Annotated in this window: 103 protein-coding genes and 1 pseudogene (1 of these 104 only partly in view); 60 read left to right on the top strand and 44 right to left on the bottom strand. The window is 73.5% G+C overall.

Features of this window, described 5'->3' with window-relative positions:
• The first annotated feature begins 273 nt into the window (after nt 1–273).
• Nucleotides 274–1,596 (top strand): NAD(P)/FAD-dependent oxidoreductase, encoded by a 1,323-nt coding sequence (locus ABD385_RS19510; protein WP_344577605.1) that lies wholly within the window; start codon nt 274–276, stop codon nt 1,594–1,596.
• A 51-nt stretch (nt 1,597–1,647) separates the two neighbouring features.
• Nucleotides 1,648–2,349 carry a DUF1365 domain-containing protein gene (locus tag ABD385_RS19515; protein ID WP_425585434.1) on the top strand — a complete coding sequence of 234 codons (702 nt, stop codon included), beginning with the start codon at nt 1,648–1,650 and terminating at the stop codon, nt 2,347–2,349.
• On the opposite strand, the gene ABD385_RS19520 is transcribed toward ABD385_RS19515, so the two are convergent.
• On the bottom strand, nt 2,252–3,334 hold the full coding sequence (locus ABD385_RS19520; protein WP_344577608.1) for a Gfo/Idh/MocA family protein: 1,083 nt from the start codon (nt 3,332–3,334) through the stop codon (nt 2,252–2,254). The genes ABD385_RS19515 and ABD385_RS19520 overlap by 98 nt on opposite strands.
• A gap of 139 nt (nt 3,335–3,473) precedes the next feature.
• On the opposite strand from ABD385_RS19520, the gene ABD385_RS19525 reads away from it, so the two are divergent.
• Both ABD385_RS19525 and ABD385_RS19530 read left to right on the top strand, forming a co-directional pair.
• The gene (locus ABD385_RS19525; protein ID WP_344577611.1) at nt 3,474–5,612 is read left to right on the top strand and encodes a DUF2264 domain-containing protein; all 2,139 of its coding nucleotides are present in this window, start codon (nt 3,474–3,476) and stop codon (nt 5,610–5,612) included.
• Nucleotides 5,613–5,810: 198 nt separating this feature from the next.
• Nucleotides 5,811–6,761: a hypothetical protein gene (locus ABD385_RS19530; RefSeq protein WP_344577614.1), complete on the top strand. Its 951-nt coding sequence runs from the start codon at nt 5,811–5,813 to the stop codon at nt 6,759–6,761.
• A gap of 103 nt (nt 6,762–6,864) precedes the next feature.
• On the opposite strand, the gene ABD385_RS19535 is transcribed toward ABD385_RS19530, so the two are convergent.
• Nucleotides 6,865–7,089 (bottom strand): hypothetical protein, encoded by a 225-nt coding sequence (locus ABD385_RS19535; protein WP_344577617.1) that lies wholly within the window; start codon nt 7,087–7,089, stop codon nt 6,865–6,867.
• A gap of 138 nt (nt 7,090–7,227) precedes the next feature.
• Nucleotides 7,228–8,325: a methyltransferase gene (locus tag ABD385_RS19540; RefSeq protein ID WP_425585435.1), complete on the bottom strand. Its 1,098-nt coding sequence runs from the start codon at nt 8,323–8,325 to the stop codon at nt 7,228–7,230.
• A 752-nt stretch (nt 8,326–9,077) separates the two neighbouring features.
• Between ABD385_RS19540 and ABD385_RS19545 the strand changes: the two genes are divergently transcribed.
• On the top strand, nt 9,078–9,854 hold the full coding sequence (locus ABD385_RS19545) for a hypothetical protein (protein ID WP_344577620.1): 777 nt from the start codon (nt 9,078–9,080) through the stop codon (nt 9,852–9,854).
• 172 nt (nt 9,855–10,026) lie between these two features.
• On the opposite strand, the gene ABD385_RS19550 is transcribed toward ABD385_RS19545, so the two are convergent.
• Together ABD385_RS19550 and ABD385_RS19555 are read right to left on the bottom strand one after the other, a co-directional pair.
• A complete protein-coding gene (locus tag ABD385_RS19550) occupies nt 10,027–10,365 on the bottom strand; it encodes a hypothetical protein (protein WP_344577622.1) in 339 nt (112 codons plus the stop codon).
• Between the two features lie 128 nt (nt 10,366–10,493).
• The gene (locus tag ABD385_RS19555; protein WP_016573557.1) at nt 10,494–10,703 is read right to left on the bottom strand and encodes a hypothetical protein; all 210 of its coding nucleotides are present in this window, start codon (nt 10,701–10,703) and stop codon (nt 10,494–10,496) included.
• Between the two features lie 1,068 nt (nt 10,704–11,771).
• Here ABD385_RS19555 and ABD385_RS19560 point away from each other — a divergent pair.
• Both ABD385_RS19560 and ABD385_RS19565 read left to right on the top strand, forming a co-directional pair.
• Nucleotides 11,772–12,914, top strand: coding sequence for an acyltransferase family protein (locus ABD385_RS19560; protein ID WP_344577628.1), 1,143 nt, complete (start codon nt 11,772–11,774; stop codon nt 12,912–12,914).
• 418 nt (nt 12,915–13,332) lie between these two features.
• Nucleotides 13,333–14,202, top strand: coding sequence for an oxidoreductase (locus ABD385_RS19565; protein WP_344577630.1), 870 nt, complete (start codon nt 13,333–13,335; stop codon nt 14,200–14,202).
• 71 nt (nt 14,203–14,273) lie between these two features.
• Here ABD385_RS19565 and ABD385_RS19570 read toward each other — a convergent pair whose 3' ends face one another.
• The gene (locus ABD385_RS19570) at nt 14,274–15,683 is read right to left on the bottom strand and encodes an MFS transporter (RefSeq protein ID WP_344578109.1); all 1,410 of its coding nucleotides are present in this window, start codon (nt 15,681–15,683) and stop codon (nt 14,274–14,276) included.
• A gap of 50 nt (nt 15,684–15,733) precedes the next feature.
• Nucleotides 15,734–16,393, bottom strand: coding sequence for a TetR/AcrR family transcriptional regulator (locus tag ABD385_RS19575; protein ID WP_344577636.1), 660 nt, complete (start codon nt 16,391–16,393; stop codon nt 15,734–15,736).
• A 90-nt stretch (nt 16,394–16,483) separates the two neighbouring features.
• Between ABD385_RS19575 and ABD385_RS19580 the strand changes: the two genes are divergently transcribed.
• Nucleotides 16,484–17,161, top strand: coding sequence for a ribonuclease H family protein (locus tag ABD385_RS19580; protein WP_344577639.1), 678 nt, complete (start codon nt 16,484–16,486; stop codon nt 17,159–17,161).
• Nucleotides 17,162–17,194: 33 nt separating this feature from the next.
• Here ABD385_RS19580 and ABD385_RS19585 read toward each other — a convergent pair whose 3' ends face one another.
• The 4 genes from ABD385_RS19585 to ABD385_RS19600 form a co-directional block, all read right to left on the bottom strand.
• Nucleotides 17,195–17,953: an SDR family NAD(P)-dependent oxidoreductase gene (locus tag ABD385_RS19585; RefSeq protein ID WP_344577642.1), complete on the bottom strand. Its 759-nt coding sequence runs from the start codon at nt 17,951–17,953 to the stop codon at nt 17,195–17,197.
• Nucleotides 17,950–18,639, bottom strand: a complete 690-nt coding sequence (locus tag ABD385_RS19590) for a VC0807 family protein (RefSeq protein ID WP_344577645.1) — start codon at nt 18,637–18,639, stop codon at nt 17,950–17,952. Before ABD385_RS19590 ends, ABD385_RS19585 begins: the two co-directional genes overlap by 4 nt.
• A gap of 48 nt (nt 18,640–18,687) precedes the next feature.
• Nucleotides 18,688–19,302, bottom strand: coding sequence for a TetR/AcrR family transcriptional regulator (locus ABD385_RS19595; protein ID WP_344577648.1), 615 nt, complete (start codon nt 19,300–19,302; stop codon nt 18,688–18,690).
• Between the two features lie 245 nt (nt 19,303–19,547).
• Nucleotides 19,548–20,333, bottom strand: coding sequence for a TetR/AcrR family transcriptional regulator (locus ABD385_RS19600; protein WP_344577651.1), 786 nt, complete (start codon nt 20,331–20,333; stop codon nt 19,548–19,550).
• 315 nt (nt 20,334–20,648) lie between these two features.
• Between ABD385_RS19600 and ABD385_RS19605 the strand changes: the two genes are divergently transcribed.
• The 3 genes from ABD385_RS19605 (at nt 20,649) to ABD385_RS19615 (ending at nt 24,977) form a co-directional block, all read left to right on the top strand.
• The gene (locus tag ABD385_RS19605) at nt 20,649–21,947 is read left to right on the top strand and encodes a UDP-glucose dehydrogenase family protein (protein WP_344577654.1); all 1,299 of its coding nucleotides are present in this window, start codon (nt 20,649–20,651) and stop codon (nt 21,945–21,947) included.
• Between the two features lie 114 nt (nt 21,948–22,061).
• Complete coding sequence (locus ABD385_RS19610) at nt 22,062–23,270, top strand: glycosyltransferase (RefSeq protein ID WP_344577656.1); 1,209 nt, start codon at nt 22,062–22,064, stop codon at nt 23,268–23,270.
• A gap of 90 nt (nt 23,271–23,360) precedes the next feature.
• The gene (locus tag ABD385_RS19615) at nt 23,361–24,977 is read left to right on the top strand and encodes an MDR family MFS transporter (RefSeq protein ID WP_344577663.1); all 1,617 of its coding nucleotides are present in this window, start codon (nt 23,361–23,363) and stop codon (nt 24,975–24,977) included.
• A 43-nt stretch (nt 24,978–25,020) separates the two neighbouring features.
• Here the strand turns inward: ABD385_RS19615 and ABD385_RS19620 are convergent, their stop codons facing one another.
• Complete coding sequence (locus ABD385_RS19620) at nt 25,021–25,785, bottom strand: SDR family NAD(P)-dependent oxidoreductase (RefSeq protein ID WP_344577665.1); 765 nt, start codon at nt 25,783–25,785, stop codon at nt 25,021–25,023.
• Between the two features lie 196 nt (nt 25,786–25,981).
• Here ABD385_RS19620 and ABD385_RS19625 point away from each other — a divergent pair, with 196 nt between their 5' ends.
• On the top strand, nt 25,982–26,617 hold the full coding sequence (locus tag ABD385_RS19625) for a LysE family translocator (RefSeq protein ID WP_425585437.1): 636 nt from the start codon (nt 25,982–25,984) through the stop codon (nt 26,615–26,617).
• 91 nt (nt 26,618–26,708) lie between these two features.
• Here ABD385_RS19625 and ABD385_RS19630 read toward each other — a convergent pair whose 3' ends face one another.
• From ABD385_RS19630 to ABD385_RS19640, 3 genes are all read right to left on the bottom strand, one after another.
• Nucleotides 26,709–27,851 (bottom strand): PP2C family protein-serine/threonine phosphatase, encoded by a 1,143-nt coding sequence (locus tag ABD385_RS19630; protein WP_344577671.1) that lies wholly within the window; start codon nt 27,849–27,851, stop codon nt 26,709–26,711.
• A 254-nt stretch (nt 27,852–28,105) separates the two neighbouring features.
• Nucleotides 28,106–28,975 carry an alpha/beta fold hydrolase gene (locus tag ABD385_RS19635; protein WP_344578113.1) on the bottom strand — a complete coding sequence of 290 codons (870 nt, stop codon included), beginning with the start codon at nt 28,973–28,975 and terminating at the stop codon, nt 28,106–28,108.
• Nucleotides 28,976–29,094: 119 nt separating this feature from the next.
• Nucleotides 29,095–29,505 carry a Fur family transcriptional regulator gene (locus ABD385_RS19640; protein ID WP_344578116.1) on the bottom strand — a complete coding sequence of 137 codons (411 nt, stop codon included), beginning with the start codon at nt 29,503–29,505 and terminating at the stop codon, nt 29,095–29,097.
• 335 nt (nt 29,506–29,840) lie between these two features.
• Between ABD385_RS19640 and ABD385_RS19645 the strand changes: the two genes are divergently transcribed.
• Both ABD385_RS19645 and katG read left to right on the top strand, forming a co-directional pair.
• On the top strand, nt 29,841–30,071 hold the full coding sequence (locus tag ABD385_RS19645; protein ID WP_344577674.1) for a hypothetical protein: 231 nt from the start codon (nt 29,841–29,843) through the stop codon (nt 30,069–30,071).
• A complete protein-coding gene (katG, locus tag ABD385_RS19650; RefSeq protein WP_344577682.1) occupies nt 30,064–32,268 on the top strand; it encodes a catalase/peroxidase HPI in 2,205 nt (734 codons plus the stop codon). Before ABD385_RS19645 ends, katG begins: the two co-directional genes overlap by 8 nt.
• A 313-nt stretch (nt 32,269–32,581) precedes the next feature.
• On the opposite strand, the gene ABD385_RS19655 is transcribed toward katG, so the two are convergent.
• Nucleotides 32,582–33,304 (bottom strand): class I SAM-dependent methyltransferase, encoded by a 723-nt coding sequence (locus ABD385_RS19655; protein WP_344577683.1) that lies wholly within the window; start codon nt 33,302–33,304, stop codon nt 32,582–32,584.
• 804 nt (nt 33,305–34,108) lie between these two features.
• Between ABD385_RS19655 and ABD385_RS19660 the strand changes: the two genes are divergently transcribed.
• The 12 genes from ABD385_RS19660 to ABD385_RS19715 all read left to right on the top strand — a co-directional run bounded on the left by ABD385_RS19660 (nt 34,109) and on the right by ABD385_RS19715 (nt 47,809).
• Entirely contained in the window at nt 34,109–35,425 is a 1,317-nt protein-coding gene (locus ABD385_RS19660; protein WP_344577686.1) for an MFS transporter, read from the top strand.
• Between the two features lie 73 nt (nt 35,426–35,498).
• On the top strand, nt 35,499–36,308 hold the full coding sequence (locus ABD385_RS19665) for an NAD(P)-dependent oxidoreductase (RefSeq protein WP_344577689.1): 810 nt from the start codon (nt 35,499–35,501) through the stop codon (nt 36,306–36,308).
• A 54-nt stretch (nt 36,309–36,362) separates the two neighbouring features.
• Nucleotides 36,363–37,274, top strand: a complete 912-nt coding sequence (locus ABD385_RS19670; RefSeq protein ID WP_344577692.1) for a hypothetical protein — start codon at nt 36,363–36,365, stop codon at nt 37,272–37,274.
• On the top strand, nt 37,271–38,377 hold the full coding sequence (locus tag ABD385_RS19675) for a GNAT family N-acetyltransferase (protein ID WP_344577700.1): 1,107 nt from the start codon (nt 37,271–37,273) through the stop codon (nt 38,375–38,377). The genes ABD385_RS19670 and ABD385_RS19675 overlap by 4 nt, the downstream gene beginning before the upstream one ends.
• On the top strand, nt 38,364–39,290 hold the full coding sequence (locus ABD385_RS19680; protein WP_344577704.1) for a DegT/DnrJ/EryC1/StrS family aminotransferase: 927 nt from the start codon (nt 38,364–38,366) through the stop codon (nt 39,288–39,290). The genes ABD385_RS19675 and ABD385_RS19680 overlap by 14 nt, the downstream gene beginning before the upstream one ends.
• A 6-nt stretch (nt 39,291–39,296) precedes the next feature.
• Nucleotides 39,297–40,457 (top strand): aminotransferase class I/II-fold pyridoxal phosphate-dependent enzyme, encoded by a 1,161-nt coding sequence (locus ABD385_RS19685; protein ID WP_344577711.1) that lies wholly within the window; start codon nt 39,297–39,299, stop codon nt 40,455–40,457.
• An 8-nt stretch (nt 40,458–40,465) separates the two neighbouring features.
• Nucleotides 40,466–41,632 carry a histidine phosphatase family protein gene (locus ABD385_RS19690; protein ID WP_344577714.1) on the top strand — a complete coding sequence of 389 codons (1,167 nt, stop codon included), beginning with the start codon at nt 40,466–40,468 and terminating at the stop codon, nt 41,630–41,632.
• Nucleotides 41,629–42,816, top strand: a complete 1,188-nt coding sequence (locus ABD385_RS19695) for a hypothetical protein (RefSeq protein ID WP_344577716.1) — start codon at nt 41,629–41,631, stop codon at nt 42,814–42,816. Before ABD385_RS19690 ends, ABD385_RS19695 begins: the two co-directional genes overlap by 4 nt.
• Nucleotides 42,813–43,553 (top strand): LOG family protein, encoded by a 741-nt coding sequence (locus ABD385_RS19700; protein WP_344577718.1) that lies wholly within the window; start codon nt 42,813–42,815, stop codon nt 43,551–43,553. The genes ABD385_RS19695 and ABD385_RS19700 overlap by 4 nt, the downstream gene beginning before the upstream one ends.
• Nucleotides 43,550–44,497 (top strand): glycosyltransferase family 2 protein, encoded by a 948-nt coding sequence (locus ABD385_RS19705; protein ID WP_344577719.1) that lies wholly within the window; start codon nt 43,550–43,552, stop codon nt 44,495–44,497. The genes ABD385_RS19700 and ABD385_RS19705 overlap by 4 nt, the downstream gene beginning before the upstream one ends.
• A gap of 127 nt (nt 44,498–44,624) precedes the next feature.
• Complete coding sequence (locus ABD385_RS19710; RefSeq protein WP_344577721.1) at nt 44,625–45,926, top strand: DUF6271 family protein; 1,302 nt, start codon at nt 44,625–44,627, stop codon at nt 45,924–45,926.
• Nucleotides 45,927–46,021: 95 nt separating this feature from the next.
• The gene (locus tag ABD385_RS19715) at nt 46,022–47,809 is read left to right on the top strand and encodes an asparagine synthetase B family protein (protein WP_344577723.1); all 1,788 of its coding nucleotides are present in this window, start codon (nt 46,022–46,024) and stop codon (nt 47,807–47,809) included.
• 47 nt (nt 47,810–47,856) lie between these two features.
• On the opposite strand, the gene ABD385_RS19720 is transcribed toward ABD385_RS19715, so the two are convergent.
• The 4 genes from ABD385_RS19720 to ABD385_RS19735 form a co-directional block, all read right to left on the bottom strand.
• Nucleotides 47,857–48,897 (bottom strand): NAD(P)-dependent alcohol dehydrogenase, encoded by a 1,041-nt coding sequence (locus ABD385_RS19720; RefSeq protein WP_344577724.1) that lies wholly within the window; start codon nt 48,895–48,897, stop codon nt 47,857–47,859.
• Between the two features lie 64 nt (nt 48,898–48,961).
• Nucleotides 48,962–49,147, bottom strand: a complete 186-nt coding sequence (locus tag ABD385_RS19725) for a hypothetical protein (RefSeq protein WP_344577725.1) — start codon at nt 49,145–49,147, stop codon at nt 48,962–48,964.
• A gap of 53 nt (nt 49,148–49,200) precedes the next feature.
• Nucleotides 49,201–50,412 (bottom strand): RNA polymerase sigma factor, encoded by a 1,212-nt coding sequence (locus ABD385_RS19730; RefSeq protein ID WP_344577727.1) that lies wholly within the window; start codon nt 50,410–50,412, stop codon nt 49,201–49,203.
• A complete protein-coding gene (locus ABD385_RS19735; RefSeq protein WP_344577729.1) occupies nt 50,409–50,780 on the bottom strand; it encodes a YciI family protein in 372 nt (123 codons plus the stop codon). Before ABD385_RS19735 ends, ABD385_RS19730 begins: the two co-directional genes overlap by 4 nt.
• Nucleotides 50,781–51,075: 295 nt before the next feature.
• Here ABD385_RS19735 and ABD385_RS19740 point away from each other — a divergent pair, with 295 nt between their 5' ends.
• Nucleotides 51,076–52,587 (top strand): MFS transporter, encoded by a 1,512-nt coding sequence (locus ABD385_RS19740; RefSeq protein WP_344577730.1) that lies wholly within the window; start codon nt 51,076–51,078, stop codon nt 52,585–52,587.
• A gap of 68 nt (nt 52,588–52,655) precedes the next feature.
• Here ABD385_RS19740 and ABD385_RS19745 read toward each other — a convergent pair whose 3' ends face one another.
• Complete coding sequence (locus tag ABD385_RS19745) at nt 52,656–53,579, bottom strand: phospholipase D-like domain-containing protein (RefSeq protein WP_344577732.1); 924 nt, start codon at nt 53,577–53,579, stop codon at nt 52,656–52,658.
• Nucleotides 53,580–53,978: 399 nt separating this feature from the next.
• Here ABD385_RS19745 and ABD385_RS19750 point away from each other — a divergent pair, with 399 nt between their 5' ends.
• The 24 genes from ABD385_RS19750 to ABD385_RS19865 all read left to right on the top strand — a co-directional run bounded on the left by ABD385_RS19750 (nt 53,979) and on the right by ABD385_RS19865 (nt 85,014).
• A complete protein-coding gene (locus tag ABD385_RS19750; protein WP_344578119.1) occupies nt 53,979–54,371 on the top strand; it encodes a GatB/YqeY domain-containing protein in 393 nt (130 codons plus the stop codon).
• A 155-nt stretch (nt 54,372–54,526) separates the two neighbouring features.
• Nucleotides 54,527–54,880, top strand: coding sequence for a hypothetical protein (locus ABD385_RS19755; protein ID WP_344577734.1), 354 nt, complete (start codon nt 54,527–54,529; stop codon nt 54,878–54,880).
• A gap of 604 nt (nt 54,881–55,484) precedes the next feature.
• A complete protein-coding gene (locus ABD385_RS19760) occupies nt 55,485–56,951 on the top strand; it encodes a 3-phosphoshikimate 1-carboxyvinyltransferase (protein ID WP_344577736.1) in 1,467 nt (488 codons plus the stop codon).
• Nucleotides 56,948–58,267, top strand: coding sequence for an aminotransferase class III-fold pyridoxal phosphate-dependent enzyme (locus ABD385_RS19765; RefSeq protein WP_344577738.1), 1,320 nt, complete (start codon nt 56,948–56,950; stop codon nt 58,265–58,267). Before ABD385_RS19760 ends, ABD385_RS19765 begins: the two co-directional genes overlap by 4 nt.
• Entirely contained in the window at nt 58,264–59,481 is a 1,218-nt protein-coding gene (locus ABD385_RS19770) for a Coenzyme F420 hydrogenase/dehydrogenase, beta subunit C-terminal domain (RefSeq protein WP_344577740.1), read from the top strand. The genes ABD385_RS19765 and ABD385_RS19770 overlap by 4 nt, the downstream gene beginning before the upstream one ends.
• Nucleotides 59,482–59,645: 164 nt before the next feature.
• A complete protein-coding gene (locus ABD385_RS19775) occupies nt 59,646–60,590 on the top strand; it encodes a 3-hydroxyacyl-CoA dehydrogenase NAD-binding domain-containing protein (RefSeq protein ID WP_344577742.1) in 945 nt (314 codons plus the stop codon).
• Complete coding sequence (locus tag ABD385_RS19780) at nt 60,587–62,563, top strand: non-ribosomal peptide synthetase (RefSeq protein ID WP_344577744.1); 1,977 nt, start codon at nt 60,587–60,589, stop codon at nt 62,561–62,563. The genes ABD385_RS19775 and ABD385_RS19780 overlap by 4 nt, the downstream gene beginning before the upstream one ends.
• Nucleotides 62,556–67,319, top strand: coding sequence for an SDR family oxidoreductase (locus tag ABD385_RS19785; protein WP_344577746.1), 4,764 nt, complete (start codon nt 62,556–62,558; stop codon nt 67,317–67,319). The genes ABD385_RS19780 and ABD385_RS19785 overlap by 8 nt, the downstream gene beginning before the upstream one ends.
• Nucleotides 67,320–67,321: 2 nt before the next feature.
• A complete protein-coding gene (locus ABD385_RS19790; protein ID WP_344577755.1) occupies nt 67,322–68,353 on the top strand; it encodes a MupA/Atu3671 family FMN-dependent luciferase-like monooxygenase in 1,032 nt (343 codons plus the stop codon).
• Nucleotides 68,350–69,714: a condensation domain-containing protein gene (locus ABD385_RS19795; protein WP_344577757.1), complete on the top strand. Its 1,365-nt coding sequence runs from the start codon at nt 68,350–68,352 to the stop codon at nt 69,712–69,714. Before ABD385_RS19790 ends, ABD385_RS19795 begins: the two co-directional genes overlap by 4 nt.
• A complete protein-coding gene (locus ABD385_RS19800) occupies nt 69,711–70,691 on the top strand; it encodes a beta-ketoacyl-[acyl-carrier-protein] synthase family protein (RefSeq protein ID WP_344577760.1) in 981 nt (326 codons plus the stop codon). Before ABD385_RS19795 ends, ABD385_RS19800 begins: the two co-directional genes overlap by 4 nt.
• Before the next feature lie 59 nt (nt 70,692–70,750).
• Nucleotides 70,751–71,623, top strand: a complete 873-nt coding sequence (locus ABD385_RS19805; RefSeq protein WP_344577764.1) for a beta-ketoacyl-[acyl-carrier-protein] synthase family protein — start codon at nt 70,751–70,753, stop codon at nt 71,621–71,623.
• A gap of 6 nt (nt 71,624–71,629) precedes the next feature.
• Entirely contained in the window at nt 71,630–71,884 is a 255-nt protein-coding gene (locus ABD385_RS19810; RefSeq protein ID WP_344577767.1) for a phosphopantetheine-binding protein, read from the top strand.
• Nucleotides 71,881–73,215, top strand: a complete 1,335-nt coding sequence (locus ABD385_RS19815; RefSeq protein WP_344577769.1) for an MFS transporter — start codon at nt 71,881–71,883, stop codon at nt 73,213–73,215. The genes ABD385_RS19810 and ABD385_RS19815 overlap by 4 nt, the downstream gene beginning before the upstream one ends.
• Complete coding sequence (locus ABD385_RS19820; protein WP_344577773.1) at nt 73,212–76,310, top strand: amino acid adenylation domain-containing protein; 3,099 nt, start codon at nt 73,212–73,214, stop codon at nt 76,308–76,310. Before ABD385_RS19815 ends, ABD385_RS19820 begins: the two co-directional genes overlap by 4 nt.
• Complete coding sequence (locus ABD385_RS19825; RefSeq protein ID WP_344577776.1) at nt 76,307–76,627, top strand: chorismate mutase family protein; 321 nt, start codon at nt 76,307–76,309, stop codon at nt 76,625–76,627. The genes ABD385_RS19820 and ABD385_RS19825 overlap by 4 nt, the downstream gene beginning before the upstream one ends.
• Before the next feature lie 20 nt (nt 76,628–76,647).
• Nucleotides 76,648–77,847 carry a lactate 2-monooxygenase gene (locus ABD385_RS19830; RefSeq protein ID WP_344577778.1) on the top strand — a complete coding sequence of 400 codons (1,200 nt, stop codon included), beginning with the start codon at nt 76,648–76,650 and terminating at the stop codon, nt 77,845–77,847.
• Entirely contained in the window at nt 77,844–79,814 is a 1,971-nt protein-coding gene (locus tag ABD385_RS19835) for a CocE/NonD family hydrolase (protein WP_344577788.1), read from the top strand. The genes ABD385_RS19830 and ABD385_RS19835 overlap by 4 nt, the downstream gene beginning before the upstream one ends.
• A gap of 65 nt (nt 79,815–79,879) precedes the next feature.
• Entirely contained in the window at nt 79,880–80,842 is a 963-nt protein-coding gene (locus ABD385_RS19840) for a GNAT family N-acetyltransferase (protein WP_344577792.1), read from the top strand.
• A gap of 221 nt (nt 80,843–81,063) precedes the next feature.
• On the top strand, nt 81,064–81,507 hold the full coding sequence (locus ABD385_RS19845) for a hypothetical protein (protein ID WP_344577793.1): 444 nt from the start codon (nt 81,064–81,066) through the stop codon (nt 81,505–81,507).
• A gap of 107 nt (nt 81,508–81,614) precedes the next feature.
• On the top strand, nt 81,615–81,968 hold the full coding sequence (locus ABD385_RS19850) for a hypothetical protein (RefSeq protein ID WP_344577796.1): 354 nt from the start codon (nt 81,615–81,617) through the stop codon (nt 81,966–81,968).
• A 285-nt stretch (nt 81,969–82,253) separates the two neighbouring features.
• The gene (locus ABD385_RS19855) at nt 82,254–84,110 is read left to right on the top strand and encodes a serine/threonine-protein kinase (RefSeq protein WP_344577799.1); all 1,857 of its coding nucleotides are present in this window, start codon (nt 82,254–82,256) and stop codon (nt 84,108–84,110) included.
• A gap of 245 nt (nt 84,111–84,355) precedes the next feature.
• Nucleotides 84,356–84,727 carry a VOC family protein gene (locus ABD385_RS19860; protein WP_344577801.1) on the top strand — a complete coding sequence of 124 codons (372 nt, stop codon included), beginning with the start codon at nt 84,356–84,358 and terminating at the stop codon, nt 84,725–84,727.
• Between the two features lie 197 nt (nt 84,728–84,924).
• Nucleotides 84,925–85,014 carry a K(+)-transporting ATPase subunit F gene (locus tag ABD385_RS19865; protein ID WP_344577803.1) on the top strand — a complete coding sequence of 30 codons (90 nt, stop codon included), beginning with the start codon at nt 84,925–84,927 and terminating at the stop codon, nt 85,012–85,014.
• Between the two features lie 9 nt (nt 85,015–85,023).
• Here ABD385_RS19865 and ABD385_RS19870 read toward each other — a convergent pair.
• From ABD385_RS19870 to ABD385_RS19895, 6 genes and pseudogenes are all read right to left on the bottom strand, one after another.
• Nucleotides 85,024–85,212, bottom strand: a pseudogene (locus ABD385_RS19870) (NF041680 family putative transposase); the annotation flags it as partial.
• A 131-nt stretch (nt 85,213–85,343) separates the two neighbouring features.
• Complete coding sequence (locus ABD385_RS19875) at nt 85,344–86,912, bottom strand: Na+/H+ antiporter (RefSeq protein ID WP_344577805.1); 1,569 nt, start codon at nt 86,910–86,912, stop codon at nt 85,344–85,346.
• A 171-nt stretch (nt 86,913–87,083) separates the two neighbouring features.
• Nucleotides 87,084–87,509, bottom strand: coding sequence for a DUF3592 domain-containing protein (locus tag ABD385_RS19880; RefSeq protein ID WP_344577807.1), 426 nt, complete (start codon nt 87,507–87,509; stop codon nt 87,084–87,086).
• 74 nt (nt 87,510–87,583) lie between these two features.
• Nucleotides 87,584–90,112: a sensor histidine kinase gene (locus ABD385_RS19885; RefSeq protein ID WP_344577809.1), complete on the bottom strand. Its 2,529-nt coding sequence runs from the start codon at nt 90,110–90,112 to the stop codon at nt 87,584–87,586.
• 215 nt (nt 90,113–90,327) lie between these two features.
• Entirely contained in the window at nt 90,328–90,558 is a 231-nt protein-coding gene (locus ABD385_RS19890) for a hypothetical protein (protein ID WP_344577810.1), read from the bottom strand.
• A complete protein-coding gene (locus ABD385_RS19895) occupies nt 90,555–91,352 on the bottom strand; it encodes a hypothetical protein (RefSeq protein ID WP_344577813.1) in 798 nt (265 codons plus the stop codon). The genes ABD385_RS19890 and ABD385_RS19895 overlap by 4 nt, the downstream gene beginning before the upstream one ends.
• Before the next feature lie 208 nt (nt 91,353–91,560).
• Here ABD385_RS19895 and ABD385_RS19900 point away from each other — a divergent pair, with 208 nt between their 5' ends.
• On the top strand, nt 91,561–92,307 hold the full coding sequence (locus ABD385_RS19900) for a DUF4118 domain-containing protein (protein WP_344577815.1): 747 nt from the start codon (nt 91,561–91,563) through the stop codon (nt 92,305–92,307).
• Here the strand turns inward: ABD385_RS19900 and kdpC are convergent.
• From kdpC to ABD385_RS19930, 6 genes are all read right to left on the bottom strand, one after another.
• Nucleotides 92,288–92,956 (bottom strand): K(+)-transporting ATPase subunit C, encoded by a 669-nt coding sequence (gene kdpC, locus ABD385_RS19905; protein ID WP_344578122.1) that lies wholly within the window; start codon nt 92,954–92,956, stop codon nt 92,288–92,290. The two genes, ABD385_RS19900 and kdpC, sit on opposite strands and share 20 nt — an antisense overlap.
• Before the next feature lie 32 nt (nt 92,957–92,988).
• Nucleotides 92,989–95,118, bottom strand: a complete 2,130-nt coding sequence (gene kdpB / locus ABD385_RS19910) for a potassium-transporting ATPase subunit KdpB (protein ID WP_344577817.1) — start codon at nt 95,116–95,118, stop codon at nt 92,989–92,991.
• Nucleotides 95,118–96,782 (bottom strand): potassium-transporting ATPase subunit KdpA, encoded by a 1,665-nt coding sequence (gene kdpA / locus ABD385_RS19915; protein ID WP_344577818.1) that lies wholly within the window; start codon nt 96,780–96,782, stop codon nt 95,118–95,120. Before kdpA ends, kdpB begins: the two co-directional genes overlap by 1 nt.
• 12 nt (nt 96,783–96,794) lie before the next feature.
• Nucleotides 96,795–96,884 (bottom strand): K(+)-transporting ATPase subunit F, encoded by a 90-nt coding sequence (gene kdpF / locus ABD385_RS19920; RefSeq protein ID WP_233655575.1) that lies wholly within the window; start codon nt 96,882–96,884, stop codon nt 96,795–96,797.
• Nucleotides 96,881–97,030, bottom strand: coding sequence for a hypothetical protein (locus ABD385_RS19925; protein WP_344577822.1), 150 nt, complete (start codon nt 97,028–97,030; stop codon nt 96,881–96,883). Before ABD385_RS19925 ends, kdpF begins: the two co-directional genes overlap by 4 nt.
• An 81-nt stretch (nt 97,031–97,111) precedes the next feature.
• On the bottom strand, nt 97,112–97,546 hold the full coding sequence (locus tag ABD385_RS19930) for a DUF2000 family protein (RefSeq protein ID WP_344577825.1): 435 nt from the start codon (nt 97,544–97,546) through the stop codon (nt 97,112–97,114).
• Between the two features lie 49 nt (nt 97,547–97,595).
• On the opposite strand from ABD385_RS19930, the gene ABD385_RS19935 reads away from it, so the two are divergent.
• Entirely contained in the window at nt 97,596–98,432 is an 837-nt protein-coding gene (locus ABD385_RS19935; protein WP_344577828.1) for a helix-turn-helix transcriptional regulator, read from the top strand.
• Between the two features lie 48 nt (nt 98,433–98,480).
• On the opposite strand, the gene ABD385_RS19940 is transcribed toward ABD385_RS19935, so the two are convergent.
• The 4 genes from ABD385_RS19940 to ABD385_RS19955 are packed head-to-tail and all read right to left on the bottom strand — an operon-like array spanning nt 98,481 to nt 102,511.
• Nucleotides 98,481–98,993: a phosphotransferase gene (locus ABD385_RS19940; RefSeq protein ID WP_344577831.1), complete on the bottom strand. Its 513-nt coding sequence runs from the start codon at nt 98,991–98,993 to the stop codon at nt 98,481–98,483.
• A 39-nt stretch (nt 98,994–99,032) separates the two neighbouring features.
• Nucleotides 99,033–99,263, bottom strand: a complete 231-nt coding sequence (locus ABD385_RS19945) for a hypothetical protein (RefSeq protein WP_344577833.1) — start codon at nt 99,261–99,263, stop codon at nt 99,033–99,035.
• 46 nt (nt 99,264–99,309) lie between these two features.
• Nucleotides 99,310–101,457, bottom strand: coding sequence for an HAD-IIB family hydrolase (locus ABD385_RS19950; RefSeq protein WP_344577836.1), 2,148 nt, complete (start codon nt 101,455–101,457; stop codon nt 99,310–99,312).
• 55 nt (nt 101,458–101,512) lie between these two features.
• Nucleotides 101,513–102,511: a carbohydrate kinase family protein gene (locus ABD385_RS19955; protein WP_344577838.1), complete on the bottom strand. Its 999-nt coding sequence runs from the start codon at nt 102,509–102,511 to the stop codon at nt 101,513–101,515.
• A 161-nt stretch (nt 102,512–102,672) separates the two neighbouring features.
• Here ABD385_RS19955 and ABD385_RS19960 point away from each other — a divergent pair, with 161 nt between their 5' ends.
• Complete coding sequence (locus ABD385_RS19960; protein WP_344577841.1) at nt 102,673–102,867, top strand: CsbD family protein; 195 nt, start codon at nt 102,673–102,675, stop codon at nt 102,865–102,867.
• Between the two features lie 226 nt (nt 102,868–103,093).
• Complete coding sequence (locus tag ABD385_RS19965; protein WP_344577844.1) at nt 103,094–103,591, top strand: hypothetical protein; 498 nt, start codon at nt 103,094–103,096, stop codon at nt 103,589–103,591.
• A gap of 58 nt (nt 103,592–103,649) precedes the next feature.
• On the opposite strand, the gene ABD385_RS19970 is transcribed toward ABD385_RS19965, so the two are convergent.
• The gene (locus ABD385_RS19970) at nt 103,650–104,597 is read right to left on the bottom strand and encodes an MBL fold metallo-hydrolase (RefSeq protein ID WP_344577847.1); all 948 of its coding nucleotides are present in this window, start codon (nt 104,595–104,597) and stop codon (nt 103,650–103,652) included.
• A gap of 202 nt (nt 104,598–104,799) precedes the next feature.
• On the opposite strand from ABD385_RS19970, the gene ABD385_RS19975 reads away from it, so the two are divergent.
• The 4 genes from ABD385_RS19975 to ABD385_RS19990 all read left to right on the top strand — a co-directional run bounded on the left by ABD385_RS19975 (nt 104,800) and on the right by ABD385_RS19990 (nt 108,405).
• The gene (locus ABD385_RS19975; RefSeq protein WP_344577849.1) at nt 104,800–105,015 is read left to right on the top strand and encodes a hypothetical protein; all 216 of its coding nucleotides are present in this window, start codon (nt 104,800–104,802) and stop codon (nt 105,013–105,015) included.
• Nucleotides 105,002–106,393, top strand: coding sequence for an amidase (locus ABD385_RS19980; RefSeq protein ID WP_344577853.1), 1,392 nt, complete (start codon nt 105,002–105,004; stop codon nt 106,391–106,393). The genes ABD385_RS19975 and ABD385_RS19980 overlap by 14 nt, the downstream gene beginning before the upstream one ends.
• A gap of 76 nt (nt 106,394–106,469) precedes the next feature.
• The gene (locus ABD385_RS19985; protein WP_425585439.1) at nt 106,470–107,045 is read left to right on the top strand and encodes a TetR/AcrR family transcriptional regulator; all 576 of its coding nucleotides are present in this window, start codon (nt 106,470–106,472) and stop codon (nt 107,043–107,045) included.
• A 328-nt stretch (nt 107,046–107,373) separates the two neighbouring features.
• The gene (locus ABD385_RS19990; RefSeq protein ID WP_344577857.1) at nt 107,374–108,405 is read left to right on the top strand and encodes a zinc-binding dehydrogenase; all 1,032 of its coding nucleotides are present in this window, start codon (nt 107,374–107,376) and stop codon (nt 108,403–108,405) included.
• Nucleotides 108,406–108,479: 74 nt separating this feature from the next.
• Here the strand turns inward: ABD385_RS19990 and ABD385_RS19995 are convergent, their stop codons facing one another.
• From ABD385_RS19995 to ABD385_RS20005, 3 genes are all read right to left on the bottom strand, one after another.
• Nucleotides 108,480–109,064, bottom strand: coding sequence for an isochorismatase family protein (locus ABD385_RS19995; protein ID WP_344577860.1), 585 nt, complete (start codon nt 109,062–109,064; stop codon nt 108,480–108,482).
• A gap of 126 nt (nt 109,065–109,190) precedes the next feature.
• Entirely contained in the window at nt 109,191–110,651 is a 1,461-nt protein-coding gene (locus tag ABD385_RS20000; protein WP_344577863.1) for an MFS transporter, read from the bottom strand.
• On the bottom strand, nt 110,648–111,100 hold the full coding sequence (locus ABD385_RS20005) for a MarR family winged helix-turn-helix transcriptional regulator (RefSeq protein ID WP_344577864.1): 453 nt from the start codon (nt 111,098–111,100) through the stop codon (nt 110,648–110,650). The genes ABD385_RS20000 and ABD385_RS20005 overlap by 4 nt, the downstream gene beginning before the upstream one ends.
• Before the next feature lie 209 nt (nt 111,101–111,309).
• On the opposite strand from ABD385_RS20005, the gene ABD385_RS20010 reads away from it, so the two are divergent.
• The gene (locus tag ABD385_RS20010; protein WP_344577867.1) at nt 111,310–112,524 is read left to right on the top strand and encodes an FAD-dependent oxidoreductase; all 1,215 of its coding nucleotides are present in this window, start codon (nt 111,310–111,312) and stop codon (nt 112,522–112,524) included.
• 71 nt (nt 112,525–112,595) lie between these two features.
• Here ABD385_RS20010 and ABD385_RS20015 read toward each other — a convergent pair whose 3' ends face one another.
• From ABD385_RS20015 to ABD385_RS20025, 3 genes are all read right to left on the bottom strand, one after another.
• Nucleotides 112,596–113,216, bottom strand: coding sequence for a TetR/AcrR family transcriptional regulator (locus ABD385_RS20015; RefSeq protein ID WP_344577868.1), 621 nt, complete (start codon nt 113,214–113,216; stop codon nt 112,596–112,598).
• Nucleotides 113,217–113,282: 66 nt separating this feature from the next.
• Entirely contained in the window at nt 113,283–113,771 is a 489-nt protein-coding gene (locus ABD385_RS20020; RefSeq protein WP_344577870.1) for an NUDIX domain-containing protein, read from the bottom strand.
• Between the two features lie 9 nt (nt 113,772–113,780).
• A protein-coding gene (locus tag ABD385_RS20025; protein WP_344577873.1) for a VOC family protein crosses the window boundary here: on the bottom strand, nt 113,781–113,856 show its final stretch. 317 nt of this gene lie beyond the right edge of the window; 76 of the gene's 393 nt are visible here — the last part of the coding sequence; its start codon lies off the right edge, out of view; it ends in the stop codon at nt 113,781–113,783.

Consider the following 113,856-nt stretch of genomic DNA (forward strand, 5'->3'; position numbering starts at 1 on the left):
ACTCGTCCAGACCGGCCGTGCCTCGGGTGCGCTGCTGCTGACCGGCGGCATGGGCGGCGCGGACGGCGTCGGGGTGACCACCGAACCGCAGGGCGGCTCCACCCGGCCGACGAGCGCCCCGCTGGGCGTGCTCGGCGTCTAGCCCGCCGGCCCGCCCGCGGGGGGGGGCCGCTCCACTGCGAGCGGCCCCGCCGCGCCGGCCCGCGGCCACCGCCCGGGCCGGTTTCCGAGTTCCTCCGTCCTCGCGCCAATCCGTAGATCCGACTGCTCCGAATGCCTGGTGAGGGCGGCTTCGCGTTCGCGACGGCCGACGAGGAAGGGGCACGGGTGAATCACCGGGAAATCGCTGTGGTGGGCAGTGGCGTGGCGGGGCTGACCGCCGCCCACGTGCTGCAACGGGGCGGCTGCGAGGTGACGCTGTACGAGGCGGACGACCGCCTCGGCGGGCACGCGCACACCCACGACGCGGCCGACGTCGACGGTCGGCCGGTCCGCGTCGACAGCGGCTTCATCGTGCACAACGCACGCACCTATCCGCTGCTACTGCGCCTGTTCGACGAACTGGGGGTGACCACCCAGGACGCGGAGATGAGCATGTCGGTACGGTGCGAGGGGTGCGGGCTGGAGTACGCCGGGGCGCGCGGCCCGGTCGGGCTGTTCGCCCGCCCGGCCAACGTCCTGCGCGGCCGCTACCTGCGGATGCTCACCGAGGTGCGGGCCTTCCACCGGGCGGCGCGCGCCACGTTGGCCGGCGACCGCGGTGACGATGTGCGGACCCTGGGCGCGTTCCTGGCCGAGGGCGGCTTCTCGCGGTACTTCGTCGCGCACTTCGCCATCCCGCTGGTCTCCGCCGTGTGGTCGTGCGCGCCCCAGACGGCCATGCAGTACCCGGCCGGCTATCTCTTCCGGTTCCTCGACCACCACGGGATGCTGTCGGTCGGTGGCTCGCCGCAGTGGAGGACGGTCAGCGGCGGCTCCGCGCAGTACGTCGACCGGATCGCCAAACAGCTCCACCGCGTGCACACCGGCACGCCGGTCCGGGCGGTGCACCGGTCCGGGCGGGGCGCGCGGGTGGTGGCGGTGGACGGCACCGAACGGGCCGTCGACGCGGTGGTGATCGCCGTCCATCCGGACCAGGCCCTGCGACTGCTGGCCGAGCCGACCGGGGACGAAAGCCGGGTGCTGGGGGCGTTCTCTTACGCGCGCAACGTCACCGTGCTGCACAGCGACCCCGGTGTGCTGCCCCGGGCCCGCGGGGCGCGCGCCTCGTGGAACTACCTGCTGCCGTCCTGCCGCGCCTCGGTGGACACCGTCCAGGTCAGCTACGACATGAACCGGCTGCAACGGCTCGCGGCGCACCGGGACTTCCTGGTCACCCTCAACGCCACCGACCGCGTCGACGCGGACCGCGTCCTGGCGCGCATGGTGTACGAACACCCCGTCTACACCCCGGAGTCGGTGGCCGCGCAGCAGGACCTGCCGCTGCTGAACACCGCCGTGACCGCCTACGCCGGCGCCTACCACGGCTGGGGGTTCCACGAGGACGGCTGCCGGTCCGGGGTGTTGGCCGCCGCCGCGCTGGGGGTGCGCTGGTGACCGCCGACGGCCACCGCCGCCGGCATCCGCACGCCGGCGCTGTACGCGTGCGTGGTCGGCCACACCCGCACCGCCCCCGTGCCGTACTCGCTGCGGCACCGCACCTACCTGTGGCTGATCGACATCGACCACCCGCCGCGGCTGCCGCGGCTGCTGCGCCCACTGGCCCGTTTCGAGGCTCGTGACCACTTCGCCGGCACCGCCGGGACCCTGCGCGCCGGACTGGAACGCCTGCTGGCCGCCCACGACGTCCACCTGGACGGCGGGCGGGTGGTGATGCTCGCCCACGCCCGCGTCCTGGGGCACGTCTTCAACCCGCTGACCCTGTACTGGTGCCACGACGCCGGCGGCGCACCGGTCTGCGTGGTGGCCGAGGTCCACAACACCTACGGCGAGCGCCACTGCTACGTCCTGCGCACCGACGAGGAGGGACGGGCGCTGACGCCCAAGGAGTTCTACGTCTCGCCGTTCTTCCCCGTCGACGGCTCCTACCGGATGCGGCTGCCCGAACCGGGCGCCCGCCTCGACGTGACCGTCCAACTGCGCCGCGGCGAGACCCGGCCGCTGACCGCGACGGTCCGCGGCGTCCGCCGCCCGGCCACTCCCGGCGCGCTGCTGCGGGCCGCCCTGCGGCACCCGTGGTCGACGGCCGCCGTCAGCGCGGGGATCCGACGCCACGGCATCGCCCTGTACCTGCGCGGCCTACCGGTCCACGCCCGCCCGCGCTACCGATCCCAGGAAGGCATGACATGAACACCCCTGCCACCGGCACCTGCCACCGGCACCTGCCACCGGCCCCTCGACCGCGTGCCAGCCCCCGGCGGCCCGTCCCCGGCCACCGGGGCGGATCCCGCGCAGTGGCCCGACGTCTTCCGCCCGCCCCGGGCGTCGGCGGCCCGCACCGCCGTGGCCGGTCTCGTCGTCCGACGCGCCCTCGCCGCGCTTCCGCTGCGGGTCCGGTGGGGGTGGGCGGCCAGTTGGCGTCCGGATCGAACCAGTCGGTCAGGGTCCGCGCGCCCTGCCCGCCCCGTGCGGTGACGTCGCCGTAGACGGTCAGCCCACCCATCGCCTGCGTGCGCACGGTGTAGCCGCCGGCCAGCCAGTGGATCACGTCGAGGTCGTGCGCGCCCTTCTGGAGCAGCAGGCCGGTGGTGCGGCGCCGGTCGGCGTGCCAGTCCTTGAAGTAGAAGTCGCCGCCGTGGCCCACGAAATGACGGCACCAGACCGCCTTGACCTCGCCGATGGCGCCCTCGACGACCAGTTCGCGCAGGGTCCGGACCACCGGCATGTGCCGCATGTTGTGTCCGACGTAGAGCCGGGTGCCGGTCCGTCGGGCCGTCTCCAGGACGCGGTCGCAGCCCGCCGTGGTGATGGCCAACGGCTTGTCGACGAACACCGCTACGCCGGCTTCCAGGAAGTCGACGGCCAACTGCTCGTGGGTGTCGTCCGGCGTCGTCAGGAGCACGCCGTCCAGCCCCTCGTCGAGCAGGGAGCGGTGATCGGCGTGGGGGGCGGCACCCGGGTACTGTTCCCGGCCGTGTGCCCGACGGGCCGCGACCGGATCGCACACCGCCACCACCCGCACCGGCAGGTGCTGTTCGGCGACGTGCCTGCCGAGCGTTCCCCGCATGCCGAGGCCCACGACCGCGAGCCGCAGCTCTCGTGGACCGGCGCTCGTCGGCCGTACCGCGGGCTCGTGCGGGGTGTCGGACTCTTCCCGGGTGTGGGACAACGTCATCAGCCTGCCTTCGGGGGCGATGCGTGGGCGTTTCGTTGCGAGGCGCAGGAGCACAGCACCACCAGAGCAGCACAGCACCACCAGAGCAGCACATCACCGCCCCGGCCCGCCACCGGGCCGCGACGTCCCGAGGAGGATCATGCAGCCGACGCGTCGGACCGTCCCGGCACTGCCGCCCGAGGACCGCACGCTCTCGCCCTTCACCGGATACGGTCGCGCTCACTGGCTGGCCCTCGCAGACCGGCTGTTGACGGACGTGCACCGCTTCGCCTCGCCGTCCGGAGCCCGCATCGCGCTGCCCGGACGCCCCTCCGTCTCGGGCCCCGACTCCGACCAACTCGAAGGATTCGCCCGGACGTTCCTGCTGTTGGCGTTCCGCACCGCGGGCTGTGGAGGTGCGGCGCCCGCCGGTCTGCTCCGGTCCTACGCCGCGGGCTTCGACGCCGGCACGGACCCCCGGCACCCCGAAGCCTGGCCGGCCCTCGCCCAGGAGTGCCGGCAGACGCTCGTCGAGGCGTGCTCCCTCGCGGTCGGCCTCCATCTCACCCGGCCGTGGCTGTGGGACCAGCTGCCCGACGCGGTCCGGGAGCGGATCGTCGCCTGGTTGCAGGGTGCCTGGGGCCTGGACATACCCGACAACAACTGGCACCTGTTCCGGGTGATCGTGGGCGAGTTCCTGGCCGGCGTCGGGGCTCCGCACGACCGGGCCGTCATGGCCGCCGACCTGGCGCGCATCGAGGAGTTCTACGTCGGCGACGGCTGGTACCGCGACGGCGGGAACGCCCGCACCGCGGACAACTTCGACCACTACAACAGCTGGGCGCTGCACACCTACCCCCTCCTGTGGGCCCTGATGGCGGGGGAGGGATCCGCGCAGCGGGGCGACCGGCTGCCGGTGTTCACCGCGCGGTTGCGACGGTTCCTCGCGGACTACGCGCTCTTCTTCGGCGCCGACGGAGCCCCCGTGCACCAAGGGCGGTCCCTGATCTACCGGTTCGCGGCGGCGACCGCTCCGTGGATGGGGGCGCTGGTCGGCGCCACTCCCCTCAGCCCGGGCCAGACCCGACGACTGGCCAGCGGTGCGCTACGGCACTTCGTCGACCGGGGCTTTCGCGACCGGAACGGGGTCGCCACCCTCGGCTGGTTCGGACCGTACCCGCCCCTGGTGCAGGACTACTCCGGTCCGGCGTCCCCGTACTGGCTCGGCAAGGCCTTCCTCGGGCTCCTCCTGCCGGCCGACCACCCCTGCTGGACCCGACCGGAAGAACCACTGCCGGTGGAGCGGGCCGACCGGATGCGGGCCCTGCCCGCCCCGGGGTTCGTGCTCTCGGCGACCCGCGCGGACGGCATCGTCCGACTCGTCAACCACGGCAGCGACAACTACGCGACGGCCGACCGCGCGAGCAGCCCTCCCGCACCGGGCGGGGCCGTGGGCGGCGGCTACGCTCTGACGCGCGCGGACGGCGATCCGCACTACGCACGGTTCGCCTACTCCACCGCGACCGGCCCGCACCACGCCCAGGACGCCAGGCACCGCCTCCAGTCCGACAACCACGTCGCCCTCGTCCACCCCCGACTCGGCCTGTCCCGCCGCACCCGCATCCACCGGCTGCACGTCCAGGACCGCTACGGCGCGTCCTGGCACCGACCACTCTGGCCGGGCCAGGCGGACACCGCGGCCCAGATCGAGACCGCGAGCGTGGTCTGGGGGGCGTACGAACTGCGCGCGCACCTGGTCGAGGCGCCCCGCCACCTGTCGCTGCACGCCAGCGGCTGGCAGGTGGCAGGGGAGCGGCCACCCCGGTGCCGGACCGTCGGCCACCGGGCGGAGGCCGTCACCGACGACGGCCTGACCAGTACGTTCGTCGCCCTGGCCGGTCATGCCGAGGTGGCCGTGGCGACCGCGCAGGGGACCAGCGCGTTCGGTCGCCACACGGCCGTCCCCTACGCCACCGACCGGCGCGCGGCGGACCGGACCGTGCACGTGGCCCTGATCGGCCTCACCGGCCGGGGCGGGGCGGCGCCACCACCGCGGGTTCGGTGCGCGGTCGAAGGAGCCACGGTCACCGCTGTCTTCCCCGACGGCACCCGGGTCCTAGTCGCCCTCGGCAGGCAGGTCCCGCAGTCACCGGTGGTGGACGGGGTGCGGTTGGCCGGACCGGTGCGCTACGCCCGGCTCTCCCCGGGGGAGGAGCCGGTGATCGTGCCTGGCCCGGGTCCGGAGCAGGGCCGTGCCGAGCCGAGCCGTCCACCAGGCACAGAATCGACCAATAAATGACAAGTATCTGACAAGCTGGTTGAAAACGGGGGCCGGGTGGGTGAAGGTTCGGAACGAGGATGTTCCGGGATCTGAAACGGATGGGCCTGAGTGTCGGGTGCGTCTCGGAGTGCGGGCGGCGGGTTGCGCAGCCGGCCGACGCCCGTACGATGCCGGGACTCCGTCCCGTCCCCACCTCATCCGGAAGGCCACCGCGGAATGCCCGTCTTCAGACGCCGCAAAGGCAGCCGTCCCCGTTTGCTCCCCGAACTCGACGATGCCGCCCTGGGCCGGGTCCGGCGGCGCGTCCTGACGTGTTGGGACCGCGGCTCGCTCGACACGCCCGTCATGGCCCTGATGGCGGAGGTGCTCGACGAGGCCGGGGAGGACTGGGACCGCAAGGCACACCGCCTGCGCGTGCTCGCCGCGGCCGCGGGACGGTCCCTGCCCGGAATCTGGCGGCAGCACAACCCGCACTACCAGGCCGCCCTGCTGCTGGAAGCCTGGTCCGACGTGCTGCAAGCCGGCCAGGCGGGCGCCAGCATCGACCTCGACGCCACCCGGGAGACCTGCCGGCGCGCGGCCGAACTCCTGCCCGCCGACCCCACGCCCTGGACCGTGCACCTGGCCACGCTGCGCCTGGAACGGAGTCCGTCCGCCGAACTGGCGGCGATCTGGCGCGAGATCAAGGCCCGCGACCCGTGGAACCGGGAGGCCCACCTCCAGGCACTGGGCTACCTCTCGCCGGACGAATGCGGTTCCAGCAGCCAGGTGTTGGACCTGCTCGACACCGTCCGCGCCGCGATGCCCCCGACCGCCCCCGCGGCCGGACTGGAACTCACCGCCCTCGTCCGCAACCACCAGCGGAGCATGGGCCCTGGAGGGGTGACCGCCCTCGGCGCGGGCGAGTTCTGGCGCCGCCACGACGCGGTGGCCGCCCTCGACCACGCCGCGCACCACTGGCCCGGCCCCGGTTACCTCGGCCACGCCCAGGCACTCGCCGACCTCAACCTGCTCGCCTACGCGCTGATCAAGGCCGCCCGGCCGAGCGAGGCCGCGCACACTCTGCGCGCCACCGGCGGCCTGGCCACCCCCTGGCCGTGGAACGCCGAGGGAGACCCGTTGGAACGGTTCTCCCACCACTACGCCCGCGCCCGCGAGAACGAGTGAACGGGCCGTAGGGCGACGTGGCGCCGGCGTGCACCGCCGCTGCCTGGGCGCCGCCGCGCTCCGCACCGCCGCCGGTTGAGGCGCACCTCGGGCAGGGTGCTGGTCAGGCTCCCGAGCCCCGGCCCGCCAGCAGCTCCGCGACGTGGGCGTCGACCTGCTGCCGGTCGTAGCCCCGGCGCGCCACGTCGAATGCGGGTGGGGGGACGGTCGCCCCTGCCTGGGACAGGCCCTCGACGTACGCATCGACCTGCGCACGGTCGTAGCCGCGCCGCACCAGATCGAACCCGAGCCCGCGCTCCGAACTCCCCGCCTTGCGCGAGAACAGCATGCGCCACCCCGTCCCTTCCCCGCTCGTCTCCCACCGAGCGGCAGGAGCAGGGGCAACCTACCGCCGTGCCCCGCCGCTTCGCCACGACCGCCAGTCAGCTGGCTGCACGTGGGACGACGGGCCCGCGCACGCTGCCGGTCAGGCAACCACCGCTTCCACCACGGAGAGCACCGTGGGCGTGGGCACGACGCGGGACAGGCGCAGGCCCGTCGCTTCGCAGAGCGCGGCGAAGTCCGCCTCGGTGCGTTCGCGGCCGACGAGCGAGGCCATCATCATCAGGTCCAGTGCCTTGGCCTGGTGGGGGGCGTTGCCCGGCGGCACCACCGCGTCGACGATCAGGATCCGGCCGCCCGGCCGCAGCGCCCGGCGGCAGTTGGCGAGGACGACGGCACTGCGCTCGTCGTCCCAGTCGTGCAGGATCCGCTTGATCAGGTAGACGTCACCGGGCGGCACGTCGGCGAAGAAGTCGCCGTCCGCCACCGCCCACCGCCCCGCCACCGCTTCCTCGGCGGCCAGCCGGTGCCCCGCCAGGACGTGTGACTGGTCGTAGAGGACGCCGTCCAGTCCCCGGTGCCGGCGCAGCACTTCCAGCAGCAGACCGCCGTGGCCGCCGCCCACGTCGACGACCGTGCCGGTGGCCGGGAAGTCGTAGGCGGCGGCGATGGGCGCGTTCTCCGCGTCGGACATCGCGGCCATGCCCACGTGGAAGACGGCGGCGGTCCGCTCGTCCTGGGCGAAGTGCTCGAAGAACGGCATGCCGAAGAGGGCGTCGAACGCGGAGGTGTCCTCGGTCAGGCAGCGGCTCATCTCGTTGCCGGGCAGCCACATGGTGCGGTCGGTCAGCATCAGGACGGCGGTGCGGGCGGAGTACGGGGCGTCGCTGCGGAGTGCCTGGCCGGCCTCGGTCAGCGCGAACCGGCCCTGTTCGTCCTCCGCCACCACGCCCCGGGTGGCCAGGAGCCGCAGGACCCGGTACAGGTTGGGGGCGTGGGTGCCGGTCGCGGCGGCGAGGTCGGCGGGGGAGCGGGGGCCGTCGACGAGGTGGTCGGCGACCTTCACGTCGGCTGCCGCGCGCAGGGCGGCGGGGTAGAGGAAGCCGAGGGCCTCGTCGATCAGGAAACTGGCGGAACGACGGGCACGGGCCTCGGCGTCGGGGGCCACGGGGCCCGTCCCGCCGTCGCTCCCGCTGCCCGCGCCGCCGTCCTGGCCGTGCTCGTTGCTCTCGTCCTGCCGCACGAAGTCCTCCTGCGTGAACTCGGTTCGGTCGCGTCGCTGTTGCCGGGCGGTCTCGGCTGAGCGTCCGCCCGACGGTGAGGATGCCCCTCGACGATCTCGCTGAAGCGCCGCGCCACCGCGACCTTCCGAACATGGCTGACGAGCGTCACCGCCCGCCGTGCGTCCCCGTCGGGCACTCCGTCCGCCGCCTTCATCGATCTTTCATCGGCATTTCAACGCCGTCCGGGACAGTGGTGCAGCGACCTGCGGGACACGCAGTCGCCCATCCGTCTCCCGGCTCCTGTCCGGAAGACGCGCGCGTAGTGAAGGAACGAACGGGGCTCCCATGGACGATCTGTTGCACAAGTTGGTTTCCGGTGCTCTCGCCGGTGGACTCATCGTCCTGGCCGGTGCCTTGGGCGCCGCCGCCCGCAGGCGCCGGGCGGCCCGAGAGGCAGCGGCCGCGTCGGCTCCTCGCGACGCGCGTCCGGACGCCGGCGGAGCGGACCCGACCGACCCTCGACAGCAGTGACGGACGGTTGACGACAGCGGCGCGGACGGCGGGAGTCCGCGCGCTGGTCGTTGCTGCCCGTAGCGGGATCGGCTGCGGGCGGACCGGGGGGGCGGGTGTGCGGGACCGGGCGGACCGTCCCGACAGCCGCCCCGCATCAGGCTGTTGAGTTCCTGTCGCGGCTTCGACGCCGCATCGACGGGGCGGGTTCCTCGTCGTCGTTGGGTCGGGCCCGTAGCGGGCCCCAAGGAAAGGTGTGTCCATGGCCAAGCTGATGGTTCTGCTCATCGGCATCGCCGTGCTCTTCTCGGTGATCGCCTTCAAGGGCGGAAACCCGTTGGTGGGCCTCCTGTTCGTCGTGGTGGCGGCGGCCCCGGTGCTCTACGTCGGGTACGCCGTGGCAACCAGGCGCAGGGCCGGCGGCCCGGGCGCGCGGGACGAGGGGGCGCAACGGCGCGGGCAGCGGACCCTGCTCCTGCGGGCGACCGCGCTGGTCACGGTGCTGGCCGTGGGCTACGGCGTCTACTGGGTGATGTTCGAACCGAAGGCCAACGACAAGGCGATCCATCGCGTCTCCGACCTGGAGATGGGCTGCGGCAGCGGCCTCGCCCGCAAGTACTTCCCCGAGACGGCCGAGCACACCGGTGCGGGCCCGCACCCCGTCGCGATGTTCACGGTCAGCGAGTCCGGCTCGCCCCAGCAGGTCTTCCCGACCTCCGGCACGGCGGACTACTGGAGCGGGAACGGCCTCGACCCGCACCGGGTGCAGCTCATCGCCTGCCTCGACTCTCCCGACGAGGGCGAGTTCCTGACCGACTGCAAGTTCACCTCGGACAGCATCAAGCTGTACCGCGGCGTGTACGACGTCACGGTGTACGAGGCCAGGACCGGCAAGAAGCTCGGCAGCGAACACCTGCTCGGCAGCCGGCAACCCAACTGCCCGGGACTGGTCTACCTCAAGCGCGGCACCGACCAGCTCCACACCCAGCCCGAATTCGCCGACTACCAGTCCGTGTTGCGGAAGTACGTCGACAACTGAGGTCCGGCGTCCCTTCCCGTTAGCCGGGCCGGACCGTTCGTGGCACGGCGGCCGTATCGCGCGTTCGGAGCCGCGGCTGGAAAACCCCCGCGGCCATGTCGACACCCGCCGATCAATTTCCCTTACTTCCTTATTCCCTCATTCCTTTCGACGGCTCATCGCGGCGACCCCCTTACATGACGTCCCGGTCCGGGAAGGCATTGATGGGGAAGTCGCGTCGTTGATGGGCTGGTTGGTATTGCGCCCACGTCGTCGGTTCGGCGTGGGTATTTGCGGTACGGCAATCGCGTTTGGATTCGTTGCCGGCAGGCTCGACGTCGAAATTCCTCAGCCCGGCCGAAATCCCGGAACTCTTCCGGCCCCGCTCGGCCGGAACCTTCTTCCGCGCGGTGTCCTCGATGAGTGACGGCTTGCGTCGATACCGGCACCGCACCTCGGAGTTCGCGGACCGGGCGTCGCGGTGGTGGCTTCGCGCGGACGCGGTGACGCATACGACGACGTCGGCCTTCAAGACCACATCGAGGTCTTGAAGGCCGACGCCGCATTGGGCCCCGAATCACCCCACGTCATCCGGGGGCGGTCTGCGGACCCTTCGGCTGAGCACCGGGTGAAAGCCGCGCCTCAGCCGCAGGTGGTGATTCAGCCGCCGATCGGGCCCAGCGGGATGTCCGAGACGGTGAGGCTGACCGACTTGATGGAGCCGCCGGTCAGGATCGGAATGCCGTTCGGGCCCGGGGCGAAGTTCGCGGTCAGGCCGTTCAGGGAGCCGCTGACGGAGAGACCACCCGCGACGTTGTCGAGGTCGTCGTCGGCTATTTCACGGGTCTCAATGCCGGAGGTGTTGCTCATGATGATGAGCGTCCTTCTTCCTTCGTGGTGGCGTGCAATGCGTGGTGCACTGCGGCGGAACCCTTGAGCGACTCCCGCCACGCACTAGATTGCACGCTCGCACGTGGTATCGAGAACCACATTCCAGAGCCTTCACGTACTGCACACGCCAGTTTTTTAAGCGGAAGGTCAAATTCAAGCAACGTCCGGAATTGATCAACGATCGCCACGAGAGCGGTCATTGCTCATATGGGGAGTTCACGCCACGACCGTGTCCTTTCGTAGAAATGCGGCGAGACGCGACCGGTCATGCACCGGCCGGAACCCCCACGCTGTGGTGCCGGTGCCGCCGCCTACGAAGGCCAGGGCGGGGCGTTCCGGGAACGGAGTGTCAGAAGCCGCCCGCGCGTCCCGCGACGTCGTCCGCGGTGCCGGCGCCGCTGTCCGGAAACCACCCGACCCGATCGCGCCGTGCGCCTGCGGGCGCCGCGCCGGTGCCGCACGCCGCGGCAGTGCGGACGACGGAGCGCCACGTCCCGGTTCCGGTGCCGTCGAACCGCCGTGGATCGTGCCGTTTGCGCTGGTCCAGCGGGGTTGTGACGTTCGCGGAAGCGCGTTCGCGGACGCGGCGGCCCGTTGGATCGTGTGGTCCAGCCCCAACTCAGCCCATTCCGCGGTAAATTCGGTGGCGATCACTTTCGGCCTGTGCGTTACTTCGCCGCATGACGATCTCGCTGCCCACCGGACGGGTTTCGGACGGTGCGAACGCGAGCGATTGCACGACGTGGGAGGTGGGGGTCGTCCCGGCCCGCGTCGTCAGCGAGTTCCCCCATCAGGCGTGGCGCACGCCGGTGCCGGTGCTCCCCTGGTTATCTCCTTCGCAGCCTCCCCCGTCCTCCCCGCGGGCGGTGCGCGGCCGGGAGTCCGGTGGGTGTCGGGTGACGGGGCGGTGGACGGCGCGACCGCCGCCGACGCGGAGCGATGTGCCGCCCGCTCGTTACTCCCCGTCCCCAACCTCTTCGAGAGGATCCGCACATGTTGGACGCAAGTCCTCCCCAACGCAGTAGAGCGCTCCCTTCCTTGACCGGTATGCGGTTCGTCGCAGCGCTGTTGGTCTTCATCGCCCATGTGTCAGCGGCCTGGATGTTCACCGACCAGAGCCTGAACAAGGGGCTGAGCACCTACCTCGGCATGTTCGGCAGCCTCGGGGTGTCCTTCTTCTTCCTCCTCAGCGGGTTCGTGCTCACCTGGTCCGCCCGGGACGGCGACCGCCCGGCCCGGTTCTGGCGCCGCCGGTTGACGAAGATCTACCCGATGCACTTCGTCACCTGGGTCGCCGCGCTGTTGCTGGGACTGGCCGCCGGACAGGTCCTGACGGCCGGTCAGTTCCTGCCCGGCCTGTTCCTCGTCCAGACCTGGGTGCCGGATCCCCTCGTCCTCAACGGCGTCAACAGCCCGGCCTGGTCGCTCTCCGTCGAGCTCGTCTTCTACCTCTGCTTCCCGGTGCTGATACGCCTGGTCAAGAAGATCCGCCCGGAGCGCCTGTGGGTGTGGGCCGGCGCCATGGTGCTCGGCGCGCTGCTGGTCGCCACGGCCGCCGAGACGCTGCTTCCCCATCTGGCCGTGCCGGGGCTGAAGTACGGCTGGCTCCAGTTCTGGATCGTCTACTTCGTCCCGGTCAGTCGCCTCTTCGAGTTCGGCTTGGGCATCCTGTTGGCGCGGATCGTCATGTCGGGCCGCTGGATTCCCGTGAACCGGTGGGTGGCCGCCCTCACCCTGATCCCCGGCTACCTGCTGTCCCTGTGGATCCCCACCACCCACGGCGTGGTGCTGCCGGTGCTCGTCCCGCTCGGCCTGACCGTCGCGAGCTGGGCGCACGCCGATGCGCAGGGCAGGACCAGTCCGCTGGCCGGCCGCACCATGGTGTGGCTGGGGGAGATCTCGTTCGCCTTCTACATGCTGCAACTCGTCGTCGGGCCCGTCGGACCGGCCAAGTACGGCAGCCGGCAGCAGTGGGACACCGGCGAGGCGTTGCTGCGCGCCACCGGTTGGTTGGCCCTCACCCTCGTCTTCGCCTGGATCCTGTACCGGACGGTGGAGCTGCCGATGGTGCGGCGGTGGTCCCGCCCGCGCCGCCGTCCACAGTCCCAGGCGGTGCCGCTCAGCTCCGCTCCCGCCCCCGTGAGCGAGCCGAGCGACCTGGCCGACCGGCCGCCCACGCCCACCGGTTGACGAGCGCCGAGCAGCTGCCCGCGCCCCTTGACCGGCACCTGAGGGCACCGGCCGGATGAGGCCAGGCATGCGAGCGACGACGTGATGGGGGGCGCGGTCAGCTGACCGCGCCCCCCATCCGTGCTGGTGGCGACTGCTTCCCGGACCACGACGTCGACGGTGCGCCGGCCAGCTCGCCCGTGGTCACCGTGGACGGCCGATCCGTGCCTGTGCCCGTGCGCCCGGCCGGCGGCGCCTCCGACCCTGTTGGGGGCCTTCGGGTGGGTGTGGCACGGCCACCCTCTTTGCGGCGCTCGCCCCTAGGTTGGTCGGCATGGACACGAAGGACCGGGCGCCTTCCCACGGGCCGGGCACGCACCGGTACGCGCCCGGCCCGCACCGTGCCCGACGCACTCCACGACGAAGGGCCCATCCCCGCATGACCTCCCCCGATTCTCCCGATTCCCCCGTGTGGTTCATCACCGGCTGCTCCTCCGGCCTGGGCCGGGCCCTGGCCCGCGCCGTGCTGGAGCGCGGGTGGCGTGCCGCGGTCACCGCCCGGGACCCCGACCAGCTCGCCGACGTGGTGCGCGGGCACGGGGAACGAGCCGTCGCCCTGGCGCTGGACGTCACCGACGACGAGCAGATCGCGAAGGCCGTCGCCCAGGCACAGGCCGCCTTCGGGCAGATCGACGTCCTGGTCAACAACGCCGGTTACGGCTACCTCGCCGCCATCGAGGAGGGCGCGGACGACGAGGTGCGCGCCCTGTTCGACACCAACGTCTTCGGCCTGGTCAACACCACCAAGGCGGTCCTGCCGCTGATGCGCGACCGCCGCGCCGGCCACATCGTCAACGTCTCCTCACTCGGCGGCCTGGTCGGCTTCGGTGCCACCGGCTACTACCACGCCACCAAGTTCGCCGTGGAGGGCCTGTCCGAGTCCCTCGCCGCCGAGGTCGCCCCGTTGGGCATCAACGTGACGATCGTGGAGCCGGCCGCGTTCCGCACCAACTGGTCCGGTCCCTCGATGCGCCAGTCCGCCACGACCCTCGACGACTACGCCGCCACCGCGGGCGTCCGGCGCGCCGGCACCTTGGCCACCTACGGCCGCCAGCCCGGGGACCCGGCACGAGCCGCCCGGGCCGTCATCGACGCCGTCACGGGCGAACGACCCCCGTTGCGCCTGCTGTTGGGCAAGGCCGCGTACGACCTCGCCACCGCCAAGCTCGATTCCCTCCGCGCCGACTTCGACGCCTGGCAGGGGGTGACGTTGAGCGCCGACTTCCCCACGACGCAGCCGGCGAGCTGACGCCGTGCACCACCGGGCCGCGGGGCGGGCCCGCCCCGCCGTCCGTCCTACGTCGCGTCCGCCCCCATCGCTCAACTGGAGGCAGCCGTCGCCTCTTTGACGGGCGGCGCGGCCTCTTCCGCAACACTGCCTGGGGCGGGTTCCTCGGGGCTCGCTCGACCGCCGGGCCGCCGGGGCAGCAGCGCAGCCGGGAGGAGGCCGAGGGCCACGCAGCCGGCCAGGAGCAGCAGGGCGGTACCCATCGCTCCGGCGAACGCGGCGGCGGTGCCGGCCGAACCGTGGGCGGGGGTTGCGGTCGCACTGGCGGCGACGGCGATGCCGAGGGTCGGACCGATGTTCATGGCGGTCTGCTTGAGTCCGCCGACGACCCCCGCGCAGCCGGGTGGTGCGTCACCGACTACGGTGCCCGTGGCGGTGACCATCACGGTGGCGAACCCCGCGCCCATCGCGGCGAAGGCCGCGCCCATGGCCCACCAGGTGCCGGTCGGGTCGAGTCGGGACAGTCCCGCGATGCCGAGGGCGAGCAGGGCCGTTCCGGTCAGCGCGCTGCGACGCGGGCCGTGGCGACGCAGCGCCGCCGCGGCGAGGGGCGCCCCGAGGACCATCAGGGCGGTCAGCGGAAGGACCCGCAGGCCGCTGCCGAGCGGGTCGAGGCGCAACACGTCCTGGAGGTAGAACGTGGCCGTGAACAGCGCGCCGAACAGGCCGGCGGAGGCGGCGAGCAGGAGCGCCATCGACGCCGTCACCGGTACGGACCGCGCCACGGCACGCGGCACGACCGGGTCCGCGCTGCGGCGTTCGTACCCGACGAGCACGACGGCGAGGACCACGACGGCCGCCAGTCCCGAGAGCGTGGGTGCGGCGGTCCAACCGTGCTCCGGTACGCCGACCAGGGCGCGGACCAGGAGGACGAGCACGGTCGCGAGGAGCGCGGCGCCGGTGAGGTCGAGCCGCGGCGTGCTTGCCGGACGGGCTGCCGGCGGGCGGACGGTCAGCGCGAGTGCGGCGATCAGCGCCGCGACGGGCACGTTGACCCAGAACACGGCCCGCCAGCCCAGGTGCACGACGAGGAGGCCGCCGAGGACCGGGCCGGCTCCGGCGGCCACGGCGATCGCGCTGGTGCGGAGCGCGACCGGCGTCCCGAGCCGGTCCGGCGGGTAGGTCAGCCGCAACAACGCCAGGGTCGCCGGTTGCAGCAGCGCGCCGCACACGCCCTGGGCGGCGCGCAGACCGATCACCCAGCCGATCGACGGTGCGAGCGCGATGCCGGCCGAGGCGGCCCCGAAGCCGAGCACCCCGGTGAAGAGGACCCGCTGGTGCCCGTACCGGTCCCCGAGGCGTCCGGCGATGACGAGGAGCGAGGCCACCGCGAGCAGATAGCCGGTGCTCGTCCACTGGACCTGTGCCACGCCTGCGCCGAGATCGTGTTGCAGGCGGGGTTGCGCCACCAGCAGTACCGTCCCGTCCAGGGCGACGAGCATCGCACCGGCCACGCTGACCAGCAGTGCGGCGTGCCACCGCGGGGGAGCGGTCACGGGCCCACCGGACCCAGGTGCGCGTCGAGCACCCGCGCGACGAGTCGGTCGAGCGGGTCGAGCCGGGCGGGCCGTTCCGGTCCGGCGTCGTGCTGCGCGGCGCCGGGTGGTTCGGCTTCGAGCACGAGTTGCAGGCTGCCCCACGTCCACAGCTGTGCGACGCCGTGCAGGTTGGACCACAGGGCGGCGGCCGTGACGGTGGGCGGTTCTTCCGCTCCCCGGTCCCGTTCCGCTCGGCAGGCGGTGACGAGGGCGACGAGGCGCGCGAAGAGCGGCAGGGTCGACTCCCGCAGCCGTGCCGGGTCGGACGCGTGCCGGGAGCTGTCGAGCAGGTCGTGGCGGAACATCAACTCGAACATGCCGCGCCGCTCCAGCGCGTACCCGACGTAGGCCCGGGCCACGGCCTGCACCTGGGCGCGCGGCGTGGTCGCACCGTCGATCGCGACGGTGAACTCGGCGCCGAGGTCCGCGAAGCCGCGGTGGGCGATCGCGGAGAGCAGGGCGTGGTGCGTGGGGAAGTGGCGACGGGGTGCCCCGTGCGACACGCCTGCCCGGCGGGCGATCTCACGCAGTCCGAGCGACGCGGAACCCTCCGTCAGGACGAGCTCCACTCCGACGTCGACGAGGCGCTCCCGAAGGGAATTCTCACTCTGCATAGACGCTGTCTACCAGCGTCGAGTAGACAGTGTCTACTCGCTGTGGGTGCGACGTGGCTCGGCCGCCGTCGGACGTGGCATGATCAGGGGATGTCCGAACGCATCATCGCTGCCTGTGACGGGGCCAGCAAAGGCAATCCGGGGCGTGCCGCCTGGGCCTGGGTCACCGCCGACGCCGGGGGGAACCCCACGCGCTGGGAGGCCGGCCCCTTGGGTACCGCGACCAACAACGTCGCCGAACTGACCGCCCTGGCCGAGCTGTTGGAAGCCACCGACCCCGCTCTGCCGCTGGAGGTCCGCATGGACTCCCAGTACGCGATGAACGCGGTGACCAAATGGATCGCCGGCTGGAAGCGCAACGGCTGGCTGACGGCGTCCAAGAAGCCGGTCGCCAACCGTGAGCTCGTGGTGCGCATCGACGCGCTGCTGGACGGCCGCGCCGTGGAGTTCCGCTACGTGCCGGCGCACCAGGTCGACGGCGACCCGTTGAACGCCATCGCCGACCAGGCGGCCAGCACCGCCGCCGTGACCCAGCAGGCCGCCGGCACCTCCCGGGGGGACCTGACGGTTCCGGAGCCCCGGGCCGAAGCGCTGCAACGGCCCGGCGGCGGAGCGGGCGCACCGGCCAAGCCGGCCCGGCGCACCGGGAAGGGCGCCACCATCAAGGCCAAGTTCCCCGGCCACTGCGGCACGTGCCGCGGGGCCTACGAGGCCGGCACGAAGGTGGCCAAGGGTCCGCACGGTTGGGGCCACCCGGACTGCCTCTGACGGACGAGGGGGCGGGCGGCGGCGGGAACCGGGTCAGGGTCGTCGCTCCTCCCGGGTCGCGAGCGGCACCGTCGGCTCGTCGACCGGCGCGGCGGGGCGGCCGGCCTGGACGGTCCAGACCCGACCGGTGCGGTCGTCGTCGAGGACCGTCCCGATGGCGGCGGCCACCTCGTCCGGGTCGGCGAGGAGCAGTCCGCGGGCGCGCAGGGCGGGGCGTACCGGCGCGAGGGCGGGCGTGTCCACCAGCCCGGGGCAGACGGTGTTGAGGCGGATGCCGTCTGCTTCCAGGCGCGGCGCGGCCGAACGGACCAGCCCGACGAGGGCGTGCTTGGCCATGGCGTAGAACACGTCGGGCGAGCCGGTGAGCCCCGCGATGCTGCCGGTGACGACGAGGCTCCCGCCACCGCCCCGACGCAGCCAGGGGAGGGCGGCGTGCAGGCCGTAGACGACGCCGTCCAGATCGGTGCCCATCGTGTCCCGGTAGCGCTGCGGGGTGAAGTCGTCCAGTCCGCAACGGCCGGCGACCGCCGCATTGAGCACCGCCGCGTCCAGTCGGCCGAACTCCGCCACCGTGCGCGCCATGGCGCGTTGGTTGTCGTCGGGCGAGGCGACGTCGGCGACGACGGCGAGACCACCGCACTCCTGGGCCACCGCCGTGGCGCGGGGGCCGTCGAGGTCGACGACGGCCACCCGCCACCCCCGGCCGGTCAGCCGGCGCGCCGTGGCTGCTCCGATGCCCGAGCCGCCGCCAGTGATCAGCACCACCGCGCGGCCGGCGGGACCAGTCGTCATGCTGACGGCCCGGTGGTGGCGAGGGGCGTGACGACCAGGCCGCGGCTGCGCAGCCCGTTGCGGCGCAGGAAGGCGCGCCCGAAGAAGCGCTGGAAGGCGAGGATCGCCAGCACGGTGACGCCCAGCAGCACGTCGTCGAGCAGCGGAACCAGGTCGACCGGCAGGGTCATCGCCATGACGACCCGTCCCGCGCTGTCGACCAGGCAGGCGACGCCCCAGAAGGCGCTGCAGATCCACAGCATCCGACGGAACGCCGGATGGCGGTCCCACGCGTCCTGTAGCGCCCGTCGTGCGTCCTCGTCGACGACGATCCGGGTCGCCTCGTAGAGGAACGGCCTCCTGGACAGCAGCGTGCACAGCATCCAGACACCGAGCGCGGCCATGCCCCATCCGTTGCGGATCAGCAGCAGCCGCGGGCTTCCGGTGACGAAGGACATCGCGACGGTCAGGCCCATCGTCCCGAGCACGAAGAGCGACAACCCGCCGATCCGGCGTTCGGTGACGAAGCCGCGGACCATGCCGGCCGTCGGCAGCACGGCCCCGGCCAGCAGGGCGAGGAACTGGTTCACGCCGAGCCAACGCAGGCCGTAGAACAGGGCGAGCGGGACGACGACGTGGCCGAGCAAGAGGCGGCTGAACGCCGCGCCGGACCGTGCGGGGCGCTGCGCGCCGGAGCTTTCTGCCACAACACAACCTTCCTGAACGTGGACTTGCGGAGGGGCCGGGCGGTGGAGTCAGCCGGAGCGGGTGGCGAGGTCGAACGCGGTGACCACCTCGTGGGCGTAGGCGTCGAAGTCCAGTCCGGGCTTGCCTCGCAGCCGCTGCGCCGCGGCGTCGACGGCACCGCGGATCATCACCGCCATGGAGCGGACGTCGAAGTCGCGGAACTCGCCGCTGCGTTGGCCGGACGCCAGCAGTTCCGCCAGTCCGCGGACGCTGGGTTCCTGCGCGCCCTGTTGGGTGTACGGCCGTCCGTCCGCATCGCGCACGTGCGGACCGATCTCCGTCAGCGCCAGCATCGCCCGCGGATGCTCGCGCAGGAACTGCACATTGGCTTCCAGGTACGCCCGCAGCTTGCCGGCCACGGTCTCCTCGGCCGCCATCCGTTCGCCGATGTACGCCGCTCCGGTCGTGAACACCTCCCGCACGATCTGGTGCATCAGATCGTCCTTGTCGGTGAAGTGGTACGAGATCATCCGGGGGCTGCTCAGCCCCGCCCGCTCGGTGATCTTCGCGAACGATGCCTTGGCGTAGCCGAGTTCGGCGATCGTGTCGATCGTCGCCTCGACGATCTGCGCCCTGCGGGCCGCGTTGGTGGACGTCCGCTGCGCTGTCTTCCCGGTCCGCACGATGGGCCTTCCGCTCTCCGAATTTATCTACGTGGATAAATTCTACCGCACACGAATCACCGTGAGTGGGCAGTCGTGCGGTGGCCCGCTCGGCGGCGGGCGCGGGACGGCGGAGATCGTCCGGAAGTGGACGATCGGGAGGGCGGGGGCGCGGTGGCCGCGGCGCGGACCGGGAGACGGAGCGGTCGGGGACTCAGGGGGTGGGGTGGTGCAGGGGGGAGCACGGGGGTGCGGGGTGGCGCCGGTCAGTCCCGGCCAATCGGGCAGTTGTCGGGACAACCGTCGTGCCGGACTCCCGCGTGGTCGCGGGCGCAGGGCTCGTACGCCCCGTGCTCCGCGGGCCGGTCGGGCTCCTCGTGGGCGTCGGCGCCGCAGGGGAACCGCGCCGACGCGGGGCACTCGCCGTCCGCGGCGCCGGCCGACCCGTCGTCGTCCTCCGGTGCCGGGGCCAACAGGACCTCGATGCCGGCCCGCAAGTACCGCTCCAGCGTGGCGTCCGGCACCGACGCCAGGGCGGGCGGGCGGATCTCCGTGCGCATCAGGCTGGTGCCGAGCATCCAGGCCGCCAGGAGTTCCGCGCGCAGGTCCGCGTCGGCGCCGCCGAGACGCGCGGCCAGCCGCTTGGTGAACACCTCCGTGTAGTCCGCGCGCAACCGCCCCACCGCCTCGTCGCGGCCACTGGACCGCAACACGGTCAGCACCGGGTGCGGGAAGTCGCCCTCCGTCGGCGCGCCCATGAGCAGCGCGCAGAACCAGTCGGGGATCGCTTCGATCGGCTCCTGTAGCAGCGGCTCGAACATCTTGCCCGTGCAGGCCACGTCGTTGAACAGCGCTTCCTTCGAGCCGAAGTAGCGGTAGACGAGTGCGGCGTCCACCCCCACGTCGCCCGCGATGTCGCGCACGCTGGTGCCCTCGTAGCCGAACTTGCCGAAGCGGAAGGACGCGGCGGCCCTGAGCGCGGTACGGGTGGCCGAGGCCGAGCGCCTTCGGGCCACCACCTTTGCCGTCCCGCCGTTCTGCACTCCTGTCACGTCACTGCACCTCCGTCGTCCGCGCCCCGTGCGTCATGCGCCCATGTTCCAGTCTGCGGCGACTGTCTCAAAGTCACCGGCCAATGTCATCAGTCGTTGACTTCTATTCGGGCCACATGACATACCTGAACCAGTTCAACGATTGATGACTTGAGTGCTTGCCATGCCGGGGCGGTGCCGACGGGTTCGACCCGTGCCAGGTCCGCCCGCACGGCGCGGCGGCGCGCGCTGACCCGCGCACCGCCACAGCCGCCGCACGCGTGCACCCCCCACGATCGGAAGTGGTGATCTGCTGTGCCTGCTCGACGCGTTGCCGTGATCGGAACCGGATACGTCGGACTGACCACCGGAGCCTGCCTGGCCTCGCTCGGCCACCGCGTGGTCTGCGCGGACGCCGACCCGAACAAGGTCGAGCGGTTGCGCCAGGCCCGGGTCGACATCCTCGAACCCGACCTGCCCGGGACCGTCCGGGACGCCCTGGACGCCGACCTGTTGGAGTTCACCGGCGACACCGCCGCCGCCGTCACCGAGGCCGAGGTGGTGTTCCTGTGCCTGCCCACGCCCATGGGCGCGGGCGGCGCGGCCGACCTCGCCGCCGTGGAGGCCGTCGCCGGCCAGATCCGCGACGTGCTGCCGACCGGCTGCGTCGTCGTCAACAAGTCCACCGTGCCGGTCGGCACCGGCGAGCGGGTCGCCGCGCTGCTCGGCCGGCCGGACGTGGCGGTGGTCAGCAACCCCGAGTTCCTGCGCGAGGGCCGTGCCGTCCACGACTTCCTGCACCCCGACCGCATCGTGATCGGCGCCGCCGACCAGGACGCCGCCCGGCGGGTGGCCGACCTGTACGCCGGACTCGACGCCCCCTTGGTGCTCACCGATCCGGCCAGTGCCGAACTGACCAAGTACGCGGCCAACTTCTTCCTCGCGATGAAGCTGTCCTTCGCCAACAACCTCGCCACCGTCTGCGAGCGCTTCGGCGCGGACATCAGCGACGTCACCGAGGGCATTGGACGCGATCCGCGGATCGGCTCCGCGTTCCTGCGGCCCGGGCCCGGTTGGGGCGGCTCCTGCCTGCCCAAGGACACCCACGCCCTGCTGACCGCGTGCGACCAGGCCGGCGTCGACTTCCCCCTGCTCAGCGCCACCATCGAGACCAACGTCACCCACCAGCGCCAGCTCGTCGAGCGCGTCACCGCCGCGTGCGGCAGCACCGACGGCTCGCTGCGCGGCGTACGGATCGCCCTGTACGGCCTGACGTTCAAGGCCGGCACCTCCGACCTGCGCGACTCGCCGGCGCTCGCCGTCGCCCGGCTGCTGCGCGAGCGGGGCGCCGAACTCACCGCGTACGACCCGGCGTTGCGCGAGGAGCGGCCCGACCTGAGCGATCTGGTCGACCTCGTCGACGATCCGGTGCGGGCGGCGGACGGGGCCGCGGCCTGCGTCGTCCTCACCGAGTGGCCTGAATTGCGCGACCTCGACTGGGCCGCGATCGCCGCGCGGATGGCCGGCCACGAGGTCCACGACTTCCGCAACCTGCTCGACGCCGACCGGCTCGCCCGGGCCGGGCTGAGCTGGCAGGGCATCGGACGCACTGCGGCGCCGGCCCGGGTGGCGTGAATCGTGCGGCGGCCGGTGTTCCGCTCGCGTCCGGACGCGTCCACGGACCGCTCCGGCCGGCCGGCCGCGCCCCCTCCCCAGCAACGAAGAAATCCCTAGAGAAAGGCTCCCGCCATGCGGGTTCTGTGCACCACGCTCGGCAGCCCCTCCCACGGGCGTGCCCAGCTGCCCCTCCTGCGGGCCCTCGCCGAGGCCGGACATCAGGTGCTGGTCGTCACCACCGACGTCCTGGCCCCCGTCTTCCGTGACGACGACGTCCAAGTACAGGCCGTCCTGCCGGAATTCGACCCGACCGCCAAACTGGCGCCCTACCTCGCCGACCTCCAGGCAACCACCGACGAGACGGAGCGGATGGCGCAGCTGAACCGGCTGATGCTGCGCAGCGTGGCCGGTCCGGGCATCAAACCGCACCTGGACATCCTGCTGCCCCTCGCCCGCGACTTCGGCCCCGACCTGATCCTGCGGGACGGCATGGACATGGGCGCCGTGCTCACCGCGGAGCTGCTGGGCGTTCCGCAGCTTCCGACGCCCTCCGGCTTCAGCAACATCCTGGACCCCGCCGAGGTGCTGCCCCAGCTCAACGAGCGACGCGCCGAGCTGGAACTGCCCGTGCACGACGACCCGTTGTCCGTCGTCCCGCACGGTCGCGTCGACTACGTACCGGCCGCCTTCTCCTTCGCCCAGCACCTGCCCCAGACGTGGTCCTACCGGCAGACGGTGGACGTCGAACGCCGCGGCGTGCTGCCCGATTGGGTGGCCCAACTGCCCACCGACCGGCCGCTGGTGTACGCCGGGATCGGCACCGCCCTCCCGGTCCTGAAGGAGCGCTCCGGGGGCCGGTCGGTGCCGCTGCCCATCGAGATGCCGGACGGCAGCGAGAGCCTGCGCACGATAGCGGAGGCGGTGGCGGAGCTCGACGACTGCACGGTCGTCGTGTCCACGTCCGGGATGCCGCTGGACACCACGGGCCTGCCGGGGCACGTGCACGTCGTCGAACGCGTCCCGCAGCCGCTGCTGTTGGAGTCCGTCGACCTCTTCCTCACCCACGGTGGTTTCAACAGCATCCGCGAGGCGATGCGCACCGCGACGCCGCTGGCGGTCCTGCCGCACTTCGGGGACCAGTACGCCAACGCGGACCGCGTGGAGGAGCTGGGCCTGGGCCGTCACCTCACCGACCGCAGCGCGGCCGGCATCGCCGACACCTGCCGCAAACTCCTCGCCGACCCCGCCCCCCGGGCGCGGGCCCGGTCGGCGCAACTGGCGATGCTGACGTTGCCGGGCGTCGAGCGGGCGGTCACCGACCTGGAAGGGATCGCCGGGTAACCGCTCGGCCAACGGGCCGGGTGACGCGAGCCAGCTCCGTCACCCGGCCCCTCCCCGATCCCCCAACCACCCACCCCCCAAGGACCACACGTGACCTTCTCCGACGCCCGACAGCAGGGCACGGCCGGGGACGCACCCGCGCGGCTCAGCCACCGGCAGATCACCGCCGTCATGTCCGGGTTGGTGCTCAGCATGTTCCTCGGGGCACTGGACCAGACGGTGGTCTCCTCCGCGCTGCGGACCATCGCCGACGACCTGCACGGACTCACGGCCCAGGCATGGGTGACCACCGCGTACCTGATCACCGCCACCCTCGCCACCCCGCTCTACGGCAAGCTCTCCGACCTCCACGGCCGCCGACCCGTGTACCTCGCCGCGATCGCCCTGTTCACGGTCGGCTCACTGCTGTGCGGCACGGCCGGATCGATCTACGAACTCGCGGCGTTCCGCGCGGTCCAGGGCATCGGCGGCGGCGGACTGATATCCCTGGCGATGACGATCGTGGCCGACATCACCACCCCGCGCGAACGGGGCCGCTACCAGGGCTACTTCATGGCCGTCTTCGGCGGCGCCAGCATCGTCGGACCGCTGGTGGGCGGCGCGTTCGCGGACCAGGCCACGCTGCTGGGCATCGCCGGCTGGCGCTGGATCTTCCTGATCAACGTGCCGCTCGCCGCCGCGGCCGCCGTGGCGATCGTCCGCGTGCTGCGCTTCCCCCACCGGCCGGTGCGGCACCGGCTCGACTACCCCGGCGCGCTCGCCCTCGCCGTCGGCCTGGTGCCGCTGCTGACCGTCGCCGAACAGGGCCGCACCTGGGGGTGGGACGCGCCCCAGGCACTGCTGGCCTACGCGATCGGCGGGTTGGGCCTCGCCGCGTTCGTCGTGGTGGAACGACGGATGGGGGACGCCGCACTGATACCGCTGCGCCTGTTCCGCATCCGCACCTTCCGGCTCGGCGTCGGGCTGCACTTCGTCGTCGGCATCGGCATGTTCGGCGCGATGACGACGCTGCCGCTCTACCTCCAGCTCGTCCGCGGCATGACGCCCATGGCGGCCGGTCTGGCCACCCTCCCCACGGTCGCCGCGAACCTCGCGATCACGCTGCTGGTGGGGCGGCTGATCGCCCGCACCGGCCGGTTCAAGGCCCATCTCGTCGCCGGTGCCGGCTCGTTGACCGCCGCGATGATCGTCTTCGCCACCCTGCGGGAGGACAGTCCGCTGTGGCACGCGATGGTCGGCATGGCCCTGATGGGCGCGGGGCTCGGCGCGTCGATGCAGACGCTCACCACGCTCGCGCAGTGCGAGATACCCCGCACCGACATGGGCGCGGCCACCGCGTCGGTGAACTTCTTCCGCTCCAACGGCGGCACGATCGGCGCCGCGGCCTTCCTGTCGATCCTGTTCAGCACGGCGGCCGGCCACATCGCCGACCGGCTCGCCGCGGCCCGGCACGACCCCGCCTACGGCCGACTGCTCGCCCGGCCCGACAACGCGCACGCCCTGGCGGGGGTGCTGCGCCCCGGCGGCGGCGTCGAACTCCAGGACTCCGCCTTTCTGCGCGCCCTCGACCCCGGTGCGGCGCTGCCCTTCCTCCAGGGGTACGTGGCCTCGATGCGCCTGGTCTTCCTCGCCGGCGCCGCCGTGACCCTGGTCGCCTTCCTGGTCGCGGCCTGGCGGGTCCCGAAACTCACCCTCTCCGACGAGTAGCGGCGTCCGGGCGACCGCAGGACCGGACCGACCTCCCGTCGGGCTACAGGTTGACGCCACCCGTGACGTCGAGCTTGGTGCCGGTGACCCAGCGCGCGTCGTCGGAGGCCAGGAAGGCGACCGCGTCGGCGATGTCCTGGACCCGGCCGATCCTGCCGAGGGCGGTCAGGTTGATGTTGCGCTCCTGGTTGGTGGGGTCGGCCAGCACCTCGGCGGTCATGTCGGTGTGGGTGAAGCCGACGGAGACGGCGTTGACGGTGATCCCGCGGGGGCCTAGGTGCTTGGCCAGGGTCTGGCTGAAGACTTCCAACGCCCCCTTGGTGAGCGGGTAGCCGATGCCGTGGGCCGAGGCGATGCGGGTGGAGACGGACGAGATGTTGACGATCCGGCCGCCGTCGCGCAGGCGGGGCAGCAGCCGCTGGGTGAGGAAGAACGGCGCCTTGACGTTGACCGCGACCATCCGGTCGAACTCCTCGGGGGTGAGGACCTCGATGGGGCGCCCCATGATGTTGATGCCCGCGTTGTGCACCAGGATGTCGAGGGCCGCTTCCCCGTGGGCGCGCAGTCCGGTCTCCAACCCGGCCACGAGCGTGTCCACGTCGCCGGGGACGCCCAGTTCGGCCCCCACGACGAACGCCCGGCCCCCGGCCTCGGCGATGGCCGCGGCGGTCTCCGCGGCCGCCGCCTCGTTGCGGCCGTAGTGCACGGCGACCAGCGCGCCGTCCCCGGCCAGGCGTTCGGCGATGCCCCGCCCGATGCCCCGGCTGCTGCCGGTGACCAAGGCGACCTTTCCGCTGAGGTTTCCCATGGTGTGCTCCTCGCTCGTGTGGGGTAATGCCTTCCTTCAACGCCAAGTGAAGTTAGGGTAGCCTAAGTTCGGTTGCGTGGCGTGGCGTCGACCGCGGCGCGAACCGAGTGGCCGAGGCCCCTGGAGCGGACGGTCCGTCATCTGCTTCGATGCCCACCGGATCGCACGGTGAGGAGGTGCTGCACAGGTGGTGTCGATGGAGAAGGTGCTCGTGTTCGCGGCCATGTCGCTACTGGTGATCGTGATTCCGGGGCCGAGCGTGCTGTTCGTGGTCGGCCGGGCCCTCGCGCACGGCCGCCGCACGGCGCTCGCGACGGTCCTCGGCAACCTGATCGGCTCCTACGCCCTGGTGTGCGCCGTGGCCTGGGGGCTCGGCGCGCTGGTGGCGCGTTCGGCGGCGGTGTTCACGGCCGTGAAGCTGGCCGGCGCGGCCTACCTCATCTACCTGGGCGTGCACACGTTCCGGCACCGCGGGGACCTGCGCGCGGCGAACCCGGGCGCCCCGGTGGGGGAGCGGCGCGGTGATCTCCGGACGGTCCTGGACGGCGCCCTCGTGGGCGCCACCAATCCGAAGGGCATGGTCTTCTTCGCCGCGGTGCTGCCGCAGTTCGTGAACCACGCGGCCGGCCACCTCCCCGTCCAGATGATGACGTTGGGCCTGGTCCCGGTCGTCATCGGCCTGATCACGGACACCCTGTGGGGCCTGGGCGCTTCGGCGGCCCGCTCCTGGCTCGCCCGCTCGGAGCGCCGCCTGTCCGGGATCGGCGGGGCGGGCGGCCTCGCACTGATCGGCCTGGGTGTGACGGTGGCGGCCACGGGGCGCGCCGACTGACGCGCACCCGCACCGCTCGCGACCAGGTGCCCGGAGTCAACGGTGTCGGCCGCCGGTGCCGGCCAACTCTGCGGTGCGGGCCGCGCGTTCGTCATCGGCTGCCGCGACGACGGGCGTCCGCACCCGCATCCGGTCCGGCCGCCGCCCGGGTGACTGCGAGCAGCGCCATGTCGTCGGTGATGCGGCCGCCGGTGTGCCGGTTGACCCGTGTGAGCAGGCCGTCGAGCAGCGCCTCGGGCCCGGGGAAGTCCGTGCCGGCCAGGCCGGTCGCGGGGTCGTAGAAGACCCCCGCGCGGTCGCGGGCCTCGTTCAGGCCGTCGGTGAACAGCAGCAGGGTGGACCCCGCGGGGAAGGGCACCGTGTCGGCCCGCTCCTGGACGGTGCCCAACTCCGCCAGGCCCAGCGGCGGGGCGGGTTCGGGCGGCTCGGCGCTGTGCACCTCGCCGGCGTGCAGCAGCAGCGGCGCCGGGTGACCGCGGTTGACCAGCCGCAGTTCACCGTCGCGGTACGGGATCTCGACGAGGATCCCGGTCACGAACCCCTCGATGCGCTCGGGGCCGGTGCGTCGCCCCCGTTCCCGCAGCAACGCCCGCTCCACCCGCGTCGCCACCCCGACGAGCGTGGGCTCCTCCTCGGCGGCCTCCCGGAACGCCCCCATGGCGACGGCCACCACCTTGATGGCCTCCAGGCCCTTGCCCCGCACGTCGCCGACCAGGCAGCGCACGCCGTACGGGGTGTCCTGCGCGCTGTACAGGTCGCCCCCGATCTGGGCGTCCTTCACCGCCGCTTGGTAGCGCACCGCGATCCGCAGCGGCCCGATCGAGGACGGCGGCTGCGGCAGCACGGCGCGCTGCGCGGCGAGGGCGATCCGGCGCGCGGACTGGAGGCGCACGTGGCTGTAGTACATGAGGCGGTTGACGACCACGGCGAGGGCCGAGACCGTCACGACGGCCGCCAACTCGCTCCACCCACCGGAGTCCGTGATGAGTCCGAAGTGCGTGAGCAGCGCGATGTCGGTGGCACAGGCCCCGATGCCGGCCAGGACGGTCGCGCGCAGCGACAGCAGGGCGGCGGCCGTCATCGGCGCCGCCGTGTAGAAGGCCTCCGCGCTGATGTGCGGAGACGTGGCGTAGTCGAAGAGGGCGCCCACCACGAGCAGGACGACGGGCAGCAACTGGAGGTGGCGCAGGCACCAGCGCCCGAGGGCGGCGCGCCCCACGCGCGAGCCCCTCACGTCCCGGCTCCCGCTCCGTCGCGCTGTCGCACACCACCAGCATCCCCGCGCCGGAGGGCGCCTGCCAGTCGTGGCCCGGCGGGCGGCCGACCGCCGGGCGCAGGGCGGTGGAGCCGGCACGCCCGGCATCCTTCGAGGTCCGTCCACGGTCCGTAGCCGGCCGGTGGGCGGCGGGTAGCCCCGGCACTCCGGCGGCCCGGAGGCCCGCCCGGCGGCCCCGGCGCGTGCGCGCTCGGGTCCGAAGGACGGACCGGTCAGTCGAGCACCCGGCCGAGGAAGTCGCGGATGTGCCCGGTGACGGTTTCGAGGTGGCTTTCGAGGGCGAAGTGGCCGGACTCGATCAGGTGGATCTCGGCGTCGGGCAGGTCCGCGCGGAACGCCTCCGCGCCGGCCGGCCCGAAGATCTCGTCGTGGGCACCCCAGACGGCCAGCAGCGGGACGCGGGAGTCGCGGAAGTACGCGTGGACGCGCGGGTAGAGGGCGACGTTGGTGGGGTAGTCGCGGAACAGCTTCAGCTGGATCTCGGCGTTGCCGGGGCGGTCGAGCAGTGCCTGGTCGTGGACCCAGTTGTCGGGGCTGACCAGGGTGGGGTCGGCGACCCCGTTGAGGTACTGCCAGCGGGTGACCTCCACGGTCAGCGCGGCGCGCAGCGGAGCTTCGGTGGCCGGGGTCGGGTCGCCGGCGTAGGCGAACAGGCCGTCCCAGAAGGACTTCACGAAGCCTTCCTCGTAGGCGTTGCCGTTCTGCGTGACGATCGCGGTGACGCGGTCCGGGTCCTGGAGGGCCAGTCGCCAGCCGAGGGGGGCGCCGTAGTCCTGGACGTACAGGGCGAAGCGGTGGACGCCGAGCTTGTGGAGGAGGCCGGCGGTGACGTCGGTGAGCGCCTCGAAGGTGTAGGGGAAGTCGCCGAGCGGGGGCATTGCGGACTGGCCGAAGCCGATGTGGTCGGGGGCGATGACGTGGTACCGGTCGGCGAGGGCCGGGATGAGGTTGCGGAACATGTGGGAACTGGTGGGGAAGCCGTGCAGGAGCACCACGGTCGGGGACTGCGCGTCGCCCGCCTCGCGGTAGAAGACGTCGAGGCCGTCGACGTCGGTGGTGCGGTGGTGGACTGCGGGGACCATGGCGTGCTCACCCTTCCGTGCGTCGTCGACAGTCATGTAACTACTCGACCGGCGCCGGCCACCGCAGGCGCGCGCGACCCACCGCGCCACCGCGCGTCGTGCGGGGCCGTGGGTCGGGATCAGGCGCAGTCGGGGCACACGCCCCGGTAGGTCATCTCGACGCCGGAGACGGCGAAGCCGAACCGCTCGGAGGCGGGCAGGTCGGCCAGCGGGTCGCCGTCGGGGTGGACGTCACGGATCGCGCCGCAGCGCGAGCAGACCAAGTGGTGGTGCGGGCGATGGGCGTTCGGGTCGTAGCGCTTGGCGCGGCCGTCGGTGGTCACCTCGGTCACCTCACCGAGCGACACCAGCTCGCCGAGGGTGTTGTAGACGGTCGCGCGGGAGATCTCCGGCAGCCGGGTGGTGGCGCGCGCGAGCACCTCGTCCGCAGTGAGGTGGACGTGCTCGCCGTCGAGAACCTCGGCGACGACCCGGCGCTGGGCGGTCATCCGCCAGCCGCGTCCGCGAAGCCGTTCCAGCAGGTCGCTCATGGTCACCGGCCTCACAATGCATCGTCTGGCTCATGAACTCGTATGGATCTGGTTGCCGTATTGACTTGGACCTGGTCCATCGTAGGATCTGTTCCTGCGATAGCCAAGGGACGAGACAATCGCAGGGAAAAGCACGTGACGGTTCACCAGACGGCTCCGCTCACCACCGAATCCTGTCGTGTCGGTCGCGGACAGCCACCGCAGCCCGTGGGCGGGCGTCAGCCCGAGTGCGTCGTCCACGCGCGCGGCGCCGGCGCCCGGACGGTGACCACGTCGGCGTCGCGGCGATCACCCCCGGGGCGTGCGGTCCGGTGGGCCGCGTCTTTCCGCACACCGTGACCGGGCCCACCACCGCTCCGTTCACCGTGGCGGGAGCCCCACGCGGCATCCGGCCGGCCGGCGGCGTCGACCGCACGGCCGGCGGGGGCCCGACCGCGTCCGCCGACAACGGCTTCCCGGTCACCGAGGCCGAGGTCGTCCAACGGGGGCATGCGCCCCGAGAGTTCCACTGCTGGCGGTTGCTGAGCACGGTGATCCGCCTCATCCGGAAGGATTCCCATGTCTGAGATCCACGACGCACAGGCCGTAGACGGCGAAGGCGGCTGTCCGGTCGCGCACGGGCGCGCCGCCCACCCGACCCAGGGCGGTGGAAACCGCCAGTGGTGGCCGGAGCGGCTCAACCTGAAGATCCTCGCCAAGAACCCCGCGGTGGCGAACCCGATGGGCGAGGAGTTCGACTACGCCGAGGCGTTCGAGAGCCTGGACCTCCCGGCCGTGAAGCGGGACATCGCCGAGGTGCTGAGCACCTCGCAGGACTGGTGGCCCGCCGACTTCGGCAACTACGGCCCGCTCATGATCCGGATGGCCTGGCACAGCGCCGGCACGTACCGGATCAGCGACGGCCGCGGCGGCGCCGGCGCCGGCCAGCAGCGGTTCGCGCCGCTCAACAGCTGGCCGGACAACGCCAGCCTCGACAAGGCCCGTCGCCTGCTCTGGCCGGTCAAGAAGAAGTACGGCAAGAGCATCTCGTGGGCCGACCTGCTGGTCCTCACCGGCAACGTCGCGCTGGAGACGATGGGCTTTTCGACCTTCGGCTACGCCGGCGGTCGCGAGGACGTGTGGGAGGCCGAGGAGGACGTCTACTGGGGCCCCGAGACCACCTGGCTCGGTGACGAGCGCTACACCGGCGACCGGGAGCTGGAGAACCCGCTCGGCGCGGTCCAGATGGGCCTCATCTACGTGAACCCCGAGGGCCCCAACGGCAACCCGGACCCGCTCGCGGCGGCCCGCGACATCCGTGAGACGTTCCGCCGGATGGCGATGAACGACGAGGAGACCGTCGCCCTGATCGCCGGCGGCCACACCTTCGGCAAGACCCACGGCGCCGGTCCGGCGGACCACGTCGGCGCCGACCCCGAGGGCGCCCCGATGGAGCAGATGGGCCTCGGCTGGCAGAGCTCGTTCGGCACCGGCGCCGGCCCCGACGCGATCACCAGCGGTCTGGAGGTCACCTGGACCACCACCCCGACCCAGTGGAGCAACGGGTTCTTCAAGAACCTCTTCGAGTACGAGTACGAGCTGACCCAGAGCCCGGCCGGCGCCAACCAGTGGGTGGCGAAGGACGCCGAGGCGATCATCCCGGACGCGCACGACCCGTCGAAGAAGCGCCTGCCGACGATGCTCACCACCGACCTGTCGCTGCGCTTCGACCCGATCTACGAGCCGATCTCGCGCCGCTTCTACGAGAACCCGCAGGAGTTCGCGGACGCCTTCGCCCGCGCCTGGTTCAAGCTGACGCACCGTGACATGGGCCCGGTCGTGCGCTACCTCGGCCCGGAGGTCCCCTCCGAGGTGCTGCTGTGGCAGGACCCGCTGCCGGAGCGCACCGGTGAGCCGCTCGACGCGGCGGACGTCGCCGCCCTCAAGGAGCAGGTCCTCGGCTCCGGCCTCACGGTCGCCCAGCTGGTGTCGACCGCCTGGGCCTCCGCCTCCACCTTCCGCGGCGGCGACAAGCGCGGCGGCGCCAACGGCGCCCGCGTCCGGCTGGAGCCGCAGCGCAACTGGGAGGTCAACGACCCGGACGAGCTGGCGCAGGTGCTGCGCACGCTCGAGGGCGTCCAGGGGTCCTTCAACTCCGCTGGCGGCAAGCAGGTTTCGCTGGCCGACCTGATCGTGCTGGCGGGCGGCGCGGCCGTCGAGAAGGCGGCCGCGGACGCCGGCTTCGACGTCGAGGTGCCCTTCGCGCCGGGCCGGGTGGACGCCGCCCAGGACCAGACGGACGTCGAGTCGTTCGACGCGCTGGAGCCGGCCGCCGACGGCTTCCGCAACTACGTCGGCAAGGGCAACCGCCTGCCGGCCGAGTTCCTGCTGCTCGACCGGGCGAACCTGCTGACGCTGAGCGCCCCCGAGATGACCGCCCTCGTCGGCGGCCTGCGGGTCCTGGGCGCCAACCACGGCCAGTCGAAGCACGGTGCCCTCACCGACCGTCCGGGCACGCTGACGAACGACTTCTTCGTCAACCTGCTGGACCCGGGCACCACGTGGAAGTCGACGTCCTCGGCGCAGGACGCGTTCGAGGGCCGCGACGCCAGCGGTGCGGTCAAGTGGACCGGCACCCGTGCCGACCTGGTCTTCGGCTCGAACTCCGAACTGCGGGCCGTCGCCGAGGTCTACGCGAGCGACGACGCGCAGGAGAAGTTCGTGGCCGACTTCGTCGCGGCGTGGGCCAAGGTCATGGACCTCGACCGGTTCGACCTCGTCTGATCGTCCGCCCGTCCGGTGACGTCCGGGTCGGCCCGCTGGGGTCGGCCCGGACGTCTTCGTTTCGGCGCGCCCGCCTACCGGTCCACCGGGAACGCGTCGCACGTACGCGGCGCGCGCCCGGTCGGCGTGGAGCGCCAACGGGTCGCGCGCGAACCAGTGGAACCGGGGGTGCGTAATTGCCGGTTCGGATTCGCCCGGCCGCGCGCCACTGCAAGCATTCCGCGAGGCATTGGCCAAAGGCGGGGAGTGGGGGCGGAGAAGGGTTTTTTCGCGTAGCGGAGGCGCGAATGGCGGACGGGGTCGGCGTACCGGTTCAGTGCCTTCGGCGGGCGTGGTAGACGAGGCGGTGGGGGGAGCTGTCCTGGCCGTATCCGCGGTCGATTGCGAGGAGTTCGAAACCCGCGCGGGCGAGAACTTCGTCGAGGTCGAGCGCGCGGTGGTAGACCCAGCGTTCGGTCACCTCGGTGAGGACCCGACCGGCCCGACGGAATTGCTTCTCGATGGCCACGTGGTCGGCGTGCAGGCAGTGGCGCTCCCATTCCTCCACCCGTCCGCCGGCCTCCGGGCAGGTCTCGGCGAGACTCAGCCGCCAGTCGGTTTCGGTACGGGAGTCAAAACTCTCGCTGACGTCGATGTGGACGGAACCACCCGGTGCGAGGACGCGGGCGGTCTCCGTCAGGGCCCGTTCCCGGTCCTCGGGCGTCAATAGCAGCTGGAGCGTCGAATAGGGGATGACGGCGGCGTCGTGCGGTCCCCGGAGCGGAAGGCTGCGCATGTCCCCGCAGACCGGATGCAGGCCGGGGGTGCGGGGAATGCGCGCGAGCCGTTCCCGGCTGAGGTCCACGGCGGTCACCCGGCGGCGCTCCGCGTGCCGTGCCAGGGCGCCCGCCACCCGGCCGGTGCCGGCTCCGAGGACCAGCACGGAGGCGTGCGGCTCGGTCAGGCGGGTCCAGTAGGCGGTGTCGTCGCGTTGCCGGCGCAGTCGGTGGGTGTTGTGCCAGTCGTAGAGCAGGGCCTCCCACTGGGCGGGTGTCACGGTGCGGGGCTCCTCGTGGTGTGGGGCGGTCGATGGGGGCGCCGTTCGGAGGGGCGGGCCGGTAGCGCGGTCGCGCGCTCCCGTGGTGGCGGAATACGGCGGGGGCCGGGAAAAGTCGGCGTCATGCTACCCACCGGCCTTTGCGCTACCCGCCGCCCTTTACGGCTCCGGCGTGCGCCGAGGGAAATCGGCCAGTGTCGGGACGTCTCCTCATGGGGCACCGAGGTCGGTTTTGAAGCCCTTGGCGGGGTGCCTCAAGGGGTGCAGTACGAACCTCCGAAATTTTTCCTCCCGTTCGAGAAGGCGCGATATCTCCGCCCTTCTCGTGAGCGTATGAATATCCGGTCATGGGTGGTCGTCGGGTCCATGCTGACCTGATTCGATCGTCCTGACAGGCCGGTGGAGCGGCGTCGGGGCGGTCGTGACCGGCGGGTGAATCCGGCTTCTCGGCGAAGCGTCACGGTGGCTTTACGAGGGCGTCGTTCGGAGTTCTCCGGGGCCGGCAATTCCGCGCGAAGGTCGAACGGGACGGGAGCCCGTGGCGGTGGCCCGGCATTGTTTCCGATGGTGTGCCGGGTGCGGGGCCGGATGTCGGCGTTTCAGCCAAAACCCCTGGTGCGGACTGGAGTTGGTTGACCGTTTCCGAGCAATCATGCTTGGGTTTTAAGGAATCGCGGCAGGCGTGTTTCTCCGTGCCGTGAGCTAAGGGGCGTGGGCGTCCTGGACCGTCCGCCGTAGTAAGCGACCCCTCCGCCTTACAGCGCCCCGCATCGAAAAGAAATCGGAATCCGGGAGGTGAGTTGAGTGGGACACCCGTCGGTGCACACCCGTACCCGCGCCGAAATTTGGAGGGGGTTCACCGCCGTCGAACGGCGGGAGGTCGGCACGGTCGTCGTGTCGACCCTCCAGAGCCAGAGCACCTCCGCGCTGCTGCTCCTCCTGCTCTCCCTGCTCGCGCTGCGGGTGACGGGTTCGCCCGCGAGCGCACCGCTGGTCGTGGCGGTCGGCGCGCTGCCCGCGCTGCTGCTCGTCCGGGCCGTCCGGACCGTCAACCAACACGTCGACCACCGCTGGGTGATGCTGCTGTCCGACGCCGGCGCCTTCGTGGTCGCCGTGACGCTCTGGCAGCTGGTGCGCGCCGGCGGCGTGCACGCCTGGCAGATCTACGCCGGCATGTTCCTCTTCGCCGCCTTCGGGGCCTTCTACCTGCCCGCGATGCGCGGCTGGGTCGCCGGCCAGACGACCGGCCTGGAGCAGCTGACCTGGCTCAACGCGATGCTGGCCGTCGCCACCCAGGCGGCCGTGGTGGTCGGTTGGGCCCTCGGGGGAGTGCTGGCGTCGTCGATCGGCATCCAGGTGTCCCTGGGGCTGTGCGCCCTGTCGTACGCGGTCGGCCTGGTGTTGCAGTTCGTGGTGTTCGTGGTGGTCAACCGGGCGCCGTTCCGCAAGCCCGCGGGTGCGGTGGGGGCGGCGGAGCCGGACCAGGCGGGCGCGGACCGGGCGTCCGGCGGCACCCGGGTGTGGCGGGACGTGTTCTCACCGCGGCGCCTGGGACTGTTCACCGCCGCACTGCTGTTGATGGAACTCACCCACACCCTCGGCTTCAGCATGTTCGTCCCGCTGTTGACCGGCGGTGCCGCCGACCGGTCCTGGATCGCCGGCACGGCCAACGCCTGCTTCGCCCTCGCGGCGATGATCAGCGGTGTACTGGTCTCCGGCGGCGCGCTGGGGCAGTGGACCAGGGCCCGGGCACCGCAGGTCGTCCTCGTCGGCTTCGGCGTCCAGATCGTGTTCGGGCTGAGCGCCGCGCACCCGGTGTGGGCGATCGGGCTCTACGCCGTGGTGGGCCTGCTCAGCGGGGGCGACGCGGCGCTGCAGAGCGAAGTCCAGGACCGCTGGCGCCCGGCCGGCTCGGCCCAGGCGTTCGCCGTCTTCGGCGCGGTGCAGGGGCCCGCGCAACTGGTCGGGTCCCTCACCGTCGCCGCACTGTTGACCTGCCTGTCCGTGGGGACGGTCTACCTCGGCACCGTGGTGGTGCTGGGCCTGGGCTCGGGGGTGGTGCTGATGTTGGCCAGATCCCGGGCCGAGGTCCGGCCGCCCCGTGTCGAGGCCCCCGTTTGACGTCCCGGCGCCGCCGGTTCCGTCCCCGGACCGGCGGCGCCGCACCAGATGAATTCACGAGAGGAACCACGACATGGCCGATCTTGCCTTGTACGGTCTCGGCGAAATGGGCGCGGACATCGCGCGGTGCCTGGTGTCGCGCGGCGTCGCACTGCACGCGTACGACCCGGTGGCCGACGTGACGTTGGCGGCGGAGAACTTCCACCGCTGCCCGACGGCGGCGGAGGCGGCCCGTGCGGCCACGGTCCACCTCGTCGTCGTGAAGCGGCCGGACGACGTGCGGGCCCTGCTCTTCGGCGCCGACGGGCTCTGCGCCGCCGCGCCCGCCGGCTCCCACGTGGTGCTGCACACCACCCTCACCCCGCAGACCGTCCGCGAACTGGCCGAGGAGGTGCGGCGGCAGGGGCACGTCCTGTTGGACGCCGCGCTCAGCCGGCGGAACGGTCTGATCAGCGAGGGCTCGCTGTCCCTGTTCGTGGGCGGGACGGCGGAGGAGGTCACCGCCGTGGGGCCCGTCCTGGACCGCTACGCCGACAACGTGGTGCACGCCGGGCCCACCGGCGCCGGAATGACCGTCAAGCTCTGCAACAACTGGCTGCTCTACAGCAACCGGCACGCCGCGCTCCAGGCGCTCAGCACCGGGCGGGCGCTCGGCGTCGACCCCGACGTGCTGCGCGGCGCGCTCGCCTCGTCGACCGGTTCCAGCTGGGCCCTCGCGCACTACTCGGAACTCGACGAGGCGATCGTCAGCGGCCGGGGCGCCCCGGCCGTGGTGCGCGACCGCACGACGTCCGAACTGCGGATGGCCCGGGACATGGCCGTCACCGACGGCCGGGTGCCCACCAGCCTCCAGGAGACCTTCGCGCTGCTCGACGCGATGTGAGCCGCCATCCCGCCGGCGCCGGAAAGCCGGCCCCGCCCGTCCGGAAGGGCGCACATGCACAGTGACACCGTTTCCCCCGAGGAGCTCGACAAGGCCGTCGCCGGCCTGCCCGTGCAGGTGTGGAACGCGCCGACGGCGGCCGAGCTCTACGGACAGACCCTCAACCTCGTCTGCCGGACCCGCGGTGGCCGCACGGCCGGCGCCTGGGTGGTCCCCCTGGACGACCACGGAACGGCCGCCCGTCGTCCCTTCCGACTCCTGCCCTACGCCGCACCGTGGGTCGACCCGGAACTGCACCCCGTCGACCGCCACCGGGCGGTCCTGTCGATGACCCGGGCACTGATGGACCGGGTGGCGTCGGCGGAGCTGCCGATGGACCCGCGCTTCGGAGAGGCGGCCGCCCTGGCCGAAGCGGGGGCCGAACTCCTCTGCCGGCACACCCGCGTCCTGGAGCTGCACCCCGACCGCGACCCCCGCACCGGGTACGTCGCCACCGCCCGGAACCACATCCGGGCCGCGGCCCGGGGGCACACCGTGCGGGCCGCCCCGCTCGACGCGTTCGACTTCTCCCGCGCCGTCGTCGGCCAACCGCCGGACGCCGTCGCCGCGCGGCGCAGGTCCGGGCTGCACGTCGGCGGCGTCGAACCGGCGCTGTGCCTCGCCGCGACGGACCCCGACGGGACCTGTCGCGGCCAGGTGTTCGTCCTGCTCTGCGACGGCGCCGCGGTGCTCATGCACTCGTGGTTCGACCGCGCGGGCGCCCGCGGGGTGCCGAGCCTGCTGGTGGACGAGGCGATCGCGTGGGCGGGCCGGCAGCCCGGCACCGACCTGTTCGACTTCGAGGGCAGCGTGCTGCCGGGCGTCGACCGCTTCATGGCCGGGTTCGGCGCCCGAGCCTGCGCCTACCCGCAACTGCGGTGGCGCCGGTCGGCCGAACCGGGCCCGGGAGCGGGGGAGTTCGGATGACCGCCACCGGCCGGCCGACCGAACCCCCGCCCGGCACCGACCCGCCCGGCGCGGCCCCCGCGGCGCGGCACCGCCCCGCGCCGGACCGGGCCGCACCGGTCCACGACCTCACCATCGTCGACCTCGACGCCCTCACCCCGGCCCAGGAAGGCGCCTGGACGACGGCGTTCCGGCGCCACGGCACGCGGTTGCAGCAGTCCCCGGGGTACGCCCGCGCGGTGCGCGCCGCCGGACACCGGGTCGTCGTCGCCCTCGCGCCAGACGGCATCGCCGCCTTCACCGACGAGGGTGCGGTGCTCACGGCGGTCGGCGACGACGAGCCCGTGCTGACCGAACACGGCCGGGCGGAGCACCTCGCCCGCCTGGTCACGGCCGTCCACCGGGCCACCGGCGCGTCCGTCTACCTGCCGCTGGTGGCCGCGGCCCACGCCGAAGCCTGCGCCCGCGCCGGATGCACAGTCTGGCGCCGCCCGCCCAACTCCCTGATCGACTGGTCCCGTGACGGCGCCGACCTGTGGGAACGCGCCCTGGCACGCGGCTCCTCCCAACTGCCCCGGAAGCGACGCCTGGTGGAGCGCGACGGCCTGGTGCTACGGCCCGGGACGTCCGGTGCGGCCGCCTTCGCGCAGGTCCTCGAAGTCGACGACCGCTCGTGGAAGGCCCGCCAGGGACAGAGCATGCGGCTGCGCGGTGGACAGGACGCCCTCTACGGACGACTGGTCGGCACCGGCGAGATCACGGCGGCCCTGCTCCTCGACGGCGAGCGGCCGGTCGCCTTCCGCCTGGACGCCCGGGTCGGGGACCGGCTGACGAGCCTGAAGTGGTCCTACGACGAGGGCTACCGGCGCTACTCGCCCGGGCTGTACCTGCTGACGGAGGGACTGCGGCAGGAGTGGGCGGGCCGCGGGGTGCGCACGGTCGACCTGCACGGCAGCCCCGACGCGCTGAAGGACCTGCTCCACAGCGAACGCGTGCCGCGGGCCGACGTGTGGTGCGGCGCCGCGGACCGGGCCGCCCTGAGGGCACGCGAGCGCGCGGCGTTGGACGCCCGGGTGGCGCGCGTCCACGAGGCGGGGAAGGGGCTGCGCCATGCCTTCGACTGACCCGGTGGTGGACGCCGCGGTCCGGGACCTGCTGGACCGTTGGGGTCAGCCCGCCGCGGCGTTCTGCGCCTCCGGCGGCGCGGCGCTGGAAGCGGCCCTGGAGGTGTGGGAAGTGGGCGCGGGCGCCGAGGTCGTGGTGCCCGACGTCGGCTGCCACTCCGTCGCCGCGGCCGTCGTCCGGGCCGGCGCGGTGCCGGTGTTCGTCGGCGTCGGAGAGGGCTTGACCCTGCACCCGTCGGACGTGGCGGCGGCGTGCTCCGCACGGACCCGGGCGGTCATCGCGGTGCACCAGTACGGGCTGCCGTGCGACGTGCCGGGCATCGTCGCGGCCGTCCCCCGCGACGTTGCGGTGATCGAGGACGTGGCCCAGACCTGGGGCTCGACGACCCGGGGCGTGCCGGCCGGCTGCACCGGCACGCTCGCCGTCACCTCGTTCGGTCCGTCCAAGCCGGTGGCGCTGGGCGCCGGCGGTGCGCTCCTCGGCCCGGCCCACCTGGTCTCCGGTGCCGTCGCGCGGGGCGACACGTCGGACCGGCACCGCCCGCGCCCCCCGTCACCCGCGCGCTTCCCGGCGCCCCTGTACCCCCTGCTCCCGGCCGCCATCTCCCAGGCCGACCGCCAACTGGCCCTGCGCGAAGCGGCAGTTGAGCGTTTTGTCGAGAGTGACTTGGCCAGGCACTTCCGCCTCCCCGGCCTCCCGCCCGGATCCAACGCCGGTTGGACCCGCGTGCCGCTCTACCCGGCACGGTCCGCAACGCCGCGCCACCTCGCGCAGCTGACGGACGCACTGGGGCCCGCACAACGGATGCACCCGCGGCCGCCGTCCGCCCTCCCGATGTTCCGCGGCCGGGAAACCCGCGTGGTGACCGGCAGCCGGCGGCCCGTGGAACCCCTTCTCGTCAAGATTGGATGACCCCTCATGACGGTGATCAATCCGCACCAGTTCTTCGACCTGTCGCGGGAGGACCAGCAGTCCCTCACCCACTTCCGGGCCACCCTCGCCGACGGCCAGCTCTTCCGCTACGTCGACGGGGACCGCGAGTCCGCCAACGCGCTCATCGAACGCCACTTCGCCGGGTACTTCCGCAAGGAGGCCGCCACGGCGGTGGCCAACGGCACCGTCGGACTGCGCCTGGCCCTGCGGGCCCTGGGTATCGGACCCGGCGACCGCGTCCTGGTCAGCGCCTACTCCTTCATCGCCTGCGCGATGGCGGTCTCCGCGGTGGGGGCGGTGCCCGTCCCCCTGGACCTGGACACCGCCCTCACCCCCGACACGACCGCACTGGAATCGCCGGACGAACCGATCGCCGCGGTGATGGTCGTCCACGTGCAGGGACACGCGTTACCGGCGGGGCGACTGCGGGAACTCTGCGACCGGCTGGGCGTCCCGCTGATCGAGGACGTCTGCCAGGCGCTCGGGGCGTCGTCCGCCGACGGGCGGGCCGGTGAACTCGCCGACGTCGCCGTCACCAGCTTCCAGCAGTCCAAGCAGATCTCCTCCGGCGAGGGCGGACTGGTCGCCGGTGGCGCCGAGGTCGTCGAGCGGGTGTACCGGATGGCGGACCTGGGCGCGGTCCGCCACGACGGCGGTCTGCCCGACTGGGACGACGAACGGGCGGTCGTCGGGGACAACCTCCGGATGACCGAACTCCAGGCGGCCCTGGTCATGGACCAGGCCCTGACGTTGCATCAGACATTGGCCCGGCAGCGGGGCCTGCGCAGCAGTCTGCGGGAACAACTCGGCGCCGACACACCGGTCCTGGACAGTTCCCGCCCGGAAGGCGACGCGGCGTCACACACCCTGTTCGTGGCCCGCAGCACCGCCGACGCCGCGGACTTCTGCACCGGGCTCGCGGCCCGTGGCGTCCTCGCCCGCGTGGTCTGGAAGAAGACCTACCCTGAGTACGGATTGTTCCGGCGCCTGCTGCCGAGCGCACCACACCCGTGGCCGAAGAAGGCAGAGGCGTTGGCGCCCAGGATCCTCAGCGTTCCGACCTCGAAGTACCTGACGGAGGCAGCCGTTTCCCAGGTGGCCGAGGCCGTCGTGGCGCACCGACACCATCTCGTCCAGGAAAGGTAACCCCCCCCATGAACCGCATCGCGCTGCTGCTGCGCGGTCTGCCCGGCTCCGGCAAGACCACCACCGCCGCCCTGCTGCGGGACTCCCTGGTCCCCGCCGTCCGGATCTCCAACGACTCCGTCCGGTACATGGCCCGGCCCCGGGACTTCAGCGACTTCACCCTCGTGGCCTCCGAACTCGGCTGCCTGGACCTGGCCCTGTCCTACCTCGACAGCGGCTTCACCCCCGTGATCGACGGCGTCTTCGAGGACGTGGACTTCCTCGCCGCCCAGGAACTGCGCTTCCAACGCAAGGGCATGCGCCTGGTGACGATCACCCTGGACGGCACCCTGCCCGACCTCCTGGACCGCAACAACGCCCGTGACCCGCTGGCCCGCATGGACGAGGACCGGGTCCGCGAACTGCACCAGCAGTTCCGCCCCGCCGGCCTGCTGCTCGGCATCCACGACAAGCAGCCCGAGGAGGTCGCGGACGACGTCCTGGACCTGCTCGAACTCACCGCACAGGAAGCCGCGGCCGAGCCCCCGGCCACCGAGGACGTGGACGTGCTGTTCCTGCGGCACGGCGCCCCGGACTACCCGAGCGACACCTACCCCGACCCGTACGCGATGGGCCTGTCCGCCCGCGGACGCGACGAGGCGCGCGCCGCCCGGGGAGCCGTCGAACGGTTCGCGCCCGACGCGGTGTACGCCTCCGACTTCCTGCGCGCCCGGGAAACGGCCGCGCTCGTCACCGCCGGACTCGACGTCGAGGTGCACCAGGAGGCCGCCCTGCGCGAACGGGTCTTCCACGCCTTCGCCGGAGTCGACCTGGACGACGTACGGCGACGCCTCGGCCCCGAGGCCGACCGGGTCCTGACCGGCAACAGCGACCTGTGCACGGTCGACGGCGAGGAGAGCTACGAACAGGCCCGCGACCGGGTCCTGGAGTTCTTCGCCACCCTGGCCGCCCGCCACTCCGGCCGGCGGGTGCTGGTGGTGGGACACGGCGGACCGCACCACTGGCTGCTGGAACGGGCCCTGGGCGCCGAACTGCGCGGGGTACGCGCGCTGCGCTGGGAAACCGGCCACTTCTCACGCTTCCGGATCACCCCGGACGGCGTCTCGGTGGACTTCGTCAACCGCTCGCCCGAAGACGTCGCCCGCAGCCCCCAGCCCGCCAAGGAGGCTCCATGACCCTGTGCACACCCCGCGTCGGCGGGCGGGCCCGGGTGGCGGTGGTGGCCACGCCCTTCGGCTTCGGGCCGTCCTCGAAGGCGTACAGCATCGGCCAGGTGCTGGCCCGCGACCACCACCTGGACGTGACGTATTACGGCACCGACTCCGCGCTCGACTTCTTCGCCGCGCAACCGGACGCCCCTGCCCGCCCGTTGGACGTCCCGCCGCCGGGACAGGACCCACCGGCCCTGCGTTCCGCGGACGCCGTGGTCAACGTGCTGGCCCCCGAGCTCATCGGCACGGACCGCCTGGCCGCCCGCACCTACTACGTGGACAGTCTCGGCTTCATGTGGACGGCGGCCGACGTGCCGCCGGACAGTCCGCTGCATCGGGTCCGCGCCTACCTCGCGCAGGACCTCTTCGGCAGCGTCGCCCACCTGGCCCGGCTCGGCCTGCGCGACGTGGTCCCGGTCTCCGGCATCGTCGCCCGGCCCCCGGCTGCCCCGCCGGCGGTCCCGGCGCCGGCGGGCCCGCCCGCAGGGGCCGCCGCCCGGGCCGGCCGCCCCCGGGTGCTGGTGCAGCTCGGCGGCCTGGGCAACCCGGCCGGACGCACCTCCGGCCGGGTGTACCTGGCACTGGTGGAGCGGCTGTTGGCCACCGTGCGGGACGACTCGGTCGAGATGACCGCCGCCATGAACCACGCCAACGGCGCGTTCACCCTGCGGGCCGGGGTGCCGGTCCGCCAACTGTCCGCCGCCGACTTCCGCACCGCGCTGGGGCGGTGCGACGTGGTGCTCAGCTCCCCCGGGATGACCACCCTCGTCGAGGTGTCGCAGGCCGGGCGGCCCTACGTCCCGCTGCCCCCACAGAACTGGAGCCAAGTCCTCATCTGCCGACACCTGTCCGCCCGCTCGGCCCACGACCTGTGGCCGTTCCTCACCGCCCCGTACGACGGCATCGCCGACGGGGCACCCGAGGCGGCGAAGGCCGTCGCCGTCCAGGAGGTCAACCGACGGCTCGGCCGCGACGACGGATACGCGGCGCACTACGCACGACTGGCCCGGCACGCCGTGGGAAACCCCGAGACGCCGGACCTGGGAGCCCCTTTCGACGGGGCGCACGAGGTGGCCGCGGTGGTGGCCGCGGACCTGGCCGCTCGCCGCAGCGCGGTCGAGCCGACGACGGAGGCAACAGCGTCATGACCGAACCGACCACGACTCGCACCCGATCCGCCCTCCTCACCACCCTGCACTCGCTCGCCGACGAGGTCGACGGGGCACGGACGTGGAGCCGGACCTCCCGGGCCATGGCACCGGCGCGCGTCGCCACGGTGTTCGGCTCGGCCCGCACCCAACGGGGCGAGCCGGCCTACGAGATGGCGCAGGAACTGGGCGCCGCCCTCGCCGCCCGCCGCTGGACGACCGTGACCGGCGGCGGCCCCGGGATCATGCAGGCCGTCCGGGACGGCAGCGGCACCTCGCTGTCCCGGGCGGTGCGCATCGAGATCCCCGGCGAGGTGCCCGACACCGTGCTCGACGAGGACCGTTCGCTCACCGTCGGCACCTTCGCGCTGCGCAAGCTGCTCCTGACCCACGACATCGACGCGCTGTTCGTCTTCCCCGGCGGGGTGGGCACGTTCGACGAACTCTTCGAGGTCCTGGTCCACCACGACACCGACCGCCTCGACCGCTTCCCGGTGGTGCTCGTCCAGCCCGAAGGCACCGGCCTGTGGCAGGCGTTCGTGCAGTTCGTGCAGGCACACCTGGTGGACGCCGGGCTCGCCAGCCCCACGGTGGTCAAGGAACTCGTCGTCGCCGAGTCGGTGGAGGCGGCGCTGGCGGCCGTGGGGGCCAACCCACCGGCCACCGTCCCGCAGCCGGGACCCGGCACCGCGCCGAACGCCACCGCAGACCCCGGCACGGAACGGCGGACGGCATGACCGAGCACGCCCGGCCACCGGCCGCCGAGCACCGACCCGTCGACGTCAGCGTCATCATCCCCGCCTACAACGCGCGCGCCACCCTGGAGGCGTGCCTGCTGTCGCTGACGCACCAACGACTGCCGCAGCATGGGTCGTTCGAGGTGCTCGTCATCGACGACGGCTCCACGGACGGCACCGGCCCGATGGTCGACTCCTTCGCCTCCCGCCTGGACCTGCGCTACGTCCACGAGCCCCGCACCCCGGCCTCGGGACGCGCCCGGGCGCGCAACATCGGACTGGCCCTGGCCACCGGCAGCCTCGTCGTGACGCTCGACGCCGACCAGGTCGTGGGCCCCGACTTCCTGGCGGAGCACGTCCGCGCGCACGGCACGGCCGATGACCTGCTGGTCGTCGGCCGGCGCCACCAGCTGGGCGAGGGCACCTTCGACCTGGCGCGGCTGGCCCGAGGGTTCAGCCTCGGGGCGCTGCCGGAGGTGGTGCGCGGCGACGAACGCGAGCCGGTCCTCGCCGCGCTCGCCTGCGAGCTGACCGACCTGCGCACCGCCTGGCACTACCTGTGGACCTGCAACGCCTCGGTGCGGCGCGACCGACTGGCCGCCGTCGGGGGCTTCGACGAGGAGTTCCACGGCTGGGGCCTGGAGGACGCCGAGTTGGGGTACCGGCTCGTCCGGGACGGCGTCCGGATGCACTACAGCACCCGCGCCGCCGTCTACCACGAACACCGCTCCCCGGTCTCCGCGTCGATGTACCGCGCATGGCGGGCGAACCTCGCCCGCTTCGTCCGCAAGCACCCCGACCCCGTGGTCCGGCTCCAGGAGATGTTCGCGCCCGCCATCGATCCGGCCGCGCCGGCGGCGGAGGCGTGGGTGGACACCGCCGTGCGGTTCGAGCACCGCGCCCGGGCGCTGGCCGGCGCCCCCCAGCCGACCCCCCACGGGTGAGCCCCCACGGGTGAGCCCCCACGGGTGAGCCCCCCCGCACCCCTGCCCGCCCACGTCCCGAGAGGCTGCGTCACCCACCATGCACACCCCACCGGAACCGAGGGCCGGGGGCCGCGCGCCGCGCCCCGTGCGACGGCTCGTGTACCTGCCCACCAACCGCCCCTTCGAGGCGGCCTTCCGCTCCGTCGCCGCCGAGGTCGCGGCGCTCCCCGAGGCGGCGCGCCAGCAGGTGACGCTGCTGGTGGTGGACGACTGCCCGCCGCCGGTCTCCCGGGCCAACCGCCAGGTCGCCGAGGACGCCGCCGCGGCCGCCGGCGTCCCGGTGCACGTCTTGGGCACGGACGGATGGACCCGCTTCGTCCACGACGTCCTCGCGACCGCCGCGCTCCCACCGGCCGAGCGCACCGTGGCGGAAGGCGCCCTGTGCAAGCCGACCGGTTCCTACGGCGCCGGCCCCAACAAGGCCGCACTGGTCGCCGCGTACCTGGGCGCACGGACCCTGCACCGGCGCGACAGCGACCAGGTGACCCACGTCGACCCGGCTTCCGGCACCTCCCCGCTGCGGATCGAGGCGGAACTGCTGGACGGGGGCGCCACGGCCGGGAGCAAGGGCGCGTACTGCGTCGGCTCGTCCCTCACCGGCCGCCCGACCCGTGACCGCCGCGACCTGCTGGACCGCTCGGCGGACTTCGTCGACCGCATCGACGCCCTGAGCCGGCTCTCCCCGGCCGAGACCCGGGTCGTCCGGGCGGCGGTCCCGGACCGGCCCGAAGAGGTCGTCGCGCACGGCGGGGTGCCGGCCCGCCGCGACCACACCGGCTCCGTGGAAATGGGCATCGCCGCCCTGCGAGGCGTCCACGCATGGATCCCGGAGATGCCCGCGGTCGGGGTGCTGGGCAGCGACTACTTCCAAAAGGGGCTGCTCTACCAGCTCGAACTCCCCGTCTGGCACCACGACCTGACCGCCGACCACCACTACGAGCCGTGGCGGGCGGAGCAGAGCAGCGCCGAACACCTCGGCTGGTACGCCCGCGCCGAACTGCGCTACGCCGTGCTGCGCAAGCACTGGAACGCCTTCAACGAGGCCCTGATGACCCGGCGCGACCTGCTGCTGCCCGACGGGCAGCACTTCGACTCGGCGGCGTACGCGGAGTTCCTCCTCGACACCGTGGAGCGCGGGGCGGAGCGCACGGCGGCCATCCCGGCGGCGTTCGTCGCGGTCTACCGCGAGGCCGCCGCCGCCGCGTCGGGCGACGTCCGGCGCCGCCTCGAAGTCCGCGTCGCGGCCCTGGAGGAGGCGGCGGGCACGACCGGGCAGTACGTGGCCGACGCCGTGCGGGAGTTCGCGGCGCTGACCCGCCGTTGGCCCGCGCTGGTGGCGGCGGCGGGCCGACTCGGCGCCGACGGCGACCTCGGGCGGTACGCCTGACCCGAGGGGCCCGCCCGCCCCACCCCGAAATCGTTGCGGAACAGCGCTGCGGCCCGCGAAGGAAGCCGCACTCACGGACTGACGAGGAGATCACCATGTGCGGCATCGGCGGCATCCTGCTGAAACGACGCCCTTCCTTCGACCACCGGGCCATGGCCGTACCGCTCGGTGCCTCCCTGGCCCACCGGGGCCGGGACGGAACGGGGGCCTTCAGCGACGACTGGATCTCCCTGCACTCCGCCCGGCACGCCGTCATCGCCGTCGACGACGCCCGCCAGCCGCTGTTCGACGGCGAGCGCGCGCTGGTGATGGTGGGCAACGGCGAGGTGCTCAACTACCGGGAGCTGGGCCACCGGCTGCCCGCCGACCGGCGCCGCCGGATGCCGCCCGGCGACCTCCAGGTGGCCCTCGAACTCTGCGCCGAGCACGGCACGGCGGCCTTCGAGGACCTGCGCGGGCCGTTCGCGCTGGCCGTGTGGGACTCGACCGCCCACGAACTGACCCTGGTCCGCGACCGGCTCGGCGAACGCCCCCTCTACTACTACGACTCGCCCGACCTGTTCGCCTTCGCCTCGGAGCTGCGCTGCCTCACCGCGTGCCTGCCCGGCGAAAGCCTCCGCCTCGACCCGGCCAACGCCCTGGCCTTCCTGGGCCTGGGCCGCCTCCCGGGGGACCGGACCCTGTACCGGGACGTCCGGTCCGTGCCGGCCGGCGGCGTGCTGCGGATCGCCCCCGGTGCCGCCGGCCCGCGCGCGGCGGCCCCGCTCACCCCGGTGTCCGGCCTGCGGGCCGCCCCCGCCGACGAGGACGAGATCGGCCACCTCATCGACCAGGCGCACCGCCGGGCCCTGGTGGCGGACCGCCCGGTCGCGGTGGGGTTCTCCGGGGGCATCGACTCCTCCGCGGTGCTCAAGGCGGCGCTGGAGCACGCGGAGCCCGCGGCGGCCGTCACGGTGTTCTCGGCGCGCTGCCCCGACGAGGACGAGAACCTGCGGCGGGCCCGCGCCCTGGCCCGGAAGTTCGGTGTCGACCTGCACGAGGTGCCGTTCCGCATCCCGTCGCTCGACGCCACGGTGGACCTGCTGAACGACACCCTGGACGGGCCCGCCGCGGAGCCGCTGGTGCTGCACAACGACGCCCTGCACCGCGCCGCGCGGGAGCACTCCGCCGTGCTCCTGGGCGGCCACGGCGCGGACGAGGTGTTCGGCGGCTACGTCCGCTACGCCGCGCTGCGCGCGGACGCGGTGGGCGCCACCACCGAGGAGTGGATGGCCGTGTCGCTGTGGGAACGCTGGAACCGCACCGCCGGCTGGCACAAGTTCGTGACGGACTTCGGCAGCGACGCCGTCGCGCCGGGCACCGCGGCGCTCGGCGACGCCCTGGACCGCCCGTTCCCCTACTCGACGGCCGAGCACCGCGACCCGGTGCTGTTCGGACAGGCCCTCGACCTGTTCCGGCTGATGACGTACGACAACTTCCGTGCGACGGACGAGAACGGCATCGCCCGCGGTGTGGAGGTCCGCTCGCCGTTCTTCGACATCGACCTGGTGGCGGGCGTCTTCAGCTTGCCGGTGGAGCGGCGCATCCGCCCCGACGCGCCCAAGCACCTGCTCCGCGGCGTCTTCCGCGGGACGCCGCTGGCCGGGGAGTTCACCGAGCGCAAGGTGGGCTTCGACGACCACTTCTCGTACGCGGACTGGATGACCGACAACTGGCCCGACTTCTCCTCCGCCCTCGTCGACGGGCCTCTGACCGGCCTCGGGATCCTGCGCGACGGGGCCCTCGACGACCTGGAGAAGTTCGACTGGCGGCTGCTGTGGCGCCTGTTCAGCCTCTCCACGTGGCTGGAGCGGGAGGGCCGACCGCCGGTCGCCGCGCACTGAAGGAGCTTCACCACGCACGTCGGCCACTGCCGGCCCGCCGCGGACGGTCAGCCGTTGGGCAAGATCACCGCACGACCGTCGACCAGACCGGCGTGCAGCCGCTCGTAGGCCAGCGGCGCGTCGTCCAGGGAGAACGTCTCGGTGTGCACGGAGACCGCACCGGAGCGGGCCAGCGCCAGCACCTCCAGCAGCTCGCCCCGGCTTCCCCAGTACGGTGCGCTGACCGACACCTCGAAGGGCAGGTGCCCGAAGCCGACCGGCAGGGCGGCGCCGCCGATGCCCACCAGGCTGACGTCGGCCTCGATGGCGGCGACCGCCCCGGCCGTGGCCACCGTGGGCGCCGCCCCGACGAAGTCGAAGACGGCCTGCGCGCCGATCCCGCCGGTGAGTTCGCGCACCGCGTCCGCGGCCCCGGAGTCGGACCGGACCGCCTCGTGGGCGCCCATCTCGCGGGCCAGCCGCAGCTTGTCGTCGCTCACGTCGAGGGCGACGACGCGGGCCGGGGTCAGGGCCCGCAGCAGCTGGATCGCGACGTGCCCGAGGCCACCGGCGCCGATCACCACCGCCGTGGAGCCGGGCGTCAGCTTGGGCAGCGACCGCTTGATCGCGTGGTACGGCGTCAGCCCCGCGTCCGTGAGCGGTACGGCGGCGACCGGATCGAGTCCGTCCAGCGGCACCAGGTGCCGCGCGTCGTCCACCAGCAGGTACTCGGCGATGGCACCGGGCGCGCCCAGGCCCGGCGGACGGATGCCGAGGGCGTCGGCGCGCAGGCAGTAGTTCTCCTTGCCCGCCGCGCACTTGGCGCAGGTACCGCACCCCCACGGGCCGTACACGGCGACGGCGTCGCCCTCCTGCACCGCGCTGACGCCCGGGCCGAGCGCGGCGACCGTGCCGACGCCCTCGTGGCCCAGGGTGAGCGGGAGGGGGTGGGGGAAGCCCTCGGCGGGGTGGTTCATGACGGCGAAGTCGGAGTGGCACACGCCGGCGGCGGTGACCTTGAGCAGCACCTGGCCGGGGCCGGGCGTCGGGTCGGCAACGTGCACGACCTCGGGCGGTGCGCCGATGGTGCGGTACTGGAGGGCCTTCATGACGGGGGTTCCTTCGCGCGCGGTGGTGCGGGGGAGGGGGACTGTCGGGGGCGCCCGGAGACCGCTACGGGAAGCCGGTCGGCGGGCCGCCGGCGGCCTCGCGGGCCAGGGCGTCGTAGGCGCTCTCCACCAGGGCGAGCAGGCGCCGCGTCGTGGGCGACAGGTGCCGGCCGGGGCGCTGCTCGTCGGCGAGCCAGGCGCCGGCGCCGTCATGCTCGTCACGGTACACCTGCCGTGTCCCATGGGGCATGAGCGCGATGGGGACGCTCCGGGGCCGGGCGGCGCGGCGCTCGGGCCCGCGTGCTACCCCTGCATCCGGCGGGCCCGGGCTTCCAGGTAGCGCTGTTCGGCGAGGCTGGCGGTGGCCTTCGCGGCGCGCCGGAAGTGCGCGTACGCGCCGGCCGTGTCGCCGGTCTTCTCCAGCAGGTGGGCCCGCACGGACAGCAGCCGGTGGTGCCCGGCCATCCGCGCGTCGTCGTCCAAGGTGGCCAGCAGGGCCAGACCGGCCCGCGGGCCCGCGGTTTCGGCGAGTGCGATCGCGCGGTTGAGGGTGACCATCGGGTTGGGCGCGATCCGCTCCAGGATCAGGTAGAGCGCGTGCACCTGCGGCCAGTTGGTCTCGTCGGCGGTGGCCGCGGCGGCGTGCGTGGCGGCGATGGCGGCCTGGAGTTGGTACGGCCCGAGTGCCGGGCCGGCCAGCGACGCCTTGACCAGCGCCAGCCCCTCGTTGATCAGCGCCCGGTCCCAGGCCCCGCGGTCCTGCTCGTCCAGCGGCACCAGGTCACCGGCCGGCGTCGTCCGGGCCTCCCGGCGGGCGTGGGTCAGCAGCATCAGCGCGAGCAGCCCGGTCACCTCGCCGTCGTCCGGCAGCTGCGCGTGCACCATCCTGACCAGTCGGATCGCCTCGTGCGCGAGGTCGGCGCGGTGCAGCTCGCTGCCCGAGGAGGCCGTGTAGCCCTCGTTGAAGATCAGGTAGAGCACGTGCAGGACGACCCGCAGCCGCTCCTCGCGCTCCGCGCCGTCCGGCAGGCCGAACGCGCTGCCGGCCGCCTTGATCCGCTGCTTGGCCCGGCTGATCCTGGCCGCCATCGTGGCCTCCGGCACCAGGAAGGCCCGGGCGATCTCGGCGGTGGTCAGGCCGCCGACCGCGCGCAGCGTCAGGGCGGTCTGGGAGGCGGCGGTCAGCGTCGGGTGGCAGCACAGAAACAGCAGCACCAGCGAGTCGTCGGTGTCCGGCACGTCCTCGGGCACCACCTCGGTGGCCGTCGCCGACTCGCGCTCGCGGCGGGCGCGGTCGCTGCGCAGCTGGTCGATGAGGCGCCGGGACGCGACGGTCACCAGCCAGCCGCGCGGGTTGGTCGGCACCCCGTCGGCCGGCCACTGCAAGGTGGCGGCGAGCACCGCTTCCTGCACGGCGTCCTCGCACCCCTCGAACTGGCCGTACCGACGTACCAACGTGCCGAGGACCTGCGGCGCGAGCGCACGCAGCAGGTCCTCGAAGTCGTGCGTTGTCATGCCTCCAATTGTCCGTCGGCGAACATCACCTGCCGCACCTCGACCCCCAGCCCCGCGATCGCGGTGTCCGGGATCTGCGCGGCCAGTTCGATCGCCCGCTCCTTGTCCTCGCAGTCGACCAGGTAGAAGCCGCCCAGGTACTCCTTGGACTCCAGGAAGGGGCCGTCGGTCACCACCGGCTGGCCGTTGCGCACGGACACCACGACCGCCTGCGACGGGTCGACCAGCGCCTGCGTGGTGATCAGTTCGCCGGACTCCTTCAGGGCCGCGATGAACCTGCCGTGCCCTTCGCCGATCGCCGCCTTCTCCTCGTCGGTCAACGCGTCCAGCACGGCCGGGTTGATGTGCATGCTGATCAGGAACTGCATGTCGTACTCCTCGTACTCCTGGTGGGTCGCGAGCCCCGTGCGGGGCCTGCCACCGGTCGGTCGGAGCCGCCGTCGCCTTCTTGACGTCGCCCGCCGGAACTTTTGCACGGGATTTCACAGCGGCCCCGCACCCACCGCCCGCACCACCCACATGGCGCGCAGGTCCACGCCGTCACCCCGGCGCCCGCCCTGCCCCGCCCCGCCGCGGCGGAACGTCCCGTCCGCAGCGATGTCAAGAAGCTCCCGACCGCTCCGACCGACCGGCGGAACATCGAGAGAACAGGGAGTTTCGAACATGCGAGTCAACCGGGCGTGGCTGGGACTGGTCGTCCTCATGCTGCCGACACTGCTCGTCTCCATGGACATGACGGCATTGCTCCTCGCGCTCCCGCAGCTGAGCGCCGACCTGGGCGCCACCAACGTCCAGCAGCTGTGGATCAGCGACGGCTACGGACTCATGGTGGGCGGTCTGGTCATCACGATGGGGACGCTCGGCGACCGGATCGGCCGCCGCCGGCTGCTGCTGAGCGGCGGAGCGGCGTTCGCGGTGCTGTCGGTCGTGGCCGCCTGCGCGACCAGCCCGCTGATGCTGATCGTGACACGGGCACTGCTGGGCGTCGCCGGCGCGACCCTGACGCCGTCCACCCTCGCCCTGATCACCAACATGTTCCGGGACGGGCGGCAGCGCGGACGGGCCATCGCGATCTGGGCCACCTGCCAGTTCACCGGCGGCGCGCTCGGGCCGGTGCTCGCCGGATTCCTGCTCCAGCACTTCTGGTGGGGATCGGTCTTCCTGGCCGCCGTGCCGGCGATGGCCTTGTTGCTGCTCGCCGGGCCGGTCCTGCTGCCGGAGTTCCGCGACGAGCGGGCCGGCCGGCCGGACCTGCCCAGCGTCGCACTGTCGCTGGTGGCCGTGCTGCTGGTGGTCTACGGCGCCAAGCAGCTCACCGTCGAGAGCCGGCCGGTGGTGCCGGCGGTGGTCCTGCTCGTCGGCGCGGCCGTCGGATCGCTGTTCGTGCGCCGGCAGCTGCGCCTGCGGACGCCGCTGCTGGACCTGCGGCTGTTCCGCAACCGTCCGGTCGCGGCCGTCCTCGTCGCGCTGGTCCTCGCCGGCGTCGCCATGGCCGGCACGGGCCTGCTGGTGACCCAGTACCTGCAGAGCGTGCTGGGCTTCTCGCCGATGGCGTCGGCGCTGCTGTTCGCACCGATGGGCCTGGGGGTGGCGGTCGGCACCACGTGCGCGCCGGCGCTGGCCCGGCGGATGCCGCAGACGACCGCGATCGCCGGCGGGTTGGCGGTGTCGGCGCTGGGCGGCCTGTTGCTGGTCGGCGTCGACGGGGCGCGCGCCCTGCCGCTGGTGATGACAGCCATCGCCGTCCTGGCGTTGGGCACCGGTCCGCTCTTCGCGCTGGGCACCGGGCGGATCGTCGGCTCCGTGGCGCCGGAGCGGGCCGGCTCGGCGGCGTCGCTGTCGGAGACCGGGAACTACGTCGGCGGATCGCTCGGCTTCGTGCTGCTCGGGCTGGTGGCCGCGGGCGTCTACCGCAGCCGGACGCACGGCAGCTCCGACTCGCTGGCCGGCGCGGTGGCCGCCAGCCGGCAGCTGCCCGCCGACCAGGGCGCGGAACTGCTGCACACCGCGCGGGCGGCGTTCACGGCCGGCCTGCACGTCACCGGCGTGATCGCCGCGGTCCTCTTCGCCGGGTCGGCCGTACTCATCGTGGCCATGCGCCCGGCATCCCCGCCGGCCACCGCCGCCCCGGCCACTCCGGCCGGCGTCCCCGACTACGAGCCGAACCGTTCGTAGGGCCGTCGGGGGTCGGGCCCCTTGCCGGCCGGGCCGAAGCCCGGTCGGCAAGAGGGGAACCGCCTGCCTCAGGCCCTGCCGGAACTCTTGTGGAAGTCGGCGTTGAATGCCTTCTCGATTCCGCTGACGACCGCGGAGTCACTGACGATGAGGCCGAGTTCGCGATTGTTGTTGAGTGAATTGTTGGAGAAGTTCTCCGAGCCGGCGAACACCTTCGCGGCGGCCGTGCCGTAGTCGGTGACGATCGCCTTTGCGTGGATGTAGTAACCGGTGGAACTCGTGTAGGTGGTCACCTTGCCGCCCGCGGCGGTGACCTTCTTCAGCTGCTTGCTGTACTTCGAGCCCTGGTTCTCGGCGACCACCCGCACGGTGACGCCGCGCTTCGCGTCCGCCACGACGGCATTCACCAGGGCGGCGTCGCCGAATTCCTCCTGCTGGACGTCGAGAGTGTGCTTCGCCCCCTTGATCAGGGCCAGGAGGTGGCTTTGCGAGTCGGTCGGCGACCAGACCAGGTCGGTGCCGTCGGACGGGGTGACGGCGGTCTTGTGGAAGTCGGCGTCGAAGACCTTCTCGATCGCCGTGACATCGGCCTTGTCGGAGTCGAAAACCCCGTAGTCACGCGAGGTCGCGTAGTACTTCGTGTCGAAGTTGCCGGTGCTGACGTATGACCTGGTGCCGTCGACGGTGATCGTCTTCTGGTGCGTGTACACGTAGTCCGAGGACGAATACGTCACCCCGGCGCCGGCCGCGGACAGCGCCTTGTAGGCGGCGCCGTCGATGGACTGGTGCTGGGAGTCGAAGACCACCCGGACCTTGACGCCGGCCTTTTCCTGCTTGACCAGGGCGTTGACGAGGGTGGTGTCACGCAGTTCGTAGATCGTCACGTCGACCGACTTCTTGGCCGAGTTGACGAAGTCGTAGATCGCCCCTTCTTTCTGGTCCGGCAGGACCACCAGGGAGAAGGAGCCGGCCGCATGAGCGGTGGCGGGCACGAAGGCACCTACCGCGGCCAAGGCGCCTGCGGTCAGGGCGGGGACGAGACGGCGAGTGGGGCGCACCGGAACTCTCCTGACGTGGTGGAGGAGACGCGCAACGCGCGTAGTGCACCCCAGTAAGACACAGCCCCGAGGGGCGGCTGAAGCCCAGTTGAGTGAATAGCAGGGCAGCGTTGTGCAAAGCCACGCCATAGCTGATGCCAAGTCAAATGTGAGGTGAATTGCGATGGTTGGGTTCGCGGAATTCTGTCGGGCGCCCGGGGCGGGCATCCGTGGTGCCGCGTCAGATGGGGAGTGCGGTGCCGCGGGAATATTCCGTTGTGGGTTCGGGGGCGCGACCGTAGCGTCACGGGCATGTCCCTCCGTCTTCGTTTGCGTCAAGCCCTTCCCGAAGCGCTGCGTGCCCGCGACAAGGTCGCGGTGAGCGCGCTGCGCGCCACGCTCTCCGCGCTGGACAACGCCGAGGCCGTGCCCGTGGGAGCGGCCGAGCTGCGCGGCGTGGCCCTCGAAGCGGCACCGGTCGGCGCCGGCGCCACCGAGGCGTTGCGGCGTGAGCTGGGCGAACGCGAGGTGCTGGCCATCGTGCGGGCGGAGATCGACGAACGGCTCGACGTGGCCGCGCAGTTGACGGACTCCGCGCACGCCGACCGGGCCGCGCGGCTGCGCGCGGAGGCCGAGGTGCTGCTCCGGATGGTCGACGGTCCCGACGTCGTCCAGGCGCCGCATTCCGCGCCGGGGAATTCCTCGCCGGGTGCGGTGCGGAGGGTGCCGCGCCCGGCGGATATGTGAAATTCGGGTCAGCCGTTAAGCGGGCGATGTCAGTTCGCGACCCTCGTGGGATGCGGCGCGTCATTCGGTGAGTGTGCAGTATTTTGCATTAATCTCCCTTCACCGTATGAAGTCGATCAATCGCTGATCGTATCCGCGCGAATTTCGGAGATGACATGCGCAAGCTTCGCAAGGCATCCATCGTGGTGGCCCTTCTCGGCAGCATCAGCCTCCTCGGTGCCGGTAGTGCCCAGGCCAATACGGGCCCCGACCACGGCGGCCCCCAGGTGAGCCAGAAGAGCACCTTCCAGCAGCAGTCGAGCGGCCGGCACCACGGCAAGCGCGGTGGCCGAAAGGTCATCATCCGGCAGAGCACCCGCTGCCGGACGTTCGAGAACAACATCGATGTCCTCGGCGGGTTCGGATTCCTCCACCACTGGGGCCACGAGCACCGGGGTTGGGACCGGCGGGGCGTGCGCGTCAACAGGATCGGTTCGACCGTGGGGTGCAACAACGTCATCCGTCTCTGACGGGTCGTCATTGCGGTGGCGCGGGCGGCGCACGGGTAATTCCCCGGCCGTTCGGCGACCGCGCGCTCACGGTGGCCGTCAGGGCGCCGTCCACTTCCCGGACGGTGCCCTGGCGGCATTTTCGTGCGCCCGACGCGGTGCTGCGGAGTCGCGGCGAAGCGCGCGTCCGGCCCCGATGGCGGAGTACCCGCCGACGCGTTTCGGGCGGCCGGGGTGTCCGCTCGGGCCGCCTTGGAATCCTTCGAGATTTTGGGTGATTACGAGATCAAGCCCAGGGGAAGTGGCGTATTTCTTGATGGTTATGACGGACTGGCAGGTCGGCGGCGAGTGATCCACCTTTCGTTGACATTCGCTCGGCGGGGATGGTTGAGTCGAATGCGCCGGGGAGCCCACCCCGGGTTGCCGAACAGTGCGGATGCTGGTCTGGTCATTCGATTCCACCGTGGCCACGCGCGTCCAGGCCCCCTTCCGGAAGGGGGTTTTCCTCTCCGCATTCGGTGACCGCTTCGGAGTGCTGAGTGCGCAGAGCGCAGGTGTGAATCGTCGCGGGGCACCGTGCGGTCGACTGCCCGGAGCCGTATGAGCCCAGGAAAGGGAGCTTGGTGTGCCTGAAGCCGGGAAGGGCGTGCGCGAAGCGCCCCGGGAAACCGTGCACGACGGTGCCGGGGAATTCGACAGACCGGCCACCCAGGCCGCACACCTCGTGGTCGACGGCGGGCGGGCGGCAGGCAGCCGCGGGCCGCGGGTCGTCACGGTGCCGGGCGACAAATCGGTGAGCCACCGGGCGCTCCTGGCCGCCCTGTTGCCCGGCGCGCCCGCCCATCTGACCGTCCGCAACGCCAACTTGGGCGGCGCCGTCCGGGCGCTGCTGCCCGCGCTGCACGCGCTGGGGCTCCGCGTGGACGACGACGGCGGCACCCTCGTCGTGCGCCGGGGCGCCGCACCCGTCCCGCAGCAGGTGCGTGAGCATCCGCACCGCGTCTCCTGGCCCGCGGACGTGCCGTATCTGGAGACCGGCGGATCCAGCGCCGCGGCGCGGCTGCTGATCGGGATCCTGGCCGGGACGGGCACCCGGGCGGTGGTGGACGGCGACGAGGTGCTGCGCCACCGGCCCATGGCGTGGATCGTCGATCCGCTGCGTCAACTCGGCGCGGACATCGCGTACTTGGGGGAGGACGGGCGATTACCCGTGGTGGTGCGCGCACCGGTGTGCCGGCCCGGGACGGTCGAGCTGACCGTGGGCAGCGCGCAGGCCCGGTCCGCGGTGCTGCTCGCGGTGGCCGCAGCGGGCCTGGCGGCCACCGTGCGACATCCCGTCCGCTCGCGCGACCACACCGAGCGGATGCTCGCCGCCTTCGGCGGGGGGCTGAGCGAACACGGGCTGACCCTGATCTGGGACGGCGGACCGTACACCGTCCCGCCCGTCATCGACGTCCCCGCCGACCCCTCCCTCGCGGCGTACCCCGTGGCGGCCCACCTGTTGTGGGGCGACGGCAGCGAGCTGCGGGTGCCGGGCGTCGGCCTCAACCCGACCCGGCTGGGCTTCTTCGAGGTGCTGCGGCGGGCCGGTGCCGGCATCTCCTACGAGGACGAACGCAGCACCAGCGGCGGCGAACCGACCGGCACCGTGGTCGCCAGGGGCGGCCTGGCCGGTCTGGAGTCGGTGCGGGTCGACGAGCCCGCCGTGCTGCACGCGCTGATCGACGAGGTCCCGCTGCTCGCCGCGGTCGCCGCCCGCCTGCCCGGCACGTCATGGATCGGATGCGCCGAGGAACTGCGCTTCAAGGAGACCGACCGGCTGACGACGACCGCACGCATGGTCGCCGCCTTCGGGGCCCGGGTCGAGGTGGCGGCCGACGGGCTGACGGTGACCGGTGGCGCTCCGCTGCGCGCCGGGACCGTGCCCAGCTTCGAGGACCACCGCATCGCCATGGCCGCCGCGACCCTCGCGACGAGCCTTCCCGGGCGCACCACGGTGCACGGCGGCGCCTGCCACCACACGTCATTTCCCGACTTCGCCGATGTGCAACGGGCCGTCGGCGCACGGATCGTGGAGGACAGCCAGCAATGACCGACTTAGCGTCCGACGCGGCGACCGGCTCACCCCAGAGGGCGGACGGCCGCCCCGGCGCCGTGGAGGCGCGGTCCACCGGCAGCACCCTCGGCCCGGACTTCACCACCGGCCGCGGCCCCTGGCTGCACACCGAGGACGGCACCGCCTGGTTCGACGGCACCTCCGGCAGCGGCGCGGCGACCCTCGGCCACCAGCACCCGGACGTCACGGCAGCCGCGATCGCCCAGCTCAACCGCCTGACCCACACCGGCTGCAAGGTCGGCTCCGACGTCCGTACGGGGCTGGTCGAGCGGATCGGCGCGCTGTCCCCGTACCGGGAACCGGCGGTGCTGCCCACCGCGACCGGGGCCGAGGCGGTGGAATCCGCGCTGAAGGTCGCCCGGGCCGCCACCGGGCACCAGGCGGTGGTGACGTTCCGGCACGGCTACCACGGCAAGACCGCCGGCGCACTGGCCCTGACCTGGCGCCCGGAGTTCAAGACCTACAGCGCACCGCAACCGGACCAGGTCGTCACCGCCGAACTGCCCGATCCGCGCACCGTCGATCCGGCCGACGGTGCGGCCCGCTTCGCCGCCGACCTTGCCGCCGCACTGGACGCCGCCGACGCGCACGGCGGCACCGCGGCGGTGGTGCTGGAGCCCGTCCAGGTGACCGAGGGCGTGCTCCCGGTCGCCACCGAGATCCTCGACGAGATCGCCCGCCAGACGCACGCCCGGGGCGCCCTGTTCGTGCTGGACGAGATCTACACGGGCCTGGGGCGGGCCGGGCGGCTGTTCAGCGCCGAGCTGATGACCGAGCGCCCGGACCTGACGCTGCTCGGCAAGACCCTCGGCAACGGCTTCCCGATCGCCGCGGTGGTGGGGGAGCGGGCGGTGCTGGACGCGCTACCGCCGAGCGTGCAGACCTCCACCTTCTCCGGCCACCCGCTCTCCTGCGCCGCGGCCGCGGCCGTGCTGGACGTCGTCGTGCACCAGGATGTGGCGGGCCGGGCGCGGGCGCTCGGGGAACGGCTGCGGAGCGACCTCACGGCGCTGGCCGCCGACCATCCGTGGATGAGCGCCGTCCGGGCCGTGGGGGCGCTGGCCGCCTTCGACTGCGTGCGCGACGGGCGGTTCGACCCCGCGCTGGCCAAGGCCGTCACCGGCGCGGCGCTGCGGGAGCGGCTGCTGCTGTTCGGCGGCGGCCCGGAGGGCGCCACGGTCAAGATCGTGCCGCCGGCCCTGGTGGACGAGACGGAATACCGCTGGCTGACCGAGCGGATCGGTGCGGCGGTGGCGCAGGCGGGTCGGTACGACGGGAGCGGCCGAATATGACGTTCCAACAGCTTGAGAAGGACGTGCTGGAACCGGGACTGTGCACCGTGTGCGGTGCCTGCCAACTCGCCTGCCCCGCCGGGGTGATCGGGTTCGACGGGCTGGACCCCGTACTCACCGCCGATTCCTGGACCGCCACCGACTGTGCGGGCTGCTCCGACTGCCTGGACGTCTGCCCGGGCGCCGACCCCGGGACCCCCGAGAGCGAGCAGCGACTGTTCGGCCGCACCCGCACCCCTGGCGAACGCTGGGTCGGCGTGTTCTCCGAGGTGGTCGCCGGCCACGCCGTGGACGCCGACGTCTACGAGGCGTCCGCCAGCGGTGGCAGCCTCACCGCCCTGCTACAGACCGCGATGCACCGGCTGGACGTCTCGGCGGTGCTCTCGATGGGGCGGGACGAACAGGAACCCTGGCGGGCCGCACCGACCGTCGTGCGCGATCCGGCCGAGCTGGTGGAGACCGCCCAGTCGACCTACCAACTCGCCCCGTATTTGGGGGCGTTACGCCCTCTCATGCTGGAGGAGCCCGAGACCCGGATCGCCATGTCCGGGGTGGCCTGCCACATCCAGGCGATGCGCAAGCTCCAGGCGATGGACACCGAGGCGGGGCGGTGGGCGCGGGCGCGGGTGGTGCTGCTGGTCGAACCCGCCTGTTCCTCCAGCACCCGCCCGGAGGGCACCGCCGACGTGATCCGCGAACGGGCGGGCGTCCCGCTGGACTCCGTCGTTCGACTGCGCTACCGCGAGGGCGCGTACCCCGGCGACATCGCCATCCGCACCGACGACGGCGCGGACCACCGGGTGGAGTTCTGGCGCGCGGTGCGGGACTTCGCCGGGAACAAGACGCACCGCTGCCTGTCCTGCGGCGACTGGATGTCCGGACTGGCCGACGTCAGCGTCAGCGACGGCGACCCGAACATCTTCGCCGCGAGCGTGACCGGCGCCGAACAACCCAAGCACGGGCGGGTGTTCATCCGCACGGCGGCCGGCGCCGAAGCGGTCACCGAAGCGCGGGAGCACGGGTTGCTCAGCCACACGCCGGTGGACCTGGCCGGGCTCAACCTCGGCCTGGAACGCAAGCGCAACCGGCGGGCGACCTACGAACGGTCCGGCAAGCCGGTTCCGCTGGGACCGATACCCGGGTATCAGGAGGAGCTGGAGATCGTGCCGGACGAGAAGTGGATCGCGGCTCCGGAAGGGCAGGAGGACAGGTGACGGCGGTGCGTGGAACCCCGGCGGGGAACCCGGCAGCGGAACCGCACGCCGCCCTTCGTTCCGGAGAACGTGCGTTATCCGTCCGGCAGTTGGTGGCGGACGGCTCCGCCCAACCCGTCCTGGAGCAGGTGCGGCGGGAGCCGCCGGGGCGCGGGGAACTACGCGTGCGCGCCGAGTGGAGCCTGGTCAGTCCGGGCACCGAACTGCACTACCTGGACCGCAGCGCGCGGACCGGCGAACGGTTCCCGCTCGGCTACTGCTCGGCCGGCGTGGTGGACGCGGTCGGCCCACAGGCACCCGGCTTCGCACCCGGGGACCGGGTCATCGCGATGGGCTGGGGCGAGGCCGTGCACAGCGAAGCGGTCACCGTCCCCTACCGGCTGTGCCGGCGCGTCCCGCACGACCTGGACCTGGCGGACGCCGTCGTGGCGGGCCTGGCGGCCACCGCCGTCCACGCGGTGGACCGGGCGGTGCTCGAACCGGCCGACGAGGTGGTCGTGGTCGGCGCGGGCATGGTCGGCCAGCTGGTCGCCCAGACCGCGGCGGCCCGCGGCGTACCGGTCACCCTGATCGACCTGCGGCCCGACCGGCTGCGCAGCGCGGCGGCACTCGGCCTGGGCGCCGCCGACCGCCGCTTCCTGGCGGCGGAGCCCTCCTCCCCGCCCCCGGCGGGCGGCCGGTGCGTGTTCCTCTGCGGGACCGGCGACGCGGGCGAGGTGATCGCGGCGGCGGCCCGCTGGGCGGGCCGGGCCCCGGGCCGGCCGCGACTGGTCGGCGTGGGCCGCTTCGCCGCCCACATCGACTTCAGCGTGGAACTCGGCAACCTCGACATCCGCTACGCGGCCCGCTGCGGCGCCGGCTACCGGGACGCCGCGTACGCCCGCGGACTGCGCGACGTGACGGCCCCGCCCGGTGAGGGCACGGTCACCGAGAACCTCCAACGGGCCCTGGACCTCATCGACATCGGAGCCGTCCGCCCCCGTGCGATGAACCTGCCGCGACTGCCGCTGGAGCGCGCGGCCGAGGCGTACGCAGGACTGCGCGAGCGGCCCGCGCACCCCGCCGTCCTCCTCCACTACGGCCCGCACGAGGGGAGCGCGACGTCGTGACCCCCACCGCCCCGGTGCCCGAAGCGGACACCGGACACCGGCCGTTCCCCGCCGCCGAGCAGGCGGGCACCCTCGTCCACCGCTTCCTGGAGCAGGTCGCGGCGCACCCGGCGCGCGAGGCCGTGGTCACCCCCGAGGTGCGGTGGACCTACCGCGAGACCGCCTGGCGCGCGGCCCGGGTCGCCACCGCGCTGACCACCGCGGGCCTGCGGCCCGGTGACCGGATCGGCCTGCTCTTCTCCCACGGCGCCGAGATGATCGCGGCGCTGCTCGGCGTACTGCGGGCCGGTATGTCCTACGTACCGTTGGACGCCTCCTACCCGCAGGACCGGCTCCGTTTCATGGCCGACGACGCCGGCGTGCGGGCGCTGGTCGCCCTCGCGGACAACGCACCGCTCGCCGGACGACTGGCCGGACAACGGCCGGTGCTGGCCTACGAGGACCTGGTCCCGACGGACGCGGACGCACCGGCGCAGGCGTCCGAAGCGGGAGCGGCCCCCGCGCACGGGGAAGCGGAGGTGCCGGTACGGCCGGACGGCGAGGCGTACGTCCTCTACACCTCAGGCTCCACCGGGCGGCCCAAGCCCGTCGCGCAGCTCCACCGCAACGTCCTGCACCACACCCGGGTCTGGACCGACGGCCTGGGCGTCGGCCCGCTGGACCGGGTCACCCTCCAGTCCGCCTACAGCTGGGACTCCGCGGTCCAGGACACCTTCGCCGCACTGCTCAACGGGGCCGCCCTGTACCCGGTCGACCTGAAGTCCCTCGGCATCACCGGACTGCTGGAGTGGCTGGCCGCCGAACGCGTCACCGTCTACCACTCCACGCTCCCCGTCTTCCGCGCCCTGGTGCGGGCCATGGAGTCGCGCGCCACCGAACTCCCCGCGATGCGGATGCTCGCCCTCGGCGGCGACACCCTGCACCTGGCCGACCTCGACGCCGCCCGACGGTCCTTCGGGGCGCACTGCCGGGTCGCCGGGGCCTACGGCTCCACCGAATGCTCCTGCGCCCTGTTGCGCGTCGCCGACCGGGACTACCGCCCGCCCACCGGGGTGTTCCCGCTCGGACACCCGGTGCCGGAGACGGAGGTGCGCCTGGAGGACGCCGAGGGGCGCACGGTGCCGGGACCGGGCGAGGGCGAGATCGTCGTCGCGAGCCGGTACCTCGCACCGGGCGCCGTCGCCGACGGCCGGACCTACCGCACCGGAGACCTCGCCCGGCGGCTCGACGACGGCACGCTGCTGCTGATCGGGCGGCGCGACTTCCAGGTGAAGATCTCCGGGATCCGGGTGGAGACCGGGGAGGTGGAGAGCGCGCTGAAGGACCTCCCACAGGTGCGCGAGGCGGTCGTGATGCCGTTCGACGACCGGCTGGGGGAACGGCAGCTCGCCGCCTACCTGGTGACCGCCGACGCCACGCGCCCCCAGCCGTCCGCGCTGCGCGCCGCACTGCGGGACGTGCTGCCCGCCCACGCCGTCCCCACCGCCTACGTCTTCCTGCCGGCCCTGCCGCTGACGCCCAACCACAAGATCGACCGCGCCGCGCTGCCGCATCCGCACCGCGCGGCGGACCCGGGCCGGCCCGCCGACCCGGGCGACGGCCCCGCACCGGCGAGCGCCGGTCCGCTGACCCGGGCGGTGGCCGCGGCCTGGTGCGAGGCACTGGACGTCGGCACCGTCGGCCCGGACGACAACTTCTTCGACCTGGGCGGCACCTCGCTGCGGATGGCCACCGTGCACGAACGCCTCACCCGCACCGTCGCGCCCGACCTGCGGATGACCGACCTCTACCGGGCGCCCACCCTCCGCAGCCTGGTCGCGCTCCTCGGCGGTGCCGAACGGTCGGACTCCCGGGCGGGCGCCGCCCGGGGGGCCCGCCGCCGCACCGCCCACGGCGGCCGCCGCGCCGCCGCCCGTACCCGCACGGCTCCACCGACCCCGAACGACCGGCAATCAGGAGGCACTTGTGACTGACCGTCCCCGCGGTGCGACGGCCGCCACGGCGACCCCCGCCGACACCGCGCCCGACGGCCGGATCGCCCTCGTCGGCCTGGACTGCCGGCTGCCCGGCGCGCGGAACCACGACGAGTTCTGGCGCAACCTGGTGGCGGGCACCGAACACCTCACCGACGTCGACGAGGAGCGGCTGCGCGCCTCCGGAGTGGCTCCGGAGACGTTCACCAACCCCCGTTACGTGCCGCGCGCTTCGGTCCTGGACGACGTCGACCTCTTCGACGCCTCGTTCTTCTACCTCAGCGCCCGCGAGGCCGAACGGATGGACCCGCAGCTGCGGCTCTTCCTCCAGTCCGCCTGGTCCGCCCTGGAGCACAGCGGCCACGACTCCGAGCAGTACCCCGGCCGCGTCGGCGTCTTCGCCGGCGCGCTGAGCAGCACCTACCTCCTGCACCACGTGCTGACCGGCGAGCGCGGCTTCAACGGCTCGCTGCCGAGGATGCGCGAGGACCTCGCCACCCTCATGGGCAACGACCCCAACTACCTCGCCACCAGGGCCTCTTACCACCTCAACCTCACCGGCCCGAGCATCTCGGTGCAGACCGCCTGCTCCACCTCGCTGGTCGCCGTCCACCTGGCCGTGCAGAGCCTGCTGGCGCAGGAGTGCGACGCGGCACTGGCCGGCGGGGTGGCGCTGCGCTTCCCGCAGGACGCCGGCTACCTCCACGAGACCGACGGGATCACCTCGGCGACCGGCAGCGTCCGCCCCTTCGACGCGGCGGCCGACGGCACCCTCTTCGGCAACGGCCTGGGCGTCGTCGTCCTCAAGCGGCTGGAGGACGCGCTCGCCGAGGGCGACACCATCTGGGCGGTGCTGCGCGGCTCCGCGGTCGGCAACGACGGCGCCGACCGCGTCGGCTACCCCGCACCGGGCGTCGCGGGGCAGGCCGCCGTGCTGGCCGAGGCGCTCGCGGTGGCCGACGTGGACCCCGCGACCGTCAGCTACCTGGAGGCCCACGGCACCGGCACCGCGATGGGCGACCCCATCGAACTGGCCGCCGCGGCACAGTCCTACGACGTGGCCGGCGCGCCACCGCTGACCATCGGATCGGTCAAGGCCAACCTCGGCCACCTCAGCACCGCCGCCGGCGTCACCGGGCTGATCAAGTGCGTGCTGATGCTGCACCACCGCACGCTGGTCCCCACCCCGCACTTCACCGAGTGGAACCCCCAGTGCGCCGTGGCCGGCACCCGCTTCCGGGTCGGCACCCGCACCGAACCGTGGCGGTCCCCGGACGGCGGACCGCTGCGCTGCGCACTCACCTCCACCGGCATGGGCGGCACCACCGCGCACGTCGTCCTGGAAGAGGCCCCCGCGGTCGACCCCGCCGCCCGGGACGCCGAGCCCGCACCGCCGGTGGTGCTGCTGCCGGTCTCCGCCAAGTCCCCGGCCGCGCTGGAGGCCGCGCGCCACGCGTTGGCGGACCACCTGGAAGCACTGGCCCCGGAGCCCGGGGCCGCGGACGACGACGCCGCGCCGGACGACACCGCGCTCGACGACACCGCGCACACCCTCGCCACCGGCCGCCGCACCTTCAACTACCGCGCCGTGGTCACCGCCCCCGACCGGGCGACCGCCGTACGCGCCCTGCGCACCGCCGATCCGCGCCACACCCACCAGGACTCCGGCCAGCCCGCCGACCGCCCGGTGGTCCTGCTCCTCCCGGGCCAGGGCGCCCAGCACCCCGGCATGGGCGAGGGCTGGTACGCGCACCTGCCGGTCTTCCGCGCCGAGTTGGACGCCTGCGCCGAACTCCTCGCCCCGCAACTCGGCCTGGACCTGCGGGACGCCCTCTACCCCCGCCTGCGCGGCTACCGCGGCGCGCCCCACGACCTGGGCCGCACCCGCCTGACCCAGCCCGCCCTGTTCGCGGTCGAGTACGCGCTCGCCCGGCAGTGGTCGGCGTGGGGCGTGCGCCCGACCGCCCTGATCGGGCACAGCGTCGGCGAGTACGTGGCCGCCACCCTCGCCGGGGTGTTCCGGCTGCCCGACGCGCTCCGGGTCGTCGCCGAGCGGGGCCGGCTGATGGACGAACTCCCCGGCGGGGTGATGGCCGCGGTGATGCTCTCGCCCGCGGAACTGACCCCGTACCTCGAAGGCGGCGACGTCGCACTCGCCGCGGTCAACGAACCGGCCGTGTGCACCGTCGCCGGCACCAAGGACGCCGTCCGCGAGCTGACCACCCGGCTCACCGCCGACGGCGTCGCCCACCGCAAGGTCGTCACCTCGCACGCCTTCCACTCGGCGATGATGGACCCCGCGGTCGGCCCGTTCACCGAGGTGCTGCGCGGCGTCGAACTGCACCGTCCGCAGATCCCGTTCCTCTCCAACCGCACCGGGACCTGGATCCGCGACGAGGAGGCACAGGACCCCGAGTACTGGGGCGGACACCTGCGCGCGACCGTGCAGTTCGCCGACTGCCTCGCCACGGTCCTGGCCGCCGACGACGAGCACGTCTTCGTCGAGGTCGGGCCCGGCCAGACGCTGGCCACCTTCACCCGCCGGCACCCGGACCGCGAGACCGGCGTGCCGGTCCTCACCTCCGCGGCCCGCGGCCGGGACGCGGGCGCCGACCTGACGGCCGCGACCGCCGCGCTCGGCCGGCTGTGGGCCGCCGGCCTCACCGTGGACTGGCAGGGCTACTACGCCGACCGCGGCCGGGCCAGGGTGCCGCTGCCCACCTACCCCTTCGAGGGCACCCGCTACTGGGTCGAGCCCGGCAGCGGCCCGCTCACCGGCACCGGCGGCACTCCTGGGGCGGTACGCAAACTGCCGCTCGACGAGTGGTTCTCCACGCCCGTGTGGCGGCAGGCCGTCGGCACCCTCGACGCGACCCCCGAACCGATCGCCGACCCGGTCCTGCTGTTCGCCGACGCCGGTGGCACCGCCGCGCGGCTGGCCCGGCACGCCTTCGCGGGCGAGGTGCTCACCGTCACCGCCGGCACCGGCTACGCCCGCGACGGCGACACCTGGACCGTCCGGCCGGACTCCGAGGAGGACCACGCCCGGCTCGTCGGCGACCTCCTCGCCGAGGAGCGGCTCCCGGACCGCATCGTGCACGCCTGGTCCACCGCCCCGCTGCCCCCGGAACGCGGCAAGGAACGCTTCGAACAGGCCCAACGCCACGGCGTCTACAGCCTGATAGCCCTGGTCAAGGCGGCCAGCGCGCACGGCGTCACGCACCCCCTACAGCTCGACCTGATCAGCGCCGGCGCCTACGCCATCAGCCCGGCCGAGCCCGAACCGGCCGCCGAACTGGCCCCGCTCGCCGTCGCCGCCCGGGTCATCGGCCAGGAACACGGCAACATCGGCTCCCGCCACTTCGACCTCCCCGACACCCCCGACGACCGGTCGCTGCGCACCCTCGCCGTCGAACTGGCCGGCCGGCGCCGCCCCGAGGTCGCCACCACCCTGCGCGGCGCCACCCGCTGGATCGCCGACCTGGAACCCGTACGCGCCGACTGGACCGCCAAGGCCACCTCCCGGCTGCGCGACGGCGGCGTCTACCTGATCACCGGCGGGCTCGGCGAGATCGGCTCCACCCTCGCGCGCTGGCTGCGCCGCGAGTGCCCCGGCGCCCGCCTCGCGCTGCTCACCCGCGATCCGCTGCCGCCGCGCGAGACGTGGGACGCCTGGCTCGCCGAGCACGAGGCGGACGACCCGACCGCCCTGCGGATGACCCGGCTGCGGGCGCTGGCCGCCGACGGCCCGGAACCGTTCCTGGTCCACGCCGACGTCGCCGACGAGGACGCGCTGCGCACCGCCGTGGAGCAGGTCACCGAGCACTTCGGCGCGCTGCACGGGGTGGTGCACGCGGCCGGCCTGCCCAGCGAGCAGTGGGACCGGGCGATCACCGCGGCCAGCGTCGAGCAGTGCCAGTGGCACTTCGCCCCCAAGGCACACGGCCAGATCGCCCTGGAGAAGGTCCTCGCCGACCACCCGGTGGACTTCTGCCTGTTGCTGTCGTCGCTGGCCGGCGTGCTCGGCGGGCTGCGGCTGCTCGGCTACGGCGCCGCCAACCACTTCATGGACGCCGCCGCGGAGCGCGCCAACCGCGGTCTGGACCGCACGGTGTGGATCAGCGCCGCCTGGGACGTCTGGCAGCACCACCAGGACGAGAAGCGGGCGATCTCCGCGATCGGCCGCAGCATGGACGACAAGGCCATCCAGCCCGAGGAGGGACTGGAGGCCGTGCGCCGGCTGCTGACGCTGCGCGACGTCTCCCACGTCGCCGTCTCGACGTGGGACGTCGCCCACCGGCTGGACCAGTGGGTGCGCGACGAGCGGATCGCCCTGCCCACCACCGGCACGGCGGCCGTGGCCGCGGACGGCGACGGATCGGGGGACGGCGCGGACGACCTGACCGAACAGGTCGCGCGGTTGGTGCGCGGCGCGCTGGGCCGCGAGGACATGCCGCTGGACGGCGACATCTTCGAGTTCGGCGGCGACTCGCTGCTGATCGTGCGGTTGCTGTCGGACGTCCGGGACCAGTTCTCCGCCGAGGTGCCGCTCGCCGACGTGCTCGGCGAGCCCACGCCCAGGGCGCTGGCCCGCTTCGTGCAGGAGCGGATCGACGCCCGCACCCAGGGGGCGGCAGCGGCCGACGACGACGTCGAGGCGTTGGTCGCGGAGCTGGCCGCGCTCGACCCGGACGAGGCCGAACGCCTGCTGGCCGAGGCCCAACAGGCAACCGCCCAGCAGGAACAGGAGCGCTGACCGTGGACTTCAGTTTGATCTTCTTCTCCGGTGACGAGAAGAACAAGTACCGCTTCGTGCTCGACGCGGCCCGCTACGCGGACGAGAACGGCTTCACCGCGATCTGGACCCCGGAGCGGCACTTCCACCGCTTCGGCGGCCTCTACCCCAACCCCTCGGTGCTCGGCGCCGGCCTGGCGATGGCCACCCAGCGGTTGCAGATCAGGGCCGGCAGCGTCATCCTCCCGTTGCACAGTCCGATCCGGGTCGCCGAGGAGTGGTCGGTGGTCGACAACCTCTCCCGCGGCCGCGCCGGCATCGCCCTGGCCACCGGCTTCAGCCCGCTGGACTTCGCCATCAAACCGGACGGTTGGCAGGACCGCAGGCAGCGCACCTTCGACGCGGTCACCACCCTGCGCGAACTGTGGGAGGGCGCACCGGTCTACGTCCAGGACGGCCTGGGCAACCACGTCGAGGTGGAGCTGCATCCGCAGCCCGTACAGCCCGAACTCCCCATCTGGCTCACCTGTACCAAGAGTGCCGAGACCTTCGAAACCGCGGGCCGGCTCGGCTGCAACGTGCTGACCGCGCTCATCGACATGACCAACGAGGAGCTGGAGGAGAAGCTCGCCCTCTACTACGCGACCCTCGAACAGTACGGACACGACCCCGAGGGCACCACGGTCACGCTGATGCTGCACACCTTCATCGGCACCGACCTGGAGGAGGTGCGGGAGACGGTCTGGCCGCCGTTCAGCGACTACCTGCGGTCGTTCTTCACCGTCATCGACTCGCAGAAGAAGAACCTCGCCCCGGGCGCGGGCGTCCGCGACATCTCGGCCGGCGACCAGGACGAACTGATCAAGTTCGCCTTCGACAAGTACTTCGAGAAGGGCGCGCTGCTCGGCACGCCGGACTCCTGCACGAAGGTCGTGGACCGCTTCCAGGGCATGGGCGTGGACGAGATCGCCTGCCTGATCGACTTCGGCGTCGACGAATCCCTCGTGGTGGAGAGCCTCAGCCACCTCAACGAACTCCGGAGGCGCTACGCATGACCGCCGACCTCACGGCCCGCCTCGCCGCCCTCACCCCCGAACAACGGGCCCTGCTCCGCGCCCGACTGCCCGAAGCCCGCCTCGCCACACAGCAGTTGACGCCCGGTCAACTACGACTGTGGCGGACCAGGCAGTGGGTGGCCGAGCGCCCGGTGGACGTGGTCTGCCAGGCCGTCCACCTCACCGGCGCGCCCGTCGACCTCGACCTGCTCGCCGAGCGGGTGCGCGGCTTCGCGGCCGCCCACGAAGCGCTGCGCACCACCTTCGACGGCACGGCGGAGGACGGCACCGGCGTCCGCCCGGCCGTGCGGGAAGCGCTGCCGCCGCGACTGGTCCGCACCCGCTGTGCGGGGGCCGACGCCGCGCACGCGCTCGCCCGCGAACTGGCCGCCGAACCGTTCGACCTGGCGAACGGCCCGCTGCTGCGGGTGGTCCTCGCCGAAGGGGCGACGCCCGACGAGGCGTGGCTGCTGGTCGTGGTGCCCAACCTCGTCTTCGACGCCTGGTCCTTCGAACTGCTGCTGGACGAGCTGGCCCGGCCCGCGGACACCGACCCACCGGCGGCCCCGCCCTTCCGCGACGTCGCCTGCGACCAGCGCGGCTGGCTGGCGAGCGCCGTGGGCCGGGCGGCGGCCGCGCACTGGGCGTCCGAGGTCGCCGACGCCCCGCCGCCGCTGCCGGCCGACCGACCGCGTTCCGCCGGCACCGGCCGGGCGGGCGCCCGGGTGGACTTCGCGCTCTCCCGCACGGTCGCCGACGGCATCCTGACGGCGGCCCAGCGCGCGGCGACCACCGCCTACGCCGGCTGGCTCGCCGTCGCCTGGGCCGCGCTCGCCGAACACGGCGGCCGCGACGACGTGCTGCTCGGCACGTTCACGGCCGGCCGGGACCGGCCCGGCAGCACCGACGTCGTCGGCTACCTGCTCAACGTGCTGCCGGTGCGACTGCGCGACGCCGGGGACGGCTCGCACGCCGCGCGCACCCGGGCCGCCGGCGCGGCCACCAGGGCCGGGCTGGCCCACGCCGCCTACCCGGGCGAGCTGATCACCGAGCGGCGCCGGGTGCCGGGCACCCACCCGCTCCTGGACGCCGTCTTCGTCTTCGACAACCTGGGGGAGGCCACCCGCGAGATCCAGGGCGCCCGCGTGGCCACCGCCGACCTGGACAAGGGCACCGCGCGCTACGACCTGACGCTCGCCGTCTACCCCGGCCCGGACGGGGCGCAGGGCTGGCTGGAGTACGACACCGAGCTGTACGAGGAGCGCACCGCGCGGCGGATCGTCGAGCGGTTCACCGCGCTCGCCGAGCAGGCCGCCGCGGAAGCGACCCGGGCCGAACCCGGCAAGGGGGGACCCGCATGATCACCCCACGCCTCTGCGCCCCGGCCTACGAGCTGGGCGAGTACGCCGACCCCGTCGCCGAACTCCCCGAGCTCCAGGCGGATCCCGCGATCGCCGCCGAACTGACCGCCCCCGCGGCCGGGTTCGACACCTACCGCTGGTCGGACGCGCCCGTCGTGGAGCTGATGGCCGCCGCCGTCCAACGCACCCTGGGCGAGGCCGGCGTCCCGGGCGACGAGGTCGACCTGGTGCTGCTCGCCACCGACTCGCTGCCGCACGGCCGCGCGGCGCAGCGCGACGTCGCCGAACTCCTCACCGAGTCCGGACTGACCCGGGCCACGGCGAGCACCCTCGGCCTGATGGACTGCGCCACCGCCATGGCCGCCCTCGGCACCGCGGCCTCCCTCGTCCGGGACGGCAGCGCACGGCACGTCCTGGTCGTCTCCGGAGACCTCGCCGACCTCGCCGCCGGCGGCGACCGGGTGGTGGCGGGCGGCGTGGCCATCGCCAGCGACGCGGCCGCCTCGGCACTGGTGTCGGCCACCGCCGCCGGCCTGCCGGTGCTGGCCATGGCCCATCACACGTCGCCCGCGATCGGCCCGGGCGGCGGGGCGCGGCAGGAACTGACCGCCAAGGTCACCGCCCACCGGGAGCTGTTCGCCCGCCTGGCGGCGCACCACCCGCACCGGCCCGAGGACGTCCACGCCGTACTGCCCAGCCACTTCGCCCGCATGGTCCTGGACATCTACCTCTCCGACGTCGGCCACGGCGGCGACAAGCTGGCGCTCGACAACGTCGGACGGATCGCGCACTGCCTGGGCAGCGATCCGCTGATCGACCTCGCCGACCGGCTCGCCGGGACGGACCCGGCCGGCGCACAGACCGCGCACGGCACGGACGACGGCCACCTGGTGCTGCTCGGCGCGGGAATCTCCCACCTGGCCGCCGTACTCCTGGGCGCACGGCCCCTGCCGGCCGCCTCGGAGGGAGCGCTCTGAACGGCCACGGCCCGGCCGGCGGCGCCTACCTGAACGGGTGCGCCGCCGCACTGGGCGAGGTGCGCCGCAAGGTGGCCGACCTGCCGGAGTACGCGGCCGAACCGCCGCGTCGGGCCGCCGCGTTCGACGAGTACCGGCTCGCCCGGGGCGGCGTGCTGGACCTGCTGCGCCCGGCCCTGCGCGAGGCGCTGGCCGCGGCGCGGACGCCGCCGGCGGAGGTGGACACCGTGCTGTTCGCCACCGAGTCGCTGCCCGGGGGCGACGCGTCCCAGATCGCCGTCGCCGAGCTGCTGGACGAGTTGGGGATGTGCAACGCGTACCCGCTGACGCTCGGTCTCGCCGACTGCTCCACCGCGACGGCGGCCCTCGCCGTCGCCGCGGCGCTGGTGACGTCGGGGGCGGCCCGGACCGTGGCGGTGGTCTCGGGCGACCTGGTGCGCACGGCGGAACCGGGCAGCCGGGTCCTGCTCGGCGGTGCGGCGGTGGGGAGCGACGGGGCCGCCGCGGCCGTCGTCTCCGGCCGGCGGCACGGGTGGGAGGTCCTCGGCGGCGCCCGTCAGGTCTGCTACGACCTCGTCGGACCGGGCCCGGCCGGCCACCGCCTCCAAGCGCAACTGACGACCTATCAGGAGCTGTTCAGGGAACTCTGGTCGGCCACCGGACTGACGCCGGGCGACGTCTCCGCGGTCCTGTCGAGCAACCTCGCCGCGGACGTCCTCCAGGCGTTCCTGGGCGAGGCCGGCTTCGCACCCCGCCAGCTCTACCAAGACAACGTGGGGCGGATCGCGCACTGCCTGGGCAGCGATCCGCTGATCAATCTCATCGATCGTACGGAGGCGGGCACCACGAGGTCGGCGTACCCCGTGGTCGTCCTGCTGGGCTCAAGTGCGGCACACCTGGCCGCCGTTCTGCTACGCGCCGTGGAGGACTGAAACAGCATGTCACCTGTCGAGGAGAGGATCGCCGCGATCTGGCGGGAGATCCTGGGCCCGGACCTGGCGCCCGATACGGCGCTCGGCGTCGAGGACGACTTCTTCGTCCTGGGCGGCACGTCCCTCCAGGCGATGGCCCTGGTGCAGCGACTGCGCGAGGAGTTCGGGATCCCGTTGGGGCTGGGCGCGGTGGTGGCGGACGCCACCCTGGGCGGGGTCGGCGCCGCGGTCACCAGCGGCGGGGGAGCCGCCCGGTCATGAAGTGGGAGTCTGTGGCCGCCCTGGGCACACTGCCGCCCCGCACGCGGGTGGTGATGGGCGCCAACCTGATCAGCTCGGTGGGCACCGGACTCGTACAGCCCTTCCTCGTCCTGTACTTGACCCGGGTGCGCGGGCTGTCCGTGGGCACCGCCACCGCCGTCATCTCGGTGATCGCGCTCGCGTCGCTGGTCGGCGGCCCGCTCGCGGGCCGCCTCGCCGACGGCTTCGGGATCCGCCGCACGGCGGCCCTGGCCATGGCCACCGCCGCCGTCGGCACCAGCGGCTTCGCACTGGTGACGGAGGTGTGGGGCGCCGTCCTCGCCGGCTCGCTCTACGGGTTGGCCTACGGTGCGATGCTCTCCGTGTGGAACGTCGTCATCGCCGGCAGCACCGAGGGCCGGACCCGCTCCGCCGCCTTCGGCCTGCAGTTCGTCGCGCTCAACGCCGGCGTCGGACTCGGCGGCGTGCTGGGCGGCCTCTTCGCCTCGACCGCCGACGCCGGCCGTTTCCAGTGGCTGTACGTGTTCGACGGGCTGTCGTTCCTGCTGGCCGGGGCGTTGCTGGTGGCCGCGGTCGGCAGGGGGCGGGGAGCGGCGTCGACCGGCCCGGTCCCCGACCGTGCGGCCGACGCCGGCGCGCGAGGCTACGGTGCGGTGCTGCGCGACCGCCAACTGCTCAAGGTCCTGGCACTGACCCTCGCGCTCATGGTGGTCGGCTACGGCCAACTGGAGTCGAGCATCCCCGGACTGGTCGCGGTCCAGGGCCTGGACGCCCGCGTCATGGCCTGGGCGTTCGTGGCCAACACCTGCTGCATCGTGCTCATCCAGGCCCTGGCCGTCACCCGGATCTCCCGGACCCGGCCCGCCGCACTGCTCGCCGCCACGGCCACCAGCTGGGCCGGCTGCTGGCTGCTGCTCCTCCTGGCGATGACCAGCGGACGGCCGCACCTCGAAGCCGCCCTGGTCATCGGCGCGCTGGCGGTCTTCGCCGTCGGCGAGGCGCTGCTGGCCGTCGCACTGCCCACGCTCGTCAACGGCCTGGCGCCCGAAGCGCTGCGCGGCCGGTACAACGGCGCCTACTCGGCGGCGATGTCCGCGGGCCTGGTGCTCGGCCCGCTGCTGGGCGGACGGCTGCTGGGCGGCGCACACGCCTGGCTGCTGCCCGTCGTCCTGGGACTGGGCTGCCTGGCGTGCGTCGGGTACGCGCTGCTGCTGGGCCGCCAGGCGCCGAAGGCGCCCGTGGCGCCACGGGCCGCCCCGCACGCGCACGCCGCGGGGACGCACGGGGCACCGGACCGACTGGAGCACGTGGAAGGTGGCGGGGCGCGATGACGGACCGACCGGGCAGCGGCGACGGCGGGGGCACGATCCACGGGGTGTTCCGGCAACGCGCCGCCGAACGACCCGACGCCCCCGCGCTGATCCACCGGGACACCACCGTGAGCTACCGGACGCTGGAGCGGGCCTCGGACGCCTTCGCGGCCGAACTGGCCCGCGCCGGCGTGGGCCCCGGCGACGTGGTGCCGGTGCTGATGCCGCGGTCACCGCGGTTCGTCGCGGCCGTGCTCGCGGTGCTCAAACGGGGCGCCGCCTACGCGGCCCTGGACCCGCGCTGGCCCCGCTCCCGGGTGGCCCAACTGGTGGCGCGGACCGACGCCCCGCTGCTCGCCGTGGCCCCGCCGCACGCGCAGGGCTGGTCACGCCCGGTGTGGGTCCCCGAGGACGATCTGGAGCGGGTGGCCGCCGGGCCCGCCGTGGACCTCGACGCCCCGCCGGTCCGCGAGACGGACACCGCCTGCCTCTTCTTCACCTCGGGCAGCACCGGCCGCCCCAAGGGGGTGTTGTCCCCGCACGCCGGCACGGTCCGGCTGTTCGCCCCGGCCCGCTTCATGACCGTCGGCCCCGGCACGGTCATGCCGCAGGCCGCCCCACTGCCCTGGGACGCCGCCTCGTTGGAACTCTGGTCGATGCTGCTGGGCGGCGGCACCAGCGTGCTGGTCGACGAGCCCTACCTGACCGCGGACGCGCTGCGCACCCTCGTCCGGGACGCCGGGCTCAACACCCTCTGGCTCACCGCCTCGATCTTCCACATGCTCGTCGAGGAGGACCTGGCCTGCTTCGACGGCGTGCGGCAGCTGCTGGTGGGGGGCGAACGGCTCTCGCCCGCGCACGTCCACCGCTTCGTCGCCGCGCACCCCGACACCGCGCTGGTGAACGGGTACGGGCCCGTCGAGTCCACCGTCTTCACCACCACCCACCGGATCACGCCCGCCGACTGCACCGCGGGCGGCGACCTCCCGGTGGGCCGCCCGGTGGCCCGTACCGAGGTGTTCGTCCTCGACGAGCGGTCGCGGCCCTGCCCGCCGGGCACCACCGGCGAGATCTGCGTGGCCGGCGCCGGCCTGGCCAACGGCTACCTGGCCGATCCCGCACAGACCGCGAAGAGCTTCACCGAGATCGAGACCGCCCCCGGCGGCCCGCGCCGGATCTACCGCACCGGGGACCTCGGCCACTTCTCGGCCGACGGCGTGCTGCACTACGCCGGCCGGGCCGACCGGCAGGTCAAGGTGCGCGGGCACCGCATCGAACCCGGCGAGGTGGAGGCCCGGATCGCCGCGCTCCCGGGCGTCCGCCGCTGCGTCGTCGTCCCCCTCGTGGAACGGGGCGCCTGCGTCGGGCTGGCCGCCGCGTACACCGCGGCGGAGGGGGCACCGGTGCCGGCGGACACGGTTCGCGACGCCCTGGCCGCCCAGCTGCCGGAGTACCTCGTGCCCCGGGCCCTCGCCGCCGTGGACACGTTCCCGCTGACCCGCAACGGCAAGCTGGACACCGCCGCCCTGCTGGAGCTGGTGACCCGGCCCACCGGCCCCCGCACCCCGGCCGCACCCCACCCCCGCCCCGACGACGCCTCGGTCACCGGCCAGGTGGCGCACGCCTTCGCCGAGACCCTGGGGACCGGGGAAGCCGTGCCGCACGACGCCTCCTTCTTCGCACTGGGCGGGGACTCGCTGGACGGCGCCCGCCTGTGCGTGCGGATCGGCGCGCGCACCGGCGTCCCGGTACCGGCCTCCGTACTGATCGCGGGCCCGACCGTACGGGAGTTGGCGCACTGGATCGAGGCCCGGGCGGGCGACGCGGAGGACCCCGACCGGCCGGCCCCCGGCGAGCCACTGCCGCTGCTGCCCGCGCAGAACGGGTTCCTCTACGCGCAGCAGCTGGACCCCACCGACACCTCGTCGCACTGCGAGCTGATCTGGCGGGCGAGCGGGGACTTCGTCCCCGGGGCGTTCCGGGCCGCCGTGGCGGACGTCCACCGGCGCCACCAGGCACTGCACGCCCGGTACGTCTTCGACCGGCGGCCCGTCGCACTGCTCGACGGGCCGCCCGCGCCGGTGCCGACGATCCAACTGGCCCCGGCGGCGGACCAGGAAGCGGGGCTGCTGGCCGTCCGCAGGGAACTCGGGCGCCCCCTGGACATCGCCGCCGGCGAGAACTGGCGCTGCGCCGTCGCCCCCCTGGCGTCCGGCCGCGAATGGCTGCTGGGCCTCGTCCTCCACCACATCGCCTTCGACGGCGGCTCCGTCCGCCCGTTGGCCGACGACCTCTCGACGGCCTACGCCGCCCGGCTGACGCACCGCGCACCGGACATCGCGCCCCCACCCGCACTGGCGGCCGTCCTCGCCGGGGCCCGGGCCCAAGTCAACGGGGCCGCGCTGACCGCGCAGCGTGCCTTCTGGCGCGCGGAGTTGACCGGCGTACCGCCGCTCACCGTCCCGGGCCCGGCCGCCGGCGACGCGCCGTCCGCGCCCGCCTTCCGGATTCCCGCCGCCGACTGGGCCGCGCTGGAGGCCCGCGCCCACGGCTGGGGCAGCACCCGCTTCGCCCTCGCGCTGGCCGCCTACGCCGAGGCGCTCGCCGCCGTCTCCGGCGACCACGACCTGGCGATCGGCGCCCCGCTCGCCAAGCGCTACCACCCCGACACCGCCGACGCCGTCGGCTGCCTCATCGACGTCGTCTGCTTCCGGATGCGCCCGACCGGCGACGGCACGGCGGACCGGGTGCCCGCCCTCCTGGCCGGCGTGCACGCGGCGCTGGCCGCGCAGGACGTGCCGTTCGAGGAGGTCGTCCGGCTGGCCGCCGACCCGGCCCGGGACCGCTCCCGACACCCGCTGTTCCAGACCCTGTTCGCGGTGCAGAGCGCCCCGCCCCAGCACCTCGCGCTCGACGGCTGCCGGACGGCCGTCGTCGGGCCCCGGTCCGGCCGCGCCCTGCACGAGCTGGAGGTGGAGGTGTGGCCGCAGGACGACGGCGGCGCGGAGGTGGTGCTCGGGCACCAACCGGCCACCTCCGCCCGGTTCGTCGCCGAGGTGGCCGCGGTCTACCGGCGGCTGCTCCGGGAACTGGCCGGCGGGGCGGACCCCACATGAGCGAGCGCCCCGCCCCCGCGCACCGCGCAGCCGCCGACCAGGACCCCGAGCGGCACGGCGAGCGCCTGCGCGAGTTGGACCGCGACCTCATCGGGCTGATCCAACTGCGCCTCCGCGAGGACCGGTTGCTCCAGGGCGCCCGCCGCGCGGCCGGCCTCCCGCGCACCGACCTGGCACGGGAGAACGCCGTGCTGAGCGGCTACCGGGAGGCCCTGGGGCCGGCCGGCGCCCAACTGGCCCTGCTGCTGATCGGCATGACCCGCCGCCCGGACCAGAGCGCGGGCGGCCGGGAGGAACGAACGCCGCACGACCCCTGACGCCCCATGGAGGAGCACGCATGGCAGACTCCCGCACCGGATTCGCGGACTACCAGTTCGAGATCTACCTGAGAGGGCTCCAGGACCAGGTCCCGCCGTTCACCACGGACCTGTCGGCCCTGGAGGAGGTGGCCCGCGACCGGATGGGCCCCCAGCCCTACGGGTACGTCGCGGGCGCGGCCGGCACCGGGGCCACCGCCCGCGCCAACCGCGCCGCGTTCGACGGCCACCGCCTCGTCCCGCGCATGCTCCGCGACGCCACCGACCGCGACCTGCGCACCACCGTGCTCGGCAGCGAACTGGCGGCCCCGGTACTGCTGGCCCCCATCGGGGTGCAGACCGTCGTGCACCCGGACGGCGAGCTGGCCACCGCCCGGGCGGCACAGGCCACGGGCATCCCGATGGTGCTGAGCACCGCCTCCTCGCACACCATCGAGGAGGCCGCCCGGGCCAACGGCGACGGCCAGCGCTGGTTCCAGCTGTACTGGCCGCACGACGACGAGGTGACCGCCAGCATCCTGGCGCGGGCCCGCGCCGCCGGCTACACCACCCTCGTCGTCACGCTGGACACCTGGCAACTGGCCTGGCGCCCGCGCGACCTGGACCAGGCGTACCTGCCGTTCATCCGCGGCAACGGCGTCGCCATCCCGTTGTCCGACCCGGTCTTCCGCGCCCGGCTCGACCGCCCCGCCGAGGAGGACCCGCAGGCGGCGGCCCTGCAATGGCTGCCGATCTTCAGCGGCAAGGCGCACACCTGGGACGAACTGGGCTTCCTACGCGAGCACTGGGACGGCCCGATCGTGCTCAAGGGCATCGTGCACCCGCAGGACGCCCGCCGGGCCGTGGCCGCGGGCATGGACGGCGTGCTCGTCTCCAACCACGGCGGGCGCCAGGTCGACGGTGCGGTCGCCGCCCTCGACGCGCTCGTCGACGTGGTGGCCGCGGTCGGCGACGAGACGGAGGTGCTCTTCGACTCCGGCGTCCGCAGCGGCGCGGACGTCGTCAAGGCACTGGCGCTCGGCGCCCGGGCCGTCCTGCTCGGCCGCCCCTACGTCTACGGGCTGGCCCTCGGCGGAGCCGACGGCGTCCAGCACGTCGTGCGCAGCCTGCTCGCCGACCTCGACCTGACGATGGGCCTCGTCGGCTGCACCCGGGTGGCGGAGATCGGCCCGGACCTGCTGCACCGGCCCGCCCCGACAGCCGGGGGGAGCCGACGGTGAAGCGCCGCATACCCCGCCGCCGGCTGGCGGCAGCCGCCACCGCCACCCTCGCGCTGGCCCTGACCCCGCTGCTCCTCGCCGGCCCCGCCGCCCCGGCCGAGACCGCCCGCTCCGCCGGCCACGCCACGACCGGCGCGCCCGCCGCCGCGACCGGGACCGGCCAGTGGCCCCCGTCCACCGGCCGGGGCCCCTGCCCGGTCCGCAAGACCACCGACGTCGGCGCCACCATGCGGGACGGCACCGTCCTGCGCGCAGACGTCTACCGGCCGGTCACCCGCGACAAGGTCCCGGTCATCCTGATGCGGACCCAGTACGACAAGGCCGCAGCCGAGGTGCAACCGTCGAACTACCAGTCGCCGGAGTGGTTCGCCTCGCACTGCTACCTCGTCGTGATCCAGGACGTCCGCGGCCAGTACGCCTCGGGCGGCGACTTCTACGAGTTCGCCAACGAGGGCCACGACGGCTACGACAGCGTGGAGTGGGCCGCCCGGCTGCCCGGCTCCAACGGCCGGGTGGGCATGTACGGTTCCTCCTACGTCGGGGCCACCCAGTGGCTCGCCGCCCAGGAGCGCCCGCCGCACCTGAAGACCATCGTGCCGGCCCTGACCTCCGACGACTACTACGAGGGCTGGAACTACGAGGGCGGCGCCTTCCGGCTGAACTTCGTCATCCCGTGGGCGATGCGCAAGATCGTCCCGTCGGCCGCCGCCAACCGGGGGGACCGGGCCACCTACGACCAGGTCAACCGCGACTACCAGGACGTCAGCAAGTGGCTGGCCACCGCCCCGTACGACGCCTTCCAGCCCTTCCACCCCGGTGACCCGAAGGTCGCCCCGTACTTCTTCGACTGGATCAAGCACCCCACCTACGACGACTACTGGCGCCGGTGGGCCCCCAAGGAGCACTACGGCAAGGTCGACATCCCCGTCCTGAACTACGCGGGCTGGTACGACGCCTTCCTGGACGGCTCGGTGAAGAACTACCAGGGGATGGTGGCGCGGGCCGGCTCGCCCCGCGCCCGGGACAACCAGCGGCTGGTCATCGGCCCCTGGGACCACACCGGCTGGGGCCGCCCGACCAGCGCCCCCGCACCCCTGCTCAAGGCGATCGGGCCGGCCGGGAACAGCCCGATCGACGAGATGATGCTCGCCTGGTGGGACCACCACCTCAAGGGCAAGGACAACGGCGTCGGACAGCGCGGCGTCGACTACTTCGTGATGGGCGCCAACCGATGGCGCACCGCCCCCACCTGGCCGCTGCCGCAGACCCGCTGGCAGGACTACTACCTGGGCAGCACCGGCCACGCGGCGGGCAACACCCAGGACGGCACCCTCGCCACCGCACCACCGGGATCCGACGCGCCGGCCGACCACTACACCTACGACCCGCGCAACCCGGTGCCGAGCGTCGGCGGCCACTCCTGCTGCACCGCTGCGATCAGCACCCAGGGCCCGTACGACCAACAGCAGATCGAGCAGCGCCCGGACGTCGCCGTCTACACGGGCCCGCCGTTGACGCGGGACACCGAGGTCACCGGGCCGATCACCGTCACGCTGTACGCCGCGACGTCGGCCCCGGACACCGACTGGACCGCCAAACTCGTCGACGTGCACCCCGACGGCACCGCCGTCAACCTCAACAGCGGCATCGTGCGCGCCAGTTACCGCGCCTCGACGAGCGACCCGCAACCCGTGGTGCCCGGCAAGGTGTACGCGTACACGATCAAGGTGTGGCCGACCAGCAACCTGTTCCGGAAGGGCCACCGCATCCGGCTCGACATCTCCTCCAGCGACTACCCGCAGTTCGACCCGAACCCCAACACCGGCAGTTGGCTGGGCCGGTCCACGGCCCGCCGGACCGCGCACCAAACGGTGCTGCACGACGCGGCGCACCCGTCCAAGGTCACGCTGCCGCTGATCCCGGACGGCGGCGCGGCCGTGGGCAGCACCACGCCGCCGCAAAAGTAGAGTCGGCGCCGACCGCGCCGCCGCAGACGGAACCCACGACGACCGCACCGACGGAAAGGCAGGGCATGTACCACGTACGCCGGGCCCGCACGGCCGACCACTCCACGCTCGTGGAGTGCGTCCAGAAGTGGTGGGGCGACTCCCGCACCCCCGAACAGGCGCGGGAGCTGTCACTGCTGCTCCCGCGCCTGTTCCTCCAGCACTTCGCCGGGACCAGTCTGATCCTGGAGGACGAGACCGGGATCCGGGCGTTCCTGGTCGGCTTCCACTCCGCCGACGACGGGCACCGGGCGTACGTCCACTTCGTCGGCGTGGACCCGCAGTTGCGCCAGCAGGGCATCGCCCGCCGGCTCTACACCCGCTTCTTCGAGCGGGCCGCGGCGGCCGGCCGCACCGAGGTGTCCGCCATCACCTCACCGCACAACACCGGCTCCATCGCCTTCCACAAGGCCATGGGGTTCGAGCTGGACCCCGGTGACCACGAGGTCGACGGCGTGCCCGTGCACCGCGACTACGACGGGCCCGAGCAGCACCGGGTGGTCTTCCGCAAGAAGCTCGGCGCACCGGCCGCGGCCACCCTGGAGCCGTTCACGACCCGCGCGGCGAAGCCGGAGGACTTCGACGCCCTCGTCGGCGTGGTCGACGACTGGTGGGGCCGCCCCGCCTCCCGCGACCTGACGCGGGTCTTCGTCACCCACTTCTTCGAGACCAGCCTGATCGCCGAGCGGGACGGCGAACTCGCCGGATTCGTCATCGGATTCCTCTCCCCGTCCAAGCCCGAGGAGGCGTACATCCACTTCACCGGCGTCGCCCCCGCATGGCGCCGCACCGGCCTCGGCCGTCACCTCTACGAACGCTTCTTCGAGCGGGCGCGCGCCGACGGCCGCACCCTCGTCAAGGCGATCACCTCGCCCCAGAACGCCCGCTCCATCGCCTTCCACAACGCCATGGGCTTCACCAACTCCGCCCCGATCGCGGACTACGACGGTCCCGAGCTGGACCGGGTCACCTTCACCCGGCCGCTCTGACCGAGCGACCCCGGCCCGCCGGGCCCCGCGGAGCAGCACCCCGACGTGCCGCTCCGCGGGGCCCGGCGGCGCGTTCCGGCGGCAGTTCCCTCCTGTCGGCGTGCGGTCACACATACGACGCATAGCCGGAACGAGTGGAATAACCGACACTTTCCACTCTCTCCTGAATGTCCCGATCTCTCCCAGGGGATCCCCTCCCGGAAGAGCGTTGGGAGACCCGCATGCGTGACACCGCCGACACCGGCCGCTCAGCGGCGACCGGCGGCTGCCGCATGCTCCTCCTCCTGGCGCTGCTGGCCCTGCTGTTCACCGCCCTGACCGCCGGCTACGCCGACGCCACGACGTCCGCAGCCGGCGCCTGCCCCACGCGGATCAGCGCCCTGGCCCCCGAGGACGCCGCGGAACGGACCGGCGACACCACGGGGCACGTCCTGGCGCCGTCGAGGGGCGGCGCGCACCACCCGCCGGGCAACGGCTTCCGGCGGATGTGCCACGCCACCGCCTGCCACCTGCGCCCGCACGTCCCGACCGGCGCGCACGGCAAGGCCCTGCGGGAATCGCCGGCGACGGCGGGTCTGGACGCGCCGGGCCACGCCGGCCCTCGGGCCGCCCTCCCGACCGCTGCCACCGGCCTGCCCCCGCGGATGACCGTGCTGCGCTGCTGAGCGGACCCGGTCGCGCACCCCACCCCGTCCGCCCGCACCGTGGCGGACGGGGCACGCGCGGCCCGTCGCACCAGCATCCACGCCATCCGCACCGCAGGAGTACCGGCATGCCCGTCGACGTCTTCGCCGCCCTCAGCGCGCTCGTGCGCGCCGAGGCCCGCCGCAACGCACCCCGACCCCAGCCCCACCCGCCGACCCCGTCCGCACCGACCGACCAACCGAAGCCCCCGGGCCCGGCGGCCCCCGTCCCCCCGCAACACGCCACCGGGCCGGCCGGGCCGCACCACGAGCCCGCCCCCACCCCGCTCGCCGCGGCCTCGCCCTCCTCGTCCGAAGCCGAGCCGTCCGCCGCTGGGTCGCCGCGCCCCGGACTGCTGCGCAAACTGTTGGCCCTCGTCGCCGCGTTCGTGCGCCGTCGCCGGGGCGGTTCCACCGAGCGCCGCCCGGCGCCCGAATCCTGACCGGCCGGCGCGCACGCCGCGGCGGCGCGCACCGCGCGAGCTGAGGGCCGGCGCGGCGGAACGGACGACCGGTGTCCCGGTCGCCGAACCGCCGCGCCGGCCCGCCCGCGTCGCCGCGCGTCGGTGCGCACAGTGCCGTCAAGGGGGCGCTGAGCGGGATAAATGACCAGCAACCAGGGGGAGTTGTCGGGTCACACGCCGTCCTGCCCCGGCCGGGCGTCCCCGGGGGGCGTGACGCGACGGTCGTGACCGGCGGTCGCCCGGCCGTTCGATAGCCTTCCGGGCATGACCAACAAGGGGGAGAGGTTCGACCTCGACGGCAGCGGTGCGGTACCGCTGGAAGAGGCGGACCCGCAACGGATCGGTTCCATCGGGCTGGTCGGCAAGCTCGGCTCCGGCGGCATGGGCCGCGTGTACCTGGGGGTGCGGGACGGGCGCTACGCCGCCGTCAAACAGGTCCTGCCGCTGCTCGCCGAGGACGAGGCGTTCCTGCGCCACTTCGGGCACGAGCTGGACAACCTCTCGCGACTGCCGGCGGAGGCGACCGCGCCGCTGCTCGCGAGCGACCGTGACGCCCGGCCGCCGTGGTTCGCCACCGCGTACGTCCCGGGCCTCACCCTGAACGAGGCGGTCGAGTTGCACGGCGGCCATCTGCCCGCCGACGCCCTGTGGCTGCTGCTGCGCGAGGCGGCCGCCGGCCTGAAGAGCGTCCAGGACCACGAGATGGTGCACCGGGACCTCAAGCCGTCGAACGTCATGCTGACCCTTGACGGGGTCACGCTCATCGACTTCGGGGTCGCCCGGGCCGTCGACCAGAGCCGGTTGACGCAGACCGGCATGATCGTGGGCACGCCCGCCTACATGTCGCCCGAACAGGCCTCGGGCAAACGGAAGTTGAGCGGTGCGACGGACGTCTTCGCGCTCGGGTCGCTGCTCGCGTTCGCGGCGAGCGGCAACCCGCCCTTCGGGGACGGGGCCGGCCTGGGCACGCTGTACCGCATCGTGCACGACGCGCCGGACCTCGACCCGGTGCACAACCTCGACCCGGAACTCGCCCGCGTCGTCGCCTCCTGCCTGGACAAGGACCCCGAGGGGCGCCCCACGGCGGCCGAACTCCACGAACTGGCCGTGGGGCAGCGGGCGTCCGTGGCCGCCGGCTGGCCGTCGGCGGTCGCGGCCCGACTCGCCGAACGCGCCGCCTTCGCGGCCGCGACGCCCCGGAACGAGGACGCGGCAGCCGCGGCGGAGGACGTCCGGACCACCACCCTCGCGGCGGCCGACGGGCCCGCGGAGACCGTGCCCGCCGCACCGCCGGCGCGGCCGGCGGCGGCGAGCGCACCCACTCCGCCGACGGCGCCCACCGCGCCCCGGCCCGCCCGCGAGCGTCGACGCAAACGCCTCCTGCTCGCGGTCCTTCCGGTGCTCGTCGTGGGCGGCGGGACCACCCTCGCCCTGCAACTCCTGCCGTACGGATCGGCGCTGCACGACAACGGTCGGGCGGCGCCGTCCCCGTCGGTCTCCGCCCAGCTCCACCCGACGGCCCCCTCCTCAGGCGCCGGTCACCTCAAAGACCCCTCGGGGCCGGCCACGCCGGGGCGGCAGCCGCAGCCCGCCGGGACGGGCGGCGCCACCGGAGCCGCCGGCCCCGGCGACGGCCAGGGCGCCTCCTCGGGCTCCCGGAAGGACCCGGGCGGCGGTGACGCGGCGGGCGGTACCGGGGGGTCGGCCGGTCCGGGCGGCGCGGCGACCGGACAGCCGCCGCAGCCCCCCGCACCGGGCGGCTACCACCAGCTCAAGAACGCCGGCAACGGCCGATGTCTGGTCGAGACGGTCTACGGCAACACCCCGGCCGTCGGCGACTGCACGGGCGACCCGTCCGCCTCGTGGACCCACCACCAGGCATCGGGCGGCACGTTCACCGTGGTCAACCGGCGCACCGGCGACTGCCTGACGGCGGGAATGCCCGGCAACAACGCCCTGTCGGTGACGTGCGGCGGCGCCGGCCAGGTGTGGCGCACCGGTTCCGGCGGCGCGCTGTACAGCGTGTCCAACGGCCAGTGCCTCGACATCGCCTTCGGCGGCGGCGTGGCGACGGCGGCCTGCGAGACGGGCAAGGCGTCGCAGCGTTGGGGCACTTCGTAGGCCGCCCGTCGCCGGCGGCCGGTGTGCGCCCGGGCCGCCGCCCTCACCCGGGAACATCTGGGCACGGACGTCGACGCCCGGGGCGTCTGCCTCCGGCTGCTGCCGACCTTCGCCGGAACGCTCCCCGAACTCCTCGCGGAAGGCACGGGCGTTGACCCGGCAACGGCTCTGACGCCGTGCGTCGCTGCTCCCGTGCACGAGGAATGTGCTGGACAGGGGCCCGGGACTGACGAAGAGTGCCCCGCATGGCATCTCTCGTGCGACACCTCACCATCGACTGCTCCGACGCCTACCGCCTGGGACGGTTCTGGGCCACGGTCCTCGACGGCTCGCTGGCCGACGACGACTTCCCGGGGGACCCCGAGGCGTTGGTCACCGCTCCGGGCTCGGCGCTGCTGTTCGTCACGGTGCCGGAGGCCAAGGCCGGCAAGAACCGGCTCCACGTGGACCTGCAGCCCGAAGACCGCTCGCGGGACGAGGAGGTGGCGAGGATCCTCGCCCTGGGCGCCTCGCTGGTGGGCGACCACCGCCGGCCCGACGGGTCCGGCTGGGTGACCCTGGCCGACCCCGAGGGCAACGAGTTCTGCGTCGAACGCAGCGCCGCCGAACGGGCCTGACGCGGCGCCGCCCGTCGTGCGACCGACGACTGCGCCCGGGCCGCGGGCCGCGCCGTTCGGATTCCGTTAGGGAACGCGCGCCGGCCTGCACACCGGGTGGCGCCGACCGCCACCGTGGAGCGGACCCCGTCGGACGAACGCACGAGGAGGAGGTCCGTGGTGGAGAGCCGTGGCGGGACCGGGCCGGAGGTGGCGTGGTGAGCGCGGAGCGGATCGTGGGGGTGTTGGTGGCGGTGGCCCTGGTGGGGCTGTTGGTGATCGGCGTCAAGTTCCCGGACCGGTTCTGATCCTGTTCCTCAACGTCGAGCTTGATCACGTTCGGTCGGTGTCTCGGGGCGTGTGACGGTTCTGTCCACGTCGTAGCGGGTGGCGGGGTGCCGATTCTTCGATCCGGGAGGCCGTCCTGGTCCGGGCCGGGACGGTTTCGGTGCTCTGGCCGGGTTACCCAGGTGGGGCCGGATGTTCCTGAACGCGCGCCGCCACCGCCACCTGAACAGCCACCAGGAACCGACGCCGAGGTCCTCCCCGTCCCCCGTCCCGACGACCGGGTGGCTGTCCGGCGCCCTGGCCGCCAGGGCGCACGCGGAACTCGTGCGCACCGTCCGCGGCGAGCCGTTCAGTCCTCGCCGAGTCCGGCCTCTTCGAGGTCCAGGCCGCGTTGCAGTCGCCGCCGGGTGGTGTCGCTGATCCGGTGGTCCGCGTACAACCGCTGGAGCTGCGCGGATTCCGCGGCTATCACGGTGCGGCGCAGCGCCCGGTAGGTGGTGGCCGGGGCCCAGGAGGAGGGCGTGGCCTCGTCGTCCTGGCCGGCGTCGGCCTGGTCCAGGCGGGCCAGCAGTCCCCGGCGCAACTGGTCGACGAGCACGGCGGGCGCCGCCTCGGCCGCGTCGAGGCCGTCCAGACACTCCAGTCCGGCCTGGGCGAGACGGGCGCGGGCCCGGGCCTCTTCCCGGGCGGTGTGTTCCGGCTCCAGCGCGATCCCGGACCAGCGCACCACCGGCGCGAGGGTGAAGCCCTGGAGGACGAGGGTGAACACGACCACGCCGGTGGTCAGGACGAGCACCAGCGGGCGGTGCGACAGCGGGCTGCCGTCGTCGGCGGCCAACGGGATGGACAGGGCCGCCGCCAGGGGCATCACGCCGCGGGTGCCGGCCCAGGAGACCACCGCGGGAATGCGCCAGGTGACGGTGCCGTCGCCGCGACGGCGCTGCATGACGGCGGAGAGCGGCAGCACCCCGAGCATCCGCACGGCGATCACGGTGCCGGCCACCGCGAGCACGCCCAACGGCCAGCTGCGGTCGTCGGCGTTCAACTGCCGTACCAGTTCCGGTAGTTCCAGCCCGATCAGGGCGAACACCACACTCTCCAGGAGGAAGACCACCGTGCCGTAGACGGCGTGCACCTGGAGGCGGATCGCGGCGTTGGTCAGCTTGTGTCCGGTGCTGCCGAGGACCACCCCGGCGACCACGACCGCGGTGACGCCGGAGGCGTGGACGTCCTCGGCGAGGACGTACGCGGCGTACGGCGTGACGAGGGCCACCACCGTCTCCAGGACCGGATCCGCGGTCCGGCGCCGGATCAGCGCCACCACGGTGGCCACCGCGCCGCCGACCAGCGCCCCGCCGCCGCCCAGGACCAGAAACTGGCCGCCCGCAGCGCCCCAGGAGACGGCGTGCGCCGCCACGGCGGTGCCCACCGCCACCTTGAAGAGCACCAGGCTGGTGGCGTCGTTGAAGAGGCTCTCGGACTGGACCAGAGCCTGTATCCGCGGCGGCAGTGCGATCTTGCGCCCGAGTGCCGTGACGGCGACCGGATCGGTGCTGGCCAGCACCGCGCCGAGGACGAACGCCATGGTGGGGGAGAGCGGCGTGAGCACGGACGCCACCACCCCCACCGCCGCCGCGGTGACCAGCACCAGACCGAAGGCGAGCACCGTCACCGGCCGCCACACCCGCCGCAGTTCGCGCCACGGCACCTCCTCGGCTGACGCGTGGAGCAGCGGCGGCAGCACCACCACGCTGATCACTTCCGGCGCGATGTGGACGCCCCGGAGCCAGGGCAGCAGTCCGACGAGGAGGCCGCCGACGACCAGCAACGAGGGGGCGGGGATCCGCCAGTGTCGGGCGCCGGTGGCCACCAGCGTGGCGAACGCGACGAGGAGGAGGATGGCAGTCAGGTCGGTCACGCGGTCGTCCCTCGTTGGCTCCGGCTGTCCTTGCACCGTCGCCGACCAGACTTCCCGGCACTCCGCGAGGAAACTTACCGGGTCGCGTCGGGTCCTGCCACCGTCCGTGCGCACCCCGTTGACGATTCCGCCGAGCGGGTCGACCTCGCGCACCGGACGCGCGGGCGCCGCTCACCCCCGGGTGGCGGCGACCGCGACCAACGTCAGCGACAGCAGCAGGACGGCCGCCCCGCCGGCGACGAACGCCCGCTCCAGCCCCAGGCTCTCCCATCCCTGCACGACGACGGAGCGCGGGTCTTCGGGGTCGTAGCGCAGCAGCACCCGGTCACCGTCGTCGAGCTGGTGGCGGGCGGTCGGCGTCACGGGGCAGACGACCTCCACCACCCGGCCGTCGTCGGTCACGAACTGGAGCAGTGGGCGGGGCCGGGGCGACGGGTCGACATCGTGGCCCGGGGGCCGTTTGACCAGCGCCGCCGCGCACGTCCCGGTCCGCTGCACCCGTCGTACCTGCCGGAGCCCGTGGACGCCGGCGAGCATCCCCAACAGACCGCCGAACGCGGCGATTCCCGCCAGCACGGCCACGGCCCCCGTACCCATCGACCCGCCTCCTGTGGTTGGCCTTCCGTCTGCTGTTCCGTCGTGCGCCCGGGTGGCGTGCCCGCCGGGACGGACTAGCCGGGCTCGACGGCTTCCCCCGCGTCCCCGGCCGTCGCGGCGCGCAGCGAGAGGACCATGGTCAGTCCGCCGCCGGGAGTGTCTTCGGGGCTCAGGGTGCCGCCCATCGCCTCGGCCAGGCCGCGGGAGAGGGCCAGGCCCAGTCCCAGGCCGCTGGTGTTGTCGCGGTCGCCCAGCCGCTGGAAGGGCACGAAGATCCGGTCCCGGTCCTCCGGGCGCAGTCCGGGCCCCCGGTCGATGACCCGCAGTTCCACCCGCGGGCCCATCGCACTGGCGGTGATCAGCACCGACTCCGCCGCGCCGGAGTGCCGCACCGCATTGGTGACGAGGTTGGCGATGACCCGTTCCAGGAGCGGCGGGTCGGCGAGGACGTCGCAGACCTCCGCCAGGCCGCGGGAGGCGATCCGCACCGGCGCGGCGGCCAGGGTGGCCAGGGACAGCGGCAGCACGTCGGCGAAGGCGGTGGGCTGGAGGTGCAGGGAGAGGGCACCGGCCCGCAGCCGGCTCATGTCGAGCAGGTTGTCCACCAGGCGGTTGAGTTCGATGAGCGAGTCCTCGGCGGTGGCCAGCAGTTCGTTGCGCTCCGCGGCGGTGAAGTCCACGTCGGTGCTGCGCAGCGAGCTGATCGCGGCCCGGCCGCTGGCCAGCGGAGTGCGCAGGTCGTGGCTGACCGCGGCCAGCAGCGCGGTGCGCAGACGGTCCGCCGCCTTGACGGGTTCGACCTCGGCGGCGGCCTCCATCAGGCGGGCGTGGTCGAGGGCGGCGGTGAGGTGGGCGGCGAAGGCGGTCAACACGCGGTGTTCGGAGGCCGGCAGGCGGCGGCCGCGCAGCACGAGGAGGCGGTCCGGTCCCGCGGGCACCTTCACCAGTCCTTCGGCCTCCTCCTCGGCCTCGGTCCCGGGCTCCTGGTCGGCGCGCGGCACGAGTTCGGCCGACGCCATGCCGAACGTCTCCCGGGTGCGTTCCAACAGAACCGAGACTCCCTGGTCGCCGCGGAGGATGGTGCCGGCCATGGAGGACAGCGTCTCGGCCTCCGCGGTGGCGCTGGCGGCGCGCCGGGACAGTCGCAGGGAGCGATCCACCAGGGCGGCCACGGTGACGGCCACCAGGGCGAAGACCGCGAGCGCCAGCGCGTTGTTGGCCTCGGTGATGGTGAACTCGCGGCTGGGCGGGATGAAGTAGTAGTTCAGCAGCAGGGAGGCGGTGAGGGCGGCGACCAGCGCGGAGACCACACCGCCCAGGCAGGCCACGCCGACGACCGTGGCCAGGAAGAGCAGCGCCTCGCTGGTCAGGTTGAGCGGGCCCCGGATGTGGGTGAGGAGTGCGGTCAGCAGGAGCGGCAGGACCAGGGCGGCGAGGGGGCCGGCGATGCGGCGGGCCTGCGGGAGCTGGCGGCCGGGGATCGACGGCCGGCGGCCGCGGCCGGCCCGCTCGTGGGTGACCATGTGGACGTCGATGTCGCCGGACAGCTCGACGGTGTCCTCCCCGATGCCGCGCGGCGCCACCAGCCGGGAGAACCAGCTGCGGCGGCTGGTGCCCAGCACGAGCTGGGTGGCGTTCTCGGCGCGTGCGAAGTCCAGCAGCGCGGTCGGCACGTGGTCGCCGACCACCGAGTGGAAGCTGCCGCCCAGGCTCTCGACCAGGGCGCGTTGCTTGGCGAGTGCGGCCGGGGAGACGTAGGCCAGACCGTCGCTGCGGGCGACGTGCACGGCGAGCAGGTCGCCGCCGGACGAGCGGTCCGCGATCCGCTCCGCGCGGCGGATCAGGGTCTCGCCCTCGGGCCCGCCGGTGAGCGCCACCACCACGCGTTCGCGGGTCTCCCAGACGGTGCCGATGCCGTGCTCGGAACGGTACTTCTGGAGGGTCTCGTCGACGCGTCCGGCAACCCACAGCAGGGCGAGTTCCCGTAGGGCCGTGAGGTTGCCGATGCGGAAGTAGTGCGCGAGCGCGGCGTCCACCTTCTCCGGTTGGTAGACGTTGCCGTGCGCCATCCGCCGGCGGAGCGCCTCGGCGGGCATGTCCACCAGCTCGATCTGATCGGCGCGGCGGACCACCTCGTCGGGCACCGTCTCCCGCTGCGGGACTCCGGTGATCTTCTCGACCACGTCGTTGAGCGATTCCAGGTGCTGCACGTTGACGGTGGTGACCACGTCGATGCCGGCGGCCAGCAGTTCGTCGATGTCCTGCCAGCGCTTGGCGTTGCGGCCACCGGGCACGTTGGTGTGCGGCAGTTCGTCGACGAGGGCGACCGCGGGGCGGCGGGCGAGGACGGCGTCCAGGTCCAGTTCGCTGAAGCTGGCGCCGCGGTACGCACGGTGCAGTCTGGGCAGCACCTCCAGCCCGTGGAGCATCTCCTCGGTGTGCTGCCGGCCGTGGCACTCGGCGTAGGCCACCACCACGTCGGTGCCGCGCCTCAGACGGCGGCGCCCCTCGTCCAACATCCGGTACGTCTTGCCGACTCCGGGCGCGGCACCGAGGAAGACCTTGAGCTTCCCCGGTCGTTCGCCCGCTGTTTCGGCCGTCATTCTCGGCGCCACTGAAGGCCCCTCCCTCACCCTGCCTGCACGGCCCCACGACGCCTGGTTCGGCGAGGGGGACCTCGGGCGGCCCAGCGGACATGGGTTGTCCGACATGGTCACACCGTGCCGGACGGAGCACGGTGGAACGCGGCGATGTTGACGTTTTCCTGATTCGGCCGTGCGGGCGTGCCGCCGGGGGAAGGCCGTCGGCTGACGGTCCGTCAACGACGGTTGTGGCGCGCCACGTCGAGCAGCAGGACGACACCGAAGCCGGCCATCAGCAACAGGCCGAGCAGGACGGCCAGCCCTCCGCCGGGGGCGGCACCGGCGAGCAGCGCCACGGCGCCGACGAGGAGCACCGCCACCACGGACGCCGCGATCTTCCAGTCGTCACCGATGAGGAAGGCGTACCAGAAGCGGGCGAAGCCCTTGACGAGCCGCAGGACGGTCACGGTGCCTCCCCGATGCCGTTCGGCCCGGTGCGGTCGGGGCGGCGGGCGAGGGCGGGCGCGATCCGGATCAGCAGCCGGGTGACGGCGAACCACGCCGCGATCAGCACCGGGATCGCCCAGTCCCGACCGAACCACGCGAGGCTCGCCCCGCCGGCGGTGAAGACGCCGAGCCCCGCCACCGCCCAGTACGTGCCGAAGCTCGCCAGCAGCAGTCCGACGCCGTACTTGAGGGTGTTCTCCGGCACCCGGGAGAGCGGGCGGTGGGCGAAGAACCCGGCGACCGCCACGCAGAGTGCCGCGACGGCCGCGGTGCCGGCCGCCACCGGCACGTCGTGGGCGCTGGTCCCGAAGGTGATCACGATGAAGACGATCTCCACGCCCTCCAGGAAGACGCCCTTGAGCGACACCGTGAAGGCGAACCAGTCCAGCCCGAGGCGGGTGGCCGGCCCGGCGCCGCGGGCCGCGGAGGTCTGCTCGGCGAAGGCGGCCTCCTCGTCGTGCCGGGGCTTGAGCCCGGCGCCGCGCAGGACCGCCTTGCGCAGCCATTGCAGGCCGAAGACCAGCAGCAGGGTGCCGACGGTCAGTTGCAGGGCGGCCTTGGGCAGCCAGGTGGCCAGTGCGTAGCCCGCCGCCGCGGTGAAGGCCGCGAGCGCCACCGCCGCCGCGGCGGTACCGGCCCAGGCAGACCGCCAGCCCCGGGTCATGCCCATCGCCATGACGATGGTCAGCGCCTCCACCGCCTCGACCACCGAGGCCAGGAAGACCGCCGCCACCAGTCCGTACGTCGCGCCCATCCAGGCACCTCCTCCCGCGGGACGTGCCTGCCCAGAATGCCGGAATTCGGGCAGGTGGCACAGCGGTCCGCGCCGCCCAGCGTGGCGCGCCCGCCGCGGTGCGCCGCGGCGCCCCGCACGGGAGCCCGTCAAGGCCGCGTCAAAGCCGGACCGCGACCGGTCCGGAACCGGCGGCCGGCGCTTACACCTGAGGTGGAGGTGAGCTTCCATGGTGCGCTACCTCAGCCGCGACCAGGTCGCCCTCGCTGCCGCCCTCGTGCTCCCGCCGGCCGTCTGCGCGTTGCTGCTGCCGTTCCGCGACCGGCTGTCCAACACCACCGCGGCGCTGCTGCTCGTCGTCGTGGTGGTGGCGGTCGCCGTGCTGGGCCACCGGCTCGCCGGTGCGCTCGCGGCGCTCTCCGCCGCGGTGTGGTTCGACTTCTTCCTGACCCGGCCCTACGAACGGTTCGCGATCACCAAGTCCGCCGACCTCGTCACCGCCGTGCTGCTCCTCGCGGTCGGCGTCGCGGTCTCGCAGTTGGCCGCCCGCACCCGCGAGCTGACGGTGATCGCCATCACCGACGACGACTACCTGGCGCAGATCCACCACACCGCCCGGCTGGTGGAGACCGCCGCCGGCCCGGACGCCGTGGTCGACCACGTGCGGCACCAGTTGGTGGGACTGCTGGGGCTCGGCGGCTGCCGCTTCGAGTACGGCACGCTGATCGGACATCCGCCGCGGCTGCTGGAGGACGGTTCGCTCACCTGGGGCCGCCGCCGTTGGGACGCCGACCGGGACGGCCTGCCGGCGGCGGAGGTGGAGTTGCGGGTGAGCCACGGGGGACGCTTCCACGGCCGGTTCATGCTGCAGGGCGCCCCGGGCAGCGCGCCGCCGCTCGCCGCGCGGCTGGTCGCGGTCACGTTGGCCAACCAGGTCGGGGCGGCCTTCGAAGCCGTCACCCCGGCGCGCGCCTGAGCCCGGCGCCGCCCCGACCGGCCGCGTCGGCCAGCGCCTGGTTGAGCGCCACGACGTTGACGTACGGCTGTCCCAGGAATCCCAGGTCGCGCCCGTGCAGGTGACGGGTGACCAGGCGCCGGACCAGGGCGGGGGAGAGGCGCCGGGCCCGGGCCACCCGCCGGACCTGCTGGTACGCGTACGCCGGGGAGACCGCCGGGTCCAGGCCGGAGCCGCTGCTCGTGACGGCGTCCGCGGGGACGGCCGCCGGGGGCACCCCGTCGAACGCGGCGACCGCGGCGCGACGGGCCCGGATGGTCGCGGTGAGCACGGGGTTGGTCGGGCCGAGGTTGGTGGCGCCCGAGTTGCCGGCGTCGTAGCCGCCGGCGGAGGGCCGGGGCTGGAACCAGCGGGGGTCGGCCAGCAGCGGCCCCCGCCGCCCGGCGCGGGGGGCGCGCTGTCGGAGGGAGAAGTCCTGGCCGAGCAGGCGCGAGCCGACCACCGTCCCGTGCGCCGTCAGCAGCGACCCGTTGGCCCGGTCGGCCAGCCCGGCCTGGGCGATGCCGGTGACGAGGAGCGGGTAGCCGATGCCGGTGAGCACCGTGAACACCAGCAGCATCCGCAGGGCCGCCAGGTGGTGGCGGAGCGCGACGGGAAGGGCGGTGCGCACCACGGGTCCGTTCTCCTCTCCTCGCCGGCCGGTCAGCGCAGGCCGGGAACGAACTGGATGACCAGGTCGAGCAGTTTGATGCCGACGAACGGCAGGACGAGGCCCCCGAGGCCGTAGAGCCAGATGTTGCGGCTGAGGAGTTCGGCGGCGGAGGACGGGCGGTAACGCACCCCGCGCAGCGCCAGCGGGATCAGCGCGACGATGATCAGCGCGTTGAAGACGATCGCGGAGGTGACGGCCGACGCCGGGCTGTGCAGCCGCATGACGTTGAGCCGGTCCAGGCCCGGATAGACGCTCGCGAACATGGCGGGGATGATCGCGAAGTACTTCGCCACGTCGTTGGCGATCGAGAAGGTGGTCAACGCACCCCGGGTGATGAGGAGTTGCTTGCCGATCTCGACGATCTCGATGAGCTTCGTCGGGTTGGAGTCCAGGTCCACCATGTTCCCGGCCTCCTTGGCGGCCGAGGTGCCGGTGTTCATGGCGACGCCCACGTCGGCCTGGGCCAGCGCCGGGGCGTCGTTGGTGCCGTCGCCGGTCATCGCCACCAGCTTCCCGCCCTCCTGCTCGCGCCGGATCAGCGCCATCTTGTCCTCGGGCGCGGCCTCGGCGAGGAAGTCGTCCACGCCGGCCTCCTGGGCGATGGCGTGGGCGGTGAGCGGATTGTCCCCGGTGATCATGACGGTCCTGATGCCCATCCGACGCAGCTGGTCGAACCGGTCGCGCATGCCCTCCTTGACCACGTCCTTGAGGTGGACGACACCGAGCACCCGGGCGTCCGGCGCGCCTGCGCGCCGCGTCACCTGACCGACGACCAGCGGGGTCCCACCGCTGGCGGAGATCCCGTCGACGATGTGCCCGACGTCGTCCGTGGGGTGCCCGCCGTTGTCACGGACCCAGCGCATCACCGCGGTCGCCGCGCCCTTGCGCAGTGAACGGGGCTCCTGCGGGTCGTCGAGGTCGACGCCGCTCATCCGGCTCTGCGCGGTGAACGGCACGAACCCGGCGCCGGCCAGCTCCCCTTCGCTCCGCCCGCGCAGCGCGTGCTGCTCCTTGGCGAGGACCACGATGGAGCGGCCCTCGGGCGTCTCGTCGGCGATCGAGGACAGCTGCGCGGCGTCGGCGAGTTCCTCGGCGGCCACCCCGGGCACCGGCAGGAACGCGGTGGCCTGCCGGTTGCCGAGGGTGATCGTGCCGGTCTTGTCCAACAGGAGGGTGTTCACGTCGCCCGCGGCCTCCACGGCGCGTCCGGACATCGCCAGCACGTTGCGCTGGACGAGCCGGTCCATGCCGGCGATGCCGATGGCCGGCAGCAGTGCGCCGATCGTGGTGGGGATGAGCGCCACGACCAGGGCGACGAGGATGACCAGGGTCTGCTCGGCGCCGGCGAAGACGGCGAATGGCTGGAGGGTCACCACGGCGACCAGGAAGACGATCGTCAGCGACGCGAGCAGGACGTTGAGCGCGATCTCGTTGGGGGTCCGCTGCCGGGCCGCCCCCTCCACCAGGGCGATCATCCGGTCGAGGAAGGTCTCCCCGGGCCGGGCGGTGATCTTGACCACGATCCGGTCCGAGAGCACCTTCGTGCCGCCGGTGACCGCCGACCGGTCACCGCCCGACTCGCGGATCACCGGCGCCGATTCACCGGTGATGGCCGATTCGTCGACGCTCGCGATGCCCTCCACCACGTCGCCGTCGCCGGGAATGGGCTGCCCCGCCTCGACGACGACGTGGTCGCCCAGGCGCAGCTCGACACCGGGCACCGCCTCCTCGACGAGGTCGGTCGCGCCGGGGTGCCAGTCGACGAGCCGTCGCGCGCTCACCGTGGTCTTGGTCCGGCGCAGGGCCGCCGCCTGTGCTTTGCCGCGGCCCTCCGCCACCGCCTCGGCGAGGTTGGCGAAGACCACCGTCAGCCACAGCCAGCCGGTGATCACCCAGGCGAAGACGCTCGGCGTGCGGACGGCCGCCAGGACGGTCAGCGTCGCACCCACCTCCACCACGAACATCACCGGGCTGTGCACCATCACCCGCGGATCGAGCTTGCGCAGCGCGTCGGGCAGGGACCGCACCAGTTGCCGGGGGTCCAGCAGCCCGCCCGAGACCCGCTGCGCCGGGCGGTCGGCGCCGGGCGGGGCGGTGGACGGCGGGGTGGTCGAGGACATCAGCGCAGCCCCTCCGCCAGCGGGCCCAGCGCCAGCGCCGGGAAGTACGTCAGACCGACGACGATCAGGATCACGCCGGTCAGCAGGCCGACGAACTGCGGCCGGTGGGTGGGCAGGGTGCCCGCGGTGACCGGCACCCGCTGCTGCCCGGCGAGCGAACCGGCCAGCGCCAGGACGAACACCATCGGCAGGAACCGACCCAGTAGCATCACCACGCCGAGGACCGTGTTGTACCAGACGGTGTCGGCGCTCAGCCCGGCGAACGCCGACCCGTTGTTGTTGGCGGCCGAGGTGAGCGCGTAGAGCACTTCGGAGAAGCCGTGCGGCCCCGGGTTCAGCATGGCCGCCCGCTCGCCGGGGAGCGCCATGGCCAGTCCCGCGCCGACCAGGACGAGCGCGGGCGTGGTGAGGAGGTACAGCGAGGCGTACCGCATCTCCCGGCCGCGCAGCTTCTTGCCCAGGTACTCGGGGGTGCGACCGACCATCAGCCCGGCGACGAAGACCGCGACCACCGCCAGGATCAGCATCCCGTAGAGCCCGGAACCGGTGCCGCCGGGCGCGACCTCCCCCAGCATCATGTTGAAGATCGTCATGCCGCCGCCGCCCGGGGTGTACGAATCGTGGGCGGAGTCGGCCGCGCCGCAGGACGTGAGGGTGGTGGAGACCGCGAACAGCGCCGAGGACCAGATGCCGAACCGGGTCTCCTTGCCCTCCAGCATCGCCCCGGCCGCGTGCCCGGCCGGACTGCTGATCCGGTGCAGCTCGTTGGCAGTCACCAGGGCGACCGAGGCGGCCCACAGCACCACCATCACCGCGACGACGGCGTAGCCCTGGCGCTGGTCGCCGACCATCGTGCCGAAGGTCCGCGGCAGCGCGAACGGGATGACCAGCATCAGGTAGATCTCGATCAGGTTGGTCAGCCCACGGGGATTCTCGAAGGGGTGGGCGGAGTTGGCGTTGAAGAAGCCGCCGCCGTTGGTGCCCAGTTCCTTGATGGTCTCCTGGGAGGCGACCGGACCGCCCGGCAGGCTCTGGTGGCCGCCGGCGACGGTGGCGAGGTCGTGGGCGCCGTGCAGGTTCTGGATGACGCCGGCGGCCACCAGCACCAGCGCGAAGACGAAGGCGATCGGCAGCAGCACCCGCAGCACCAGCCGGGTCAGGTCCGCCCAGAAGTTCCCGACCTGCTGCGTCCGCTGCCGGGTGAAGCCGCGGATCAACGCCGCCACCACGGCGATGCCCACCGCCGCGGAGACGAAGTTCTGCACCGCCAGCCCCGCCATCTGCACGAGGTGGCCCATCGTCGACTCGCCCGCGTACGCCTGCCAGTTGGTGTTGGTGACGAACGACGCCGCGGTGTTGAACGCCAGGTCCGCCGGCACCGGCTGGTGCCCCAGCGAGAGCAGCAGGTGGTCCTGGAGACGCAGGAACGCGTACAGGAACAGCACCGAGACCAGGCCGAAGGCGAGCAGACCGCGCAGGTAGACCGGCCACGGCTGGTCGACGTCACCGTTCACGCCGCCCGCCCGGTAGACCAGGCGCTCCACCCGCCAATGGCGCTCGGTGGTCAGCACGTGCGCCAGAAGGTCTCCCAGCGGACGGTACGACAGCCCCAGCGCCGCCACCAGCGCGGTCACCTGGAGCCAACCGGCCGCCGTGTCGCCCATGCCCGGTCCTCCCTAGAACTTCTCCGGAAAGAGCAGGCAGAGGACGAGGTAGATCACCAGCGCGGCGGCGACGATCAGGCCGACGACGTTCTCCACGCTCACCGGCGTCCGACCCCCTTGGCGGCCAGGCCGAGGAGGGCGAACACCACGGCCGTCAGGCCGACGTAGGCGACGTCCGACATGGGTGTGACACCCCGCAAGTCATCGGGGACGGGGGAGTGTTCCGTCCGATCGGGCGGCTTCAGCACGACTTCTGACGCTACATCAGATCTCGGCTGCGGGCCGGCTGCCGCGCCGCCGCGCGGACTCCCCGCCCCGCCCGAGCCGCCTCACGGATGCATCCGCGCGCCCTTGATCACCTTGTCGACGGCGTTCCGCGGCCCGTACACCGCCAGGCCCACCAGATCCAACTGGGCGCCCGGCACGGCCCGCACCGCGGCGCGGTTGTCCCGGTCGTTGCCGGTGGCGAACAGGTCGGAGGTGAAGAGCGAACGGGGGAGGGCGCGGTTCAGCGCGCGGCCGTGCGCCGTGGTCAGCGTCTCCTTGTCGGCCTCGAAGACCAGGACGGGCTGGCGGAACATGGGCAGGTACGGGGTGTCGTCGGCGTCCGTGTACGGCTCGCCGATCACCTCCGGCAGCTCCGTGCCCAGGCCGCTGACCAGGAAGGCGGTCACGTTCAGTCGCTGCCAGGGTTCCAGGTCGGTGCGGAGCAAAACGGCGATCTTGGTGTCGAAACGTACCGGGGCCGGTTCGTGAGAAGTCATGCCCCCAGGCTGCCGACCGGCCCGCCGCGCCGTCTTGTACGTTCTTTGCATGGTCGCCCAGCAGCAGGTCTCCGCATGGCGCCCGCAGGTTCCGGGCGTCGTGGAGGTCTTCCACGCCCACTTCACCGAGCACGCCTACCCGATGCACGTGCACGACGCGTGGACCCTGCTCATCGTGGACGACGGCGCCGTCCGCTACGACCTGGACCGTCACCAGCGCGGCACCCCACACGACACCGTGTCCCTGCTCCCGCCGCAGGTACCCCACAACGGCTCGCCCACCACCGCGGGCGGATTCCGCAAACGGGTGCTCTACCTGGACCTGACACAGCTGGACGAGAGCTACATCGGGGCCGCCGTGGACGGCCCCGACCTGGCCGACCCCCTGCTGCGCCGCCGGGTCGGACAACTGCACGCCGCGCTGGCCCACCGCGGCGACGAGCTGGAGGCCGAAAGCCGGCTCGCCCTGATCGGCGCACACCTGCGCAGCCACCTGCGGCCCCGACTGACCGTCCCGCCCCCACCGGCGACCCGGGGGGTGGCCCACACCTTGCGGGACCTCCTCGACGCACGACTGCAACAGGGGGTGACCCTGGACGAGGCCGCCGGCCTGCTGCACGCCCACCCCACGCACCTGGTGCGTGCGTTCGGCGCGGCGTTCGGGATCCCGCCGCACCAGTACGTGATGGCCCGCCGGGTGGAGCGCGCCCGCCGCCTGCTGCTCGACGGCCGGCCGCCGACGGTCGTGGCGACCGAGGCCGGCTTCTACGACCAGTCGCACCTGACCCGGCACTTCAAGCGGATCCTGGGCGTCACGCCCGGACGCTACGCCCGTCCGGACCGCACCCACGACGGCCGCGACGCGGCGGCGCCGACACGGCACTGAGCGGCCCGGACGCGTCCCTCACCCGGCAACCGCCCGCCGGTCGCCGACTCAGCCCGCTCCGCCGAGCAGGGCCGTGCGCTGCTCCAGGAGGAAGCGGACGTCCTCGCGGTAGCCGTCGGCGTGCCGTTCCTCGCGGTGGACGGCGAAGGCCGGGTCGCCCGCCCGGACCCGCTGCTCGATGTTGGCGGCGATCGCGCTCAGGCGCACCACGGCCAGGTCCAGGAGCTGGGCCGCGGTGACGCCGTGCCCATAGGCCCGGGCGAGCAGCTCCAGACGGGCCGGCCGGTCGGGCTCGGCCGGCCAGCCGAAGGCCCGCGCCTGCCGGGGCGAGGAGAGCGGAACGAAGCGGTGCGCGGCGTAGGACAGGTCCCAGGCACGGTTGGAAGGTCCGGCGAAGTCCCAGTCGATGATGCCGGTGACCCGGTGCCGGCCATCGAACACGAGGTTCCACGGGGCGAGGTCGTGGTGGCCGACGCAGTCGATCCGCGCGGGGACCGCGACCTCGCGGTGCCGCCAGGCATCGGGCTCGGGGGGCACGAAGCCACGCGTCGCATCGTGCATCGCGCGGACCGCTTCCGCAACGCCGATCAGGGTCGTCGTCTACCGGTACGGGGCCTCCAGGGGATAGTGGGCGGCCCGGCCGTCGAGGTGGCTGAGCAGGTCGCGGGTGCCGTCGTCGCTGGTGCCGAGGTACCGCGGGGCCCGCAGCAACCCGACGCGCTCGAAGTGCTGGAGCAGGGCGCGTACATTGCGGCTGCTCGCGGCGCGCTCGACCACCGCGCCGCGCCGGACCGGCCGGGAGAACCTGCCACCGGGCATCGCTTCGTCCATGCCTCGCGACCCTACCGAAGCCGTGCGGGCGGGCCCGGCGCCCGGCTCACCCCGTGTCCGCAACGGACCTGGTGGCCGGGCCGCGGATCTCCGCGACGATGGCGCGGGCCCAGTCGGCGGGGGAGTGGTCGTCGAGGAGCGCGGCCAACGCGGCGGTGTGGGCGGTGCGCTGACTGGGCGTCAGCGACAGTGCCCGGTGCAGCGTGTCGACCAGGTCCCGGGGGGAGTGCGGGTCGGTCAGCAGGGCCGCGGTGGCGAGTTGTTCGGCGGCGCCGGTGTGGCGGGACAGCACGAGGACGCCCGGCCGGCCGGTGGCGGCCCGCGCCGTGACGTACTCCTTGGCGGCGAGGTTCATGCCGTCCGCCACGGAGGTCACCCAGAACACGTCGGCTGCGAGGTACTCGTCGACCACCTGCGGGAACGGCAGCGCCTGTGGAAGGTAGTCGACGGGCTGCCAGGTGTCCGTGCGCCAGCGGTCGTTGACGGCGGCCACGGCTGCTTCGAGGGCGGTGCGGGTGGCGTCGTAGGCGTGGATGCCTGGTTCGGGAGGCGGGCACACCAGGCGGAACCGCAGCCGCTCCCGCCACCGGGGTTCCCGTTCCAGGAGGGCGTCGACGGCACGCACCTTGTGGACGGGTGCCTTGGCGTAGTCCAGGCGCTCGACGGACAGCACGAGCCGGGACGGCGCCCCGGTGGCGCGGTGGTGCGCTGCGCCGGCGCCGACCCGCTCCCGGGCCAGGGCGGAGACGGTCGTGCGGTCGATGCCCAGGGGGTGGACACCGGTGCGCGGGACGGGGCCCGAACCGGCCAGCAACCGGCGGAAGTTGTCCGCGAAGGCCGCGGTGTGGAAGCCCGCCCAGTCCAGCCGGGCCAGGGAGTCGATCAACTGCCTGGCGTCCGGGAGCCGTCGGAAGACGTCCGGTGACGGGAACGGGGTGTGGTGGAACAGGCCGATGCGCAGGTCCGGCCGCTGCGCGCCGAGGAGGCCGGGGACCAGCCAGAGGTTGTAGTCGTGCAGCCACACCGTCGCGCCGTCCGCGGCGTGCGCGTCGATGTGCCGGGCGAAGGCGGCGTTGACCGCTTCGTAGTCGGCCCAGTGGGTCGGCGCCCGGCGGATCAGCTGCGGCTGGGACATCAGCGCCGGCCACAGAGTCTCCTTGCAGGCGCCGTGGAAGTAGCCGGACCACCGCTCGGGCGGCACGGGCAGCAGGGCGAGCGGAAGCCCGGTGACGGGGGCGGAGGCTTGGGCTCCGGGCTCCTCCTCGACGAGGGCGGCGGCCCACGTCGCGTCGAGGCCGTCGGTGTCGTCGCCGAGCACGGACGTCAGCGTGGGAAGAATCCCGTTCGGGCTGACGGGCCGGCGCCACCGGCCCCGTGACCAGTGCACCGGCGGCCGGTGGTAGCCGACGACGACGGAGGTGGGGCGCCGCACCCAACCCACCCGCTCCAGGGCGTCCAGGATCGCCGCCGCGCCCTCCAGCGGGGGGCGGTGGACCAGCTCGCCGTCCGGCACCTGGGCGAGGAGCGCGGGTTCGGCGTTGCCCATGATCACGCCGTGCGCACCGAGCTGGAAGAGGGAGAGGTCGTTGAGCGAGTCCCCGGCGACGAGCAGCCCGGACGCCGGCCATTGGAGCTTGTCCGCCAACCGCTGGAGGGCCTGACCCTTGCCGGCGTGCGGTGGCAGCACGTCGAAGAAGCGCCCGGCGGAGTAGGTCCACGAGCAGCCCAACCGGGCCACAGCTGCGGTGAGTTCGGGCGACAGGTGCTCGGGGGCCAGGAAGAAGGAGCAGCGACCGTCCTGCGGCACGCCGTCCTGGTGGAGGAGTGCGGGGAAGTGGCGCAGGGCCGCCCGGACGTGCTGCGCACCGGGCCATCCGGTGCGTAGCTCCGCTTCCAGCGCGTCGACGTGGGCCATGCCGGCGGCGTCGATGACGCTGGCGCCGACGTCCGCGATGATCCAGCGCGGCCTGGGGAGCAGCGGATCGCGGGCCAGGCGGGTCCGGATCGAGGGCAGACCGCGACCGGTGGCGAAGACGACGGTGATCTCCGGGTGGCGGTCCAGTGCCCGGCGCAGCCGCTGCCGCGCGGCCCGGTCGCCGCCGAGCAGGGTGCCGTCCAGGTCCGTCACCAGGACCCGTAGGTCCGGGCTCGGTGGTCGCGCCATCATCGCGTCGTCCCACGTTCGTTCGGACATGTCGCTCCTTCGCCGCCGCTGAATCGCCCTCGCCACGTCTACCGCGTCGCCGACTTCAGGCCGGGAGGCGGGCGAGCCGAGCCCGCAGCCCGGCGGAGTCCAGCGCGGCGCTGGATCCGGGACCGGTGACCGCAGCCGCACCGCAGACCACACCCGCGGCCAGGCAGGAATCGAGCGATCCGCCCGCCAGCCGCTCGTGCAGGAAGCCCACGTTGAAACAGTCACCGGCTCCGGTGGTGTCCACCACCGGTACCGGCAGCGCGGCCCGCGTCGCCCGTCGCCCGCCCTCGGCGGCCACCGCCCCGTCGCGGCCCCGTTTGATGACGGCGACGGGCACCACGTCCGCCAGCACCTCCAGCGCCTCCGCCACGCCGTCCGTCCCGGTGATCCGCAGGGCTTCCGTCTCGTTGGGCGCGAAGACCTGCACCTGGGAGAGTGCCTTGGTCACCTCGGGCATCCCGAGGTGACCGGCGTAGTCCTGACAGTCCATGAAGACCTCGGCGCCGTGCCGGGCGGCCACGTCGAGCGCCTCCGACACCTCGGGCCCGAACTGGAGGTACGGCAACATGACCACGGCGGGCCGGTGGGTCGCGATCAGCTCGGCCAACGGCCGTGCCGGGACCGGGTCCTCGTACGCGATCATCGCCCGGTCCTGCGGGCCGGACAGCGCGACCGTCACGTTCCGGACGGGTTGCGCATGGTGCCGGAACCCGTGTTCGCCGATCCCCTCGGCGCGCGCCGCGGCCAACACCTCACGGCTGAATACGTCGGATCCGAAATCGGCCGCCCACACCACGTCACGGCCCAGCCGGCGCAGCCCCATCGCCAGGGTGAACGCGCCGCCGGGCACCATGCCCAGTCCACCGGCCCACACCTCGGAGCCGAACGCGACCTGCCCGGCCAGCTCCCGGAACACCAGGTCCACCGAATAGGCCCCGACCACCAGCACTTGAGCGCCGGTCCGCCGCGCAGTCCGGTCGGCCCGTCCGGCCGGCGGTTCCACCAGCGGTGCGTCTCGTCGGGGCGTCTGCGGAACGCCGTGCGGATGAACCATGCGGGGAACTGTAAGCGGACGCTCGATGCGGACGTCCACCAACGTCACGGTGTGTCCGAAAGTGGTTGCTGACGGTGGCGGAACGGGGTGTTTTGGGCGGCGACATCCGGGCACGCGATCGTGCGTCAAGGAACCACGCCAACGGGAGAAGGAGTGCGACCGTGCCTGTCGACCGGAAGGTGACTGCCAAGACCGAGCAGGCCAGGGGCGCCGCCAAGGAAGCCGTGGGCCGCGCGATGGGCGACCAACGGATGACTGCCGAAGGCCGTTTGGAGCGCGCCGAGGGCGATCTGCGCGAGGCGGCCGCGCACGGCGGCGACGCCGTGGCGAAGGGCACGGACGCCCGCCGTCGGTGAGGGCGGGCCGCCGCGCCGCGGCCGGGAACCGTCGGGTGCGCGGAGCGGAGCAGGCGCCGGCGCTCCGGAGTCCTGCCCCGCGCCACCCGCCCGCGCAGACACCACCGTGCTGCCGCACCGGCCCAACGGGACGGTTGCCTGTCCTGGTCCGTTCCTGGACGGTCGACCCGCTCGACCCGGTCGGCGCCACGCACCACCGCACGCGTACGGGAGGAGAACCACAGTCATGACCCACGGCTACGAGGACTGGCGGGCCCAGGAGGTCCGGTGCCCCGGTGACGTACCCCCGGCGACCCCGCTGGCGTGGCTGGCGCAACGGCACTCCGCGCACGGGCAGCGGCTGGCGGACCGCCAGTTGCCCGAGGACTTTCCGGGGCCGGTCGCCCGCGGTGACGCGGGCGATGCCTTGGCCCAGCTCGCGCTCGGCACGCAGCTCGCCCGCAGCGCGGTCGCCGGCCAACCGGGAGCGGTGCTGGAAGCCCTCCAACTGGGCGCCACCTGGCGGCAGGTGGCCACCGCCTTGGACACCGGCCCCGACCGGGCCCGCGCGCTGCTCCGCGACCATGCGGACGCCCAGTTGCAGCTGCACGAGGGGGATCACGACGCCGGTGCCGGACTGTTGGGGTGGGATCCCGCCCAACGCGACGCGGTGCGGGCGCTGACCCTCCTCGGCGATGACGAGCCGGCCGACAGCGTGGGGGCATCGGCGCCGGGTGCGACGTGAGCACGGCACCGGGCGACCGCCCGCGCCGTGGCCCGGCCGGGCGACCCTGTCGGGACGGTCACGGTGCTCGGTGTGCCGAGGGCGGGGCGACGGCGGGGACGGGCCGGAGCCGGTAGGCGTCCCCGTCCGTGAGCACGCGGCCGCCGGTGGGCGGCGGGAAGTGCGTGCCGAGGAGCAGCGTGTCGCCGTCGGCGAGCTCCGACAACAGTGCGCGACGGGTGGCCCGGGCCTGCTCGGGATCGATGTCCACGCAGCTGCCGAGCGTGGGATCGGCGAGCTGGACGGGGTGGTGGAGGCAGTCGCCGGTGATGAGCGCGGTGGCGCCGCCGCTGCTGATCTCGACTGCGAGGTGCCCCGGAGTGTGGCCGGGCGTCGGGACCAACCGCAGGCCGGCGGCGAGTTCGGTGCCGTGCGAGGGCACGTCCACCAGGTCGAGCAGCCCGGCGTCCTCGACGGGGTGCACCGAGTCGCGGAACATCTGGCGGCGCGGCTCGTCCATGGCGTAGCCGGCCCAGAACTCGCGCTCGGCCCGGGACGTCACGTAGCGGGCGTTGGGGAAGGTGGGGACCCACTCGCCGTCGCGCTCCCGGGTGTTCCAGCCGACGTGGTCGGCGTGGAGGTGCGTCAGGACCACCACGTCGACGAGGTGCGGGGCGAAGCCCGCGGCCGTGAGGCGCTGGAGGTAGTCGGTTCGCAGGTCGTGCCAGGCGGGGTTGGCCCGGGTCTTGCCGTTGCCGATGCCGGTGTCGACCAGGACGCGGAGGCCGCCGACCACGAGCGCGAAACTCTGACTGGCGAGGTGCAGCACGCCCGTGCCGTCCGCGAAGTGGGGTTGCAGCCAGGAGTGTCGGGCGACGGTGTCCGGGGTGGCGCCGGGCAGCAGCCAGGGGCCGGTCTCCGGCGGCAGGGGGACCTCGTCGATGCGGTGGACGGTGACCTCGCCCACGGTCCAGGACGGGGTGGCGGCGGGGTCGGTGGGCTGAGTGGTTGACGCGGAGTGCGACATCGATCGTCGTTCCTTCGTGCGGTGCGGTGGATAGTGGGCGACGAGAACGGATGGAGAGGGGTGCAGGGAAGCGCTAAAGCAATCCGTTTGCGTTAGCTCGATCGTAGGGCCTATTCTCGACTAACGCAATCGATTAGCTTTTGGGTTCGGGTGGGTGCAACGCGCCACCGCCACGGCCCAGATCAGGACAGGAGACGCCCCCATGCCCCTCCCCGACACCGCGCTCACTCCCCAGGAGGCGGCCCGCTGGGCCGCGCGCTCCGGGCTCACCCTGCCGGCGGACCGGCACCCCGCCGTCGCGGCCACCGCCGAGCACATCCTGTCCGTCGTCTCGGTCCTGCGGGAGCTGGACTTCGGCGACACCCCGCCCGCCACCACCTACCGCGCGGGGGAGGCCAAGTCCGATGCAGCCGTATGAGCTCTCCGCGACCGCCGCGGCCGACGCGCTGCGCGCCGGCCACCTGTCCCCCGTCGAACTGGTCGACTCGGTGCTCGACCGCATCGGGCAGGTCGAGCCGCAGCTGCGGGCCTACGCGACCGTCACCGCGGACCGCGCCCGTCAGGACGCCCGCGCCGCCGCCCGCGAAACCGCCGACGGCCGGTTCCGCGGCCCGCTGCACGGCATCCCCATGGCCCTGAAGGACCTGATCGACGTCGCCGGCACGGCGACCACCGCCAGCTCCCGGGTCCGCGCCGACCACCTCGCCCAGGCCGACAGCACCGTCGCCGCCCGCCTGGGCGCCGCCGGCGCGGTGCTCGTCGGCAAGACGCACACCCACGAGTTCGCCTACGGACTCATCACCCCCCAGACCCACAACGCCTGGGACCGGCAGCGCGTCGCCGGCGGCTCCAGCGGGGGATCGGCCGTCGCCGTCGCCGCCGGCGCCGCCTCCTTCGCCCTGGGCACCGACACCGGCGGATCGATCCGCGTGCCCGCCGCGCTCAACGGCGTCGTCGGGCTCAAACCGACGTACGGCCTCGTCCCCCGGCACGGCATCACCTCACTGTCCTGGTCGCTGGACCACGTCGGCCCCCTGACCCGCACCGTCGAGGACGCCGCCCTGGTCCTCTCCGCCCTCGCCGGGCACGACCCGCGCGACCCCGCCTCCCTGATCACCGACCCCACGGACCACCGACCACCGCGCGACGGCGACCTCACGGGACTGCGCGTCGGCGTGCCCCGCAACTACTACTTCGACCGGATCGCCCCGGACGTCGAGGCCGCGGTCCGGCGCGCCATCGACCAGCTCGCGGAGCTCGGCGCGCGGCTCGTCGAGGTCGAGATCCCCATGACGCGCTACCTCCAGGCCACCCACTGGGGCCTGATGGTCCCCGAGGCCACCGCCTACCACGAGCGCACCCTGCGCACCGTCCCCGACCGGTACGGGGACGACGTCCGGATCCTCCTCGAAGCGGGCGAACTCATGCCCGCCGGGGACTACGTACGCGCCCAACGCGCGCGCACACTGATGCGCCAGGCGTGGTCGCAGCTGTTCGACGAGGTGGACGTGATCGCCGCCCCGACCGTTCCCACGGTCGCCGTACCGGCCGGCCAGGAGACCCTCACCTGGCCCGACGGCACCACGGAGGGCGTCTCGGACGCCTACGTCCGCCTCTCCGCGCCCGCCAACGTCACGGGACTGCCGGCCCTGACCGTCCCGGTGGGCCAGGGTGAAGCGGGCCTGCCGGTCGGCATGCAGCTGATGGGCCGGCCCCTCGGCGAGTCCGTCCTCCTGCGCGCGGGTCACGCCTACGAGCAGGCCGCACCCGCCCGGGCGCTCGCGCCGGTGGCCTGAGGCCGTGGCACTGCCACCACGCTAGAAGCAAGGTCTTTGCGTTAAGGCTTAGGGTGGTGGCATGAGTCCCCGACCGATGGCGCGCCCGGGTGGGCGCAGCGCCCGCGTCCAGGAGGCGGTGCACGGCGCCGTGCGCGAGTTGGAGTCCGAGGTGGGCCGCGACGCCTTGACGGTGCCGCTGGTCGCGGCCCGCGCCGGCGTCACCCCGTCGACGATCTACCGTCGCTGGGGCGATCTGCGGGAACTCCTCTCGGACGTCGCCGTCGAGCGCCTGCGCCCGGAGGCGCCGCCGGACGACCACGGCGCCCTGGCCGCCGATCTGACCACCTGGGCCGAGCAGTTCCTCGACGAGATGACCTCGCCCCCCGGCCGCGCCTACCTCCGCGACGCACTGCTCGGCGACCCGGACGGCAGCAACGCCGGCCGCTGCTCGGCCTACGCGGCCGACCAGATCGACGTCATCCTCGCCCGCGCCACCGAGCGTGGCGAGCGGGCGCCCGACGTCGAAACGGTGATCGACCACGTGGTGTCGCCCATGATGTACCGCATCCTGTTCCGCCCCAGCCCCCTCGACTCCGACTACGCCCACCACCTGGTGGCGGGACTCCTCGACGGTCCGGTCGGGGCCGCTTCCGACGGCACGGACGCCTGACGCCGCGCCCGTGCCGCAACACCTGGGGGACGGCCACGCGCCCCCAGGCCGCTACCACCTCCTCCTCCCCGTACCCCGCACCTCGGCCGGCCGCCGCGCCATGCACCAGTGGTCCAGTCCAACGCATTGCCGGGGCTCTACGGAGGACCGCGGAGCCGTCCATGCGGCCGTCCCCGACCGCCCGGCCGATCCCGCGGCTGAACTGGCGTACTGTACGCACCGGTTCGAGTGATCGTGATCGCGTGGGCGAGTGCGGGTTCGGTGCGACGGCTGCCCTCCGCGACCCGCGACCCGACCGGCCGTGACCAGCGAGACGAGGAGTGCGAGCGTGCGGGCAGCAGTGATGTTCGGGGCGGGGGACGTACAGGTGCGCCAGGTGCCGGACGCCCGACTCGTGCAGCCGACCGACGCCGTGGTGCGGGTCACCCACGCCGCGATCTGCGGCAGCGACCTGTGGCGCTACCGGAAGATGCCGCCGTCCACGGCCGGCGTGCGGATCGGGCACGAATTCATCGGCGTGGTCGAGGAGGTGGGCGCCGAGGTCACCGCCGTACGCCGCGGAGACCTCGTCCTCGCGCCCTTCAAATGGTCCGACGGCACCTGCGAGATCTGCCGCGACGGCCTGCCCAACTGCTGCCCGAACGGCGGTTTCTGGGGCGGCGAACTGGACGGCGGGCAGGGCGAGGCGGTGCGGGTGCCGCAGGCGGACGGCACGCTCATGCCCCTGCCGATGGACCCCGACGACCCGCGTCTACCCGCGGTGTTGGCCCTGTCGGACGTGCTGTGCACGGGTCACCACGCCGCTCTCGCGGCGCGCGTGCGGCCCGGGGCCACGGTCGCGGTGGTGGGCGACGGCGCGGTCGGCCTGTGCGGCGTACTGGCCGCGGCCCGGCTGGGCGCGGAACGCATCGTCATCCTGGGACGGCACGCCCGGCGGACGGATCTGGCGCGCCGGTTCGGGGCCGTCGAGGTGGTCCCGGAGCGCGGCGCGGCGGCCGTCGAGCGGGTCAGGGAACTCACCGGTGGCCACGGGGCGCACGCCGTCCTGGAGTGCGTCGGCACCGGCGAGGCACTACGAGACGCCCTGGACATGGCGCGTCCCGGTGGCGCCGTCGGCTACGTCGGGGTGCCGCAGGACGGCGACGGCGTCGACGTGCGCCGGTTCTACCGCCGCAACGTCACCCTCGCCGGCGGCACCGCCCCGGCCCGCGCCCACGCGCCCGAACTCCTCCCGGACGTGCTGTCCGGACGCCTCGACGCCTCCGCGGTCTTCGACCGCACCGTCGGACTGGACGACGTCCCGGACGGCTACCGGGCGATGGCCGGGCGCGAAGCCCTCAAGGTGCTCGTCCGCCCCTGAACTCCCACCGCCGGCACCGGCCGTCCTCCGCCCCGCGTCCTGCCGGGGCACGAACGACGGCCGGTGCGACCCGGTCAGCCGTGGGTCTTGCCGAGCAGGGCGAGGACGTCTGCGGTGCTGCCGCTCTCACCGAGCCGGGGGAAGATCTTCTCCGTGCTGTGCCGGTGGGCGTCCCCGTCCAGGTCCGCCATGGCGTCGGTGGCCAGTGTGACGTGGTAGCCGTGCTCGTGCGCGGCGCGGGCGGTGGACTCCACGCCGATGCTCGTGGCGACGCCCGTCAGCACGATCTGGGTGACGCCCCGACGGCGCAGCTGCAGATCGAGGTCGGTGCCGTAGAAGGCCGACCAGTTGCGCTTGGTCACGGTGATGTCCCCCGGGCGGCCGGCGAGTTCGGGCACGACCTCGTCCCAGCCGGCGGACGGGGTGTGGCCGCCGCGCGAGGTCTCGGTCCGCCCCGGCACCGCGTCGGAGCCGTCCGGGGAGGCGGTGGCGCGGACCAGGACGACGGGCAGTTCGTGGGCGCGGAAGGCGTCGGCGAGGCGGACGGTCCGCGCGATGACGTCGTCGACGGTGTGCGGGGTGCCGGGCAGGGCCCGGAGGCCGTTCTGCAGGTCGATGACGACGAGGGCGACCTTGGGGTCGAGGGTGGTGACGGTCATGGTGTCCGGATTTCCTTCGGCTCGGTTCGGGTGTGGGTTTCGGTGTGGGGTCGGTGTGGTGCGGGGGTCGATGGCGGGGAACGGCGGGAGGTCCGGGCGGATGCACGGCGGCCGGTGGGCCCCGGGTCAGCCTCCGGTCCGTTGGGGAGCGGCCTCTGCCGTCGGGGCACCGGCGGCGTCGCCGGCACGGCCGACGCGGCCGAGCGAGCGGTCCGTGAGGCTGGCCACCAGGAACGCGCCGGCGACGGCGAGCAGCAGCCAGCCGAGGTGGTGCAGCCCGTCGGTGGTCGCGCCGTGCCGGAAGAACGCGGCGTCGGCGGCGGAGGCGGCGAGGGCGCCGAGGTACATGAAGGTGCGCAGCAGCCCGGCCGACGAACCCATCCGGGCCGGATCGGCCTGGGCGTACAGGGCGTTCTGGTTGGCCAGGCCGTTGAGGCCCTGCGGGATGCCGATGACGGCCCCGACGACCGCCAGCCACCAGAGCGGACTGGCCCCGTCGACGGACAGCAACGCCGCACACCCGACGAGTTGGACCAGCGCGCCGACCACGAGCTTGCCGCGGACCGCGGCGCGCCGTCCGGTGAGCGCGGTGGCCGCCACGGCCGCCGCGGACATCGGCAGCAGCACCAGGCCGGCCGCCCGGGCGCTGACCGAGCGGCCCTCCTCCAACCACTGGGTGAAGCCGTAGAGGAACGCGTAGGCCGTGGTGTACGCGAGCGCCTGACGGCCGTACGTGGCCAGCAGCGGTGCGTTCCCGCCGAGCACCCTGAGGTCGATGAAGGGCTCGGGCGCGCGCAGTTCCCGCACCGTGAACGCGGCGCCGGCGACCAGGCCGACCAGCGGTAGGTACCAGGCGGCGGCCCGCGGCTCCATCACGAACAGCATGAACGCCGACAGCATGACGGCGAACAGCGCCATCCCGGCCGCGTCCGTGCGGCGCCCGGGGCGCACGCCGCCGGCCTCCTTGAGCGCGGCCGCCCGCGGCAGGCGCAACGCCCCGAGGACCAGACAGGCCGCGGACAGTGGCACGTTGATGCCGAAGATCAGGTGCCAGCCACCCGCAGAGATCAGCAGGCCGCCGAGGGTCGGACCGATCACGGCGATGACCTGGGCGCAGGCCGAGAGGGCGGCCAGGACGCCGCTGGGGCTGCGCAGGCCGGTGCGGTCGGACTCGGCGCGCAGCAGGAACATCGACGCCGGGTACGCCGCCGACGTCCCCAACCCCAGCAGCACCCGGGAGAGGACCAGCACTCCGAAGTTCGGGGCCCACGCGCCCAAGGCGCCGGCGAGACCCACCAAGGCCGTGCCCGTCAGGTACAGCAGGCGCGGCCCGTAGGAGTCCACCAGGCGCCCGACGACCGGTTGGCCGACGGAGGTGGCCAGGTACAAGGCCGTGACCAGCCAGGCGGTGCGGGCGGGCGGTGCGTCGAAGGCCCGGCCGATCGGGATCAGCGCCACCGCGAGCATCGAGGAGTTGATCGGGTTGAGGATCGACCCGAGGACCATGGGCGCGATCAGTCTCCGGTCGAACCCGCCGCGGTCCGTGGTGCGCCGTCGCGCCCGGAGGCGTGCGGGGCGGCCCGTCATGACCGGGCCACCTCGTCCAACAGGGCCATCGCCGCGCTGATCGTGCGGAGTTCCCGCTCGGTGCACCGTTCCTGGAGCGACCGGGCGAGCCACTCCTGGCGGGCCCACCGGTCGCCCTGGCGGCGGCTGCGGCCGACGACGGTGAGCGTGATCAGTTGCCGGCGGCCGTCGAGCGGGTCGGGGTGGCGCACGACCAGGTCGGCCCGCACCAACGCCTCGACGGTCTTCGCCATGCACTGCGGACTGACCCGCTGCACGGTTGCCAGTTCACCGGCCGATGCCGACCCCTGCGCGTCCAGGCGTGCCAGGACGGATGCCTGTGCGGGGGTGAGGTCCTCGTCGGTGGCCAGCTCCTTCAACCGCCGTTTCAGACGGCTGAAGGTGATCCGCACGTCGGCGGCCGCCCGGACCGCCGACTCCGCACGGAGCCCGTCGATGCTCTCGCTCATGCTCCGACGCTAAAGATATTCAACCTGGACTGTCAATATTGGTTTGATCAATTGAGGTTGTCGGTTGTGCGAGGCAAAAAGGTGAACGGTTGCACTTAGTGAGTCGTTGAGCTTACTGTGGAGGGGCGGGCGGATCGGTGCGATCGACCACGGGGGCGCGCTGACAGTGCCTCCCCATGGGCCCGCGGCACCTTAGGGAAGGACCCACCATGAAGACCGATCCCCGCATCGCGATCATCGGCGGCGGGCCGGGCGGCCTGCTCTGCGCCCGCGTCCTGCAGGGCCACGGCATCGCCGCCACCGTCTACGACGCCGATGCCACCGTGGACTCCCGCGACCCCGGCGGCACGCTCGACCTCCACGCCGACTCCGGCCAGATCGCACTCGAAGACGCCGGCCTGATGGACGCCTTCACGGCCTTGGCCCGGCCGGAGGGGCAGGCCAAGACCCGCCGCGACCACCACGGCACCGTCCTCGCCGAGTTCGTCCCCGCCGAGGGCGACGCGGCCGCCCCCGAAGTCGACCGCGGCCAACTGCGCGTCATGATCCACGACAGCCTGCGGCCGGGCACCGTCCGATGGGGACACCAACTCCTCGGGGCGACGCCCACCGGCGGCGGCGCACACCGCCTCGCCTTCGCCAACGGCGCCAGCGTCGAAGCGGACCTCGTCATCGGCGCCGACGGTGCCCGGTCCCGGGTGCGCCCCCTACTCACCGACGCCACGCCGGAGTACTTGGGCGTCGCCTTCCTCGACGTCCGCTTCGACGACGTCGACGTCCGACACCCCGAAATCGCCGCGATCGTCGGCGACGGGCACATGTTCGCCACCGACGGCGACGGCCGCGCGGTGATCGTCCAGCGCAACAGCTCCGGCGTGGTCCGCGGATACCTGGCCTTCCGCGCCGAGCCCGACTGGCACGTGGCGGCCGACCTCGACCTCACCGACCGGGCGGCCGTCCGCGCCCACCTCCTGCGGGAGTTCAGCGGTTGGTCCGCGGACCTGCGCCCGCTGCTCACCGACAACGACGGCGACCACGTCCCGCGTTCCTTCTGGGCCCTGCCCGCCCCGCTGACGTGGGACCCGGTGCCCGGCGCCACCCTGATCGGCGACGCCGCCCACCTCATGGCCCCGTTCGGCGGCCACGGCACCAACCTCGCCCTGCTCGACGGCGCGGAACTCGCGCGCGCCGTGGCCAAGGAGGCCACCGTCGACGACGCCGTCGCACGCTACGAGGCGGCGATGTTCCCCCGTTCCGGAGAACTCGCGGCAGGGGCGAACGAAGGGCTCAGGAGCTTCTTCGCCACCACGTCACCGGACGCCCCGCACCTCCCGCCGGACCACGCCCGGGAGCACGAGAACTACCTTTCCAGGGCCGCCGCATACCGCCGCCGTCAGGCCGAGGAGGAGCTGACCGCACCGTGAGCGCCCTCGGCGGTGCGCCGCGCGGGCACAGGGCTGCCGCACGGCAGGGGACGGCGCGGTCGGGTCGGGGGCTACCCCTTCTCGGCGGGGGTGTCGGGCCGGCCGGCCCAGCCCTGTTCGAGCAGGTCGAAGGCGCGCGCGATGGCGGCGTCGGGGTCCGCGGAGCCGTGGCCGAGGTCACGGGCCTCCAGCGCGAAGCGGGCCAACGCCCGGCACGTCGGGTCGCCCTCGGGCACGCCGCTCTCGTCGGCGATCGCCGACGCCAGATCGACCTCGTGCTGGAGCCACATCCGGCGGGCGTAGTCGCGCAGCGCGGGGGTGCCGTCGACGAGTTCCAGGAACCGGGTGAACTGCGGATCGGCGTCGGCCCCCTTGCGGAGCCGGGTGTGCAGTACGTGATCGCGCAGGGCGCCCGGGATGGACTGGCCGCTCGGGCGGTGCCGCACGGCGGCGAGCAGATCCGCCCCGATCTCGTCGCCCTCGTCGAAGACGAGCGCCTCCTTGCTGGGGAAGTGCTTGAACAGCGTGGTGGTGGACACGTCGGCGGCCTCGGCGACGTCCCGGATGCCCACCTCGTCGTAACCGCGCTCGACGAAGAGCTGCAGGGCGGCATCGGCCAGTGCCTTGCGCGTGGCGGCCTTCTTGCGCTCGCGCCGGCCGAGCGGTGCGTGGTCACTGGTGGCGTCGGTCATGGCGCCATCATACGTTCGGGGTGACCGGCCCAAAAAGTTGTACGGGTCCACCCGCGGTCCGGTTGCTCACAGTCCGAGCAGCAGCGGCTCGTTGGGGACGCCCGTGCCGAGCAGGGCCCGCAGCGGGGTGGCGAGATCGCGAGGGGAGAACAGGTCGGGCCCGCGGTAGGCCGAGATCTCCGCCGGCGACCACCACTGCGCGCCCACGATGCACTCCGCAGCCAGCTCCGCCTCGGTCAGCGCGCCGCACGGCGCGAACCCGGCCGTCCGCACGAGGAAGTAGTCGTTGACCACGCCGTCGTGCCCGGCCGCGTACCCGGGGTCGATGACTTCCTGGTGCCACACGTGTGGCGGGTCGTGCTCCACCACGAGGCCCACCTCCTCGCGCAGTTCGCGCCGCAGCGCGGTCAGCGGATCCTCGTGCGGCGCGATCCGGCCGCCGGGGGCGGCCCAGACCACGGTCCCCGCCTCCCGGAGCGCGCGTCTGCACAGCAGGAGGCGATCGAGGTCGTCGAGCACGAGGGCGCGGGCCGAACGACGCAGACGCAGCGGCATGCGGGCAGGCTAGCCCCGCAACGCCGGTGGTGGTCCACCGCGCCCGGTGTCGATGACGCAGAAGCGGTTGCCCTCGGTGTCGGCG

The organism is Streptomyces lunalinharesii (assembly GCF_039532155.1).
GTDB lineage: Bacteria > Actinomycetota > Actinomycetes > Streptomycetales > Streptomycetaceae > Streptomyces > Streptomyces lunalinharesii.

What these genes read in the sequence shown, in the direction of transcription:
- ABD385_RS19940 (WP_344577831.1), bottom strand. Translation starts at nt 98,993, where the DNA reads ATGCACGATGCGACGCGTGGCTTCGTGCCCCCCGAGCCCGATGCCTGG.
- ABD385_RS19770 (WP_344577740.1), top strand. Translation starts at nt 58,264, where the DNA reads ATGACGTTCCAACAGCTTGAGAAGGACGTGCTGGAACCGGGACTGTGC.
- ABD385_RS19610 (WP_344577656.1), top strand. Translation starts at nt 22,062, where the DNA reads ATGCGGGTTCTGTGCACCACGCTCGGCAGCCCCTCCCACGGGCGTGCC.
- ABD385_RS19950 (WP_344577836.1), bottom strand. Translation starts at nt 101,457, where the DNA reads ATGTCCGAACGAACGTGGGACGACGCGATGATGGCGCGACCACCGAGC.
- ABD385_RS20000 (WP_344577863.1), bottom strand. Translation starts at nt 110,651, where the DNA reads ATGACGGGCCGCCCCGCACGCCTCCGGGCGCGACGGCGCACCACGGAC.
- ABD385_RS19860 (WP_344577801.1), top strand. Translation starts at nt 84,356, where the DNA reads ATGGCATCTCTCGTGCGACACCTCACCATCGACTGCTCCGACGCCTAC.
- ABD385_RS19825 (WP_344577776.1), top strand. Translation starts at nt 76,307, where the DNA reads ATGAGCGAGCGCCCCGCCCCCGCGCACCGCGCAGCCGCCGACCAGGAC.
- ABD385_RS19945 (WP_344577833.1), bottom strand. Translation starts at nt 99,263, where the DNA reads ATGGACGAAGCGATGCCCGGTGGCAGGTTCTCCCGGCCGGTCCGGCGC.
- ABD385_RS19880 (WP_344577807.1), bottom strand. Translation starts at nt 87,509, where the DNA reads ATGGGTACGGGGGCCGTGGCCGTGCTGGCGGGAATCGCCGCGTTCGGC.
- ABD385_RS19730 (WP_344577727.1), bottom strand. Translation starts at nt 50,412, where the DNA reads ATGACAACGCACGACTTCGAGGACCTGCTGCGTGCGCTCGCGCCGCAG.
- ABD385_RS19935 (WP_344577828.1), top strand. Translation starts at nt 97,596, where the DNA reads ATGGTCGCCCAGCAGCAGGTCTCCGCATGGCGCCCGCAGGTTCCGGGC.
- ABD385_RS19715 (WP_344577723.1), top strand. Translation starts at nt 46,022, where the DNA reads ATGTGCGGCATCGGCGGCATCCTGCTGAAACGACGCCCTTCCTTCGAC.
- ABD385_RS19525 (WP_344577611.1), top strand. Translation starts at nt 3,474, where the DNA reads ATGCAGCCGACGCGTCGGACCGTCCCGGCACTGCCGCCCGAGGACCGC.
- ABD385_RS19800 (WP_344577760.1), top strand. Translation starts at nt 69,711, where the DNA reads ATGATCACCCCACGCCTCTGCGCCCCGGCCTACGAGCTGGGCGAGTAC.
- ABD385_RS20020 (WP_344577870.1), bottom strand. Translation starts at nt 113,771, where the DNA reads ATGCCGCTGCGTCTGCGTCGTTCGGCCCGCGCCCTCGTGCTCGACGAC.
- ABD385_RS19665 (WP_344577689.1), top strand. Translation starts at nt 35,499, where the DNA reads ATGGCCGATCTTGCCTTGTACGGTCTCGGCGAAATGGGCGCGGACATC.
- ABD385_RS19795 (WP_344577757.1), top strand. Translation starts at nt 68,350, where the DNA reads ATGACCGCCGACCTCACGGCCCGCCTCGCCGCCCTCACCCCCGAACAA.
- ABD385_RS20010 (WP_344577867.1), top strand. Translation starts at nt 111,310, where the DNA reads ATGAAGACCGATCCCCGCATCGCGATCATCGGCGGCGGGCCGGGCGGC.
- ABD385_RS19625 (WP_425585437.1), top strand. Translation starts at nt 25,982, where the DNA reads ATGGAGAAGGTGCTCGTGTTCGCGGCCATGTCGCTACTGGTGATCGTG.
- ABD385_RS19985 (WP_425585439.1), top strand. Translation starts at nt 106,470, where the DNA reads ATGGCGCGCCCGGGTGGGCGCAGCGCCCGCGTCCAGGAGGCGGTGCAC.
- ABD385_RS19840 (WP_344577792.1), top strand. Translation starts at nt 79,880, where the DNA reads ATGTACCACGTACGCCGGGCCCGCACGGCCGACCACTCCACGCTCGTG.
- ABD385_RS19820 (WP_344577773.1), top strand. Translation starts at nt 73,212, where the DNA reads ATGACGGACCGACCGGGCAGCGGCGACGGCGGGGGCACGATCCACGGG.
- ABD385_RS19535 (WP_344577617.1), bottom strand. Translation starts at nt 7,089, where the DNA reads ATGCTGTTCTCGCGCAAGGCGGGGAGTTCGGAGCGCGGGCTCGGGTTC.
- ABD385_RS19975 (WP_344577849.1), top strand. Translation starts at nt 104,800, where the DNA reads ATGCCCCTCCCCGACACCGCGCTCACTCCCCAGGAGGCGGCCCGCTGG.
- ABD385_RS19855 (WP_344577799.1), top strand. Translation starts at nt 82,254, where the DNA reads ATGACCAACAAGGGGGAGAGGTTCGACCTCGACGGCAGCGGTGCGGTA.
- ABD385_RS19895 (WP_344577813.1), bottom strand. Translation starts at nt 91,352, where the DNA reads ATGGGCGCGACGTACGGACTGGTGGCGGCGGTCTTCCTGGCCTCGGTG.
- ABD385_RS19555 (WP_016573557.1), bottom strand. Translation starts at nt 10,703, where the DNA reads ATGAGCAACACCTCCGGCATTGAGACCCGTGAAATAGCCGACGACGAC.
- ABD385_RS19995 (WP_344577860.1), bottom strand. Translation starts at nt 109,064, where the DNA reads ATGACCGTCACCACCCTCGACCCCAAGGTCGCCCTCGTCGTCATCGAC.
- ABD385_RS19530 (WP_344577614.1), top strand. Translation starts at nt 5,811, where the DNA reads ATGCCCGTCTTCAGACGCCGCAAAGGCAGCCGTCCCCGTTTGCTCCCC.
- ABD385_RS19765 (WP_344577738.1), top strand. Translation starts at nt 56,948, where the DNA reads ATGACCGACTTAGCGTCCGACGCGGCGACCGGCTCACCCCAGAGGGCG.
- ABD385_RS19815 (WP_344577769.1), top strand. Translation starts at nt 71,881, where the DNA reads ATGAAGTGGGAGTCTGTGGCCGCCCTGGGCACACTGCCGCCCCGCACG.
- ABD385_RS19720 (WP_344577724.1), bottom strand. Translation starts at nt 48,897, where the DNA reads ATGAAGGCCCTCCAGTACCGCACCATCGGCGCACCGCCCGAGGTCGTG.
- ABD385_RS19965 (WP_344577844.1), top strand. Translation starts at nt 103,094, where the DNA reads ATGACCCACGGCTACGAGGACTGGCGGGCCCAGGAGGTCCGGTGCCCC.
- ABD385_RS19640 (WP_344578116.1), bottom strand. Translation starts at nt 29,505, where the DNA reads ATGAGCGACCTGCTGGAACGGCTTCGCGGACGCGGCTGGCGGATGACC.
- ABD385_RS19850 (WP_344577796.1), top strand. Translation starts at nt 81,615, where the DNA reads ATGCCCGTCGACGTCTTCGCCGCCCTCAGCGCGCTCGTGCGCGCCGAG.
- ABD385_RS19735 (WP_344577729.1), bottom strand. Translation starts at nt 50,780, where the DNA reads ATGCAGTTCCTGATCAGCATGCACATCAACCCGGCCGTGCTGGACGCG.
- ABD385_RS19545 (WP_344577620.1), top strand. Translation starts at nt 9,078, where the DNA reads ATGGCCAAGCTGATGGTTCTGCTCATCGGCATCGCCGTGCTCTTCTCG.
- ABD385_RS20005 (WP_344577864.1), bottom strand. Translation starts at nt 111,100, where the DNA reads ATGAGCGAGAGCATCGACGGGCTCCGTGCGGAGTCGGCGGTCCGGGCG.
- ABD385_RS19510 (WP_344577605.1), top strand. Translation starts at nt 274, where the DNA reads ATGCCTGGTGAGGGCGGCTTCGCGTTCGCGACGGCCGACGAGGAAGGG.
- ABD385_RS19980 (WP_344577853.1), top strand. Translation starts at nt 105,002, where the DNA reads ATGCAGCCGTATGAGCTCTCCGCGACCGCCGCGGCCGACGCGCTGCGC.
- ABD385_RS19685 (WP_344577711.1), top strand. Translation starts at nt 39,297, where the DNA reads ATGACGGTGATCAATCCGCACCAGTTCTTCGACCTGTCGCGGGAGGAC.
- ABD385_RS19675 (WP_344577700.1), top strand. Translation starts at nt 37,271, where the DNA reads ATGACCGCCACCGGCCGGCCGACCGAACCCCCGCCCGGCACCGACCCG.
- ABD385_RS19680 (WP_344577704.1), top strand. Translation starts at nt 38,364, where the DNA reads ATGCCTTCGACTGACCCGGTGGTGGACGCCGCGGTCCGGGACCTGCTG.
- ABD385_RS19520 (WP_344577608.1), bottom strand. Translation starts at nt 3,334, where the DNA reads ATGACGTTGTCCCACACCCGGGAAGAGTCCGACACCCCGCACGAGCCC.
- ABD385_RS19565 (WP_344577630.1), top strand. Translation starts at nt 13,333, where the DNA reads ATGACCTCCCCCGATTCTCCCGATTCCCCCGTGTGGTTCATCACCGGC.
- ABD385_RS19955 (WP_344577838.1), bottom strand. Translation starts at nt 102,511, where the DNA reads ATGGTTCATCCGCACGGCGTTCCGCAGACGCCCCGACGAGACGCACCG.
- ABD385_RS19635 (WP_344578113.1), bottom strand. Translation starts at nt 28,975, where the DNA reads ATGGTCCCCGCAGTCCACCACCGCACCACCGACGTCGACGGCCTCGAC.
- ABD385_RS19970 (WP_344577847.1), bottom strand. Translation starts at nt 104,597, where the DNA reads ATGTCGCACTCCGCGTCAACCACTCAGCCCACCGACCCCGCCGCCACC.
- ABD385_RS19695 (WP_344577716.1), top strand. Translation starts at nt 41,629, where the DNA reads ATGACCCTGTGCACACCCCGCGTCGGCGGGCGGGCCCGGGTGGCGGTG.
- kdpA (WP_344577818.1), bottom strand. Translation starts at nt 96,782, where the DNA reads ATGGGCGACACGGCGGCCGGTTGGCTCCAGGTGACCGCGCTGGTGGCG.
- ABD385_RS19810 (WP_344577767.1), top strand. Translation starts at nt 71,630, where the DNA reads ATGTCACCTGTCGAGGAGAGGATCGCCGCGATCTGGCGGGAGATCCTG.
- ABD385_RS19900 (WP_344577815.1), top strand. Translation starts at nt 91,561, where the DNA reads ATGGTGCGCTACCTCAGCCGCGACCAGGTCGCCCTCGCTGCCGCCCTC.
- ABD385_RS19670 (WP_344577692.1), top strand. Translation starts at nt 36,363, where the DNA reads ATGCACAGTGACACCGTTTCCCCCGAGGAGCTCGACAAGGCCGTCGCC.
- ABD385_RS19700 (WP_344577718.1), top strand. Translation starts at nt 42,813, where the DNA reads ATGACCGAACCGACCACGACTCGCACCCGATCCGCCCTCCTCACCACC.
- ABD385_RS19580 (WP_344577639.1), top strand. Translation starts at nt 16,484, where the DNA reads ATGTCCGAACGCATCATCGCTGCCTGTGACGGGGCCAGCAAAGGCAAT.
- ABD385_RS19560 (WP_344577628.1), top strand. Translation starts at nt 11,772, where the DNA reads ATGCGGTTCGTCGCAGCGCTGTTGGTCTTCATCGCCCATGTGTCAGCG.
- ABD385_RS19885 (WP_344577809.1), bottom strand. Translation starts at nt 90,112, where the DNA reads ATGACGGCCGAAACAGCGGGCGAACGACCGGGGAAGCTCAAGGTCTTC.
- katG (WP_344577682.1), top strand. Translation starts at nt 30,064, where the DNA reads ATGTCTGAGATCCACGACGCACAGGCCGTAGACGGCGAAGGCGGCTGT.
- ABD385_RS19705 (WP_344577719.1), top strand. Translation starts at nt 43,550, where the DNA reads ATGACCGAGCACGCCCGGCCACCGGCCGCCGAGCACCGACCCGTCGAC.
- ABD385_RS19830 (WP_344577778.1), top strand. Translation starts at nt 76,648, where the DNA reads ATGGCAGACTCCCGCACCGGATTCGCGGACTACCAGTTCGAGATCTAC.
- ABD385_RS19740 (WP_344577730.1), top strand. Translation starts at nt 51,076, where the DNA reads ATGCGAGTCAACCGGGCGTGGCTGGGACTGGTCGTCCTCATGCTGCCG.
- ABD385_RS19755 (WP_344577734.1), top strand. Translation starts at nt 54,527, where the DNA reads ATGCGCAAGCTTCGCAAGGCATCCATCGTGGTGGCCCTTCTCGGCAGC.
- ABD385_RS19585 (WP_344577642.1), bottom strand. Translation starts at nt 17,953, where the DNA reads ATGACGACTGGTCCCGCCGGCCGCGCGGTGGTGCTGATCACTGGCGGC.
- ABD385_RS19845 (WP_344577793.1), top strand. Translation starts at nt 81,064, where the DNA reads ATGCGTGACACCGCCGACACCGGCCGCTCAGCGGCGACCGGCGGCTGC.
- ABD385_RS19690 (WP_344577714.1), top strand. Translation starts at nt 40,466, where the DNA reads ATGAACCGCATCGCGCTGCTGCTGCGCGGTCTGCCCGGCTCCGGCAAG.
- ABD385_RS19620 (WP_344577665.1), bottom strand. Translation starts at nt 25,785, where the DNA reads ATGGGAAACCTCAGCGGAAAGGTCGCCTTGGTCACCGGCAGCAGCCGG.
- ABD385_RS20015 (WP_344577868.1), bottom strand. Translation starts at nt 113,216, where the DNA reads ATGACCGACGCCACCAGTGACCACGCACCGCTCGGCCGGCGCGAGCGC.
- ABD385_RS19575 (WP_344577636.1), bottom strand. Translation starts at nt 16,393, where the DNA reads ATGCAGAGTGAGAATTCCCTTCGGGAGCGCCTCGTCGACGTCGGAGTG.
- kdpB (WP_344577817.1), bottom strand. Translation starts at nt 95,118, where the DNA reads ATGTCCTCGACCACCCCGCCGTCCACCGCCCCGCCCGGCGCCGACCGC.
- ABD385_RS19930 (WP_344577825.1), bottom strand. Translation starts at nt 97,546, where the DNA reads ATGACTTCTCACGAACCGGCCCCGGTACGTTTCGACACCAAGATCGCC.
- ABD385_RS19725 (WP_344577725.1), bottom strand. Translation starts at nt 49,147, where the DNA reads ATGCCCCATGGGACACGGCAGGTGTACCGTGACGAGCATGACGGCGCC.
- ABD385_RS19570 (WP_344578109.1), bottom strand. Translation starts at nt 15,683, where the DNA reads ATGCTCGTCGCCCTGGACGGGACGGTACTGCTGGTGGCGCAACCCCGC.